The organism is Sphingomonas sp. BL2, from assembly GCF_056680015.1.
The window spans coordinates 1-87,812 of sequence record NZ_JBWXPL010000003.1; the positions used below are offsets into that span (position 1 = coordinate 1).

General features: G+C 60.7%; 84 protein-coding genes, 1 pseudogene and 1 riboswitch. Of the genes and pseudogenes, 46 read left to right on the forward strand and 39 right to left on the reverse strand.

The window, feature by feature from the left end; translation table 11 throughout:
• On the forward strand, positions 1-760 hold a 760-nt coding region (locus AC1ME3_RS19680; RefSeq protein ID WP_480956102.1), incomplete at its 5' end, for an HNH endonuclease signature motif containing protein.
• A 42-nt stretch (positions 761-802) separates the two neighbouring features.
• Here AC1ME3_RS19680 and AC1ME3_RS19685 read toward each other — a convergent pair.
• The 3 genes from AC1ME3_RS19685 to AC1ME3_RS19695 all read right to left on the reverse strand — a co-directional run bounded on the left by AC1ME3_RS19685 (position 803) and on the right by AC1ME3_RS19695 (position 2,766).
• Positions 803-1,105, reverse strand: a complete 303-nt coding sequence (locus AC1ME3_RS19685; protein ID WP_480956103.1) for a hypothetical protein — start codon at positions 1,103-1,105, stop codon at positions 803-805.
• A gap of 183 nt (positions 1,106-1,288) precedes the next feature.
• On the reverse strand, positions 1,289-1,888 hold the full coding sequence (locus tag AC1ME3_RS19690; protein ID WP_480956104.1) for a thermonuclease family protein: 600 nt from the start codon (positions 1,886-1,888) through the stop codon (positions 1,289-1,291).
• The gene (locus AC1ME3_RS19695) at positions 1,885-2,766 is read right to left on the reverse strand and encodes a DUF7146 domain-containing protein (protein ID WP_480956105.1); all 882 of its coding nucleotides are present in this window, start codon (positions 2,764-2,766) and stop codon (positions 1,885-1,887) included. Before AC1ME3_RS19695 ends, AC1ME3_RS19690 begins: the two co-directional genes overlap by 4 nt.
• 92 nt (positions 2,767-2,858) lie before the next feature.
• On the opposite strand from AC1ME3_RS19695, the gene AC1ME3_RS19700 reads away from it, so the two are divergent.
• From AC1ME3_RS19700 to AC1ME3_RS19775, 16 genes are all read left to right on the forward strand, one after another.
• Positions 2,859-3,146 (forward strand): hypothetical protein, encoded by a 288-nt coding sequence (locus tag AC1ME3_RS19700; protein WP_480956106.1) that lies wholly within the window; start codon positions 2,859-2,861, stop codon positions 3,144-3,146.
• A gap of 493 nt (positions 3,147-3,639) precedes the next feature.
• Positions 3,640-4,326 (forward strand): lytic transglycosylase domain-containing protein, encoded by a 687-nt coding sequence (locus AC1ME3_RS19705; RefSeq protein WP_480956107.1) that lies wholly within the window; start codon positions 3,640-3,642, stop codon positions 4,324-4,326.
• Positions 4,323-4,697 (forward strand): TrbC/VirB2 family protein, encoded by a 375-nt coding sequence (locus tag AC1ME3_RS19710; RefSeq protein WP_480956108.1) that lies wholly within the window; start codon positions 4,323-4,325, stop codon positions 4,695-4,697. Before AC1ME3_RS19705 ends, AC1ME3_RS19710 begins: the two co-directional genes overlap by 4 nt.
• A gap of 84 nt (positions 4,698-4,781) precedes the next feature.
• A complete protein-coding gene (locus AC1ME3_RS19715) occupies positions 4,782-5,105 on the forward strand; it encodes a VirB3 family type IV secretion system protein (RefSeq protein WP_480956109.1) in 324 nt (107 codons plus the stop codon).
• Positions 5,098-7,488 (forward strand): VirB4 family type IV secretion/conjugal transfer ATPase, encoded by a 2,391-nt coding sequence (locus tag AC1ME3_RS19720; RefSeq protein WP_480956110.1) that lies wholly within the window; start codon positions 5,098-5,100, stop codon positions 7,486-7,488. Before AC1ME3_RS19715 ends, AC1ME3_RS19720 begins: the two co-directional genes overlap by 8 nt.
• A gap of 14 nt (positions 7,489-7,502) precedes the next feature.
• Entirely contained in the window at positions 7,503-8,213 is a 711-nt protein-coding gene (locus tag AC1ME3_RS19725) for a type IV secretion system protein (protein WP_480956111.1), read from the forward strand.
• A gap of 350 nt (positions 8,214-8,563) precedes the next feature.
• On the forward strand, positions 8,564-9,568 hold the full coding sequence (locus AC1ME3_RS19730; RefSeq protein WP_480956112.1) for a type IV secretion system protein: 1,005 nt from the start codon (positions 8,564-8,566) through the stop codon (positions 9,566-9,568).
• Between the two features lie 415 nt (positions 9,569-9,983).
• Positions 9,984-10,676, forward strand: a complete 693-nt coding sequence (locus tag AC1ME3_RS19735) for a VirB8 family type IV secretion system protein (protein ID WP_480956113.1) — start codon at positions 9,984-9,986, stop codon at positions 10,674-10,676.
• Entirely contained in the window at positions 10,673-11,512 is an 840-nt protein-coding gene (locus AC1ME3_RS19740) for a TrbG/VirB9 family P-type conjugative transfer protein (protein WP_480956114.1), read from the forward strand. Before AC1ME3_RS19735 ends, AC1ME3_RS19740 begins: the two co-directional genes overlap by 4 nt.
• A gap of 1 nt (position 11,513) precedes the next feature.
• A complete protein-coding gene (virB10, locus tag AC1ME3_RS19745; protein WP_480956115.1) occupies positions 11,514-12,713 on the forward strand; it encodes a type IV secretion system protein VirB10 in 1,200 nt (399 codons plus the stop codon).
• Positions 12,710-13,723 carry a P-type DNA transfer ATPase VirB11 gene (gene virB11 / locus AC1ME3_RS19750; RefSeq protein ID WP_480956116.1) on the forward strand — a complete coding sequence of 338 codons (1,014 nt, stop codon included), beginning with the start codon at positions 12,710-12,712 and terminating at the stop codon, positions 13,721-13,723. Before virB10 ends, virB11 begins: the two co-directional genes overlap by 4 nt.
• Entirely contained in the window at positions 13,713-15,515 is a 1,803-nt protein-coding gene (locus tag AC1ME3_RS19755; RefSeq protein ID WP_480956165.1) for a type IV secretory system conjugative DNA transfer family protein, read from the forward strand. The genes virB11 and AC1ME3_RS19755 overlap by 11 nt, the downstream gene beginning before the upstream one ends.
• 1 nt (position 15,516) lies before the next feature.
• Positions 15,517-16,263, forward strand: a complete 747-nt coding sequence (locus tag AC1ME3_RS19760; protein ID WP_480956117.1) for an LPD7 domain-containing protein — start codon at positions 15,517-15,519, stop codon at positions 16,261-16,263.
• Between the two features lie 384 nt (positions 16,264-16,647).
• A complete protein-coding gene (gene rnk / locus AC1ME3_RS19765; RefSeq protein ID WP_480956118.1) occupies positions 16,648-17,064 on the forward strand; it encodes a nucleoside diphosphate kinase regulator in 417 nt (138 codons plus the stop codon).
• A 780-nt stretch (positions 17,065-17,844) separates the two neighbouring features.
• Positions 17,845-18,294, forward strand: coding sequence for a hypothetical protein (locus tag AC1ME3_RS19770; protein WP_480956119.1), 450 nt, complete (start codon positions 17,845-17,847; stop codon positions 18,292-18,294).
• Positions 18,295-18,383: 89 nt separating this feature from the next.
• The gene (locus AC1ME3_RS19775; RefSeq protein WP_480956120.1) at positions 18,384-19,034 is read left to right on the forward strand and encodes a TorF family putative porin; all 651 of its coding nucleotides are present in this window, start codon (positions 18,384-18,386) and stop codon (positions 19,032-19,034) included.
• Between the two features lie 35 nt (positions 19,035-19,069).
• Here the strand turns inward: AC1ME3_RS19775 and AC1ME3_RS19780 are convergent, their stop codons facing one another.
• From AC1ME3_RS19780 to AC1ME3_RS19800, 5 genes are read right to left on the reverse strand one after another with little or no spacing between them, the layout of a single operon-like run.
• Positions 19,070-19,960, reverse strand: coding sequence for a polysaccharide deacetylase family protein (locus tag AC1ME3_RS19780; protein WP_480956121.1), 891 nt, complete (start codon positions 19,958-19,960; stop codon positions 19,070-19,072).
• Positions 19,957-20,451: a GlcG/HbpS family heme-binding protein gene (locus AC1ME3_RS19785; RefSeq protein WP_480956166.1), complete on the reverse strand. Its 495-nt coding sequence runs from the start codon at positions 20,449-20,451 to the stop codon at positions 19,957-19,959. The genes AC1ME3_RS19780 and AC1ME3_RS19785 overlap by 4 nt, the downstream gene beginning before the upstream one ends.
• 34 nt (positions 20,452-20,485) lie before the next feature.
• Positions 20,486-20,887 carry an MAPEG family protein gene (locus AC1ME3_RS19790; RefSeq protein WP_480956122.1) on the reverse strand — a complete coding sequence of 134 codons (402 nt, stop codon included), beginning with the start codon at positions 20,885-20,887 and terminating at the stop codon, positions 20,486-20,488.
• Between the two features lie 2 nt (positions 20,888-20,889).
• Entirely contained in the window at positions 20,890-21,282 is a 393-nt protein-coding gene (gene uraH, locus AC1ME3_RS19795) for a hydroxyisourate hydrolase (RefSeq protein WP_480956123.1), read from the reverse strand.
• Complete coding sequence (locus tag AC1ME3_RS19800) at positions 21,279-22,508, reverse strand: amidohydrolase family protein (RefSeq protein WP_480956124.1); 1,230 nt, start codon at positions 22,506-22,508, stop codon at positions 21,279-21,281. The genes uraH and AC1ME3_RS19800 overlap by 4 nt, the downstream gene beginning before the upstream one ends.
• Before the next feature lie 101 nt (positions 22,509-22,609).
• On the opposite strand from AC1ME3_RS19800, the gene AC1ME3_RS19805 reads away from it, so the two are divergent.
• Both AC1ME3_RS19805 and AC1ME3_RS19810 read left to right on the forward strand, forming a co-directional pair.
• Positions 22,610-23,485: a LysR family transcriptional regulator gene (locus tag AC1ME3_RS19805; RefSeq protein WP_480956125.1), complete on the forward strand. Its 876-nt coding sequence runs from the start codon at positions 22,610-22,612 to the stop codon at positions 23,483-23,485.
• Between the two features lie 5 nt (positions 23,486-23,490).
• Entirely contained in the window at positions 23,491-24,195 is a 705-nt protein-coding gene (locus tag AC1ME3_RS19810; protein ID WP_480956126.1) for an HPP family protein, read from the forward strand.
• Between the two features lie 109 nt (positions 24,196-24,304).
• Here AC1ME3_RS19810 and AC1ME3_RS19815 read toward each other — a convergent pair whose 3' ends face one another.
• The 8 genes from AC1ME3_RS19815 to AC1ME3_RS19850 form a co-directional block, all read right to left on the reverse strand.
• Complete coding sequence (locus tag AC1ME3_RS19815) at positions 24,305-25,372, reverse strand: relaxase/mobilization nuclease domain-containing protein (protein WP_480956127.1); 1,068 nt, start codon at positions 25,370-25,372, stop codon at positions 24,305-24,307.
• Between the two features lie 38 nt (positions 25,373-25,410).
• Complete coding sequence (locus tag AC1ME3_RS19820; RefSeq protein ID WP_480956128.1) at positions 25,411-25,935, reverse strand: hypothetical protein; 525 nt, start codon at positions 25,933-25,935, stop codon at positions 25,411-25,413.
• 241 nt (positions 25,936-26,176) lie between these two features.
• Positions 26,177-27,166 carry a ParB/RepB/Spo0J family partition protein gene (locus AC1ME3_RS19825; protein WP_480956129.1) on the reverse strand — a complete coding sequence of 330 codons (990 nt, stop codon included), beginning with the start codon at positions 27,164-27,166 and terminating at the stop codon, positions 26,177-26,179.
• Positions 27,166-27,909 carry a ParA family protein gene (locus tag AC1ME3_RS19830; protein ID WP_480956130.1) on the reverse strand — a complete coding sequence of 248 codons (744 nt, stop codon included), beginning with the start codon at positions 27,907-27,909 and terminating at the stop codon, positions 27,166-27,168. Before AC1ME3_RS19830 ends, AC1ME3_RS19825 begins: the two co-directional genes overlap by 1 nt.
• A gap of 3 nt (positions 27,910-27,912) precedes the next feature.
• Positions 27,913-28,110 carry a hypothetical protein gene (locus AC1ME3_RS19835; RefSeq protein ID WP_480956131.1) on the reverse strand — a complete coding sequence of 66 codons (198 nt, stop codon included), beginning with the start codon at positions 28,108-28,110 and terminating at the stop codon, positions 27,913-27,915.
• Positions 28,111-28,405: 295 nt separating this feature from the next.
• Positions 28,406-28,726 carry a single-stranded DNA-binding protein gene (locus AC1ME3_RS19840; protein ID WP_480956132.1) on the reverse strand — a complete coding sequence of 107 codons (321 nt, stop codon included), beginning with the start codon at positions 28,724-28,726 and terminating at the stop codon, positions 28,406-28,408.
• A gap of 530 nt (positions 28,727-29,256) precedes the next feature.
• Positions 29,257-30,093, reverse strand: coding sequence for an RNA replicase (locus AC1ME3_RS19845; RefSeq protein ID WP_480956133.1), 837 nt, complete (start codon positions 30,091-30,093; stop codon positions 29,257-29,259).
• Between the two features lie 435 nt (positions 30,094-30,528).
• Entirely contained in the window at positions 30,529-31,389 is an 861-nt protein-coding gene (locus AC1ME3_RS19850) for a replication initiator protein A (protein WP_480956134.1), read from the reverse strand.
• Positions 31,390-31,706: 317 nt separating this feature from the next.
• On the opposite strand from AC1ME3_RS19850, the gene AC1ME3_RS19855 reads away from it, so the two are divergent.
• From AC1ME3_RS19855 to AC1ME3_RS19875, 5 genes are all read left to right on the forward strand, one after another.
• Entirely contained in the window at positions 31,707-32,291 is a 585-nt protein-coding gene (locus tag AC1ME3_RS19855) for a recombinase family protein (RefSeq protein WP_480956135.1), read from the forward strand.
• Positions 32,292-32,316: 25 nt separating this feature from the next.
• Positions 32,317-32,751 carry a GIY-YIG nuclease family protein gene (locus AC1ME3_RS19860; protein ID WP_480956136.1) on the forward strand — a complete coding sequence of 145 codons (435 nt, stop codon included), beginning with the start codon at positions 32,317-32,319 and terminating at the stop codon, positions 32,749-32,751.
• Positions 32,752-32,763: 12 nt separating this feature from the next.
• Positions 32,764-34,029, forward strand: coding sequence for an NYN domain-containing protein (locus AC1ME3_RS19865; protein ID WP_480956137.1), 1,266 nt, complete (start codon positions 32,764-32,766; stop codon positions 34,027-34,029).
• A gap of 58 nt (positions 34,030-34,087) precedes the next feature.
• On the forward strand, positions 34,088-35,464 hold the full coding sequence (locus AC1ME3_RS19870; RefSeq protein WP_480956138.1) for a hypothetical protein: 1,377 nt from the start codon (positions 34,088-34,090) through the stop codon (positions 35,462-35,464).
• 101 nt (positions 35,465-35,565) lie between these two features.
• Positions 35,566-36,489: a hypothetical protein gene (locus AC1ME3_RS19875; protein ID WP_480956139.1), complete on the forward strand. Its 924-nt coding sequence runs from the start codon at positions 35,566-35,568 to the stop codon at positions 36,487-36,489.
• Positions 36,490-36,527: 38 nt separating this feature from the next.
• Here the strand turns inward: AC1ME3_RS19875 and AC1ME3_RS19880 are convergent, their stop codons facing one another.
• The gene (locus AC1ME3_RS19880) at positions 36,528-36,662 is read right to left on the reverse strand and encodes a hypothetical protein (protein WP_480956140.1); all 135 of its coding nucleotides are present in this window, start codon (positions 36,660-36,662) and stop codon (positions 36,528-36,530) included.
• Positions 36,663-37,034: 372 nt separating this feature from the next.
• On the opposite strand from AC1ME3_RS19880, the gene AC1ME3_RS19885 reads away from it, so the two are divergent.
• The 3 genes from AC1ME3_RS19885 (at position 37,035) to AC1ME3_RS19895 (ending at position 40,265) form a co-directional block, all read left to right on the forward strand.
• On the forward strand, positions 37,035-38,120 hold the full coding sequence (locus tag AC1ME3_RS19885) for a sulfite oxidase (protein ID WP_055843150.1): 1,086 nt from the start codon (positions 37,035-37,037) through the stop codon (positions 38,118-38,120).
• Positions 38,120-38,560: a YidH family protein gene (locus tag AC1ME3_RS19890; protein WP_051916165.1), complete on the forward strand. Its 441-nt coding sequence runs from the start codon at positions 38,120-38,122 to the stop codon at positions 38,558-38,560. The genes AC1ME3_RS19885 and AC1ME3_RS19890 overlap by 1 nt, the downstream gene beginning before the upstream one ends.
• Before the next feature lie 240 nt (positions 38,561-38,800).
• A riboswitch (Fluoride riboswitch) is annotated at positions 38,801-38,877 on the forward strand.
• Between the two features lie 23 nt (positions 38,878-38,900).
• Positions 38,901-40,265 (forward strand): voltage-gated chloride channel family protein, encoded by a 1,365-nt coding sequence (locus AC1ME3_RS19895; protein WP_056476202.1) that lies wholly within the window; start codon positions 38,901-38,903, stop codon positions 40,263-40,265.
• Between the two features lie 10 nt (positions 40,266-40,275).
• Here AC1ME3_RS19895 and AC1ME3_RS19900 read toward each other — a convergent pair whose 3' ends face one another.
• The 6 genes from AC1ME3_RS19900 to AC1ME3_RS19925 form a co-directional block, all read right to left on the reverse strand.
• Positions 40,276-40,752 (reverse strand): hypothetical protein, encoded by a 477-nt coding sequence (locus tag AC1ME3_RS19900; RefSeq protein ID WP_056019371.1) that lies wholly within the window; start codon positions 40,750-40,752, stop codon positions 40,276-40,278.
• A 13-nt stretch (positions 40,753-40,765) separates the two neighbouring features.
• Positions 40,766-42,010, reverse strand: a complete 1,245-nt coding sequence (locus tag AC1ME3_RS19905) for a molybdopterin-dependent oxidoreductase (protein ID WP_197977952.1) — start codon at positions 42,008-42,010, stop codon at positions 40,766-40,768.
• 107 nt (positions 42,011-42,117) lie between these two features.
• Positions 42,118-43,200 carry a TDT family transporter gene (locus tag AC1ME3_RS19910; protein WP_480956167.1) on the reverse strand — a complete coding sequence of 361 codons (1,083 nt, stop codon included), beginning with the start codon at positions 43,198-43,200 and terminating at the stop codon, positions 42,118-42,120.
• A 65-nt stretch (positions 43,201-43,265) separates the two neighbouring features.
• On the reverse strand, positions 43,266-44,138 hold the full coding sequence (locus tag AC1ME3_RS19915; RefSeq protein ID WP_031392888.1) for a LysR family transcriptional regulator: 873 nt from the start codon (positions 44,136-44,138) through the stop codon (positions 43,266-43,268).
• A gap of 88 nt (positions 44,139-44,226) precedes the next feature.
• Positions 44,227-45,210 carry a malate dehydrogenase gene (locus tag AC1ME3_RS19920; RefSeq protein WP_037535050.1) on the reverse strand — a complete coding sequence of 328 codons (984 nt, stop codon included), beginning with the start codon at positions 45,208-45,210 and terminating at the stop codon, positions 44,227-44,229.
• Between the two features lie 46 nt (positions 45,211-45,256).
• On the reverse strand, positions 45,257-46,426 hold the full coding sequence (locus AC1ME3_RS19925) for a YncE family protein (RefSeq protein ID WP_051583499.1): 1,170 nt from the start codon (positions 46,424-46,426) through the stop codon (positions 45,257-45,259).
• 244 nt (positions 46,427-46,670) lie between these two features.
• Between AC1ME3_RS19925 and AC1ME3_RS19930 the strand changes: the two genes are divergently transcribed.
• The 4 genes from AC1ME3_RS19930 (at position 46,671) to AC1ME3_RS19945 (ending at position 49,490) form a co-directional block, all read left to right on the forward strand.
• Positions 46,671-47,150, forward strand: a complete 480-nt coding sequence (locus AC1ME3_RS19930; protein ID WP_043150680.1) for a hypothetical protein — start codon at positions 46,671-46,673, stop codon at positions 47,148-47,150.
• A gap of 23 nt (positions 47,151-47,173) precedes the next feature.
• Positions 47,174-47,554: a CopM family metallochaperone gene (copM, locus tag AC1ME3_RS19935; RefSeq protein ID WP_244647482.1), complete on the forward strand. Its 381-nt coding sequence runs from the start codon at positions 47,174-47,176 to the stop codon at positions 47,552-47,554.
• Positions 47,551-48,969, forward strand: coding sequence for a YncE family protein (locus tag AC1ME3_RS19940; protein WP_480956141.1), 1,419 nt, complete (start codon positions 47,551-47,553; stop codon positions 48,967-48,969). Before copM ends, AC1ME3_RS19940 begins: the two co-directional genes overlap by 4 nt.
• Before the next feature lie 350 nt (positions 48,970-49,319).
• Positions 49,320-49,490: a hypothetical protein gene (locus AC1ME3_RS19945; protein ID WP_165911509.1), complete on the forward strand. Its 171-nt coding sequence runs from the start codon at positions 49,320-49,322 to the stop codon at positions 49,488-49,490.
• A gap of 28 nt (positions 49,491-49,518) precedes the next feature.
• Here AC1ME3_RS19945 and AC1ME3_RS19950 read toward each other — a convergent pair whose 3' ends face one another.
• The 4 genes and pseudogenes from AC1ME3_RS19950 to AC1ME3_RS19965 all read right to left on the reverse strand — a co-directional run bounded on the left by AC1ME3_RS19950 (position 49,519) and on the right by AC1ME3_RS19965 (position 53,852).
• The gene (locus AC1ME3_RS19950; protein WP_082445489.1) at positions 49,519-51,297 is read right to left on the reverse strand and encodes a chloride channel protein; all 1,779 of its coding nucleotides are present in this window, start codon (positions 51,295-51,297) and stop codon (positions 49,519-49,521) included.
• Between the two features lies 1 nt (position 51,298).
• Entirely contained in the window at positions 51,299-51,580 is a 282-nt protein-coding gene (locus AC1ME3_RS19955; protein ID WP_132833781.1) for a hypothetical protein, read from the reverse strand.
• Between the two features lie 25 nt (positions 51,581-51,605).
• Positions 51,606-53,377, reverse strand: a pseudogene (locus AC1ME3_RS19960) (SLC13 family permease).
• Positions 53,378-53,414: 37 nt separating this feature from the next.
• The gene (locus AC1ME3_RS19965) at positions 53,415-53,852 is read right to left on the reverse strand and encodes a DUF202 domain-containing protein (protein ID WP_056019268.1); all 438 of its coding nucleotides are present in this window, start codon (positions 53,850-53,852) and stop codon (positions 53,415-53,417) included.
• Positions 53,853-54,990: 1,138 nt separating this feature from the next.
• Here AC1ME3_RS19965 and AC1ME3_RS19970 point away from each other — a divergent pair.
• Together AC1ME3_RS19970 and AC1ME3_RS19975 are read left to right on the forward strand one after the other, a co-directional pair.
• Positions 54,991-55,575 carry a recombinase family protein gene (locus AC1ME3_RS19970; RefSeq protein WP_037535053.1) on the forward strand — a complete coding sequence of 195 codons (585 nt, stop codon included), beginning with the start codon at positions 54,991-54,993 and terminating at the stop codon, positions 55,573-55,575.
• 4 nt (positions 55,576-55,579) lie between these two features.
• Entirely contained in the window at positions 55,580-58,558 is a 2,979-nt protein-coding gene (locus tag AC1ME3_RS19975; protein WP_480956142.1) for a Tn3 family transposase, read from the forward strand.
• Between the two features lie 18 nt (positions 58,559-58,576).
• Here the strand turns inward: AC1ME3_RS19975 and AC1ME3_RS19980 are convergent, their stop codons facing one another.
• Positions 58,577-58,900 (reverse strand): hypothetical protein, encoded by a 324-nt coding sequence (locus AC1ME3_RS19980; RefSeq protein ID WP_480956143.1) that lies wholly within the window; start codon positions 58,898-58,900, stop codon positions 58,577-58,579.
• A gap of 64 nt (positions 58,901-58,964) precedes the next feature.
• Positions 58,965-59,417, reverse strand: coding sequence for a hypothetical protein (locus AC1ME3_RS19985; protein ID WP_480956144.1), 453 nt, complete (start codon positions 59,415-59,417; stop codon positions 58,965-58,967).
• A 291-nt stretch (positions 59,418-59,708) separates the two neighbouring features.
• Here AC1ME3_RS19985 and AC1ME3_RS19990 point away from each other — a divergent pair, with 291 nt between their 5' ends.
• Positions 59,709-60,140, forward strand: coding sequence for a LexA family protein (locus AC1ME3_RS19990; protein ID WP_480956145.1), 432 nt, complete (start codon positions 59,709-59,711; stop codon positions 60,138-60,140).
• Positions 60,141-60,145: 5 nt separating this feature from the next.
• Positions 60,146-61,408, forward strand: coding sequence for a Y-family DNA polymerase (locus tag AC1ME3_RS19995; protein ID WP_480956168.1), 1,263 nt, complete (start codon positions 60,146-60,148; stop codon positions 61,406-61,408).
• Positions 61,409-61,446: 38 nt separating this feature from the next.
• Here AC1ME3_RS19995 and AC1ME3_RS20000 read toward each other — a convergent pair whose 3' ends face one another.
• The 7 genes from AC1ME3_RS20000 to AC1ME3_RS20030 all read right to left on the reverse strand — a co-directional run bounded on the left by AC1ME3_RS20000 (position 61,447) and on the right by AC1ME3_RS20030 (position 66,768).
• Positions 61,447-62,187, reverse strand: a complete 741-nt coding sequence (locus AC1ME3_RS20000; protein WP_480956146.1) for a hypothetical protein — start codon at positions 62,185-62,187, stop codon at positions 61,447-61,449.
• A gap of 87 nt (positions 62,188-62,274) precedes the next feature.
• Positions 62,275-62,943 carry an SOS response-associated peptidase gene (locus AC1ME3_RS20005; protein WP_480956147.1) on the reverse strand — a complete coding sequence of 223 codons (669 nt, stop codon included), beginning with the start codon at positions 62,941-62,943 and terminating at the stop codon, positions 62,275-62,277.
• Between the two features lie 22 nt (positions 62,944-62,965).
• Positions 62,966-64,258: a Fic/DOC family protein gene (locus AC1ME3_RS20010; protein WP_480956148.1), complete on the reverse strand. Its 1,293-nt coding sequence runs from the start codon at positions 64,256-64,258 to the stop codon at positions 62,966-62,968.
• Positions 64,259-64,260: 2 nt separating this feature from the next.
• On the reverse strand, positions 64,261-64,518 hold the full coding sequence (locus tag AC1ME3_RS20015; RefSeq protein WP_480956149.1) for a hypothetical protein: 258 nt from the start codon (positions 64,516-64,518) through the stop codon (positions 64,261-64,263).
• 130 nt (positions 64,519-64,648) lie between these two features.
• Positions 64,649-65,035 carry a DUF3768 domain-containing protein gene (locus tag AC1ME3_RS20020; RefSeq protein WP_480956150.1) on the reverse strand — a complete coding sequence of 129 codons (387 nt, stop codon included), beginning with the start codon at positions 65,033-65,035 and terminating at the stop codon, positions 64,649-64,651.
• Between the two features lie 1,011 nt (positions 65,036-66,046).
• Positions 66,047-66,487 carry a hypothetical protein gene (locus tag AC1ME3_RS20025; protein WP_480956151.1) on the reverse strand — a complete coding sequence of 147 codons (441 nt, stop codon included), beginning with the start codon at positions 66,485-66,487 and terminating at the stop codon, positions 66,047-66,049.
• Positions 66,487-66,768 carry a hypothetical protein gene (locus tag AC1ME3_RS20030; protein WP_480956152.1) on the reverse strand — a complete coding sequence of 94 codons (282 nt, stop codon included), beginning with the start codon at positions 66,766-66,768 and terminating at the stop codon, positions 66,487-66,489. The genes AC1ME3_RS20025 and AC1ME3_RS20030 overlap by 1 nt, the downstream gene beginning before the upstream one ends.
• A 184-nt stretch (positions 66,769-66,952) precedes the next feature.
• Here AC1ME3_RS20030 and AC1ME3_RS20035 point away from each other — a divergent pair, with 184 nt between their 5' ends.
• On the forward strand, positions 66,953-67,429 hold the full coding sequence (locus AC1ME3_RS20035; protein WP_480956153.1) for a hypothetical protein: 477 nt from the start codon (positions 66,953-66,955) through the stop codon (positions 67,427-67,429).
• 591 nt (positions 67,430-68,020) lie between these two features.
• Here the strand turns inward: AC1ME3_RS20035 and AC1ME3_RS20040 are convergent.
• A complete protein-coding gene (locus AC1ME3_RS20040; protein ID WP_480956154.1) occupies positions 68,021-70,153 on the reverse strand; it encodes a ParB/RepB/Spo0J family partition protein in 2,133 nt (710 codons plus the stop codon).
• A gap of 482 nt (positions 70,154-70,635) precedes the next feature.
• Here AC1ME3_RS20040 and AC1ME3_RS20045 point away from each other — a divergent pair, with 482 nt between their 5' ends.
• The 9 genes from AC1ME3_RS20045 (at position 70,636) to AC1ME3_RS20085 (ending at position 84,256) form a co-directional block, all read left to right on the forward strand.
• Complete coding sequence (locus AC1ME3_RS20045; RefSeq protein ID WP_480956169.1) at positions 70,636-71,499, forward strand: helix-turn-helix transcriptional regulator; 864 nt, start codon at positions 70,636-70,638, stop codon at positions 71,497-71,499.
• 30 nt (positions 71,500-71,529) lie between these two features.
• Positions 71,530-75,048: a helicase-related protein gene (locus AC1ME3_RS20050; RefSeq protein ID WP_480956155.1), complete on the forward strand. Its 3,519-nt coding sequence runs from the start codon at positions 71,530-71,532 to the stop codon at positions 75,046-75,048.
• Positions 75,045-75,509 carry a hypothetical protein gene (locus AC1ME3_RS20055; protein ID WP_480956156.1) on the forward strand — a complete coding sequence of 155 codons (465 nt, stop codon included), beginning with the start codon at positions 75,045-75,047 and terminating at the stop codon, positions 75,507-75,509. Before AC1ME3_RS20050 ends, AC1ME3_RS20055 begins: the two co-directional genes overlap by 4 nt.
• Positions 75,506-75,994, forward strand: coding sequence for a hypothetical protein (locus AC1ME3_RS20060; RefSeq protein WP_480956157.1), 489 nt, complete (start codon positions 75,506-75,508; stop codon positions 75,992-75,994). Before AC1ME3_RS20055 ends, AC1ME3_RS20060 begins: the two co-directional genes overlap by 4 nt.
• Positions 75,995-76,096: 102 nt before the next feature.
• Complete coding sequence (locus AC1ME3_RS20065) at positions 76,097-76,543, forward strand: hypothetical protein (protein ID WP_480956158.1); 447 nt, start codon at positions 76,097-76,099, stop codon at positions 76,541-76,543.
• A complete protein-coding gene (locus AC1ME3_RS20070; RefSeq protein WP_480956170.1) occupies positions 76,543-79,329 on the forward strand; it encodes a DUF1156 domain-containing protein in 2,787 nt (928 codons plus the stop codon). The genes AC1ME3_RS20065 and AC1ME3_RS20070 overlap by 1 nt, the downstream gene beginning before the upstream one ends.
• Before the next feature lie 13 nt (positions 79,330-79,342).
• A complete protein-coding gene (locus tag AC1ME3_RS20075) occupies positions 79,343-82,627 on the forward strand; it encodes a DUF499 domain-containing protein (protein ID WP_480956159.1) in 3,285 nt (1,094 codons plus the stop codon).
• An 87-nt stretch (positions 82,628-82,714) separates the two neighbouring features.
• On the forward strand, positions 82,715-83,392 hold the full coding sequence (locus AC1ME3_RS20080) for a hypothetical protein (RefSeq protein ID WP_480956160.1): 678 nt from the start codon (positions 82,715-82,717) through the stop codon (positions 83,390-83,392).
• A gap of 3 nt (positions 83,393-83,395) precedes the next feature.
• Entirely contained in the window at positions 83,396-84,256 is an 861-nt protein-coding gene (locus AC1ME3_RS20085; RefSeq protein WP_480956161.1) for a hypothetical protein, read from the forward strand.
• Here AC1ME3_RS20085 and AC1ME3_RS20090 read toward each other — a convergent pair.
• Entirely contained in the window at positions 84,253-85,302 is a 1,050-nt protein-coding gene (locus AC1ME3_RS20090; RefSeq protein ID WP_480956162.1) for a hypothetical protein, read from the reverse strand. The two genes, AC1ME3_RS20085 and AC1ME3_RS20090, sit on opposite strands and share 4 nt — an antisense overlap.
• Before the next feature lie 385 nt (positions 85,303-85,687).
• Complete coding sequence (locus tag AC1ME3_RS20095) at positions 85,688-86,605, reverse strand: ArdC family protein (RefSeq protein WP_480956163.1); 918 nt, start codon at positions 86,603-86,605, stop codon at positions 85,688-85,690.
• A gap of 419 nt (positions 86,606-87,024) precedes the next feature.
• Here AC1ME3_RS20095 and AC1ME3_RS20100 point away from each other — a divergent pair.
• On the forward strand, positions 87,025-87,812 hold a 788-nt coding region (locus AC1ME3_RS20100), incomplete at its 3' end, for a GmrSD restriction endonuclease domain-containing protein (RefSeq protein WP_480956164.1).

The following is an 87,812-nucleotide window of genomic DNA, read 5'->3' on the forward strand; positions in this document are numbered from 1 at the left end:
CAAGACGTCAGACGTCCCGGTAGGTGGTAGAGGATACAGCTCATTACCTTTCGTGTTTGATTTAATTGGGCTGGTGAACGGTGTCGGACCAAAGCAACCCCTAGTCGACGATCAGGACGGTCAACTCACGCTTACGTATTTGTTTGCGGTTCGCAAAAGAATTGAGCGGATCACGACAACCTCGCCCGGGTCGCTTGGCCTTCATCCCTTGGTGTATTTCTATACGCGTGGAGGGGCGTTCCAGCCCGTAGCGTTTCTCGCAGTGCTTCAGCTTGTTAAGAAGCTGGTCGAGTCCTCCAAGCTAGACGATTTCATTAAAGTGCGTCGACCATTCGAGGATTTCCTCGTTGCGCACAAAGAGGCGTTTACGCTTATCGTGAAAAGCCAAGGCGCCGGCGCGAAAAGCCGCCCTGCGCTCGAGGATTTTCTATGGCTCACGCTCGAAGGGCTCTGGGCGGGGATGGACGACCCTCAGATTATTGAGAGTATGTCGAGCGATAAGCGGTTCCGGTTTTTCGCCACTCCAGCCCCGATCCGTGGTGATGGTGAGGGCGGAAAGGCGTTCAGCACTGCCACCAAATCAGCGGCCTTTGTCATCGAACTGGTTCAAAACGGGGCGCGATGCGGGATTTGCAGCGGGTTACTTCATCGTAACTCGATCAGCACGGATCACATCGTGAGGAAGCAGGACGGTGGCGGCGCAGACGGAAAGAACGCGCAGTTAGCGCATCCCTACTGCAATTCGACATACAAGAATTGACCTCGCCAAGGGTGTGCCACGTGGCACACCCTCGCGGTCGAGCTAGATCCATTGCCGCTGAAGGATCTCGGCATACTCCCAAGCCAGCACAGCGACGCCGGCGACGGTCGCGGCGAGCGCAAACAGCGCGAGCCGCGTTGGCGCACCGAAGCGGGGGCCGCTGTCGCGGGTGATAATGACGCCAGCGCCGATCGCAAACGCAAGGACCAAGCCCGGCCCCAGCTCGTAGAGGACCAGGCCGGGGAGGCGGTTCGGGAGCAGGTAGGGGAAGTCGCGGATGACGCGCCCGGTGACGACCGTGCCGACGACGAGGGAGACGGCCATCCCCCATCTGCCGATTGTCACTGCGGCCGGGGAGCCGGGCTTAAGCACCGATCTCATTCCCCGAACATACAACGCCCGCCCGTCTGCGCGGTCTTTGCCAGCCAAGTCGATCGTCACCCGTATGGGCGGAAACCCGCTTGCGGGGTTCCGTGGAGCGGCGCGATAGCCCCGCGGAATAGAGCGCGGGCCGAAGGCAGGCCCCGATCACTTCTTGATCGTACCTACACTGCATCCTTCCGGCACCTGGGCCTGACGCACCGCAAGTTTTCGCATCCCTTCGTAATCGACACCCCAAAGTCCTGCTCTCTGCGCTGCCGCTTTTCGCATCAAATCAACGTAAGCGCCGCCTGAATAAACTCGGTAATCGACCGCGTACCCTTGGGCGACCATCGTAGCTCCGACACTGGCTTTGTTGGCTGGAAATCTGCATGCTAGGTTCAACCGCCCGTAGCTCTTCGGATTCGTCCGGCACTGGTTCTCATGCCGCAAAGCGTAATCGAACATCGATACTGAACAATCCATGCCACCATCGCGCAACGTCAGCCTCCTCAAGGCATCACTCGACAGCTTTTTCAGCAAGGGCAAGTCGTCATCGGGTGCATCGATCCCGACAATCCGCACCCGCCCATTCGTAAAATCGACTGTATCGCCATCAATAATTCGGGGATTTGGCGACGTAAGCCTCGTCTGAGACGCTTCAACGATCGACTCTTTGTTTTGCGTGATCGAATATACTGCAACGATTACGAACGTCGCTCCCATCATCCACCGTTGGAACGGCGTCACTCCGGGAAAGAGCTTCATACTCCCCGGACCTCGCGCAACAGATCGTTCCAGTCGCCTGCATGGGGCGGCAGCTTGCTGACGAGCTGGCGGCCGTTGGCCGTCAGGTGCGGGGTGGCGCGTGCGATAGCGCGCGCCGCCTCGCCCCCATGCTGGCTGTAGATGACGACGGTATGGATGCTCTCGGGGATGGCGACGGCCTGATACCGCTCGATCCCCAGCACGGGCCATACGAAATAGTCAGCACCGAGCATGTTCATAACGCTCGCGGCGTCCTCGACACCTTCGGCAAGGCGCAGCACGCCGTCTGTTGGGATGCCACCCCATCGGACCGCTCCGCTGCCGGGATTGCCGAGCATCCACTTGGGTTCGGGCATGTCGGCTTTGCCGCGCCCGTCGGGCGCGAGGAAGGTCCGATGGATCGCGACCACGCCGGCGTCTTCTTCGATCGGGACGATCAGCGCTGGCGCATACGCCTTGGCGGCGCCGGCACCGAACTGGCAGCGTGGATCATAGCGAGCGTTGATGCCAGCGGGGATGATCGCGCGCGAGCGCAAGTAGCGATCGGCAAGCGAGCCGGCGTAAGGCTCTGCGTGTCGCCACACCGCCAACGCGACCTTGTTGTGGTCGGCCTTGCCCTCCTGCCGCTGGCCCGGGTCGTGGTCGACGGGCGCGAGGATCTTGCCCGAGCGCAGCGCCGCCATGATCGCATCGGCAGCGCACCCGGCGAAGCAATGGAACAGCACGGCGCGCTCGCCGACGCGGACCGACAGACTAGCGGTGCTGTCGGCGTGCGCTGGGCACCGGCACATGGCGAAATCGCCCTTCCACTTCCCGCCGAGCTGGCGGACGATGCGGTCGGCCTGGTCCTCAATCGTGGCAGTCTGACGTTGGGCCATCTAAGACACCCCTGGTGCAGGACACGTAAACGCTACCCAGCGATTATGCAAAGCGCCAGTGAAAAGTGCATAAATCACGTTGAGGAAACAGGATGGAATTTGAACTGCTGCTTGAACGCGAACTGACGACGCTGCGCCCACCAGGAGGGACGATCACTGACGTTCACGTGTGCCAACGTCACTGCAGCAAGTGGCATATCAACGTGCGCGTGAGCTGGCGCGGTACGGCGCTGTTCCATGTCGGCCTTTACGACAAGAAGCGTATTCGCCTGTATAAAAAGGCATCTTCCGCCATTCGTCACATTATTATCGGCTACGGGTACGAGGGCGTAGTTCACGTCCACCCAGAGCCGGGGATGCGCGATGAAAAGGCATTTTGACGGGACGGGCTGTTTTCCGCGTATGAAACTTTGGTCATTTTCGGGCTAGGCAAAGCCGCTTAAGCGATTTAGCTTGTTGCCACTCTAGGAGTGAAAACATGGCAAATCGCTTATGTTCATCCCTTGCAGGCTGCGCTCTCGTCGCGACCTTTTCCACGGCATCTCCGGCCCGAGCCGAGAACACTTGGGCCTGCGAAGTCCTCCTTTGCGCGAGCAATCCTGGTGGATGGATGCAGTTCAAAGAGTGCGTCCCACCGATACGCAAGCTCATCACGCATCTCGGTCTCGGGGGTGGATTCCCGACCTGTAGCGCGGGCGGTGTGCGGAAGGCGGACTATACCAAGCCGAAGAATGGACGGCCTGGCTACGTCGTCATGACGATGCAGGACGGCACCCGGACTCGTTACACGGTGCCTTCAGAAGCGCAGGTTGGACAGGCGGAGGCCACGGCACAACCGGGGTCGCCCCTCGGCTCAAGTACCTTGGAGCGGTAATGACGCTCCCCGCCGCTGTCGTCATGGGTCTCGCGGCGCAATGCGCGCCAAATGTGGCACCCGAGACGATTGCGGCGATCGTCCAGACGGAAAGCCGCGGCAATGAGTTGGCGATCGGCGTCAACGGGTTCGGCAGCAAGGTCGCGCAGCCGACGAGTGTTGCGCAAGCAATCGAGGTCGCGCGCTTCTATGTCGCCAAGGGGTATTCAGTCGATCTCGGCCTCGGCCAGATCAACTCCCGCAACATGAAGGCGCTCGGCCTGACGTGGGACACGGTGTTCGAGCCTTGCACGAACATCGCCGCGGCCGGTGCGGTCATCTCCGGCAACTACCATAGCGTTCGCGCCGGGCTGCACCCCCAACGCGCGCTTCGCATTGCCCTGTCCATGTATAACACCGGGTCGCAGTCGCGTGGCTTCAACAACGGCTATGTCGGAAGGGTGGTCGGCAACGCCGGCATATCCGACGGCATCCAGCCCGTAGCGGTCAAGGTGGCCGCCTTCTCCGGCTCCAATGATTCCAACCCGGCGAGCGCGACTGCGCAGCTCGCCGCGCTGGTCGCAGAAAACACGTCCGTCGCGGGGCAGTCGAAAGCTGCGCCACCCCCACCGCCGTCAGCTTGGGACGTGTTTGCGAAGGCGGAATATGAGCGAGCGCGTCTCGCCGGAGAAGGAGAAGAACGATGAATCTCGCATCTTCGATCGGTGGGCCGGCGCTCGCCCTTCGATCCAGAGTGACCATGCGCGTCGAGGCGATGACACCTCGTCAACGCAAGGTCGGCAAGCTGTTGTCGATGTTCGGCATGGTGGGGCTGGCGACGCTGCTGTCGGCCGAGCCTGCATTCGCTCAGACCAATCTCGAGAGTTTCGGCACCGCGGTCCTGGGACTGCTCAGTAACGGCCTCCTGCGCACCGTTGCGATCCTCGCGATCATCGCGGCCGGGTTCGGGTGGCTGACCGGCCGCGTCAACACCGGCGCTCTCGTCACCGTCATCATCGGCATCGCGCTGATCTTCTCGGCACCGTGGATCGTCACCCAGCTCAGCGGTGGAGGCTGATCGTCAAGGGAGCGGGGCGCGGTCAGCGCCCCGCTCCCGCTTTTTTCGTGTGGAGTATCGAGCGTGGACGAAGATCGGGAGACAATGACACGCAACCCGCTGTTCCTGGCGGTGACACGGCCCGCTCTGTTCGCGGGCATCCCGATCGAGGCGGCAGTGCTGATCCTCATCTCCTCGGTGTGCATCCTGATCGGGTTCAACAATCCGGTCTATGCCGCGGTCAACGCCGGCGTAATGTTCGGCCTGTCACGCCTAATCGTGCGGCACGACGTGAACGCCTTCCGGCTGATCTTCCTGTGGGGTCGCACCAAGGCGGCGAACCGCAACCGGGCATATTGGGGCGGTTCGAGCTACACGCCGCTCCCCCTCAAGGGCATCAAGCGCAAGGGGTTCGGCCGCAATGGCTAAGGCAAACCGCCTCTCCGACCAGGTGCCGTTAAAGGTCGCGCTCAAGGAAGTGCTGCCGACCAAGTTCCTGCCCTATGCGCGGCACGTCAACGACGAGGTGGTAGCGCTCGATTCCGGCGCGATCATGCTGACTTTCGAGCTGCAAGGTCGCGCCTTCGAGACGGCCGATGTGCGCGATCTGAACGACTGGCACTCGAAGCTCAACGGGATGCTTCGCAACCTGCATGACGATCGCCTGTCGATCTGGACGCATCTCGTCCGCGCGCGCGTCGAGCAATATCCGGGCGGCAACTTCCGCTCGCGCTTCGCGCGCGATCTCGATGCGGCTTACTTCGCACGCATGAATCGCGAGCGGATGTTCATCAACCGCTTCTTCGTGACGCTGGTGGTTCGCCCCGCGATTCACGGCGCCGACAAGCTGGTCCAGCTCTTCAAGAGCAAGGCGAAGGCAGGGACGGAAGCCGACGAGGTCGACGCCGATCTGCTGGAGCTGCTGGAGGATAAGGCGCGCGATTTCGAGAAGCTGCTTGATCGCTGCTCGCCGCGCCGGCTGTCGATCTACGGGTTCAACGGCCTCAAGTTTTCCGAGACGATGGAGGTCGCGGAAATGGTGATGACGGGCCGGCATCGTCGCGTCCCGATCATCCGGGGCCACCTCGGTAGCGCCCTCTATCGCCAGCGCGTGATCTTCGGCGGAGAGACGGTCGAGGTCCGCGACGCCGATCGCAGCGCTTTTGGCGGCATCTTCGGCATCCGCGAATATCCGGCGTTCACGACGCCGCGCCAATTCGAGTCCCTGCTGGCGGTCGATTTCGGGTTCGTGCTGACGCAATCTTTCACCTTCCTCGGCCGCGCCGCGGCATCGGAGCGGTTCCGGCTTCGCCAAAAGCAGATGGAGAACGCCGACGATCGCGCCGTCAGTCAGATGCTCGATCTCGTCGACGCAGCGGACGATCTCATGTCCAACCGCTTCGTTCTGGGCGATCATCACTTCACGCTCGCGGTGTATTCCGACAGCCTCAAGGGGCTGCGCGACAACCTGTCGATCGCGCGTGCCGCGCTCGCCGACACCGGCATGGTGGCGGCGCGCGAGGGCGCTGCGCTGGAAGCCGCGTATTGGAGCCAGCTCGTCGGCAATTTCGCGTGGCGGGCAAGACCGGCGCCGATCACGTCACTCAATTTCGCGGCGTTCTCGCCGTTCCACACTTACCCTGCCGGCCTCGCTGCCGGGAATCATTGGGGCGATGCGATCGCGCTGATGAAAACGAGCGCGCGCAGCCCCTACTTCTTCAGCTTCCATAAGCGGGACATCGGTCACACGCTGGTTGTCGGCCCCACTGGCGGGGGCAAGACGGTCATCGTCAACTTCCTCATGGCGCAAGCCGAGAAGACGGGCGCGCGCCAGATATTCATCGACAAGGATCGCGGCGCGCAGATTTTCGTCCTGGCCTCGGGCGGCACGTATCTGACGCTCGCCAACGGCACACCGACGGGCTTCGCGCCGCTCAAGGCGCTCGAAAACAATGCGGAGGATCGCGCTTGGCTGTCGCTGTGGGTGCGCCAGCTCGTCCGTGCAGAACAGCGCCCGATCACGGTTCAGGAAGAGCGGATGATCGACGAGGGCGTGGCCGCGGTGATGCGGCTCCCCCGCGAGGATCGCTCGCTCGATGCACTGCGGACCATGCTTGGCATGGCGGACGCTGGCGGCATCGGCGCCCGTCTCGAGAAGTGGACTTCGCGCGGTGCGATGGGGTGGGTGTTCGACAACACAGCGGACGAAATGACGCTCGATGCGCGGTTCATCGGGTTCGACATGACGGACTTCCTCGACAATGCCGAGATCCGCGCACCGGTGATGCTCTACCTGTTCCATCGCATCGACAAGATGCTGACCGGCGAGCGGACGATCATCGCCATCGACGAGTTCTGGAAGGCGTTACAGGACGAAGCGTTCCGGGGCTTCGCGCAAGACGGCTTGAAGACATACCGCAAACGCAACGCGATGATGGTGTTCGCCACACAGTCGCCTGCCGATGCGCTCAAGAGCGACATTGCGCACTCGATCCTCGAACAAGTCGCGACCCAGGTGATGCTCCCCAATCCCAAGGGCGCGCGCCGCGACTATGTTGAGGGCTTCTCGCTTACGGACGCGGAATATCAGCTCATCCGCGAAGAATTGTCGCCAGAATCCCGCAAGTTCCTCGTCAAGCAAGGCCATGACAGCGTTGTGGTCGAGCTGGACCTGACCGGACTCGATGACGAGTTGGCGGTCCTGTCGGGTCGCGCGGAAACGACGTCGATCGCCGTCGCGGCAGCAGCGGAGTTCGGCCCCGATCCCGCGGCTTGGCTCCCCGTATTCCACAAACGTCGTCGTCCAAGCTGAGAAGGAGAAGGGACATGCGTAGCTTGAAAGTTTTCGCCGTCGCGCTGGCAGGATCAGCGTCCATGCTCGCCGGGTCGGCGCACGCACAGGGTATTCCGGTCATCGACACGTCGTCGATCGTCCAGCAAATCGAACAGGTCCGGCAGGGCGTGCAGGTTCTCCAGCAGGGCGCCGCTCAAATCCAGGAAGCGCAGAAACTCTACCAGGATCTCAACAAGGCGACCGACATTGGCAACATCGCCAACCGCCTGAAGAGCGACGTTCTACGCACCAGCAACGTGTCGTCGAACAGCCTTGGCGGCTACACCAGCGGCGATCTCAACGTCATAGGCGGGCTGCGCGGCAAGGCGAACGAAGTTTATCAGGATTTGATCGGCCGCGTCTCGCCAACGGCCACAGCAGAGCAGCGCGCGGCATCAGAACAAGGTGCGCGAGAGGCGGCCGTAACTACCGGTCTCGCGAGCAACGTCGGCGACGCCGTAACGAGCCGGCGCGAGGGCCTGGAAGAGCTTCGTACCCGCCTCAATGGATCGACCTCGGCAGCCGAGCGCGCCGATATGACGGCGCGGCTCCAGCTCGAACAGGCGCAAATGATGAACGATCAACTGGCGCTTCAAGCGATCGAGATTCAACGGCGCGCGAAGGCGGAAGGCGATTACCAGAAGTATCTTGCTTCGCAGCAGGACAGCCGCGCCGCGTTCCGTCGGGACATGGGCCTGAACTGATGGCCTGTTTCCCGCGCCTTGCCCTCCCCCTCGCGCTCCTATGCGGACTGGTGGCCTGCACACAGTCAGAAAAGGAGCAAGACGCATCGGGGCTGCGCTCCGATCTTCCCCTACGCGATACTCAATACCTGATCGCGCATCGAGCCGAGTTGCAGACGATCAATTCAGTTTGCGCGGCATGGAAGCAATCACAACGGCCCGTGGGATCATGGCCTTCGGTCATCGTCTCCAACTGCAACAACGCGGAAGGTGCGAACGAATATATTCGATCGACCGAGCAAAGAGCAAAATTTCGAAAGGAGATGGGCATCTAGCCCGTCGCCTCAGCGCGTTTTTTAAGGACGATTGACGTGGGTAATGACGTCTTTACTCGGATGTTCGACGCGCTAAATAATGCTCTTGCTGGCATTATTGCTGCTTACTCCGGCATGGTCGACTGGATTTCCGGGCCGCTTCGGGTCGGCGTCACCATCTATATCATCCTCCTTGGCATCGCGATCCTGCGAGGTGCCGTCGATTATCCATTCCGCGAGTTCGTGTTCCGAGGGATGAAGTTGGCGGCTCTAGTGTTCGCTGTAACCACGCTCTACGGCGCATCTATCAGCCTCTTCACGATGAACGGCCTTCCTCAGGACGTTGCCAATGCCGTGGGAGGTCCCAACGTCACCGGCCTCGGCGGCTTCTTCGACAACATCGTCAAGGGGTCGGCACAAACGGTCGATCGCATCACGCAGATTCAGGACATGAAGACCGCTGCCGCGGGTCGAAACCTGATCGGTATGCCAAACAACATCATCGAGATATTTTTCACCGGCGTTTATTGCCTAGTCATCATGGTTCTTGCCCTTCTGGCGACCGCCCTGGGCTTTACGATCTGCGCGTTCGCGCTTTTTGCACTGGCGCTGCTCGCTGTAGTCGGCCCGCTGTTCGTTGCTGCTCTGCTTTTCGAGTCCACAAGGTCGTTCTTCTTCGCCTGGCTCGGATCGGTCATTAGCTACGTAATGCTCGTGGCGTTCGCGTTGCTTCTGACCGTCTTCATCCAGCAAACCGGGGAGACGTTCATCACGGAAGCGACGGCGGGTAATACCGATATCGTCGCAATCGCGGTGAAGGCCATCGCCTTCTACATCTTGGGGTTCTTCTTCTTCCTCCAGATACCGGGCCTCGCCGCTGGTCTTGGTGGTGGTGGCGCCTCTCTTGCTACGCAGTTCGCACACGCCGCGACCGGGAACATCATCCCTGCCGCTGGTCGGGCGCTGTCGGCTGCGCCGGGCAGGATAGCGAGCTCCGCATTCGCGAGGGGCCGCCCCAGCGCCGGGGGCAGCGGGGGCGGCACTCTTCGCCGCACAAGCTAGATCAGGAGATTGGAAATGAAGTTCGGTTCTGCCCTGGCGGTTCTTGCTCTCGCGAGCCTCACCCCATCCGTTCCGGCCGCGGCGGCTAAGGATGACAAGCTGCCTCGCTGCAACGGGCGGCAGAAGCGTCCGGCAAACCTATACGGCACGATCCTCCCGACGCTGCCGGATCGCTCCGCCCCCGCTGCTGCGGCGTCGCCAAATGGGGCGGGTGTGCCACGTGGCACACCTAGCCCTCAAGGCGCGCCAGTCCGGTCGGCACCTCCCACGACCAACCTGTTTCCTCCGGCGAGCGCGGCGCCTGCCCCACAAGGGCCGGACACGTCGCAAGGCGACAAGGTGCCGGCGATCAGCGCGATAGGGCCAGGAGCCGGCTCTATGGCGGCCCTCCCGACCTCATACGCGAGCTGCTGACATGGCGATCGGTGTCAAAGACAAAGAGGAAGACCTCAAGGCATATTTCGCGGAAGCGGAAAGCTGGGATCGGGATCGGTTCGTGGCCGCAACGCGCTCGCGGCGTGTGGCCTGGATCGTAGCCGGCGTGACAAGCGCATTGGCGATCGTCAGTGTCGGATCGGTCATGGCGCTTTCGCCGCTGAAGACCGTCGTTCCCTACGTCGTCACCGTCGATAAATCGACCGGCGCGACCGAAGTCGCTCAAGGACTGCGCGGCGATAAATCGATCACCTATGATGAGGCGATCCGTAAGTATTTCCTCGCCGACTATGTACGGACGCGCGAGGGGTGGATTCCGCAAGCCCGGGAAGAGTTCTACCGCAAGGTGTTGGCGCTCTCGTCGCGCGAGGAACAGAACCGTTGGACGGCCTTCTACAAGAAGGACAATCCGGACTCGCCGCAAAACCAGCTCACCGCCAGCGATGCGGTTTTCGTGGCGATCCGCTCTGTCGCCTTCATCTCGCCCAATGTCGCCCAGGTGCGCTTTGTCAAACGGTTGCAGCGCGACCAGCAGGTGATCGAGACGCCTGCCATCGCGACCATCACGTTCGATGTGCTGTCGAAGCCGGAAACGGAGTCCGGCCGGTATGCAAACCCGCTCGGATTTCAGGTGAAATCCTACCGAGCTGATGCGGAGGTTCCGACCCGATGAAACCCATCCTGCTCCTGGCCGCGGCGATCGGCGCGCTGTCGGCAGCGCCGGCGCTGGCCCAAACACCGATTCAGCGCGGCGCCGATAATCGCATCCGCGAGGTCAACTATACCGACGGCAACGTCATCCAAATCCGGAGCGCGTTCCGGACGGCCACACAGATCGAGTTCGCTGCAGGCGAGGTCATCAAGTTCGTCGCGATGGGCGATACCGTGTCGTGGGAGGTCGCGCCGGCTGACAATTCGCTGTTCGTGAAGCCGCGCGAGCGTGCCGGGGCGACAAATCTGATCGTGGTCACGGATTTTCAGGGCACCAAGCGCAACTACACCTTCGAGCTTTCTGCCGTCGCTGGCGCACGCTCTCCTGGGACGTTCTTCAAGGTCCGGCTTCGTTATCCGGACTATGAGGCCATGCAAGCCCGCCTCGCGCAGCAGCGTGCGCAACTCACGGCCGCACTTGCCGCGCAGAATGGCGCGATCAAGGCGGCGCTCGACATCGGTGTTCTAGAAGGCAAGCGTAACCTGAATTACAAGGTTCAAGGTTCGTCGGCGCTCCAACCCTCCGAAGTCAGCGACAACGGGCAGTTCACGGTCCTCCGTTTTCCCAACCAGCGTGAGATCCCCGCCATCTTCACCGTTAATCCGGACGGTAGCGAGGCGACCGCCTCGTTCGATGTGCGGGACGAGTTCGTGGTCATCCACGGCGTCTACAAAGAGATGCGGCTGCGCCGGGGTAAGGTGGTGCTGTGCATCTACAACGAAAGCCCGAACTTCTACGGCCGCGATCCCAAAACGGACACAGCCTCGGAAGTCGTTGAACGCACGACGGAGAACTGACGTGTCCGACAAGAGATTCGACGTCGATGCGACGCCCGACATGGGGGAGATCGATCGCACGCCCGCGGCCGATCGACCGAGCCGCATCCCATCCCTCAATGCCTCGCAATGGGATAACAAGAAGGTGATCGTCGGCGCAGCGCTCGGCGCTGCCGGTATCTTTACGGTGCTGACACTCGTCACAGGCTCGGGCAACCAGCAAGCGATCCAACCGAAAAAAGCGCCCGCTGCGGTCGAAGCGCCTTATGATCCCAACACCGTGATTGCCCCGACACTTGCGGCGGCACCACGCGATCCCAACGCGCCGGTGCAGCTCGCCGGCGAGCAAGTCCCGGCGATCGGCCCCGATGGTCAGCCTATCACGCCCTATGGATCGTCGACGGCGCCGCAACAGCAGACGCGGGAAGCGACCGAAGCGCAGCGTCGCGCGAACGACGCACGCGCGTTGCGCGACAATGCGCGGCGCTCGACGCTCATCGCCTACAACGGCGATCAAGGGGGCGTCGGCCGTGGTCAGGGCGCCAATGGCGGCGTCGGCGCGAGTGCGCAAGGCGATGACGAGAACGCTCCCCCCAAGGCGACAGCTCTCGACACCCTCAAACAAACCTCGGCGATCGGCACCGCTACGGCGCGGATGATCGGTGATCGTAATTATCTCGTCACGGCCGGGGCGATCATTCCCTGCACCCTCCAGACGGCGATGGACAGCACCGTCCCCGGCTACACGACATGCGTGATCCCGCGAGATATCTATTCGGACAACGGCCGGGTCGTGCTGCTCGAGAAAGGCACGCGCGTCTTCGGCGAGTATCAGGGCGGATTGCAGCGCGGGCAAAACCGGCTGTTCGCGATGTGGACACGGGCCGTCACGCCGCGGGGCGTGGCGATCGACATTGGTTCGCCGGCGTCGGACTCTCTTGGCCGTGCCGGCATCACCGGCAAGATCGATCGGTTCTTCTGGCAACGGTTCGGGGCGGCGCTGCTGTTCAGCGTCCTTGATGCGGGCGGGCAGATCGCCGGCCAGGCGGTCAGCCCGCAAGGCTCGACCGTGTTCCGTACCCCCGGCGATACCACGTCGTCGGTGCTTCAAGACACACAGCAAATCCGGCCGATCGTTCGCGTCAATCAAGGGACCGAGATGGCGATCACCGTCGCTAAGGATTTCGACTTCTCGCAGGTTTACGGGCTCGGTCTTCGATGACCGTTGCGGCCTTCCGCAACACGGCGATCCTCGATCATGCCGTGCGGCCGCTGCGCCGCTATCTCGATGATGAAGAGGTGACAGAAGTCGTCATCAACGAACCGACGCTTATCGGCGTGGAACGGCGCGGCGGGTGGACCTGGGAGCGCGAGGATGATCTCACGCTCGATGCGCTCAACCAACTGGCGCGCGCAGCGGCTGCCTTCACGTCGCAGGATGTGACGCGCGAGAATCCGATCTGCTCGACGGTTTTCCCTACCGGCGAGCGCGTCCAGCTCGTCATGCCGCCCGTCGTGCCCGACGGCACCGTGTCGATTACGGTGCGGAAGCCGTCGACAAAGACGCTCTCGATGCAGGATTTCGAGGCGAGCGGACTGTTCACGGATACAAAGGTCGCGAGCAAGCGGGTCAGCACCGTCGAAGAACGCCTGCTTGGGCTGCTCCACGCTGGCCGGCACGTCGAGTTTTTCGAGATGGCCGTGCGCAGCCGGCTCAATATCCTCATCTCCGGGGCGACCGGCTCGGGCAAGACGACGTTCTCAAAGGGGCTAATCCAGCTCATCCCCGAAAACGAACGCCTGCTGACGATCGAGGACACGCGCGAACTGGTCGTGCCGCACAAGAACGTGGTCCATATGATCTATAGCAAGGACGGCACCGGCACCGCCAAGGTGACGGCCAAGGAGCTGCTGGAAAGCGCCCTGCGCATGAGGCCCGATCGCATCCTGCTCCAAGAGCTGCGCGACGGCACCGCGTTTTTCTATCTGCGCAACGTCAACAGTGGCCATCCCGGCTCGATCACCACAATTCACGCGGACTCGGCGGAGCTGGCGTTTGAGCAACTGACGCTGCTCGTCAAGGAAAGCGAGGGCGGAGCGGACCTGGCCCGCGACGACATACGCTCGCTGTTGAAAATCCTCGTCGACGTCGTGGTCCAGATGAAGAAGGTCGACGGTGAGTTCCGTATGACCGAGATCTACTATGACCCTGCAGGGCGTCATGCAGCCTAAACGGAGCACCATCCTCGCGGCCGGCATCCCGGTTGCGATCGTCCTCGCCTTCTTTGTCGCGAGCGTCGTCGCGTGGATCTATCTTGGGCTTCCAAGCGCGAAATTCGACCCGTTCAAAATGCCAGCGTTCTTCTGGTATTATCGCCACGATCCAGTCGTGCTGAAGGCGTTCGGCGCCGGCATGGTCGTCGGCTTGGTGCTGACTGGGATCATGCTGTGGTGGCTACTGAAGCAGAAGCCCCCGCTCCACGGGGCCGCTCGCTTCGCCAAGGAAGGGGAAATCCGGCGCGCCGGCTTTCGCGCCGACAACGGAATCGTCGTCGGTAAAAAAGGCGGGAAGTTCCTGACCTTTGGGGGGAGCGAGCATTGCATTGTCGAGGCACCTACCCGCTCAGGCAAGGGTGTCGGGATCGTTATTCCCAACCTCCTGTCATGGCAGGAGTCCATTGTTGTCCTCGATGTGAAGCGCGAGAATTGGGACGCCACGGCCGGCTTCCGACGGAAGTTCGGACAGGCCGTCTATCTCTTCAACCCGACCGACCCGGAAGGCCGCACCGCCCGCTACAATCCCCTCGGCTATATCGATCGCCTCGATCCCGATCAGGTGGTGATCGAGCTACAGAAGATTGCGACTATGCTGTTCGTCCCACCCGAGCGGGGGGAGCCGTTCTGGACGGATTCGGCACGGACCGCGTTTGTTGGTGTCGGTGCGTATCTTGCGGTTGCCGATCTGCCGTTCACAATCGGTTCGATCTATCGCCTGATGACGACCGGCGACACGCGCGGTTACTTCCGCAAGGTTCTCGACGATCGCGCGCTCAATCTGTCGCAAGGGTGCCGTAACGCGCTTGCCGATTTTACATCGGGGGCGGACAATACGTTCGCCGGCATCGTCCAGACCGTTACCTCGAAATTGAGCCTGTGGCTCAACCCACGGGTCGATGCCGCAACCGAAGAAAGTGACTTTGATCTGCGCGAGCTGCGCACCAAGCCCATGTCGATCTACCTGGGCGTGTCTCCCGACGAGCTGGATCGCGTCGCGCCGCTTTACAATCTCCTGTTCCAACAGCTCATCGACCTGAACGTGCGTGACTTGCCGGATAGCGAAACGCCGCTCCAAGTTCTCGTTATCCTCGACGAGTTCGCTCGGATTGGCCGTGCGCAGGTGATCGCCAGCGCCTTCTCCTACGTCGCCGGTTACGGCATCCGCCTCCTGCCGGTCATTCAGTCCCGATCGCAGCTCCGCGCGGTCTATGGCGAGCATGTCGCGAACGAAATCGTTGCCAACTGCGGTGTCGAGGTCGCGTTCACACCGAAAGAGCTGCGTGTCGCCAACGAGCTGTCGGAGCGCATCGGCTATGTCGGGCAGGAATCCGTCACGAAGTCGCTCACGATCCACGGCACCCTGGCAAACCGTTCCAAGTCCATGTCGGACCAGCGCCGCGCTCTCTTGCTCCCGCAAGAACTGATGCAGTTTCCGGACGGCGAACTGCTGTTGCTACGAGGCGGCATCCCGCCGATCCACGGGGACAAGATACGGTTCTATGCGGACGGGCTGTTTCGCAGCCGCGTCATGGCGGCGCCGGTGGTGCCACCTATCCCGAAGACGGTTCGCGATGACGAGGATCTTCCCAAGTGCGCGATGCCGACGTTCGACCAGCTCACCGATCCGGACCCGCTGTCGTTTGCGATGGATTGCGTCGTGACGGAAGACCATCCCGACATGCTCATCGACGTGTCGGCCGAGCAGCGCGGAAACGAAGTCGTTGGTGTAATCGAACAGGAGCGGTGACATGGTTGAGAAGGTCGAAGCTGCCGGCGCCGGCATCGATGCCGATAACCGTCGTAGGCGGCCGATGGAAGTCCCGGCCGATCTCGAGTCCCGCTTCCTGCGCGTCGGCAATAAACTCTATCGCAGCGCGCACGACAAAGAGCCGATCGCGACGATAACCCCCGATCGCATCAAGGCGAAGGGTCCGGAGTCACTGCCCGACCTTGTGAGGCTCGCGAAGGAAAACGGGTGGACGTCGCTCAAAATCACCGGTGACGAAGAGTTCAAGCGCGCCGCCTACCTTGCCGCCTCGGCGCAAGGGATCAGGATCGACGGGTATCAGCCCGACGAGAAAACCAAAGCCGCTGCCGCTCGCGAACAGGCCCGGCAGGCCAGAGTGTCGGGGGTGAAGCAACCGACGCCCCGCACCGCTAACCAAGCTCGTGATGGCAAAGAACAGGTCGACCCGCGCGTCGATCTGGCCGAGCGATTCCGCCGGCAGACCGACGTCCAGAACGCGAAAGACCCCGAGCTGCGCAAGGCGCAAAGCCACGTCGCGTTCGCCACGACGGTCGCAGAAGGGCGATTCCCAGACCAGCCTGTAAAACAGCGCGAGTTCGTGGCCGAGCGCAAAGAGGACGTGGCGGCTCGGATCAGCCGCGGCGAGCGGATCGCCGGCATCGAGGTGAAGCAGCAACAGGCCCAGCGCGTCCGCGAAATGGCCCAAGATCAGATATTGCAGAAGTCCCGCACGATCGGGGGCCGCTAAGGCAGCCTACGCCGATCTGAAACCGGTCGCGTCGATGTTAGGTGTGCCACGTGGCACACCCTGAAGGCTGATATTTGACAGGTGTTTCTGACCGCCTGAGATACGCGGAAAGCTGATCCGAGGGGTGGGTGTCACAACCGACCGGTTGTGACACCACTCGCTGGATAGAACGGCTAAGGGTTGACGTAACCTGCTGCACACATCACGTTCTAAATATGAACGCTCCCGCGACATACAGGCGCTTCCGCGACCACGCCGGGCAACTCGCCGCACGCCCGTAGCCCGGGCTTTGGACGGCGCTGCCGCCTAAGTTCGGGCCTTATTCGATCTGATCCTTATGGTCGCGCTGTGTGCGCTTCCGATCTCGAATGGCGGATACTTGCAATGGAACAGCACACCCTCGTGGCGAATAATCGTCCGACAATTCATCTTACCGCTGGCGAGTGTGATGCGCTCTCGGAATTGGCGCTGAGAGCCGAGCACAGGCACCCGTATTCCTCAGCGATGCTTTTGGCCGAGCTTGATCGCGCCGAGCTATGCGAGCCGGGCGAACTGCCCGAGAAGACGGTAGCGATGAACTCGCGGATCGATTTCATCGATGAGGGGACTGGCGCGCGTCGCATCGTGCAACTCGTCTATCCGCGCGATGCGGACATAGCTGCGGGCCGCGTTTCGATACTGACTCCGGTTGGCGCTGGGCTGATCGGTATGACTGCCGGCTCTTCGATCCGCTGGCCCGATCGCGACGGCCGTGACCGAGTGTTGCGCATCGTGAGCGTGACTCCGCCCAGAGAGGGTTGAGGCCATGATCGAGCAACTCAGCCGTCGCAACTGCACCGGGGATGACAGCAGGGCTTATGATGCCCCTCTACGTGAGACAGTTTCCGCTGCTTTAGGCGGCCGGGCTCTACGTCGATCTGACACTCATCCAGCGTATCGCGACGATCGCTTTATGCCGCGGCCCGAAACACATCAGCGGTTCATGGATCACGCTGGCCAACTCGCCGCACGCCGCTAGCCCGAGCTCGCGGACATTTGCCGCTTGAGTTCGGGCTTCATTCGATCTGATCCCGCTGACGCGCGAAGCGCGTCCGCGATCTCGAGTAAGCGGAAATCGCACCATGTCAGACGATACGTCAAATCCGGATAATCGGAACCTTTCAAATCACGAAAACACTACCGAAGACAGGCCAAAGACTGTCTTTTTACGAGCAAGACCCGATAGCTTCTTTTCCAATAAGTTCACATTGGAATTAGAGGAGGTTTATACAGACGACGGATTCAAACCCGAAACAACCAAGAGTGAAAGAATTACTAGCTACCTGATGAATGCAAACCTGACGCTGATGATAATATTTATTGGTATACCGGTATTATTATACTGCGTGTTTTCGTCTATCAAATAAGTCAATAATTATGTTCTATCTCATCAGCTTGATACTGAATCTGCTACCCTAAAAAAGTCGCATACTGCTCTTATGCCAAGGCAACAAAGGGCCAGTTCGGTTGTTATAATTGATGATACAGTACAACATTCCCGTTACCGGCCAGCATCGGCCGGGACGCCACTAGGAGAGAACGATGACGTACATAATGGCAGCAGGATTGGCCCTCGGCCTCTCGGCAATCGTGTCCACAGCCACAGTCAATCACGCGACGCGGATAGATCACCAAAGCGGCCCGGTGGATGTGCGCTATCGTGGCGCGGTTCAGATCAGCCACAAGCAGGTGGGCGCGGTCACCCCAGGGGGGCGTCCCTCGACACTTGGCTGTCAATGGAAAGCTGACATGATTGTTGCGCGCGAAGCAAAGGCGGCGTCGGGCACGATGCTGACCCGGAATTTTGTTCGAGAAGGCGTCGCCAGCGGTAACCGTACCGGCTGGTGCAGCACGCACCATGCCTCCATCGCCGATCATGTTGCGCGTCAAACTTTCGACCTAGATCGTCACATAATATCGGTCGCAAAAGAAGATCATGAGGTTCTTCGCGCAGAACTAGACCGCGTTCACGGAGCAGTTAGCGCAGGATGAAACGAGCAGCGTTCAGCGCTTTTACGTTAGCCACTGCAATCGCCACGTCGCCCCATTCCGCCGTTGCTCAGAACTCACCATCGGCGGGAGTGGAACTGAGCAATGACGAAGTGAGGCGCGGGTTGAGTTGGAGTGAAGGCCGCGCTGCTCTTTCTGCGGATGCCTTGGTCCTGCTTGGTCCCGTAGAAGTATCAGGTCGTGCTGCGACAACACGAAGCTCGAAACGCCACGCCGGGGCCGATGCCGTGATCGACGTCGCACTTGCCACTGCCTGGAATTTGGGTTCCTTCCAGATGCGCACTGGAGCGACCGGCCATCTTTTCACGGGCGCCCGTGATACGATGGACTATGCAGAGGTGGGTACGTCCGCTTCGTATAGCTATGGGCCAGCGCAACTGACTGCAGGTGTCGATTTTGCGCCTTCCCAGGACGCAATCGGCGGCAGCAATCTGTATCTTTACGCCAATGCGAACGCCGGCGTTCCCGGCACGCCCTTCACGTTGGTAGCCGGGCTTGGACATACCTCTGGAAACACGACCGATCCTGTTCGAGTACAGCGTCTTCGCCCTGCTGGCAGTTATGCAAACTGGCGTCTCGGTGCGGAGCATCGGCGTGGGCCGCTGACGCTGGCAGTGGACTATCTCGGGACAGACATTGGTCGCGCCGACTTTGCCGGTCCATACGCGGACCTTGCGCATGCCGGTGATCGGATACTCGGTAGAATACGCTATGACTTTTAAAGCCCGCGATTCTCGATACTAGTGAGACGGTCCCATCAGGAAGGCTTGCCTGGTCCCTTCGTCATATGATCCGCGATGGCACCAGCCGTTGTCCACCAGATGCGCGGGTCGGCAGCCTCTCTCAGCCGGGTTAGCACACGGTCGAGATGCAGCGTACGGTGCGCCTGCCCCATGATGTAGGGATGAAGCGCGATCCCCAGCACCAACGGGCGGCGATCACACTCGCCTAGCAGTTGTTCGACCGCGTCTTCGATCATGCCGGCAAACATGTCGGCCTCCTGATGCCGGGCGATGATCGAGGGGATGTCGTTGATCTCCTGAGAATACGGGATCGACAGGATCCCCTTGCCGCTCCGCGTCTCCAGTCGTGTCGGCTGATCGTCATGTGCCCAATCGAGGACGTAATCGAACCCAGCTTCTTCAAGCAGATCGGGCGTATTCTCACTTTCCGAAATCCACGGCCCGAGCCAACCGCGGGGGCGGACGCCGATGGCTTCGAATTCCTGAAGCGTACGCGCGATCATTTCGCGCTCCTCGTCTTCGCTCATGTGGCCCTCTGCCTGTGCATTGGTGCGTCCATGCGCGGCAATTTCATCGCCCCGGTCCCGGCACGCCTCCGCAAGCCCCGGGCACCGCGTGATGATGGCACTGTTGACGAGCGCCGTCGTCTTCAGTTCGAGCCGGTCGAACATCTCCATGAAACGCCAGGCGCCGACGCGGTTGCCGTAATCGCGCCAAGCGAAGTTCATAACGTCGGGATCGGTCTTGGACGGGGCCAGGGTTGCGCCCATCCCGTCGCCAAAGGCAAAAACCTCATGATTCACGCCGAGGTACACCGCCAGACGGCGTCCTTCCGGCCAGCTGTAATCGGGGCGGCCGACGATCGGGACGTACTTATACCGGCCGTGATGTGGCAGCTCCGTCATGGACGAGTCCTCGCTTTGCCCAATACCTGCGCGATAGCCTCGGTCGCACAGCGCTCGTCATTGGCGGCTCCACCTGACCCGGCGACGCCGATACCCCCGATCACGTCACCATCAACGACAATCGGCATGCCACCGCCTAACAAAAGCAGTTCGGGAATGGTGACGAGGTTACGAGACGTCGGATCGGTCGCTGCGCGCTCAGCCAGTACGGTCGTGTTGGCCTTGGTCGACAAGGCGGTGAACGCCTTGCGCTGAGCTGCGACCGTGTTGTGCGGGCCGATGTCGTCGCCGCGCTGGAGCGAGACCAGGTTTCCGCCGCGATCGACCACTGCGACCACAGACTCCCGACCGATCTTACGACACGAAGCGATTGCGGCACCTGTCAGGCTGTTGGCCAGCGGCAGCGATACGGTTTTACGCTCCAGCGGTACTGCGGGTATTGTGGCGGCTATTGCCGCGGGCAGCAGAATGACGAGACTCAACACCGTGATGTGACCTTTCAGGAATAATTAGCGCGGAGGCGCATCAGGCGACGCCGGTTGCGATCAGCACAGCCCAGCCGACGAGGAACGCCAGCACTAGCCATGTCAGGATCGCACCGCCTGCTCGCGGCACGTTGGAGCGGCGCAGATCCATTCCGATCGGATGGGCGATCCGGCCGACAACAAATATCGCACAGGTGACGCCAAGCGTCAGGCTGGACCCGCGGGCGAGCTCGATCAGCGCCATCAGCGCCAGGACAAACGGTGCATATTCGACCAGATTGGCATGCGCGCGCATCCGTCCAGCGAGAACATCCCCACCGCCGTCGCCGATCAGCACATTGTCGCGCAACCGCATGCGGAAGATCCGCAGGCCAAGCCACAGGCTAATAGTGCCGAGGGAAGCCGCTGCCGCGAGCGTGACGGGAAGCGTGATGCCCGTCACACTCAGTTTCCCCGATAGGTCGAATAGCCATAGGGGCTGACAACGACCGGCACATGGTAGTGACCCGCCTTGTCGATCACGCGGAACGTCAGCGTGATTTCCGGAAAGAACGGGCTCGCTGCCGCATCGGGATAGCGCGACATGTCGAACTGGAGCTTGTAGATTCCGGTGTCGAACGACTTGGCATCCCCAAAGCTACGAACGCGGCCATCGGCATCGGTGGTAGCGGTGCCGACCTTTTGCCAGCGTCCGTCATCCGCACGCTTCGAGAGGGTTACAGGCACGGCCTTGCCGCCAACGCCCCGGGCGAGATCAAGAACGTGAGTGGAAATGTCGGCTGCCGCGGCGGGGGTGGCGACTGCGCCGAGCAGTAGAGCGAGAGCGATGGCCTTCATAAGCGATATCCTTGCTGAGTGTCGTATCGGGAAAAGAGGGTGTCGAGCCGCGATGTGCCTGATGGTACGATCGCACCCTGCTGGATCAGACGACGGTCGCGCGGCGGAGCGGCAACTGCAGACGCGGCGTTTTCTGCATCGACTATGAGGAACGTCGCTTCGTCACCGATAGCCAAGCCGTAACGTCGGAGCCCCAGTACCGATGCTGCATCCGTCGTAGCCATATCCAGCGCGGTCGCGAGATCGGCGTCGGTGAAGAAGCTTGATCGATACCCGATCATCATCGCCCGCCCGAGCATGTCGGCATCGCCATACGGCCACCAGGCATCGCGGATATTGTCGTTGCCGGCAAACACACGCACGCCTGCAGCACGCAGCATTTTGATCGGAGGGAAGGCGCGGTCACCCGGCGCATTCGTCATGATCGCTACGCCGGCTTCCGCTAGGATATCGGCCGTGCGGGCGGCTTCGTCCGGCCCGACATCGCCGAGCGCATAGGCGTGGCTCACGACAACCTTGCCCTGCATTCCAACCGCAGTCGTTCGCGCAGCGATCCGGCGCAGCTGCTCGATCCCCTGCCTACCGGGTTCGTGGAGGTGGATATCGATCTTCACGCCGTGCCGTTCCGCCACGCCGAACACCACGTCGAGGTGCGCGTCGGCATCACCGTCGAACGCCGAAGGGTCCAGTCCGCCGACTACGCGTGCCCCTTCCCGAACGGCCGCATCGAGTAGATCGGCGGTCCCGGGGGATGCAAGGATGCCGGCCTGGGGAAACGCGACGATCTCGACATCGACGCGGTCCCGCCACGGCTCGCACGCCGCCATCACCGCATGCAGATTGTCCAGGCCGAGCGAGGCATCTACGTCGACATGACTACGCATCGCGACCGTGCCGAAACCGTGCGCCTGCGCCAGCAGCGCATGCGCGCGATCGGTGACCGGTAATGCATCCGCAAGCAGCCGCTTCTCGATATCCAGGCGTTCGCCAAGGCTTTCGGCTGGGCGATGCGGACGCCAGTCATCGCCAACGAAGCTCTTGTCGAGATGGATGTGGCCTTCGACCAATGCGGGAAGGACCAGAAGCCCTGCCAGGTCGATGCTATCGGCACTGGCGGCCAGCGATGCCCGCTCAACAAACTGACCGTCCGACACGGCCAGATCGCTGATCCGACCATCTTTCAGCAGAGCGTTTCGAAACAGGCAGGGTGCGACGGCGTCACGCAAATCAGCGGTCCTTGACTTATTGAAATCTGCAAGTGGGCGCGCTTGACCGCATTTACGAATGAGATATTTGAATGATGGGCATTCGATATTAGGATACCGATATGCTCGACCCGAGATTGCTCCGTACCTTCGTCACTATCGCCGATGCCGCCAGCTTCACGATCGCAGCCGATCGTCTTAATTCCACCCAGTCGACGGTGAGCCAGCATCTTGGCCGCCTCGAAGCGGCAGTCGGGCAGTCGCTGATCGATCGATCGGCAAGGCCTATTTCGCCGACGCCTTCGGGCGAGCGGTTGCTAGGCTATGCACGGCGGTTACTGGCCTTGCAGGATGAAGCGCAGACATTGCTGGCCGACCCATCGGGAACGATCACGATCCGCATCGGGGTGCCCGACGATGTCGTGACTCAGGCTATGAGCCAGCAGTTTGCACGGTTCGCCGAACGGCATCGTGAAATCCGGTTAGATGTGACGACAGGCCTCAGCCGCGATCTGACCAAACGCTTCCGTGCCGGCGAATTCGACATCGCCATCGTCAAGGAGGCGAGAGCAGATGGCGACGCCCGCGCCAGCTTTTCCGAACCGCTTGGCTGGTTCGAAGCCAGGGACATTTTCAACGACTGGTCTGACCCTATCCCTCTCGTGACGTTTCCACCGGGCGGATTGTACCGTGACCTAATGATCGACCGGATAGAGCGCGAGCGCCGAAGGTGGTACATCGCATTTACCGGCAACAGCCTGGGCAGTGTCCTGTCCGCAATCGAGGCCGGGCTAGGAGTGTCGGTGCTGCCCGTCAGCACCGTCGCCGCACACGCCGTTCGTGCCAGTTCCATCTTTGCCGCAGACCCGCCGTTGGTGGTGTCGATCTATGCCTGGGAAAGCGATGGCGCGACGGGAGAGCTGGTCGCTGCGATGAGCGAAGTGCTGTCCGACCGTCCGGGCGAACAGATCAATTCGAAGCCTCTCAACAAAAGGTAATCTGCTTGCGCGCGCTTTTTGCCCCGATCCTTGCTGGTGCCACATTCGGCGATCGGCTGTTAGCGTGTACCGGTGCCGCTTTCGGCATCACGCTCACCGCGATCGTAACAGCGACAGCGTTCGGAAACGGATGGACGGCAATTCTGCTGGTGGCCCCGATGGGCGCTTCCGCGGTGCTCATCTTCGCCGTACCGGCCAGCCCGCTTGCGCAGCCGTGGTCAGTCATTGGTGGCAACGTCATCTCAGCTATTGTCGGGGTGGGGATCGCATCCACGGTGCCATCGCCCGCACTTGCGAGCGGCTTGGCAGTCGGAGGCGCGATCTTGGCAATGTCGCTGCTGCGCTGTCTGCACCCTCCTGGCGGGGCTGCCGCACTGACCGCAGTTATAGGCGGTCCTGCCGTCACGGCAGCGGGCTGGATGTTTCCGGTATTGCCTGTCGGTATTAACGCCATGATCCTGACCGCTGCCGGAATCCTCTTTCATTTACTATCGAGGCATTCCTACCCGCATCGTGCTATCTCAATGGTCGCCGGGCCTACCGCTCCGGGAGAGGATACTATTCCCCATCCTGAAGACCTCGACGCTGCACTCGCGGACCTTGGTGAGACATTCGACATCGGTCGCGAGGATCTCAATCTACTCTTAGAACGCGTGAGAGTGCATGCGGCGATACGTCGGGCAGACAACAATGCTAAAAAACGGCGCTGAAGCTCACATGGACAGACCTTCGGAGAGCAGCATTTTGGCGTTGGCACAGTACGAATTCTGAAAGCCCGCTATCCGCTATTTAGCGTCACAACCGAACGGTTCTGACACCTCAACGCCGTCTAGTGGGTGGCGGAGGTGTGCCACGTGGCACACCCCTGTCGGGCTGCTGGTCGGGCTTCGTGCGTGCCTGGGCGTCCCTGACACGCTTTTCCGCGTCTCGTAACATCCGGTCGGGGATCGTCTCTATATCGGCGCGCTCTTGGATGAACTGCCGCACGTCGCGCGCAAGCCGGCGATCATCCCGATCGCCGGTGCGGTCGAGCCGCCGGGCCGCTGCTTCATATTTTCGCTTCGTCTCGGTCCAGCGGTCGCGCGTTTTCGAGACGAATGGTGGTTGCTGCGCCTTGCCGAGCGCGATCTGCATGGCCTCGCGGGCCTGGCGTAGATCGGCCTCGGTGGGTTGCCGCGACGCTCCGCTGCGTATTCGCGCCCGCAATTGGGTGAGGGCCATGCTGGTCCCTGCCCTGCCCTGGCCGCGGGTGTAGCGGGGCGTCGCCTCTGCCTCGACGCCGCGGCTGCGTAGTGCCTCGGCGAACGCCTCGCGAAACCGAAACAGATCCTCGCGCCTCGGATCGAACCGCTTGCGGTCCAGGCCCTCGGCCTGAACGGTAAGGTGGACGTGCGGCCGATCGGTGTCTGTGTGGAGCGCCATGACATAATCGTGGTTGTCGCCGATCATGCGCTCGGCCGCTTCCCGCACCGCCTGCTTGACGGTGTCGGGATCGGTCCCGGCCGGCATAGAAAACACCATCGCCACGGCCGATACGGTCGTGCCTTGGCGCCAATAAAGCGTATCGGACCATTCGTCCGCGATCCGCTCCGCGTCGGCCTTGGTAGCTAACTGCTCGCCGTCCCTCGTCTCAAGCGGGACATCGCCGTGGCGGCCGATATAGTCGAGGTGCGCGCCAAGATGCCTCGCGCCCTTCTTTCTGCCGGTAACTTTCACCACGACCTCGGGTGTGTGCCTGACGACGCGCGCGAGGGTGGCCCTGGCGTCGTTGGCGGTCGGCGCCGGACTCGAAACCGAAGTGGCGAAGGGGCCGGTGCCGTTGACCAGGTGCCGGGCATATCTGATGTTCGGATCGCTTACGGTGCGAGGCTTGAAGCGTGGCTTCATAGCCTCCCAAAGCTCATCCTCGCGATCTCCGAACGGCATTAGTCGGCAACCCGCCAATATGCGGCGTCACCGCGTAGCGCGTCGCCTAGTGCCGCGATCTGCTCGTTGATCTCCTCGCGCATGTCGGCAATCCGGCGAAGCTCGCGGTCAATCTGCAAGCCGCTATCGGCCATCATCGCGGCGTTGCCGGCCTTCATCGCCTGATTGAGGTTCCGGCCGATGCGCTGAAGCTGCATCCGGATCGGCGCGACGGCATCGCGCATCCCGTCGTCGACGTTTGCCTTCAAGGCGAGATGCCGGCGAACGAGTGCCTTGATCCAGCCGGCGCGATCGATGCCGCGATCGGCGGCACGATGATCGAGAACAGCGGTCTCGGCGTCGGTAAAGCGAAGCGAAACGCGATTGCCGGCGCTGTCCGCGCGAGGCGCAATCCGCGGCGCGTCTGCGACGTGCCGCAACGACTGTTGCAGCACGGTCCGGAGCAAGGCGCTCCGCCCTCCCCTGCCCTCGGCAAGCGCGTCGAACGCAGCCAGCAACTCGCGATCGATGCGCGCCGTCAACATCGCTGTCTCTTTGGTGGGGGATGCAAGCTGAGGCGCGGATGACATGCACCGAAGGGGTAATGTAATACGACAAACGCCGCAATACCTATCCTGCCATAAAACATCCCCCACATAAATCTGCATCCACGTGTGCCACGTGGCACACCTCGATCCTTTCAAATGTGAAAAAGCCGCGGAAGGAAGGATTGGTCTGGGGTGCGAGCGTCGGCCCTCGTCGACGCTCTCCGCTATGCCGGCGCGATCAGCGCCAGCTTACAATCCGCGGTTGCTCTTCACCGTCGAAGTGCAAAAGCGCCTCGACGACCATCGCGTGCTTCCCGTCAATCTCGATCGTGGGGCGCTCCACATTAGGCTTGGCGGGTTTGGTCTTAGGCGATGATCGTGGCGTCGGGGCGTCGGCTGCGATCGGCGCCACGCTTAATTCCGAAGATACGGGCGTCTCATTAAGCGCGCGGTCCGCCTCGTCGTCCCTGATCTCATCCGTCGACGGCGGAGAAACTGGGTCGGCGTCCTGGACCGACGCAGGGGCAGGGGCAGGGGCAGGGGCAGGGGCAGGGGCAGGGGCAGGGGCAGTCGTCTTCTTCGCGCCGACGTCTCGCGCAAACTTCTCGCACGCCAGCACCGTCATGTCCTCGGCCGCAGTGTCGGCAACGAAAACTCGGGTTGCCGCATCGTCCGTCTTTGCGGCCTGGGTCAGCGCAACTGCACTACGCATCGAAATGTCGGCAAACAGCGCGGTGATATAGTCGGGAGCCTTCCCCAGCCCTTGATAGCGAGTCAGCAACGTGCGGTTGCGTCCCGTTGCGCGTGCCAGCTCGGCGAGCGTGCGGCCCTGTGCAACCTGTCCGGTAACGAACCGGATCATGTCGGCAGTCGAAAGATCCTCGCGCTGATCGTTCTCGATGAATTGATCAATGCGAACCTGTTCAACGTCGTCGGTCTTGTTGACGATCGCGCGGACCTGCACGCCTAGCTTCTGGCACGCGCGCCAACGGCGTTCGCCGAACATGATCCGGTAGCGCCCGTCGGCATCCTTCGGCGCGACGATAATCGGCTGAAGCTGTCCGCGCTCTTTGATCGTCTCGGCCAGCTCGTCGATGCTTGCCTGATCGATCTCGCTGCGCACGTTCTCAGGATCAGGATACACCGAGTTGGTATCGAGAAGCTGGACGCGATCGGCGTCGGCGACACTGGCCTTGTCGCTGAACACGTCGAAATTGTCGAAGTCCATTATGTTTGGCTCCCGATCCGGGTCATGGCTTCTTCAAGAAAGGCCCGCATCGCTGGCAGCGAGCCTCGCACGTCCTTGTTCAACCGCCATACCGGCACATGCTCCTGGAGGGCTTGGCTGTAATGCGAGCGGTCGGGAAGGTAGCTGGTGAATAGGTTCTTGCCGACTTTCGCACGGATCGCCGCCAGCATTTCCATCTGCGCACGGTCGTTCGCCTTCACCCGGTTTGCAACCAAACCGGCCACATGGATCGGTTTCGATCTGGCTCGCTGGTTCACCGTGGCGATCGAGTCAGACACCTGTTTAGTCGACGCTGGACCGAACGGCCCCAATTCGACGGGGATAATCAGAGAGTCCGTCACCATCAACGCCGCGAAGTTGATCCACGACCAAGACGGGGGAGTGTCGATAACGCAGAAATCAAAGGCAGGATCGAGCTTCGGAAAATTGGCGCGGACGTTCCCGAGCGCCTTTGTGTAATCCGCGTCATACTCTCCACCCATGCGGTTCGAGTAGATAGACAGGCGTGGCGCGGAAGCGGGCGGCGCATAGCCTGGTTCGAAAAGCGGCTTGCAACTGCCAAGGCTTTCAAACTCAGCAAGCGCAGCAGTCGCGTTGCATTGGCGATCAAGATCAAGAAAAAGCACGCGATGGCCGGCGTCGGCCAAAATCCACGCTAGGTGGCAGGCGATCGTCGTCTTGCCGGCGCCCCCCTTCTCGACGTTAATGGCGATCGTCTTCACGCTCTACCAGCCACGATCGGAGCGGTTGTCGGTCCAGCGGTCATGCGCCTGATAGTTGGAATCCGTCCGCGTATTGCGACGGCCTTCCTCGTCCGGGGTGTCGCCACTCCACGTCCGCGCACCGCTGTAGCCCGAGCCGCCCTTGGCGATGGCCCACACGATTAGGACGAAGAGCCCGACTACCAGCAGATTACCCAACATGGCCTTTGCCTCCGTCGCCTTGATGAAAGGCGCATCCTGTAATATACGGTACCGCTAATGCCGTCAATATGCGGTATCGGTAATTACTAGGGCATTGGATGACATCTAGCAATATCCGGTCAGTCGGTCGCCCTCCAATGGAGGACCAAACGCTCGCGCGCTTTCCGAAAGGAACGCTTAGTCGCATCAAATCCGTCCTGCGGCCAGGCGAGAGTCAGGCTGACTTACTGCGCGAGGCCGTCGAACTGGAATTGCGAAGGCGGGAAGGGCCGCCGGTAGGCGGCCCCGACCGCGATTAGTCGCGGTCCTCCGAACCCTTGGCGAGGATCGCGAAGCCGTCGGCTATAAGCTCCACGGTGTAGCGCTTGCCCTCGGCCACGTCGTAGGAGTTCTGCCGGACCCGGCCAGTGATATGCACCAAATTGCCCTTCTGCGACTTGCCGGCGCGCTCGATCAGTTTGCCGAACACCGTCACCTCGTTCCAGTGCGTGTCCGTCACCCACTCGCCATTCTCCTGGCGGTTGTAGTTGGCGGCGACGCTGACCTTCGTCACCTTGTCATGCTCGGTGATCTTGCCGACCCGGCCGATGATCCGAAACTCCGCGATGTTCTGCATGGTCCTGTCCTTCGATCGATCAGGCTAATTCCTGATGGATTTTGAAGGGGAGCGAAGGCGCCGCGATCAAGAGAAAAAACGGAGGGTCCGCGAAGCGGAAACCGTAGGCCAAGCCGGTTATTCTCTTGATCGTAGAAGGCGGCAAGCGCCCATTTTCCCATCGACATAGAAATAGCCAGACGAAGGACTCGACCTGGGCCGTCGCGATCGGTGCGGTGTCGGCAAGCGCAAGGATCTCGGTATTAGGTGACGATCGGCGCAAGCTCGGCACGGCCGCGGGGAAATTGGGAATCGACCACGTGGAAAGGGAAGGATGCCCACGACAATCGCGCCACTCTCGCTCGGGGCTTGGCGCCACGACCGCGCTTAAGGACGAAAAACGGCTCGACCGGGCATCAGCTCAACCATTTGAGCGCAACAGAAGTCGCATGCTCCCCTCGGGAGCACCGCGCCGTAGGCGCGTCTGAGGTTTCAGCTTGGTATTGCCGGTTATCGTATGGGCGTTGGGTTGGTCTAAGCGGTTCTCGCCGTCAGGCGCTAGAGCGTTGGCCGACTAGGCCAATTCCATTTGAACATAGAATATATGAATCATGGAGCGGTTGACCATTTTTTTGAGACTCTTGTTCCTCGATGCCGATAGCGAGGCGGATCATGATGCTGCGCAAGCCGGCATCATCAATATCCTCGGCCGCGACTTGGCGGGGGGAGCGCCATAGGCGCATCGCTTCGATCTCCTCGATACGGTCGGCTTCCCGCTGCACCACGTCGTCGGGCAGGGGAGACGGACGGAAGCATCGCGGAAGGAAAGGGACCAGGCTGTTCGGGAAGCGCATCCGGTAGACGTTTGACGTCTGCTCATAGCGCGCTTTTGGGCGACCGAGGGTTGGTTCGACCGGGACGCATCGCCGCTGCTTGTCGAGCATCCCCATACTGGCAAGGATCTTGAGGCCGCGCCCGACGCTCGCGCGCGACAACCCCGTGTGCGTCTCGATCCATTCCCATGTCGGAAACACCTTGCCGGCGCATGTGCGGGCGAGCTGCGTTAGCTGCTCGAACACCCGCACGGCCGCGGGCGTAATCAACGTAACGAGGCGTTCGGCCTCGGTGAGCTGACGGGCCTCGGCTCGGGCAAGGCGCCTGATCGCGTTCTTACGCTTCAGCAGCTCGACGGCGTTGCGATAGAGCCGGTCCGTCTCGCCCTTCGCATATGTGTAGAAGAAGTCGTCCTCGAACGTGCCGGCCTTCCGGCTGTGAGGGTGGACGTGAGCGCGCGTCGGGTTCGGGGCGCCCGATCGCGACCTGGCTCGCTCGTTCGTCACCCTTTCGAGCGCCATAAAGCTGGCGCGCGCGATTGAAACAGCTCCCATCTTCCGTCCCCTTTTCGGGGCTGGGACCAGGCAAAACTAGAGCGTGGCGCGAAGCGCGCTCCCTTGAACCGAGGCTCAGGAACAAGTATGAGAAGGGTGTGTGTTGACCCGATCGATGCCGCCAAGCATCGCTCATCATGTTCCAGGGTGCCCGGCCTTCGTGCCGGGCATTCGTTTATGTGGTCACAGCCATTCCCTGTTTTGCCGTTCGCCGTTCACCGGCGACGATGGCTATTTTTGCAGGAAGCAGCGCGAGCGCGAAACAGCTACAATTCGTGCTTTGGCGGACCAATGCCGGAAAAAGTTCGTGCTATTGCGGACTTGCTCGATGTGGGTTCGTGTTATCGCGGACCCAGCTTCGTGCTTTCAGGGACCCACATTCGTGCTTTGCCGGACCAAGAGAGCTGAGCGTCGGAATCGATTCGCCGCGCCCGCTCAAGCGGAAGTCAGCGACGCCTTGGGTGTAATCGTTACAGTCGCGGAGGCAGTAGTTCGGCGCTTCCCACGAGCCGTATCAATAACGGGGCCGTCGCCCATCGCGATGTGATAGTCGGGGATCACGTTGGCTTCTGAAATCCCTTTCATCACATGCCGAAAATGCTTGAGCGAGTTCTGATAGCCTAGCTGGAGCCGCAAGTCGTCGAGCCCCACTTCGACGGCACCACTCTGACATGTCGACCGTGCCACCTCGTAAAGTCGGCGCTCGACCGGACCGAGCTGAAAATACGTAGGGGAGTATTCCAGCACGCGCCGATCGCGCAGGATCGCGCGATAGAGCCAGTCGCATAGGCGCACCTTGACGCCCTTGAGGCGCTTATCGCCGCCCTTATTCTTCGTATAGTGAAGCTGCGCCTCTGACAGCCAGGAGAAGAAGCCGGCCTGACCCTCGCCCCCGGCTTCGATGTCGGTCTTGATCTGAGTGCCCTGCAATCGCTCCAAGGCATCTGACAATCGCGAATAGGACCGAGCGGAGCCGTTTACGCCGGTGACGCGGAAGAGATCATGTGCCGTAAAGTAAAAGTCCTGCGCAACGGTCTCCCCGGCATCTAGCTTCGATACCAGCAGGCTCGCGATATAGAGCAAAACTTCCTTGTCGTAGATGGTTGCGACGCCACGAGGACCGGGACCGATCTCGATCGACACCGAATCCGTTTTGTAGATCAGCGACCGTTTCCACGCCGTCTTGCTGAGCGCGAAGAACGGATAAGCCATCAAGGAATGCTCGCCGCGAACCTCTGTCAGCAGCGGGCTATCGAGAACGAACAAATCGCCTTGGCTGGGTGGGCGGTCGGTCACGACACGATTCCAGGATTTACAGGGACAGGCAGGGTCCGCGAAAGCACGAATGCTGAGGGGAGGCGGTCCGCGATAGCACGAAACCGGACCCCATCCCCCTCGTGAAATAGGGCCGAAGCTTCCGGCGGGCACCGATCTTCGTGCTTTCGCGGACCAGCGTGCTGCACTCTGGCGCGCTCATCGCCTCGTCTCGCAAACGATCGATTTTGATACGCGACCATGTGAGAACGTCTAGCAAGGTCTGGCTGCGTATCAAAACACTTTCTCGAATGGGGCTGGTCGTGATAGTCGCGGCACATGAGTTTTGAGAACGGTTCATGCTGATTGGTTATGCGCGGGTCTCCACGCCCGAACAGGATTTGACGCCCCAACTCGAAGCGCTGCGCAATGCCGGGTGCGAGAGAACCTTTTCCGACAAAGCGAGCGGAGCGAAGGCGAACCGTGCGGGCCTGGCTGAAGCGCTCTCACACGCGCGCGCTGGCGATGTGTTGGTCGTATGGAAGCTCGATCGCCTCGGCCGAACGATGAAAGGGCTCGTCGACCTTGCTGCCGATCTGACCGATCGTGGCCTTGGGCTTCGCTCGATCACGGATGGGATCGACACTGCCGGCACTGCCGGCAAGCTCGTCTTCCATATTCTGGCCGCGATGGCCGAAATGGAGCGCGACCTCAATCGCGAGCGTACCACTGCTGCGCTTATCATAGCGCGGCGGGAGGGCAGAGTAGGTGGTCGAAAAACGGTGATGACGCCTAAGCGGCTCGAGGCGGCACGGAAGCTTCTGGCTTCAGGCATGGCGATCCGGGAGATTGCGCCGGCGATCGGCGTCTCGGTCCCGACACTCTACCGCCACTTCCCCGCGCCCGCTCAGGAGGCGATCAACGCGGAAGGGGTGGACACCTAGTTCAATGCACCCACGGTTCGCCGCCTTGGCCGATAGCCTGCATCCCTCGTTCGTAAAGCTGACGGAATGCTTGCCCCATACTGGCCGCGTTAGGCTGCCGATCGGCATGCCTAGCTGCGGTGTCTATCTATTCAGCGAGGGGAACGATCACCTCTATGTCGGCCGAACCGATCGGCTGCGTAATCGGCACAAGGAACATTGGTCAGGAAAAGCCAACGACGCGCCGTTCGCGTTCAAGCTTGCGCGTCATGCGACCGACAACCTTCTGAAGGGCGGTCCTACGCGAAAGGCTTTGGAAGCCGATCCCATCTTTGCGGCAGCTTTCATCAAGGCGAAGGAGCGCGTTTCCAACATGCAGTTTCGCTGGGTCGAGGAAGCAGACCCTAACCGCCAGTGTCTCCTTGAGATATACGCGACCGTCGTTCTCGACGCGCGCTACAACGACTTCATCAATCATTGAGAGACGTCTAACATGCCGACAAAGAGTGTTATTCTGATCGATTTTGATAATGTTTTTCTCGGACTGTGGAGGCTTGATGCTGAGCTTGCACAGCGATTTGCCAATGAGCCAATGGAATGGTTGCCCCGTCTCGCGGGCACTCATCTAACACTTGACCAAAGACGTTGGCTTGTCGCGCGGTGCTATTTGAATCCTGCCGGGTGGGTCCAGGCAGACGAAACAAATCGCCTCTATTTTTCCCGTTATAGGGCTGGCTTGGTACGTGCCGGCTTCGATGTTATAGACTGCCCATCCATAACCGGCGCGGGTAAAAACGCAGCCGATATCAGGATGGTTATTGATGCGCTCGACTTACTCAAGAGTGACAGTCGTTACGACGAGTTTGTGATCGCATCTTCTGATTCTGATTTCGTACCGCTGCTACAGCGTATCCGCGCGCATGACCGCTACATTACAGTTATCTCTCCGGGCAATTCATCTTCGGCCTATCGCTCCTTAGCGGACAACATCCTTGATTTTACGGCTATGGATAATCTGATCTGGCCGGAAGCGGCTCCGGAGGAAGCCATTGAAATCACCGATGCGCCTAAATCGGACGTAGATGGCGATAAACTGAAGGTCTTTTCTGGTCTTGTCCTTGGCCTCTATCAAAATGCTTCTGCTCCCTTGAACCTTGCCAGTCTTGCGCAGGAAACCTCGCGCGTGATTCCTGGCGCACGCGAAGATGGTTGGTTTGGAGCGGGTAGTTTTTCCAATGCCATCGATCGCTTGAAACTGCCCAATGCTCGGCGCTCTCAATATTTTTTGTGGGATGAGGATCGCCATCAAGCGCCGATTTCAACTGACCGCAATAGTGATACTAGTATCCCCGATATCATCACGACGATGATGCGTGTGATTGATCTGCCGCGGATCGCTAAAGAAAAGTGGCGCCCGGTATTCGATACGCTGGCTCGCTATGCCGTAGAGCATGATTTCAACCTGACAGAAGCCACGCGGTGGTCGCGAGACACCTTAGAAGCGATGGGCGAGCGTGTCGGGCGGCCGACCTTAGGTTTTGTTATTCGCGGCGTCAGCTTTGGCGGCGCGCCCCTTAATAGAGTTCCCGCCCCTAATGCTGTCGAACTCGCAGATGCTTTTTATCATAATGTTGTTGGGCACGCGCGGGACAATGGCATCGAAATCGATGCAGCGGCAGAGGCTGAAATTGCAGACTGGTTTGGCTTGCCCGTTTCACGGGAGGTGAAGGATCCCTCCGATACAACGTCGGAACGCTAAGGTGGATCGCCGAAAGCTAAAGCTCGTCATCCAGTGTCCGGAATATGGCACACGTATCTTGCGCGATCCTGACGCCGCGGCCGTTTGCTGGATGACGCGCGCGGACTTTTTCGACTGGATCTGGTCGATGCCTGTGGCTCAAGTCTCGGAGGCACTCGATACTGAAGCCAGTTGGTTGTGCAAGCTGTACAAAATCAATCGGCCAACCGGGCATCATTGGAATCGGCTGCGGAAGGGACTGGACGCGCCGCGGGTGCCGCTCGACGACACCTTGCCTCCGGACATGCCCGTTCCGCTCGTAAGGTTCGAATGTAGCGGTAATGGCAGCTATGCTGTGGTGCCGGAGCCGACGCCGTGGACCAGGCTTGGAGGCCCGGATCGGTCCGCCCCTCTCTACCCCGTGGAGGAGGGTCGAGTGCCAGCGGCCCTTGCGGTAGGATCGTCGGGAAAGCCGGGCCGGCTATGGTCGCGAGGCCCCATAGGGCCGCTGCGTCCGCCGTCTGTTCGCGAGTTCCGCAAACTTCTGTGGGACACCGATTCCGACACGGCGATACCCCATTTCGCTCTGCTGGGCTTGTCGAAGCGGGAAGTGGCGAAGATCGCCAAGCGGGAAGGCTTGCGCGTTCCCTCATCAGATTGGTGGTCGCCTGACGCATACCGATCTCGGGAGCCTTACCCAGATAGCACCCGAACCAAGAAGTTTAAGCAGGAACAGTTGGATCGGACCGTCGATCTCTCGCCAGAGGCGCTCGACAAAGTTCGGATCGAAGTTGCTGCCGACATCGCGGAAGAGGAGGCCACTCGCCTGCGTCGCAGCGAAGCTTCACTAGCTGCAGCCGCGCGCGCGCGTGCCCGTCTCGACGCCGGCTTCGATAAGGTAGTCGCAGCACTTGTCGTGGGGACATCCGGGAAGGAAGCCTGCATTGCGGGGAGCGTATCACAAGCCTCCTTCCAAGCGGAACTGAGGCGACGCCTTCGCACGGCGCTGGCGGGGGAGAAATCGGGCACCGCCGAAGCGGATAACATCACGGGTCGGGTGATGCGGGGCACCGCCGATCGGTACGAGATATTGCTTGCCGATCATGTTTGCCGACGCAGACCGGCTACCGGCAATCCGGTTCAAAGCGCCGATCAGCGATATTCCGAGCGCTCTCCGGTAACATCGATACCAGAGTTGGTTCGCTGGCTCGTAAGGGCGGAGGCTGTAATTGAGGCGCAAGAGTATCTGGCCGACTTCGTGGTGGAAGCGCCAACCTCGATTGAAACCGACGATCGGGACTATGCCAAAGTCGCCGGCCGGGAACTCGGGCTTGCCGAACTGGCGATTGATCCGGTCAAGAAGAGACAACACCTCAACCGGGCCGCCCATTTTGCTACGCTAGACGAACGGTCGCGCGCTCCGCATGACAGAAACATAGGTGGGTCTGCGATTTAGGTAGGCTTTCGTAAAACCACTGCGATAGTCATTCTTCTGTATGCTGCATGCGAAAGAGTGACGGCCGTGCGGCAAGCTGCGGCAATGTGCTAGGAGGTTTGGTGAGAAAAAAGCTCGTCTCGGTCGTCAGCGCGCTCGGAATAATGACGATCGTCGCGGTGCATGCTGCCTCCGCGCAAACCGTCGAACGTGCAAAAGCAATGAAAGCGTTCGCATCAGCGATCAAGCCGATGAAGTCTGGCCCGTTCGATATTGGAAAAGCGGCTGTCGCCGGGAACATGATTGTGGTGCCGGTGGGAGTGTCAACGACAGAAGCCGTTGATGAGCAAAAGGCGATAAATGTTATTGATGGTATAGCTTCTGGATTTTGTAAGCCTCAAACCTCTAAGCTTATGGTTCAATACCAGTTCGATATCCGATTCGATCTAACGATCAATAATACCCTGAAAGAGAGCAAGTCCTTTTCTGGTCAGCAATGTGAAGCTATTGTAGCTGACGCAGCATCTAAAGAACTTATAAAGTTTGCTAAAGACAACGGGTTTGGTGATAATAGATCGATGGAGATCATACCCGGCCGTGAGAAACTGCCTCTTTTTACTTTTCGTGAATGGATTGCTGGAGTTAGCTTTAACTCTTTAATCCTTCGAAACTGTGAATCCAAGTCTTCTATAGGTTCCGTTATGGTTCTATGTAATAGCAGGTTATTCGACCTTGCTGGAGCTAAAGCAGGCAGCATAACTCAAATTTATAAGGGTCGTCTTTCCGCAATAAGGATAATTTCATCTTCAGACGAGGCAGAAACTATACTAGAAGCCTTTAAAGTAAAGTACGGCAACCCTTGCAAATCGTCTGTTGAGGTTTGGCAAAACCGGGCTGGAGCCAAGTTTGACAACCCTGTTTTCACTTGGTGTTTCAAGACAGGGGATTTGAAGTTTTCATCGATAGGCAGTCAGCGTGATAATGTCGAGATTAATTATGATGATATAAATAAACCAAAAGCTGACGCGCCGACAATAAATTTTTAGTATCTAGCTGCTACGTCTCTCCTCTATATCACTATTAATCAGGCACTGGCATCAAGTTTTGCTGCCTCCAGCCTTGCTGTAGCGGCTTTCAAAACTGCCTCGTCAAACCGGTCAGGATGGCGAAGCGCAACGGCCTCGAAGGTCAGATCTACCATCTGCCGTTCGATGAGCATGAAAAAGCCCTCGGACGGCTTAGCGCCAAGGATGGGGTCGGTACATAGAATGGACCCAGATATACGCTAAGCGCCGACAGGTCTGCTTGGGTGTCCGAAAACACCCGTTTGTCGCGCATCTGCGATGGCGACAGGGTTTTCCGTCATCCCTAGTACCTAGCGACGACTTTTGGGACAAAGCCGTCGTAGCAAGTCCAGCCACATCGCGACGATCTACGGGAAAGGCTGTCTGGCGCTCGGCGCCTTCGCGCGACGGCATAGTGATCGCTCCACCGCCGTCTAGAAAGGGATAAGCTATCGAAAGAGTCTGGGTGACATCGCCTAGCAAAACGATCGATTTCGCTATTGATTTCATCATGGTAGGCCGCTTGCATGACCGCATCCGATCGCGCCGAACAGAATCTGATCCTCCGCTGTCCGGAGCCGCTCAATGCGGAAACGCCCCCGGATAAACTGATCACGTCCTTCCTGACGCCGCAGGCGAACTTCTACATCCGCAGCCACGGACCTACGCCGGAACTGGCCGACGATCATCGTATAGCGCTGGACGGCTTAGTCGACCGCCCGCGCTCCTACACGGTTGCCGAACTTCAAACGGCATTTGCGACCCGGACAGTGACCGCGACCATGCAGTGCGCCGGCAATCGTCGGGCACATCTTCAAGACGTGGAAAAGACTTCGGGCGATCCCTGGGACGTGGGCGCGATCGGCAATGCGGCGTGGACCGGCGTCGCACTGTGCGACGTGCTCGCCGCAGCCGGCATCCAGGACGGCGCGTCGTTCGTCGGCACTACGGGGGCCGACAACGTGGATGTCGATGGTGAGACAGCACCGTTCGGTGCCTCGATCTCGATCGCCAAGGCGCTAGAGCCCGACGTGCTGATCGTCTGGGCCATGAATGGCGAGGCGCTGGCCCCCGAACATGGCGCACCGCTGCGGCTCGTCGTGCCGGGTTATGCGGGCGTTCGTAGCGCCAAGTGGCTGACGCGCATCGAGGTGCGCGATCGCCCGTCCGATGCGCCGATCCAGGCCAAGGACTACAAGCTCTTTCCGGCATCGGTAGCGAAGGAGGACGCGGACTGGGATCGGGGTCTGACTATCGAGGAGATGCCGCTCAATGCTGCGATCTGCGCGCCGGTGGACGGCGCGCATGTCAGCGCCGGCGCGTGCGAAATCGCGGGTTATGCGGTCGCCTTCGGCCGAGCGGTCTCGCGCGTCGAGGTCTCCGTCAATGGCGGCACCGACTGGCTGCAGGCGGAACTGACTGCAAAACCCGATGCGCCTTGGAGCTGGACGCAGTGGCACGTCACGGTCGATCTGTCTCCCGGACTCCACGTCCTGATCGTGCGCGCCGTTGACGGTGCCGGGCAGATGCAGCCCGAACGGCCCGAGGCGATCTGGAACTTCGCCGGCTATCTCTCGACTGCCTGGCATCGCATCGCCGTTACCGCTGGCTGATGGACGCGCCGCACGACGCCGATCGGGCCCATGCGAAGCTGGCGGAGAGCGCGAGCAAGCTGAAGGACAGCGCAGTCCAGCAGGTGGACAGCGCCGACCGTCGCACAGAGCTTGCCGCGGACCGCACAATCCTCGCCGGCGAACGCACCTATGCTGCCTGGGTACGTACCGGACTGGCGGCGCTCGCTTCCGGTATCGGCGCGCGCGCGCTGCTCAAGGACGTCGTGTTCCCGTGGCTGGCGACGGCGACCGGGACCATGCTGATCTTGTTCAGCGCCTTTTGCTTCGCCGCTGCGGTGTGGCGAGAGATGGGCGCAGGCGCCCCGCCGCCACGACCGGACATCAAGCGCCTGCCAGCGACGTTGCTCCTAGTGATGAACGGGTTTCTCATGCTCGTGTCACTGGCCGCGCTCGTCGGCATCTGGACGGCACGCTCGTAGCAGCCATCCCTAGGTTTGCTGCGAGCCGATCAGACCCCGCAGCGCATCCGCGGCTTTCGTGCGGTATCACCCCCTTGTGACGAAGCCCAAAAACGACGTGGGCCAAAGCCGATCGGTCCCGCATGCAGCGTACCCGGGGTCGGTACATAATAACGGGCTTAGATAGACGCTGCCGACTGCCCGGTCCGAGCATTTGCCCGACCAACATGCCCATTGACGGTTGGGGCAAACGTCTCATAGATCGACTTTGGCAATGGATTTCTGCCGGGCAATTTGGCCGAACCGCTCTGATAAGAGCTGATGATTCCTACTTGGCGCCTTCAGGCAGCAAGGAGGAATTGTGCGCGCTACCTTTCGCAATCTCGTCGGCACGCTGAACGTCGCGGCATTCATGCGCGATCGTCACGACCATGCGATCTCTGTCCTGCGCTGGGCGCTGATCTTGCTGCCCATGGCGGCACTCGTCGGGACGCTATGTGCGGCGTTCCTGCTGAGTCTCGATACCGTTACGCGACTGCGGTTTGCGTCGCCTTGGCTGCTCTATCTGCTGCCGGTGGGCGGGTTCGTTGTCGGATTACTGTACCATCTCACCGGGCGCTCGGTGGAGGGCGGCAACAACCTGATCGTGGAGCAGATCCACGAGCCTGGTGGCGGGGTGCCTCTGCGGATGGCGCCGCTCATCTTCTTCGGCACAGTGGTGACGCATCTTTTCGGTGGCTCGGCCGGACGTGAGGGCACCGCCGTCCAATTGGGCGGAAGCCTTGCCAGCGGTTTCGGCCGCGCGCTCCGCCTCGATGCGGGCGGCACGCGCATCCTGTTGATGACGGGTATCGCAGCCGGGTTCGGCGCGGTCTTCGGCACGCCGATCGCAGGCGCGGTCTTCGCGCTCGAAGTGCTGGCGATCGGCCGCGTCGAATACTCCGCGCTAGTGCCTTGCCTCGTTGCGGCGCTGGTCGGAGATTGGACGTGCCTCGCCTGGGGTATCCATCACGGTGTCTACCCGATCGGCGCGTCGATACCGGTCGATGCGCTGCTCGTGACGGAGGCAGGTGTTGCGGGGATCATATTCGGACTGGTTGGTCTGGCCTTCGCCGAAGCCAACCACCTGGTCGGGGGATGGCTCAAGCGGATTGTTCCCTATGGTCCGCTACGTCCAGTGATCGGCGGGGTCTTCGTTATCGCGCTCGTCTTCTTGTTCGGCACGCGCGACTATCTGGGCCTGGGTGTCCTGGCAGCGAGGCCCGACAGCCTTACCATCGCCAGCTTCTTCGGACCGGACACGCATCCGTGGAGTTGGGCGATCAAGCTCCTGTTTACCGTCGTTACGCTCGGCGCGGGTTTCAAAGGCGGTGAAGTCACGCCGTTGTTCTTCATCGGCGCAGCGCTCGGTAACGCGCTGGCGCCTTTCTTGGGCGTGCCGACGGGCCTGTTCGCCGCGATCGGCTTTGTCGCGGTCTTTGCCGGGGCCGCCAATACCCCGCTCGCCTGCACCTTCATGGGAATCGAACTGTTCGGCGCCGGCTATGCGGTGCCGATCGCCGTCGCCTGTTTCGTGGCCTATCTCTGCTCGGGCCACAACGGCATCTACCTGTCGCAGCGCGTTGCGATACCCAAGGTGCCCGCGAACGGCCTTGCCCCCAATGCAACACTGCGCGAGACACGTACACGCTGCACAGCACTTCGCGCGCAGAACCGCGTGCCGTGAGTTGATGGGCCTAGCCTGATCCCCCCGATACGTCGGGCGCAGCCTTCGGATCGGGGTCTTGCGCCTTGCCCTTCGCGGCGCCCGGCTGCTTTGCGCTCATGGCGGTCAGATAAGCAACGATCGCCGGCACGTCAGCCTGTGCAACGGGAGCCTTGTAGACCTCGCGCATCTTGGTGACCTCCGCGGTCCACTGATCGGAAGAGAGTGGCGGCTGGTTCAGCGCCATGCTCGCCGAATGACACGAGGTGCAGTTGGCGTTGATGACGTCGGCATGCGGGCCGGCGGGATATTGGCCTTCGTCGGTCGGGAGATCGACCGTAGTGGACACCAGCGAGAAGCCGCGCGCCGAGACGCTTGGCGGCGGTGGTGCGGTCGGGGCGGCAGGCGGCGGGGCGACGCGGCTGTTCGGGGCACCGATCGCGAGCAGAAGAACGACGGTCGCGCCGACGAACCCGAACGACAGCGTGCCGATGGAAGGCGTTTTCATGGGGGAGCGCTCCTCAGCCGACGACGATGTTGGTGGTTTCGATGTTGCCGCGCATGAACCCGCCCGGGTTCCAGATCGGCGTCATCGGCTGCGCGATGCCGGCGGTGTTCCAGCAGCGCGACATCAGTCTGGTCGGACCCGCATGCGTGAGCGGCACCTGCGCGTCCCAGCGGCGGAAACTGTATTTGCCGTGATCGGGGCCGAGCGTCGTCTTGTACCAGGTCTTGCCGTTGTCGGTCGACACATCGACCTTGGCGACGCCGCAATCGCCGCCCATCGCAATGCCGCCCAGCGGGATCGACCGGTCGAACGCGATCGCCTGCCCTTCGTCGAGGCTCGTGACCCAACTGCGCGGGATCATCTTGTTGATCGGGACGGCCGGGAAATCCTTCTGGCCAGGCCGCACGTTCGCGCCTGGAGTGTCAGGGATCTTGTACGCCTTAGCCATCCAGTAACCGTCGTCGGGCGCGGCAAGCACCTCGATGTCGTTCAGCATCTTGACCCAATAGGTCGAATACCAGCCGGGTACGATTAGCCGGACCGGGAAGCCGTTGAGGAGCGGCATCTGTTCGCCGTTCATCCCGAAGGCGAGCATCACTTCGCCGTCGCGTGCGTGGTCGATCGACAGCGACTTGGCGAAATCCGGTGCGCCCGCAACCACCGGCTGGTCGAGCGCACCGAACCGTACCGCGACCGCGCCCGGCTTCACGCCGGCGATGTCGAGCACATCGCGCAGCCGCACGCCTAGCCATTTGGCGTTGCCCATCGCCCCGTGGCGCCACTGCGCGCCCGCGACGGGCGGCTGGAACAGCGCACGCGAATTGCCCGAGCATTGGTTGATCGCCGCCAGCTCGACGCGCGGCAGCTTCAGCAGTTGCGCGAGCGAGATCGACAGCGGCCGCGTGACCGCGCCGTGCACCTTGATCCGGAATGCCTCGACATCGATCGCGGTCGGAATGTCGGCCCAGTGCCAGCGGACGAAGAACTGGTCGTTCGGCGTAAAGACGTCGCCATTGAACACGCTCATCGGCGTTTCCAGCAGCGGCGGGTGGATCCGCTGGAGGATCATGCTGCCCTTGCCGGGGAACGCACTGGTCATCGGCCGTTCCGATGGGCCACCCGGCAGATGCAGGTCGACCATGCTCTGCGCCAGCGCGGGTGCGGCGATCAGCGCGCCGCTGCCGATCGCAGCCTCTGCGAGAAAGCGACGGCGGTTCGTCTCCTGCGCCAGTTTCATATCCAGGCTGTCCACCAACATTCTCCCGTTTCTGTCATGATCTGTATGCGCGACCTGTCCGCCGGTCTGCCCGGTACGGGTCGATCGGATGCGCCGGTTCGATCCGGCAGGACGATCAGTTCGGCCCTTTAATTGGCTTGGGCGATGCAGGGCGACACGAACAGGTTTCCGCGCCAGCCGCCTGCGACCGTCTTGGCGCCGACCAGCAGCCACATCGCGGCGAGTGCGATCGTGAGGACGGTGCCGACGATCCCGAAAAAGCCGAGCTGGAGCGTCGTGCTGAGCTTGAAGGTCGCGACCGTGTAGACGCCGAGCGGGAAGGTATAGCCCCACCACCCAAGGTTGAACGGAATGCCCGCGCGCCAGTAGCGGATCGTGATCAGCGTCGCGAGCGCCAGCCACCACAGGCCGAAGCCCCAGAGCAACAGCCCGGCGATCGTGCCGATTCCTTGCGCCACTGCGCCGATCTGGCCGAGGCCGTTGGCGGCGAGGATCGCGGGCGCGTCGCTACCGAGCACCAGCATCCCGAGCGCACCGGTGCCGATCGGACCGAGCGCGAGCCAGCTCGAGGCGGCCATGCTCTCGTGCGGCAGCTTGTGGAGAGCCATCCGCAGGATCAGGATCGCGAGAATGCCGAACGCGACCGGCACCGAATAGGCCCACAGGACATAGGAGGTCGCCAGCACCACGAACTGATGATGGGCGTCCGCCAGATGCGGTGCGAGCAGGCCTCCGCTCGCGCCTGCGACCTCGGCCGCGACCACTGGCAGGAGCCACACCGCGGTCATGCCGTCGAGCGAATGTTCGTGCCGGGTAAACATGAGGTAGGGGATCGCTACACCGCAGGCGAGCGACATCGCGACGTCGATCCACCACAATGTCTCGGCGATCGGGATCACGCCGGCGCCGAACCGCGGCAGGCCGAACGCCAGGAACCCGTTGATGATCGTCGCGAGGCCCATCGGGATCGTACCGATGAACATCGATACGGTGTTGTGCCCGAAGATCCGCCGCGCCTCGTGCCCGAACATCGTCCAGCGCGCGGTGTAGAGCCCGGCGAACAGCGTGAAGAGCGCGATGTTGAAATACCACAATGCCTCGCCGACCGGGTGCAGCGACGTGCCGACGCCCGGCACCTGCGGTAAGGCCAGCGCCAGGATACCGGTGCCCATGGTCGCGGCGAACCAGTTGGGCGTGAACTGCCGGATCATCTCGCGCGGTGAGTCGAGCCGGCTGAGCGGCTTCAGGCCATCAAGAACGGGTTTCAGATCGGCGGTCACTTGCCAGTCTCCTTGATGAGATCGGTCAGCGCATCGGCCGCCCGGGTACGATAGCGCTCTTTGTGCCGCAGCGCGTAGAACGGACGCCGCGGCAGACCGAGCGGCAGATCGTGCAACGTTCCGGCCGCGATTGCAGGTGCGACGACATGCTGCGACAGGACCGCGACGCCTGCGCCAGCCTCGACCGCGCTACGTACCGCCTCGTTCGACGGCAGGGTCAGCGCGGTGGTGAGGTCCGACGGATCGACGCCGCGCTGGCGCAACACCTCCTCGAACGACGAGCGCGTGCCCGATCCCTGTTCGCGGACGATCCAGCGCGCGGCGCGGATCCAGTCCTCGTCGATCGTGTCGGCTGCGCGATCGCTTACCAGCACCATGCGGTCGTTCGCGACCGTCCAATGCGCGAGCGCGGGCTCGTCGATCACACCCTCGACGAAGCCGAGCTCGACCGCACCGTCGAGCACGCGCGCCGCGGCCCCCTCGGTGTTGTCGATCGCCAGTTCGATTGAGATCGCGGGGTAGCGCGCATGGAACGCGGCCAGCTGGCGGGGCAGCCAATAGCCCGCGATCGTCTGGCTTGCGACTAGCCGCAGAGTGCCGCGCTCCAGTCCTGCATATTCGGCCAGTGCAAGTTCCGCGCTGGCGGCACGGCCAAGCACTGCGCGTGCGTCGACCAGAAACATGCGGCCCGCTTCGGACAGTTCGATCCCACGGCCGACCCGGTGGAACAGCGGCACGCCGTGCCGGGCTTCCAGCGCGGCGATGGCAGCGCTTGCGGCTGACTGCGTCACATTGAGCGCTTCGGCAGCGCGCGTCATGTGCTCGCGCTCTGCGACACCGACGAAAATCCTGAGTTGTTCGAGGGTCATGCCCGATCTCCTTGCCCCAATGATAGGGAAAGGAGATCAATCGCACCAACCAAAGATTACGGTCATTCCAATCAGATATACCGATCGGTCATTTCAGAATGTCGATAACCGCCTCACGTTCATCGACCAGTTCGGCAATCGTGCGATCAAGCATCGTTCGCTGGAATGGATCGAGGATCAGTCCTTCGATACGCGCATACCCACCGCTTTTGCAGTGCACCGGCACGCCGCACACCAGCCCTTGCGGGATACCGTAGGAGCCATCTGACACCACGCCCATCGACACCCAATTGTCGCCTGCGCCGTGCACCCAATCGCGCAGATGGTCGATCGCCGCATTTGCTGCCGACGCGGCCGAGGACGCACCCCGTGCTTCGATGATCGCGGTTCCGCGCTGCGCAACGGTGGGGATCAGGGTCTCGCGGTACCAGGCCTCGTTTCCGATACGGTCGGCAAGCTTTTGGCCATCGAGTTCGGCATTCCCCCAGTCGGCAAACATCGTCGGCGAATGGTTTCCCCAGACGACGAGCTTTGTAATCGCATCGACACCGACACCCGCCTTGGCCGCAAGCTGTCCCTGCGCGCGGTTGTGATCGAGGCGGATCATCGACGTGATGTTTTCGGCAGGGAAACCCGGTGCGCTTTGCGCAATGATCCAGGCATTTGTGTTGGCGGGATTACCGACGACCAGGATCTTGGCGTCGCGTTTGGCCACTGCGTCCAGCGCTGCGCCCTGCGTCTTGAAGATCGCTGCGTTGGCAGCGAGCAAATCACGGCGCTCCATGCCCTTCGAGCGGGGACGAGACCCGACCAGCATGGCCGCATCGATGTCCTTGAAAGCCACCATCGGATCATCAGTAATGATCACATCTGCCAGCAGCGGGAACGCGCAATCCTCCAGTTCCATGACCACGCCGCGTACTGCGTCCAGCGCCTGCGGCACGTCGAGCAGTTGAAGGATAACGGGCTGGTCCGGTCCGAACACGTCACCCTGCGCGACCCGGAAGAGCAGCGAATAGCAAATTTGTCCTGCGGCACCGCTGATCGCGATCCTGACGGGGGGCTTGGTCATTTTGGAAAGGGCTTTCGTTGGGAGATTACAGACGGTGTGAGACCGATCAACGCGCCGCCAGGGCAAGCGCCGCATCGCGCCCGGATGGCACCAGATTGGCGAGACCTTTTCCTGATCTTACGGCACCAGGAACGTAGATCAGGCTCTGCGCATCCGTACTGATCGGGATCGTCGACACGGTGGTGTACGTCAGCGTGTCGATCCCAGCGACCTTGTTGGTTCCGGCCAGGCTGGCATAGATCCTCGTACCATCGCCCGACGGCCAAACCGCACTCGGAGCCGCTTGTAGCGGGACGGTTGCCACAGCCTCCAGGCTGTCGGTTCTATAGACCTTGATTGCAGGTTGATCGCCGCCAACGCTGACATAGGCAAAGGAATCGTCTGCGCGCTGGGCGAAGTTGACCGCGCCCGTTGCTGGACCAGTGTTTATCACTTCGCGTACCGCAAACGGCGGTTTGGCAGCAAAGACCGTGGTCGTGCCGCTCTCGCGGCGTGTTGCCCAGATCTGTTTGCCATCTGGCGAGACCGCGATTGCTCCCGCACCTGCACCGTTGCTGGCAACGTGTCCGACGACGCGCCGATGCTCGACGTCGACAACCAGGATGGACGGCCTTTCAGTAAGCGATACAAAGGCATAGCGTCCGTTTGGCGACAGGATGGTCGCGCCCGCTCCGCCACTTGCTGGTACGCGGGTGATCTCCCGCGCGGTCTTAGGATCCACGACCGCGATGGCATGTTCATCGCCGAGCGAAACCCAGAGTTCGTGCCCATTGGGCGTAAACGCGACGGCGGTAGGCGACGTCTGGAACACGGTCCGGCCTCGTTCCGTGTTCGTGGCCAGATCTACGAGCGTCACACTGTGCTGCGCTAATGCCGATACCGCCAGGGTCCGCCCGTCACGCGTTGCAGCCAGGTGCTGGACTTTGGGGCTGGAAAAGCTGGGCTCAGCTATCGCGCTTTTGGCGAGGTCGATCCGTCCCAGTTCGTTGCCCGCTGCAGGATCGATGACAACGATCTTCGTCGATGTAGGGTCAGACACATAGATCCGGTCATGATGGCTGAGGTCGATATCAGCCTTCGACCACGGTGCCTGAACCGCCTTGATATCGTAGGGAAAGTCGTCCGCCGCAGGTGCAGCCCAATAGGCCTGAGCGATCGCCGGGACTGGCGCTACCGAGGCCAACATCGCGGCAACCAGAACGATCGCAGCTTTCATCGTTTGATCCTTATCACGGACCCGGCGGGTGATCGTGCCGGTCCGATGCCGCTAGATCGACCGATATGTCCCTCGCGTCCAACGCATGGTCGCGATGATTTCAATACGAAAACGCGATTATAGATCGCCGACCGTTCCTGTTAAATGATTGGAATGACCGTGATTATGCGTTGGACCGACCGCCCCGCCGCAATCATCTATCCTGTCACGCTCGGCATTCATCGAGACGCGCGGAGACTTCCTCATGGCAACACAGCCGATCTACGATCTCGCTACCGAGACACTCGTTGCTCCTAAGCCTGTGCGTCGACATCTCGCAATCGTGCCGGATGCAGGCAATTATGACGAGCTGGAAAGAACGGCTCCAGGCATCGCATCGCGCGGCGTCCATCCTGCCACGTTGGGCTTGCTCGTCGGCGTGTATGCAGCAATGTTGCTGACTTTCTGGACCTTCTTCGCACGTGATGCAGCTACGGCGCTCGTCCTGACGGTCGTGTCGGTCTTCATGATCCTGTATTTCGGTCTGATTGCTGGCGGCATCGTACTCAGCGATACTCCCGCCCCCGGCGAACCCCTCCGTTCGTTCTCGGAGTTCATCAAGGGCCCGGTCGATATCTTGACGGGCACGATCACAGGGCGCGAAGCGGCTATACAGATGCTCTTTCTCCCGGCCTGCATGGCCGTGCTAGCAACGATTATCGGCATCATCGCTCGCGTGTCGTAAACAGGAAAACTAGGGACAGGACGATGAGATCACGCATGACCTTGCTGATGGCGATAGGCTTGTCCGTATCGACCGCTGCTATCGCGCAAACGGACGGCTTCGCGTCCGCGATGGATGCGGCGATGACGCGGATGCACGGCGCGATGATGACTGGCTATTCAAACGATCCCGATCGCGACTTCGCAAGGATGATGATCCCGCATCATCAAGGTGCGATCGACATGGCTGAGATCGAGCTGCGTTACGGCAAGGACGAACGCCTGCGCCGGCTTGCGCAAGGGATCATCGTCGAACAGCGTCAGGAAATCGCGGTGATGCAGGGCATCCTATCCGAAGGCGGCGCGTTGTCACGTCACACCGGACCGACCGCGACTGGTCACCCCCATCACGGAGACCGTCCATGAAGCGTTTCACCCTAACCGCCTGCACCGCCTTGTGCTTTTCAGGCCCTGCGTTTGCCCAGCAAGTGCCCAATGCGACCCCCGACATCCCTGTCAGCGCGCAGGACCGGTTCTACACGTCGGACCAGTTCTCCAACACCGTGTCGGTGATCGACCCATCAACCAACACGCTGCTCGGCGTCATCAAGCTCGGCGACCAGACCCCCGCCAACCTCAGCCCGCTCTACAAGGGGCAGCTGCTTGTCCACGGCATGGGCTTCTCGCCCGATCGTAAGACGCTGGCGGCGATCTCGATCGGTTCGAACTCGGTGACGTTCATCGATACCGCGACCAATGCCGTGAAGCACACGACCTATGTCGGGCGCTCGCCGCATGAGGCGTTTTTCCGCCCCGACGGTCGCGAAGTCTGGGTCGCGGTGCGCGGCGAGGATTATATCCAGGTGCTCGACGGCAAGACCTTCGCGCCGACCACGCGCATCCCCGTCCCCAACGGCCCCGGCATGACGATTTTCTCGCCGAACGGGAAATACGGCTATGTCTGTTCGAGCTTCTCACCCGAGACCGTGGTGATCGACACCGCCTCGAAGAAGATCGTCGGTCGCGTCAAGCAGGCAAGCCCGTTCTGCCCCGACATCGCCGCGACGCCCGACGGCAAGCAGGTCTGGCTGACGCTGAAGGACGTCGGCAAGGTCATGGTGTTCGACGCCAAGCCACCCTTCGCAGTGCTGAAGACGTTCGACACCGGCGCGATCACCAACCACGTCAACATCGCCCGCACCAAGGCCGGCCAGTTCGCCTATGTGACGGTCGGCACCGAGAATGTCGTGAAGGTGTTCCGCACCACCGACTTCGTGCAGGTCGCGAGCATCCCGGTCGGCGCGCTGCCGCACGGTCTGTGGCCGTCGGGCGACGGCTCGCGGATCTATGTCGGGCTGGAGAACGCCGACGCTGTTGCGGCGATCGACACCGCCAGCAACACCGTCATCGCGACGATTCCGATCGGTCAGGGGCCGCAAGGCGTGGCCTATGTTCCCGGCGCGGTGCCGGTAGGCGAAGGCCGTGCAAACCTGATACCGCTCGCGCAGGCCGGCATGAAGATCCAGCTGACTCTATCCGGGACTGGGCGCAGCCAGGTCACGCTGTTCGATCAAGGCCAGGTCCAGATTTTGCAGGCGGCGGTTGCGGGCCTCAGCCCAAAGATGCCCTATGTCCTTGGATTATCCTCCCACGCTGACGGCAGCGGCGTGATCCAGCCTCTGGCGAAGTTCATGACCAATCCGGCGGGCGGCGCGATCGTCAACACGCTCGGACCGCTCCGCCAGATCGTCAGCGACGCGAAGGGCGACATGCGCCGGTACCTCGTCATTGCGTCAGGCGACCCGATGATGCCGGGCGCTGTCGTTCAGGTGCAAAAATGAGGATTCCGGTGAAACCTGCGCCCCGCTGTCCGTGTCCGGTATATTCGGCATGACGCTGGGCTAGGTCGACACGACGTCTCGAGAGTGTCGGAAAGCACTTGTTTGTCGCACAATGGTGATTACGACTGGGTTTTCTACATATCGGGCCGCTGAATGCCGACAATGGGAAGGAAAGCGGACTGGCTGCTTTAGAGAGGGCAGGTGCGCTCCACTACCTGGTGCACTTCCATTTCGTCGCAGCAGGATGCCTTTACGCCTAGCTCATTACAGGCCCCGATCCGGCGCCGCATCGGCCTTCCGTGCCTGCCCGCCTGATAGTGCTGGGGGTCGCCGTCGTGATCCACTCGATCATGTCGCAGCTGCTCTACGCCGGGCTGTTCGTCGCCATATCCGTGCCGGTTGAACAGTTTCGCCGCGGTGCGGAGCTGATGTCAGTACATGGCGCCCAACTCGCCGGAATGGGTCTGCGATGCGGCATGTTCTGGGTCAAAATCGAAGCCCGGCTTAAGCGAGACCGGTAGGACGAAGCGTTTGCTGCGTGCCGGCTGGTCAGCTTTCTCCAAACAACTCACGTTGCGCCTTGTCCAATTCCTCTGCGTAGCGGCGTCGCGCATAGCTCTCGGAGAGGATGCCGAGAACTGCCCCGTCGCTTCCAACTACCGCCAGTTCGTCCGCACCTTCGGTATCGAACGTAGTCATGACGCTTCTGATGTCTGAATCCGGCGTAAGGGCGAGACCCGTGTGGATCGCCAGCGACCCGATCGGTGCCTTCTGATCGACCTCTTCGGCAAATGCACTGGCAGTCTGTACGATACCGCCATAATTTTCGTGGTCATCGACTAGTAGGACCCGACTTGTGGAACCAAGCGGAAACGCCCGACGAAACTCGGCGATCGTCGTGTTGCACGGCGTAGCCCTTTCGACACGTCGCATCATCTTGCCCGCTGTAAGCGTTCTGACCCAGCCGACATCGCGGGCGCTTTTGATGGTTTCGCCCCGGAGATGCAGGCGCCACGTAGAAAAGGAATAGCCGAACAGCTCGCGGACGATGGTGGACGAGACCAGCGATGCTGCAATGGCCGCGCCGGCAAGGGAGAAGTCGTGGGTCGCCTCAAGGACTAGCATCGCCATCGTCATCGGCCCGCCAACTACGGCGACCGCTAATGCGGCCATCCCCACCAGGGCCGCATTGTGCGGGTCGATCACAGGCGATCCGACAATCCATTCGAGTGAACCAGCAAACAGGTGACCCAGCAGGCTGCCCAAGAACAAGGATGCGAAGAACAGGCCACCGCGGAAGCCAAAGCCAAGTGAGATGATGGAGGCCGCGCACTTGACGACGAAGATGGCGGCGAGGAAGCGCAGCGATACCTCGGCTTCAAGATTGAGGTGGAGGGCGCCGTGACCAGCAGAGAGAATTTGCGGCGTGAGCATCGCCAGAGGGATGAGCAGAAGACCGCCCAATATCGGCCGGCAAATCGAGGGTATCGGCAGTTTGCGTGTAGCTGCTTCCATCTCCGCAACAGCCCGCATCAGCAGTATACCAGCGCCAGCGGCACAGGCCCCAAGACCGGCGTAGAGAAGGTAGTGGAACGTCTCGATCTGTTCGCCTGCATTAGCCGCAACCAGATACGGTTGAGCACCAAACGCCTGCGCCACAAGGACACTCGCCAGGCACGCCGCAGCGACAGGTGCCAGCGCTGATATCGTATAGGCCCCGATTACGATCTCAAAGGCATAGAAGGCCCCAGCTAATGGAGCCCCGAATGCACCTGCGATGGCGGCGCCCGTTCCGGCGCCGACCAAGATGCGCAGATCGGACCTGCGTAACGCAAACCAGTTGCCGCTGAGCGAGGCGACGAGCCCTCCCAACTGCGCATACGCCGCCTCAAGCCCCACAGACGCACCGAAGCCGTTGGAAAGGATCGTTTGCCCGGAGATAACGAGGCTGTCGGACCATGACATGCGACCACCATGAAGGGCGTTCGCCTCTACAGCGTCGACCATCCGGCGCCGGCGAGCATGAGTAACCCAAGAGAAGAGTGCGAGGACGGCTCCACCAGCCGGCAGGGCAAGTAGAGCAAGGTAAGGGATCGTCGTGGCCGCACTCAGCCTTTCATCCGGCGACAAGGCATAAAGCAGATGCTGCATCGCCTGTGCGAGCGTACCCTGGACGACACTGAGCAATCCGGCTGCACTGCCGATCATGATGGCCAGCACGATGAGTGCAGCTTCGCTGGATCGAAAAGCTTTACGGAGCCACGATGGCGCCACCCGACCAGATCCAGGTGGACTAGCTGCGCTATCGATCAGTGGCGCTGAAGCCATGTCAGTCGGCGTCCTGCATCAAGGTTGCAAACAGGGCTGCGGCGAGAACGGCGCTCGAAAGCCACATCACAATCGACAGCGTCCAAGACGTCGCCAGTCCAGCTGCCGTGATTGTTGCAAGCAGTAGGACGATGAGAACGGGCATGGCTGCCCGCGAGTGGAAAAAACGCATGAAGCCGCCTACGCCTGCTACATCTGCGGTGCCACAACCTTCCGAGCCGCCCGGTACGCTTCCTCGCCACGGACGCCATTCAGTATCTTCGAACGCCTGCGGCTTGGCCATGCTGCCCATCAACAGTACCCGGCGATCAGTGCAGTGGCCAAGTCCACATCACTAGAGGCGTACCAACCAAGACCACCAGAACCGATAGTGGTGCGCCCAGCCGGGCGTAATCGCTGAAGCGGTAGCCCCCAGGACCAAAAACCAAGGTGTTACACTGATGCCCAATCGGCGTCAGGAAATCGCATCCTGCCCCGATAGCGGTCCCGATGAGGAAGGCTTCGGGGCGATATCCGAGGTCATGCGCGAACACCGCCGCGATTGGCGCCATCACCAAGACCGTCGCGGCATTGTTGAGAAACGGCGTCACAGCCATCGCCGCTACGAGGATCAGGGCGACCGCGCCCCATGGCGGCAAGGAGGCCGCCAGATGGGCAAGCGAGGTCGCGAGTACATCCGACGCGCCGGTGGTGCGCAGGGTTTCACTGACCGGAATGAGCGCGCCCAGCATGATGAGAATTGGCCATTCGACGCCATCATAGGCATCTCGCAGCGGTAGCGCTCCGGTCGCCATCATTAGACCGGCAGCGGCGAAGAAGGCGACGGCCACAGGCACATAGCCGGTCGCGGTTACGGTCATCGCCACCGCGAGGATGATAAGTGGTAGGAAGCGACGCTTCGAACTTCCCAGACGCAGGGCACGCTCTGCCAGCGGCAGCGTACCGAGGTCACGCATGCGTTCCGGCAAGAGTGTGAGGGGTCCTTGAAGAACAATGACATCGCCGGCGCGCAAGACGGTCTCGCTGAGCTGCTTGGTCAGCCGTTTGCCGGCGCGCGATACCGCGATGAGATTGACGCCATAGCGTTGCTGAAGCCGCAGTCGTCCAGCGGACTGGCGGACCAACACGGAGCCGGTGGTGATGACCGCCTCAATGACGCCAACCTCATCATCTTCGCTGCCTTCCGGTAGGTCACGATGCTGTCCGGCAAGTGCTAGGTGGTCACCCGCAATGACACGCTCAAGCGTATCCGGGTCACCGCCCAAGATCAGCGTGTCGCCGGCAGCCAGAAGGAACTCGGCCGTAATGCTCGTGCGCACATCGTCACGGACAACATTGGCGATCGTCACCTCATTATCATGACGGTCGATGAAGGACTCAACCGTTTCGCCGACAGCGGGCGATCCGTCTTGGATGGTCGCCTCAGTGACATAGTCCGTGATGTTTAGAGCTTCGCCCATGGTCGGCGCTGCGCGGCGTTCCCTGGGCAGGAGGCGGTAGCCGAAACGCAGGAAAATGAGGCCGACCACAAGCAGGCCCAGCCCCGTTGGCAGATAATCGAACATGCCGAACGGCTCACCGGTCATCTGCTCTCGTACTCTGCTGACAATAATATTCGGCGACGTACCAACGAGGGTCATCAACCCGCCAAGGAGCGAAGCGAACGACATCGGCATCAGGAACACCGAGGGGCTAGTGTCCGATTTCTTCGCCGTCTGCACGGCTGCCGGCATCAGCATAGCCAAGGCACCGACGTTCTTTACGAGCCCGGACGATACCCCGACTGCCGTAGTCAGCACCACGAGTTGCGACCGGACGCGTGTCACGCGCCGCGCCAGTATCCCGAGCGCGCTCTCGATTAGGCCGGCTGCATTGCCGATGAGATCACCAGCGCCGATCCAACGATGATAACGATGTCATCGGAAAAGCCAGTAAATGCCGCTTTGGGCTTCACCAATCCCAGCGACAGCCCGGCAAGCAGGGCGATGATGGCCGTGACATCATAGCGAAATCGGCCCCAAAGAAAGAGGCCCATCATGCCAATCAGCAGGCCAATCGACATAAGTTGCGGCGTGGTCATGCAAGCAGAATCCGTAAAATGGCGATAGTCACGCCGGTTATTGCAGCCAAATCCCGACGAGTGCCGCCAAGACGGCAATCGCTAGGAAGCCGTTCACAGAGATCAGCAACCAAGCCGGCAGTCGCTGAGTGTCGGGCCGCGGTGGGGCGATAGGAATCATTTCACGCCAGACCGCTGCAACGAAGCAGAAGCCGCTGAACAGGATCAGGACGGTTGCGGTCGCACCGGCAAGCCAGCCGGGCACGATGTTCTCAAGCAATGCGCGGGCGCCAATTCCTGCGGCTAGAGCGGCAAGCCCGGTACGGACCCAGGCTGCGTAGGTGCGCTCCGCTGCCATGACTGTTCGATCGGCAGCAAGCTCCGTGCGCCGATCGGCGCTATCTGCTTGCTGCTTGGCGCTATGCTCCAACCGGTCCGCACCGTGAACGAATGGGCCGTTGAAATCACGGGTCAATGACAGTCGTTCGTTGGCCATGGATGATCAACGATACCCACACGCTTTCAGCACATCGAATGTTAAAAAGGATCATGCCGAATAAGTTATCGAGGTTAGCAGATCCCCCGCCTTCACAGGTGTCAAAACCGGCTGGTTGCGGCACGAAACCTTTCTCGAAAACGATCCAGACCGTGCGAAAACTCCAACCCCGAATGTAGCGTACTAATATAGCTGCGTGTCGGTTGCCAGGTGATTGGCTATCTTGCGTCGCAGCCATATCTGGCGACGTTATGTTTCGAGCATCACGTCTGTATCGGGGGCGGCGGTGAGTTTTCGCACGGTCTGGATCGAATTTCGGGAATGTCCGGGTTGGGCAGGAAAGCGGAACGGCGGCTTTCGGGAAGGTGCTGGCGATGGCCGACATTCTGTGGCGCTGCCTCCTTTTACAGGAGTATCTATCGTTACATTCACACGCTCGGCGGTCTGCTACGATCGAACTCCATTTTGAAGATTCCGTCAGACCTCAAAACATAGGTGCAATGATGCCAATCTTCCTGACTCTCTTTAAGCATGTCACGCCTTAGGGCGGATAGAGCATCATTGACGGATCGGTTCATGGTTCTCTCACCTTCCACCCCCTCAACAAGCTTACCGTTGCACACGACATCGTAGCGCCTCTGTATCCAGTCGTCATGAACTTCTGCCACGATCCATACTTCGGATACAGAAGTCGCTAGCATTGGAGCAATTGCGAGGGCGATGCTCTCCAGCTGACGGCTACTTTCCATTTCTGCATTTACCTCCGATGCCAGATTATATCAGCGTAATCGCTTTTGCGATCCATTTTACCGCGCTTGCCCATTGGCCGTAACTAGACAGCTTTACCAATCCCGAGCGCCCCGATTGCAACTCATGTCTGGAAAGTTCCCCATAATCCCACTGAACGAATGACTACTACCGGGACTCCGAATTACTAACCCGAGCGTCCGGGTGTGGGCGTGAACGGCCCTGCCGTTTTTAAGCGCCGACTAGCCCCGCCAGTGTCGGAAAACACATGATAGCCGACACCCCTGACCTGGGCCTTCGCCGAACCACACGCGCCTCGGCCCATAACGATCGACAAACCCTGTCGCTTTGATAAAGTGTGCGACAACATGCTTTTGATGGTTTGTCGTACATGCTCGTCGGATATATGCGGGTATCGTCGGCTGACGATCGCCAAACGGTCGATCTCCAGCGGGACGCGCTAGTCGCAGCCGGCGTCGATCATCGGAATCTCCATACCGACAAGGCATCCGGCGCGCGCGACGATCGACCGGGCCTGAAAGCCTGCCTCGACTATCTGAACGCGGGCGACACGCTGATCGTGTGGAAGCTCGACCGGCTCGGGCGCTCGCTGCCGCACCTGCTGACGATCGTCACCGACCTGAAGGCGCGCGGCATCGCGTTCCGGTCGCTGACCGAGCAGATGGATACGACCACGCCGCACGGCGAGTTGCTGTTCTCGCTGTTCGGCGCATTGGCGCAATATGAGCGTGCGCTGACTCGCGAACGGGTGATGGCGGGACTGGCCGCTGCCAAACGCCGGGGACGCCAGGGCGGTCGCCCGCCGATGATCGACGCCGAAACGCTCGAGCGGATCACCGCCGCGCTGGATGGTGGGGCGAGCAAGGCGTCCGTCTGCCGGACCTTCAAGGTGCCGCGCTCGACCCTGCTCGGAACGCTGTCGCGGATCGGCTGGACCGCACCGGCCAAAGTCTGATTCGATGCCGCGTCGCGCCGTCCAGTCGGATGAGCAACGCGCGGCGTTGCTTGCGCTTCCCGACGACGAAACCCTGCTCGTCCAGCACTGGACATTGAGCCAGGACGATCTGGCTGTCATCGTGCGCCGGAGACGGCCGCATAACCGGCTCGGTTTCGCGATCCAGCTTTGCGCGCTGCGCTATCCCGGCCGCCTGCTTCGCCCCGGGGAACTGATTCCCGATACCCCGCTCGCATTCGTTGCCGAGCAATTGCAGGTCGAACCCGATGTGCTGGCCGACTACGCGACGCGCGGCCCGACCCGGTACGAACAGCTCGATGCGCTGCGCGACGCGTTCGGTTTCACGCCGCTCAGTCGGCCGCTGCGAACAACATTGCAGGAATGGCTCCTGCCGATCGCGCTAACGACCACCAGCGGGCCCCGGCTCGCGCGGGTGCTGCTGGATGAGTGCCGGCGACGGCGCATCATTGTGCCGGGCATCAGTTCCGTCGAGCGGATGGTCGCCCAGGCGTTGCTCGATGCCGAACGCCATGTTGCCGAGCATCTCACCCGAGGACTGGACGCCGGGCAACGCCAACTGCTCGACGCCCTTCTTTTGCCTCATGCCGGCACGAACCAGAGCGATCTGGCCTGGGTGCGGCAACCACCCGGCAAGCCGGGCCGCAAGACGTTTGCCGCCATCATCGAGCGATTGACACTGCTTCGAGCGATCGGGATCGATCCCGATATCGCCGCAGGCGTACATCCCGAACGCCTGCGACGCCTGTGCCAGGAGGGTGCGCGGCTGACCGCGCAGCACGTTCGGACGCTGCAAGCGACACGGCGTCGCGCCACATTGGTGGCGACCATACTTGAAACCATAGTGACGCTCACCGACGATGCGGTGCTGATGTTCGATCGCCTGCTGGGCCAGATGTTCCGGCGCGAGCAGAACAGCGCGGACACGGCGCTCAAGCGTGACCGACGTACCATCAACGGCAAAATCCGGTTGCTCGCCCGGCTCGGCGATGCCCTGCTTGCCGCCAGGGTGTCGGGTGGCGACATCGCCGCTGCGGTCGAAGCAACGATCGGATGGGACGATCTCGGCCGCGAGGTCGATGAAGCCCGCAAGCTGATCCGTCCCGATGCCGTCGATCCCGTCACGATCGCCGCCACCAATTACCCCGTCCTCAGACAGGTCGGTCCCTCGTTCGTCGCCTCGTTCACATTCGGGGCGGTGCCAGCCTGCCATGCGCTCGCGCGAGCGGTCGCGATCATGCGCGACCTTCATCTCGGCCGCCTACGAAAGATACCGACCGACGCGCCGGTCGGCTTCATCCGGCAGGCTTGGCGTCGGGGGATCGGCTCCGACATTCCGGATCGCAGGATCTATGAACTGTGCGTGCTGGTCGAGCTTCGCGACCGGCTTCGCGCTGGCGACATGTGGGTCGAGGGAAGCCGGCGATATCGTGCCGTCGAGCAGCAACTCATTTCCGGACGCGTATTCGCCACCATGCGCGCGGCTGGCCCATTGCCAATCCCGGCACCGGATACGGCCGGTGTCTGGCTGGCCGAACGACGCACCCGCCTTGCCCGTCGATTGGCCGAGGTCGAGCGAAAGGCGGAAACGGACGCGCTGGAAGACGTGCAACTCAGTCTCGGGAGGCTGCGGATTTCGCCGTTGAAGGCGGTCACGCCCGAGGAAGCCGATACCGCGCTTGCGCCACTCTATGCCCATCTACCCACGATCCGCATCACCGACCTCCTTGCCGAAGTCGATCGATGGACTGGGTTCAGCCAGTGCTTCACGCATCTGCAAAATGGGCTTGTCGCCGATGAACCACGCGCGATCCTGACAGCGGTACTCGCCGATGCCACCAACCTGGGCCACACGCGCATGGCGGAAGCCTGCAATTTTGTGACCCAGCGCCAGCTCGGCTGGCTCGCCTCATGGCATCTGCGCGAGGAGACCTACGGCCGCGCTCTCGCCCGGCTGGTCGATGCCCAGCACACCGCACCGCTCGCCGCCCTGTTCGGGTCCGGCACCTCATCCAGCTCGGACGGTCAGAACTTCCCGCTCGACCGACGCGCCCAGGCAACCGGCGCGGTCAATCCGCACAAGGGGACGGAGCCGGCCATCTCCTTCTACAGTCATATCTCGGATCGCTACGCGCCGTTCCATTCCACCGTTATCTCGGCTTCCGCGAGCGAGGCGGCGCAAGTGCTCGACGGGCTGCTCCACCACGGCGCCGATCTGCACATCGAAGAGCATCACGTCGATGGCGGGGGCGTCTCCGACCATGTGTTCGCGCTATGCCATCTGCTCGGATTCCGGTTCGCGCCGCGCATCCCAAACATCGCCGCACGCCGCTTGCACTTGTTCGACGGCATCGAACCCGGCCCCGATATCGCGCCGCTGGTTGCGGGCAGGATAGACGAAGGTCTGATCGCCGCGCACTGGGACGACGTGTTGCGATTGGGAACCTCGATCCGCACCGGCGTCGTCAGCGCATCGATCATGCTCGAACGGCTCGGCGCCTACCCGCGCGCCAACGGCTTGGCACTGGCATTGCGCGAGATCGGTCGCGTCGAACGCACGCTGTTCACGCTCGACTGGATCGAACAGCCCGAACAGCGTCGCCGCGCCACCCGCGAACTCAATAAGGGAGAAGCAGAAAATGCACTGAAACGCGCCATTTTCTTCCACCGCATCGGCCGTATCCGCGATCACGCGCTGCAAGCCCAGAGCCATCGTGCGAGCGCGCTTAATCTCGTCGCCGGTGCCATAGTCCTGTGGAACACGACCTACTTGCAAGCCGCCCGGATGCATCTCGCCAACCTTGGCCGACCGGTCCCGCCGGACTTGCTCCAACACCTATCGCCGCTCGGCTGGCAGCACATCAACCTCACCGGGGATTACCTCTGGACCGATCCCGATGCGCCGTCCACCGCGCTCAGGCCGCTCCGCCTCATGCGCGCCGTCGAAGGTCTGGCAAAACCTTAGCGTATATCTGGGTCCGTTCTATGTACCGACCCCAAGGATGAGGTCCTTAATTGTCTCGAACTCGCCGACGCGCGCGATTTTCTGCCGCGTCCGGCCTAAACGGGTGGTTTTCGCACGTTCGACCGTTAGCGTTCCCTCCAGCGCGTGGATGCTCTGCCAGACATCATGCTCGAACGTACCGGGCGCTTCCGATAGGAGGATGGCGTAAAGGCGAAGGTCCGCCGCGCGAGCCACCTCCAGCTCCCCTTTAACGCGTGCGTTCGTGGCAATCTGGCGGAGACTCTTTGGGTCGGTGCATCCCTGGATGGTCTGCAAGGCGCGAGCGACGGCTATGTTGGTCATGGGTCATATCCTGCCTGGGAAACGGAAAGGGCAGGGGCCTTCCACTCCCTGCCCTTGATGTCGATCAATCCAGCTCGAAGTGCTTGCGCAGCGAACGGAACGTCGTCTCCGTCACGGCATAGTGACCATAGCCGCGCTCGGCATTCTCCGCGCTCGTCCAATCATCCCACGTGAACAGGAAGGCGTGCTTGTCGCCCGTGATGGTGCGCGTCCGCTTGGTGACACGCCCCTGAAAGTGCCCGTAATTGTCGATCCCCGCCTCATTGAGTAGGTTGGCGGCGATCACCGGGCCATGCTCGGCGATCACTTGAAGCCCCGCAACGGTCTGCGGAGAGCAGCCCTGCATGAACTCGGCCACCTGTTCTGGCGTCAGGTCCACCACCTCCTCGAACTCGAACCCGTTGGCGTTCTGTGGCGTGGCCGATGACGCCGACGAACCAAAGAAGGTCGCAAGCAAATCCTGTCGCGTTGCCGGTTTGAGTTTGATAAGATCGGTATCGTTGATGATGATCTGCATGGTAGCCTCCATTGGGTCAGAGTGACATTTGAGGCGGTGAACTGATCCTTCACCGCCTCAATACCGCATTTGGGCTTCAGCCTTGGCGGCGTCAAGTGGCGATCTCGCGTCCCCAAAAATATTTTGATGAGGTGAGCGCGTGGTTTGGGCGCTGCCCCCCCCCAAAAAAAATTGGCGGCAAAGAAGAACCCCGCAGAAAACCGACACCGACGATACGATGCGCCGAACGGTGCATCTCCCCTGTTCCCTTTCCGTTCCTTCGCGCGTTACAAGGGCGTGAAGGGAATCACCATGCTGCCGTTGATGCAGCCGGTGCCGATTGCCGAGGTGCCGAGGGGAATTCTTCTACGCATCGTCGGTGCAGCCGGCGCTGGCTTTCCAAGCCCTGCCCAAGATTGGCAGGAAGACGCGATAAGCCTGATCGAGCTGTTGAGGCTCGATCGAGCCGCGAGCTTCGTATTCCGCATTAGCGGCAGCAGCATGATCGAGGCCGGAATCTACGATAACGATGTCGTGGTGGTCGACCGCGACACTCGCCCCGCACAAGGGCATATTGTGATCGCGATCGTCGATGGTGGCTTCGTTTGCCGCCAGCTTGTTGAGCGGCGCGGCGGGGCATTCCTCGAGGCCCGTAACAGCCAGCAATGCTACGAACCGACGTCGGCCGAAGGCGTGGAAATATGGGGCGTCGTGCGGACAGGCGTCCGCGACTACCGGCGCTAGACGGTATGTCGTGGGCGATCGTCGATGTCTCCAACTTCTATGTCAGCGCAGAGCGCCTGTTCGATCCGAGCCTGCGAGACGTGCCCGTCATTGTCCTGTCCAACAATGATGGCTGTGCGGTCGCGCGTAGCGAGGAAGCCAAGGCACTTCACGTCCGGATGGGCGATCCGGTCTTCAAAATTCGCGATCGGATCAAGCGCCACGGTATCCAGCTTCGATCGAGCAACTATGAGCTGTATGCGGACCTCAACCGACGCTTCAACGCCGTTATCGCCGATTACTCAGATGTGGTGGAAGTCTACTCGATTGACGAGAGTTTCTTCCGCCTCCCGGTGCTGCCGAACGGCCTCGGCGACGTAAAGACCGCGCACCTGGTCCGCGACGACATTGCGCGATCGGTCGGCCTTCCGACCCGAATTGGGCTGGGACCGACGCGTACCCTATCGAAGGTTGCGAACGCCTTGGCGAAAGCGACTGAGAAGATTTGGGGGGGCGTGGTCGACCTGCACGACGTCGAGCTGCGCCGGCGACTATTCGAGCAATGGCCGGTTGGGGAAGTATGGGGGATCGGAGGCGCGCTCGAAGCGCGGCTCCGGCCTCTCGGCGTGAAGACGACCGCGGACCTGGCTGCGTTGCCGCCCGCTGTCGCTCGCGACGTAGGGACGGTCGTGCTGGAACGTCTCGTGCGAGAGCTGGGCGGGGTCGAGTGCGACGACTTCAAGGTGTCGCCAGAACCGCTGAAGGCGACTGCGGTCACTCGCCAGTTCGGCGAGCCCGTCACCGCGCTCGACGAGCTGCGTGAGGCTATGTCGCGGCGCGCGGCGCGAGCGGCTGAGAAGATACGAGCGCAAGGGCTCGCGGCGAGCCGATTAATCGCGTTCGCGCATGGATCTCGATACCGCGCCAACCCACCATCAGCGTCACGATCGGCGCGGCTATCTCCTCCGACAAACGATCCCCGCGTCATCGTTGGGATCGCGGCGAAGATGATGGAGGCGATGTATGAGCCTGGAGGCGTCTATACGAAATGCGGAGTGCTGCTGGAGGGCCTGACGCCGGAGGGGCTGGGGCAATCGGACCTGTTCTCGGCTCCCGACCCTAAGGCACCGGCCCTGCTGGCGGCAATGGACGGCCTCAATGATCGGTTCGGGCGAAACACCGTCATCCTTGCCGCGCAAGGGTGCGGCGCGCGATCATCAGATACGAAGCGGTCGCAGAAGAGTCCGGCATGGACGACTCAGATCGGAGAGATACCTATCGCTCGATAGGTGTGTCACATGGCACACCTACCCCCTCCCGATAGAAATTACCTAATGGGATCGCGAAGACCAACTTCCCAAAGAGCCTGCATCTGACTCGGCGGATTTAGTAAACACCATATTTTGCGCACGATAGTATCACGCAGCTTCGCCATTTCTGGATAATCGTAAACGCAAACCATAGATTCGAACAGGATGCGCTTCTCACGATACTCGGCACTAATACTTGGGTCGGCTAAGACTTTTTCTATTGCGCGTTGATCCTTCATCCAATTTGTGACAAGCGTTCTTACAGACGGAAAGTCTGAAAGGGTCTCAAACTTTTTCACGTTGTCGACCTCGTTCACCAGATGGTATCCAAGAAGCTGACCGTCGCCCTCGAAAATTGAGTCGGCAATCCGTCCAGCCACATGATCAAAGCCCTTGCTTCGCAAATCTGTTACGAACAGATCTTTTCGACCATTTAAGATGTTCTGTGCGAGAAATTTACATTCGCGCAGCTCCGTTCCTAGAGGGATTGCAAATTGATCCCCCTGCTGCTTGTCGAGGCGCATCGCGATTTCGAGGTCTCGGATTGCCTCGCCGAATAGGAGGCGCCAGCGGTATATCTTGGCCCGGTTGATCAGCGGCGCCGGATTTGGGTTCGCCTCGTAGGACTTTGTATAGAGCGCTATCGCAGCGGTGGTGCGGTACTCGCTCGCCGCGTTCATTCCTTGCTCGAAAAGCTGCTGACCGGCTTCGTATGACGATGATTGGGGCGTTCCGCCTCCGAACAATTTCCGAAACACTGCTGCACCACCCCGAGCAAATTATATCCTGGTAAGAACCTACGTCGTGATCCGGAACGTGTCACTCTGGGTCTGTCCTCTCGGCGATCAGCCGACCAACTCGGCGCTCGGCGTCGTCACCTGCTCAGTCATCGGGCCATCATACGGCCGTACCAATGCAAGCGCCTCGTCATGTGAACCGTCGAGCCAGGTGGTGAAGTCACACGGATTAAGGATCGCTGGCATCGCCTTGGGATGCCACGGCGAGACGATCGCGTTCGGCGACGTCGTGGCAAAGGCGTAGGCTTCGCCACGCGCGGTCGGTCGCCACAAACCGGCGAAGAAACTGATGGGCTGATCGGGGAGTGAAAACCACATTTGAAGGGGCTTGCCGTCATCGCCCATGCCGCCCTCCGGGTGCGGCTCGGCGAAGTGCGTAAACGGTACGAGGCAGCGCCGATCGGCGCTGGCGAGCGACGGCCGCCACATTGGCGACGCGAGATTGCGTGCGTTGGTCACATACTTGTCCAGCTTCACCGCTGGATCGCGCTCGCTCGGCACCTGGGTCGGAAAACCCCACTCCATCGCAACCGGATCCAACGGCCGGTTGCCCTGCGCCGATCGTCGCACGACCAGGCCATGCCGCGCGGTCTTCTTCCCCGTAGGGAAGATCTCGCGCGGCACCGGGTATGTTTCGTCCTCAGGATAAGGCGGCTCGAAGCCGCACGCGCGCATGACAGACGCCTGTTTCGCCGAAAGCCGATACCTATTGCACATGCTGTCCTCCCAGAGGGGCCGGTCAGCGGCCCCGCTCTTTCTGTTGTGGCGGGGGGACCGCGGCCCGATCGGGAACGCGGCCGATCTCCGCATCGAGGGCACCGCCCGTCTTAATGCGATCGGCAACGAGCTGGCGGGTCGAATCCCCGATCGTGCTGACCATACGGACGCTTTCTCCCCGATCGCGCGCCGTCTTTATGGCGGCGTCGACGATCGCCTGAGCGGGTGCAAGGCGCGGGTCCGCGTTGTTCTTTTCCGGGGTGTTCTTCAAGAACAGCTCGGCCAACCGCTCCTGTCCCGGCGAGTGGCCGGGGGGGAGCGCGTGCCGCTCAAGGGAGCGGACCGCCTTTTGAAGCTGCGCCGGTTGCTGGGCGTTGATCTGCACGCCTAGCGCAGCTCCGATCTCCCGCACGCGCTCAAGCGGCGACTGCTCCTTGGTGATGACGGCATCGACCTGTCGAACGCCGAGATAGGTGAGAAGGTGGGACTGATAGACTGGCCCTTTGGCGTGTCTGACATAGGCAAGCTCGGTGCGCGCGTTCGCGATGGTCGCGGTAGGTGCGCCGTCCTTTATCAGACCGCGAAGTCGGTCGGCCGCCTGCTGGCGGGCGGCGGGTAGGTAGCGTTCCAGTTCTTCACGAACCTTGCCGAGCGTCATCCGATAGCGTTGCCCTTCGGGCGGCGCACGCTGGGGGAGCATTGCGATCCCGGCGCGACCGATGCGCGCCTCGGGCGCGAGGTCGCGCCGGATCGCCGCGCCGGCGAGGACCGCGGCCATCCCACGATGATCGCCGGTCAAGAAACCATGCCGCGAAGCGTCCATCCATGCTGTCTTGTCGATCGAAGCGATGCGGATCGGGTGGCCCGCGTCGCGCGCGAGCTGCGCGGCGTGATGGCGCATCGTGCGGCCATTCCCTTCGCGGAAAGGGTGAATGGCGTTGATCTCGTTGATGTGGTTGCCGAGCCTGTCGAAAAACTCGTCTCGAGGAAGCCCGCGAAGGCCGTTCTTCGCCCCTACGTCAGCGAACAGTTTGTCGAGTTCGCGCGCGATGTAGGGCACGTGCGCGAAACGCGCACCGCCCTTGGCGGTGTCGACGGTGCGGTCCTGGCCCGCCCATTCGTAGAGGTCTTGGAAGAGATGCTTATGGAGGCCACGGTAGCCCTCGGCCGTCGCTGGAAAGGCCAGGCGCGAGGCTTCCGCGCCGCGCGCCTGTGTAAGCCGCCGCTCGGCCTCTGTGAGCGTCTTATCATCGGTGATCCCAAGCCGGTTCCGAAGCGTGTCGGTGCCGGGATAGGTATAAGGATCGTTCGCCAAGGTCAGGCGGCGATCTGGCTGGTTCCTGGTTTGTAGAGGTCGAGGATGATCGACGGCATCAGCGCGGGAGGCACACCCTCGTCAAGCATCAGCGCGAACATCGCATCCTCGGCCTCAGTCGGCGTCATGTCCTCGATGACGAGGTTGGCCCGCGACTCCGAAACGTCGTCGCGCCAAAGGGCGATCTGCTCCGGGGTACCGCGATCGAAGGCCATCGAGCGAATGCGACCGCGAAGCGCCTCAAGATCGATGTGGACCATCAAGTCATCTCCTTTCCCCATTAACCCTACGCTTTCTACGGCGATTCCTCAACAAATCACTTGGGCTTGGGGATCGCGACACATCGCGATCCGCGCTCCGACGAGCGCGGATCGCTCCAGGCTCCAAACCTCAATATTCACTCGCGAGCATGATCGTCAGTACGCGCTTGGTCCGCTGCTCATCCCACGGCGCGTCACTGCCGAAGGTGAGGCTGTTATCGTAGTAATCCAGTTTCCAGAACACGGTCGTTGCAATGGTCTTCTCATCACTTGGCCGCTGCTGCGTCCATTCCCCGGTCGCTATGCGATAGATCGCCCCGAAGTCATGCTCCCCATAAGGGTCATTGTTGCCGTCAAATTGCGTGAAGCTCACAATCTGCACGAGCGCGGCGAAACGGTCCGCGTCGGGGAGGGACTGAAAGCCCATCGTCACGTTGGCGATCGATGCCGTGCCCGGCTTGGCGCGGGCATCGTCGTTGAGGCGGCGGATGGTGTCGAGGTGTTCGGGATTGCGCATGACTGATCCTCCTTCTGGCATGGGCCGCAAGGCCACGGCCTGCGGCCCTGCCGTTCCGGCGAGGAACGGGATGGGGAGGGAGGGCGAGAATCTACCGCTGGCGCGGGCGAGCCGCCCTAGCACGGCCGGAGCGGAGCGCCGGGTGCCGTGCTTGGCGGATTACACGGGCGGTCGATTGTCGTTCGGGAACGAAAGGGCAGAACCCTTGGCGTTCCCCTCCGCGCCGATCGTGGCGGCGATCGGCGACATCAATGGGGAGGGGGCGCGAGGAGGCATCAGACGCAACGCTACTTACTTATGCAGTGATCAGTAATAGTGGCTGAGCATGCCGGATAATCGTTAGACTGTTCGGGCAGTGCCTGCACCACTTCCGACTTAGGCGCAAAAGTGATTGGCCGTCTGATAGCAACCTTCGGTCGAGATGGCGCACTCCCACGGTCAGCTCGCCGCGTCGGCTGGCCATCAGTCACACTATCCGGCGTCGTTGCTTCCGATTGATTAACGGTTAAGCGCGAGGACGAAGCGTCTTCACTCAATGCTCGCAATTGGGGCCAGAAATGAACAACGGCGATAAGGAACGCGGCAACCACGACCCATTTTAGAAAACTCCCGCGACGAGCGCGCGGCTGATAATCGGAGGGTGCATCTCGGTAGCGAGGCTCCGAGTTGTTTTGACGGGGCGTACCTGGGCGGCCTTCGCTCCTCTGCCCACGCGCCGCCTCTTCGATTTCCCGATTGTGGCGCTTTAGCTCCTTTTGCGCACTCGCCTCAGCGTTCTTACGTGCCCGCTCGCGCTCGTCTTGGCGTCGCTGGTCTTCTCGCCTTTCGCGATCATGCTTCCACTCTTGCTGTTGTCGGCGAAATCGCTCGTCACTGCTTTCCATTCTTCCCCCTACCAGATGGTCGCGATGGCAGACCGCGTCCCATAAGTCATCCGCGAGACGGTGCCCGCAATATTCGGAGTGTTGCCCGCGCTTCTAGCATTCTGGTAGCCGGAGGAATTATCGAAGGTCAGCGTTGTCCAGAAGCCGCTGGCCGAAGCCGACCGCGTGTCGGCGGTGATACAGCCGACTCCGGCTCACTAACCGCTTCCGCCTTCCGAGCTCGCAGCGTGTTTTTGGTGATGCGTCTTACCTCGACGCCGATCATATGCCTACTCAGCCGCTTAGCAATCAACTCCGGATCGCCATGGCCGGCTCGCACCTTCGGCTGCGCGTTCTTCCTTTCACCAGTAGCCTTCTCCGCTCGGCGAATTTTCGCCAGCCGCTGCTCCTCGGCCTGCCGTTCCTCATGCTTTCGCTGCTTGGCGGACTTCTGCTCGGCAACCAGCTTTTTCGTTTTCTTTGAAACGATGGGCTTGGCTTGCTTAGCGCTTTTTGTAGATCCCGAGCCCCACCCAAACCAGCTGAAATTCAAGAGCGACGATCCGCCGTTATATCCGCCTTTCCCCATCAGGCTTGCTCGTTCAGCTTCACGTCCACGTCGAGCTCTTCATCCTCTTTTTCAAATCCCTCTGGCAGTTCGCGCAACGCTTCCCATCCATACAACGTGCCCGGATCTTCCCTGTCGCTGTCGTCCCAAACTTTGACCAAACCAGTGTAAAGCCCGTCGTCATAACCAACCAGCACACTTCGAACCATGGTCCGCGCAGCGTCCTGTCGATCTCGGGTCATGATCTTGCTAGCTGCCTCTTCACCTACGTCGTCGATTATCTTGGCAAGAAATACACCCATCACGGTCTCCCTGATTTCCAAGTCTGCATCGACGGGTGCAGGTTGGCAACGACGTCAATTCCATAGAACCCGGGCCGCCCCCATAAGCCACGTCCACTCGGCACGCGTGGCCTGCTGATCACAGTGGCGGATTGCCGCCGATTTTCTGCTTTCGTTCTCGAGTCGACTGACTCATAGAATCGTCATGCCGATCATGGCCGAACATCGCTGGCTTTATCCAATCGATTGGCCCGAACTGTCGAAGCTGATCCGCTTCGGCCGCGCCAAGGGACGATGCGAGCATTGCCAGCGTCCGCACGGTCAGCGTGTGTTTCACCTGGGCGATGGCCGCTGGTGGGATGCCGATCGATGCTTATGGCGCGATGGACGGGGACGGCGCACGCGAGCGCCTGCCGCGGGCGTCGCGGCGATCGTGCGCATCACGCAGGTCTATATCGCGTGCGCGCATTTGAACCATGATCCGACTGACAACGTGCCGCGCAACCTCGCCGCGCTCTGCCAACGGTGCCACATGATCCATGACGCGGCCGAGCATCGGCGCCGGCGATGGTTTAACGCCTACCGGCGACGCGCCTTGGGCGATCTGCTCGCGCGGCTCGACGCGGCGTCTGCCGGATCGGGTGTGCCACGTGGTACACCGTCAGCGGTTCTAGCAATCTAGATCCGCTGCGCACGCCCATTTTCAGGTTGGAGTGCCATCCTGCTATTGGTTGTTAAGCTGGAAAGGCGTATATCGGAGTCGGTCTCGTATCGACGTTAGTCCGATGCACCATCCTGAGCCCGTCGAGCTGCTACTCGACGGGCTCAAACTTTATGGCATCAAAAAAAAGGGACGGGAACCCTGCTAGGCCCCCGCCCCCCGTCAAGGTCGAATTACTTCTTCCCCAACGTGACGATCGCGACGACCAGCGAGATGCCGGCCAACACGACCATGATGGTCTCGAATGTTGTCAATCCAATACACCTCCTTTGACCGGCGAGATTGCGGGGGAGCTGCTACATCCGTCCGCTGCCGGTCGAGGACCATTCTACCCGATCTCCGCACGTTCTGACGATAATTCCCTGACTCGATCGGTCACATTGTCGTGAAGTCGCCCAGGCGCCGCCCGGCCTTGGTCGGGCGGCGCCGCGCGGTTCCGCCAGGAAACGCAGGCGCGCCCGCCCTGCAAGGCAGGGCGGGCGCGCTGGCGACGGGGCCGCGCCTGGGCGCAACGGTGGAAAAAGGGGGCGATTTACACCGCCCCCCCGATCTTCACGCCGTTTCGTCGTCGGCCATCTGGTCATCCTCCACACCCTCAAAGCCGTCACCGTCCATGTCGGGGTCGAAGCTCGTCGGGTCCCGCTCGGGCTGGTCGAACGCGCCGATCTTCATCGGGGCGGGAAGCCAATTGCCGGGGAGCCGTCCCGACAAGTTGACGGCAAGGTCCGCCTTCTTCTTGATGCTCGCGCAATTCTCGGCGCTCGGGGCACCGCATTCTTCGCGCAGCAGGTTGATCATCGCGGCGCGCCGCATCTTGTCGAACAGGCCGATCGGAGCGGACCAACGCGCGGCAATGTCCACGCCACTCGCGCGCGCGATCTGCTCGAAATGGTGATGCCGGGTGCCGGGGGAGCCGCCCGCGCACACCGTGCCGTCCACGGTCATCGCGACAAGCCCGGCAAGCAACGCCATCTTGTCGTCGGCTTCCATGCTGCGGATCGCCTCAAACCGGCCTTCGGCGGGGATGGAAGCGAACCGGGTCGCCATCGTTTCCTCAACCGGACGAACATCGCTCGTCGCCATTAGCTCGTCGGGAACGTCGGTCACAATCGTTTTGGCCTGAACCTCAAGCGCCATCTGGAAGCTGTGTGCGCCGTGGAGCAACTGGCCTGCAAGGCTGTCCAGCATGATATCAAGCGCCAGCGCCGGGTCGGTGGCAACGGCTTCCTGCACAATCTGCGTCTTGATGCGCGACAAGTCCGCGAACAGGCTGTTGCTGTATAGCGGTGCCGGGCCGTCGCTGATGGTCTTGGGCTTCGGCTCGGCCTTGGCACGATAGAAGCTCTTGCCGAGCGAACCGTCATGGGAAACCCAAAGCGCCACGCCCCCGATTGCCACCTGTTCGGCATTGAAGCCGCGAAGCCCCCCGGCGATCGCGTCGCGCTCGTGGGAAAGCGGTTCGATGCGCTCGCTATCCTCGCCCTCGCCCTCGGCAATGGCCTCGATCTCGGTATTGATCGCGGCAAGCCGCTCGGCCTCGGCCTCGGTCGGCTCTCGGGTCGCCGGATACATAATACCCTTCATGTAAAGGTCGTGGGGCCGGTCCAGTTCGGCGCGAACCTCATGCCAACCGATCGCGCGATATTCGGCGGCGATGCCGTCCAGCATTTCCTCTGCCAGTTCCTGCACAAGCTCGGGCTGGTCGGCGTAACCGGCGTCGTCCTGCGAAAACAGGTCCGGCGTGATGGTCCCGCCCTTGGCCTCATACGCCTCGCGCCCGATGAACAGGAACGCGCCGTGGGTGGTCGCGACCTTCTCGGTGGTGAGCATCCGGCGGATGGTGTGGGCTTGGCCGTCCGCCGCTTTGCAGACCTTAATCTGCAGGTCGTGATCGTCGGTGAGGGTGAGCGCGCGCGCCGCGTCGAGCGATAGCTGATCCTTGGCGATAAGGTCGATCAACGAAGGTGCGAGCGCGGAAAGGCGAAGCATCTTATAGACGAAGCTGACCGCGACCCCGGACCGGGCCGCGATATCCTCGGCGGACATGCCGGTATCGCGGAGCGCACCATAGGACCGGATGCGGTCGGCGGGGTGCATGTCCTCGCGCTGCTCGTTCTCGATCAACGAAAGCTCGATGGCTTCGCTCTTGTCCCGTACCTCGACGGGGAAGGTGTCGCTTTTCTTGATCCGCTTACGCTTCGCCAGCAGCTTTAGACCCCGGTAGCGCCGTCCTCCGGCGAACACGTAGAACAGGCCGTCTTCCTCGTAGGCGACGAGGTTCTGAATGAGGCCGTGCGCGTCGATATCGTCGGCCATGCTCTCGATGGCGGTGGGCTTCACCTGCCGCTGATTGAGCGGGGAAAGGCGAAGCTGCGACAGTTTGGGATAGGTGATAGCCATGATTGAAAACTCCTGATCTGAATCAAGTTCGATGATGGGCGAGGGTAAGCCTTCGAGGGCCGCGAGTTCGTCAAACTCGACAGATGCACGTGTCGCGCCGTCGCCCGCGTAGGTCGCGCCGGTGCGCGGATAGAAGAAAACACGTTCGCCCTTGGCGTAGGGAATGCCGTCCGCGCTGGTCCCGTCAGACTTCGCGCGCTTCCAATACGGATCGCCCTTGTATCGGGTGTAAGCCATTGTCCTGTCTTCCTTTCCTTCGAGGCTGAAAGCCGGTTGCCGCAGCAACCGGGTCTGCCTCTCCGGCGAGGAGCGGGATGGGGAGGGAGGAGGAAAATCGATGGCCTGGTGCGGGCAGGCCGCTTAGCGCGGCCGATACCCCTTAGGGTGTCGGGTGCCGCGCTTGGCGGACCACACGGGGCTGTCTATTTTCCTTCGGGAACGAAAGGGCAGCAGCCCTTGATGTTCCCCGCGCTGGCGGACCTCCGGGGGAGGGCCGTAGCGCCACAAATTTGCGTCGCGCGCATGCGCGTCCGTAGGTGTGCCACGTGGCACACCTCACGCGAGGATCGTTACCCGAATGGGACGAGACGCCTCGGGCGGCTCGGTCGGCCCCTGTGGGCCGATAGAGCCGTGTCCGTCCGGACCGCGCACTACTCCCTTGACGCTCCGTTCTGATGGGAATAGAAACTAATCGCGTCGCCTATATATCTCCATATAGTTTGGCGATGGTCGTGAGGGATAATCTGGTGCTGGAAGGCTCGACAGGATTGAAATGGGGCGTCGAACGGCGCCTCGAGTTCATCGAGTTTCGCCTTTTCTGGGAGGGGGGCGTCAACCGATCGGACATCATCAACATGTTCGACGTGTCTGTGCCGCAAGCCTCCAAGGATCTGACGCTCTATCAGGAACATGCGCCGCAAAACGCGATCTATGACAAAAGTGCTAAGCGTTACGTCGCGAGCGCTAAGTTCGCGCCACGCTTTCTTACGCCCGATCCTGGCAGCTATCTGTCTCGGCTTCGATCAGTGGCCGAAGGCTTGGTCGATCTTTCAGATTCCTGGATCACGCAGGTTCCCGACACCGATATTGCCCTGACGCCACGCAGGGACATCGATCCTGATGTGCTTCGGGCAGTGTTAAGCGCAGTACGTGATCGCAAGTCCGTTGACGTTCACTATCAGTCGATGAGCAAGGAGAGGCCCGATCCAGCTTGGCGACGGATCACTCCCCATGCTTTCGGCTATGATGGCTTTCGTTGGCATGTCCGTGCGTATTGTCACGTGACCAACAGGTTCAAAGACTTCCTGCTGTCACGGATATTGGGTGTCGGTGAAATGGCTGAAGGCGGCTCCGACCCGCTCGACGACGTTCTGTGGCAGGAGCGTTTCGGCGTGGAAATCGGACCTCATCCCGATCTGACCGACAGCCAGAAGGCGGTCGTTTCCAAGGATTACAGCATGGAAGGTGGCGCGGCCGTCCTGACGGTGCGCTACGCCATGCTGTTCTATGTCTTGAAGCGGTTGGGGTTGCTGGACGACGCAACGAAGCGCCCTGCGCGCAGCCAGCACATCGTCGTCACCAACTGGAACGACACCGAAGCTGCGCTGCGAAAAGCGGAGTACGCGGCATGAGCACGGTCATAGAGCCGGCAGGGGGTTGGCGTGGCTAAGCTTGAAGAGATCCGCAACGGCGCATCCGTGCGCGGCATCGCCTCGTCGCAGGTGGTGCAGATCCTGTCCGTCGACTGGATCGGCGACCAGGCGATGAACGTCGTTTATCGGGATCTGGACGGCGCCGTCGCCGAGGCCGTGCTTTATCGAGACGACGAACATCGCCTCCATGTCGAGGTGAACGGCCGACCATGGTCATTCGATGGCGACGGTGCGCTGCTGCGACTCGTCACCGAGGCGAACCGGATCAAGCTCGCTCACTATTTCGATCCCTATCTGGCAATCCACACCAGCTTGGTCGATCCGCTGCCTCATCAAATTTCGGCGGTTTATGGCGAGATGCTGCCGCGTCAGCCGCTGCGCTTCCTGCTTGCTGACGATCCCGGCGCGGGCAAGACGATCATGGCTGGCCTTTTGATCAAGGAGCTGATCGCTCGCAGCGACCTAGAACGCTGCCTCGTCGTCGCGCCAGGCAGCTTGGTTGAGCAATGGCAGGATGAGCTGGGCCAGAAGTTCAATCTCGAGTTCGACATTCTGACCCGCGACATGATTGAAACGTCGCGGTCGGGTAATCCGTTCGAGGATCGTCATCGGCTCATCGTGCGCCTCGACGTACTGGCTCGCAACGAGGAGCTTCAAGCCAAGCTCGCAAGCGCGCGGGAATGGGACCTGATCATCTGCGATGAGGCGCATCGCATGTCGGCGACCTACTTCGGCGGCGACGTCAAATACACCAAGCGCTACCAGGTGGGACAGAAGCTCGGTGAAGCCTGCCGTCACCTCCTGCTGATGTCGGCAACGCCGCACAACGGCAAGGAAGAGGACTTCCAGCTTTTCATGGCGCTCCTTGATGGCGATCGCTTTGAGGGGCGCTTCCGCGACGGCGTGCATTACGCCGACACTGCGGACATGATGCGTCGTCTCACCAAGGAAGAGTTGCTTCGCTTCGATGGGCGGCCGCTCTTCCCCGAGCGCCGCGCCTACACCGTCAAGTATCAGCTTTCCGAGCTTGAGGCAGCGCTCTACACCGCTGTTACCGAGTACGTTCGCACGGAGATGAACCGTGTGCAGCGGTTCGCAGAAGGGGATGGCAAAAAGCGCAACAATGTCGGCTTCGCGCTGCAGATCCTGCAGCGCCGCCTCGCCTCCTCGCCGGCAGCGATCTACCAGTCCTTGAAGCGGCGCCGCGAGCGGTTGGAAAACGAGTTGGGCGAAGCGCGTCTGGCGAGCGCAGGCCGCAGGGTCGGCATTGCCGCGCCGGACGTCAACGCAGACGTCCTCAGGAACATCGACGAGTACGGCCAGGATGAAATCGACGATCTTGAGGAGTTGATCGCGACCGGCGCGACGACCGCAGAAACGGTCGAGCAGCTCGCCTTAGAGGTGGAAACGCTCAAGGGCCTTGAGACGATGGCGCTCGGCGTCCTGCGGTCCGGCCTCGACGCCAAGTGGTCCCAGCTCAATAGCATTCTCGACGATGATCTAATGGTCGATGCCGACGGCAATCGGCGGAAACTGATCATTTTTACAGAACCGAAGGACACGCTGCACTACCTCCTCGACAAGGTTCGAGCCCGAATCGGCAACCCCGATGCGGTCGACGTGATCCACGGCGGTGTATCGCGGGAAGAGCGGCGCAAGGTCATCGAACGGTTCATGCAGGACCGCGATATGCTGGTGCTGATCGCCAATGACGCGGCCGGGGAAGGTGTGAACCTTCAGCGCGGCCATCTGATGGTCAACTACGACCTGCCGTGGAATCCGAACAAGATCGAGCAACGGTTTGGACGCATCCATCGGATCGGTCAGACCGAGGTCTGCCATCTGTGGAATATTGTGGCGGCAGACACGCGGGAAGGCGAGGTCTATGCGCGATTGCTCGAGAAGCTCGAGGCCGCGCGCGAGGCGTTGGGCGGTCGCGTCTATGACGTTCTAGGCGAGCTTTTCGAAGGCACCGCGTTGAAGGATCTGCTGTTTCAGGCGATCCAGTACGGCGAACAGGAGGATGTGAAGGCGCGCCTCTTCCGCCAGGTCGACGGGGCTGTCGATCAGGATCATTTGCTGGAGCTGCTGCAACGGCGTGCGCTCACCAACGACACCATGCCCGAAGCCAAGGTGCAGGAGCTTCGTTTGGAGATGGAGCGCGCCGAGGCGCAGCGCCTTCAACCGCACCACGTCCAGAGCTTCTTCGTGGAGGCGTTTCAGCACCTTGGTGGCCGTATGAAGCGGCGCGAAGAAGGGCGCTGGGAAATCACCCACGTGCCGGTTCGCATCCGCGAGCGCGATCGTCAGATCGGCACGGGCGCTCCGATCCAGAAGAAGTATGAGCGGATTTGCTTCGAAAAGAGCCGGATCAACCAACAACCCGTCGCGACCTTTGTCTGTCCGGGCCATCCACTGCTCGAAGCCGTGATCAGCGTCGTGCGCGAGCAATACGAGCAGATCATGCGCCAGGGAGCGATCTTGGTCGACGATCTGGATACCGGCACCGCGCTGTCGGCCGTGTTCCTCCTTGAACACAGCATTCAGGATGGCAGGACAACCAGCGCCGGCAAACCGCATGTAGTATCCGAACGGCTCCAGTTCGCCGCAATCGACAAGGCGGGTCGCGCCGTGAACGCGGGTATCGCACCACATCTTAACCTGCGGCCCGCAACACCTGACGAAATCGCCAGCGTTCGCCCGTTCTTGGACGAGGATTGGCTGACGACGGAGCTTGAAAAGACGGCCGTTCAGTTCGCGACCGTGGAGCTGGCGCAGGCGCACATCGCGGAGGTTCGCGCCCGACGTCTTCCCGAGATCGAAAAGGTCGAGCATGAAGTCCGAGCGCGCCTCAAGAAGGAGATTAACTACTGGGATTCGCGCGCCTTTGAGCTGAAGGAGGAGGAGAAGGCCGGTAAGAAAACACGTCTCAGTTGGCAAAACGCTCAACGCCGCGCCGAGGATCTGGCCGAGCGTCAAAAACGCCGCATGGGGCAATTGGAACAGGAGCGTTTCATTTCATCCCAACCGCCGCGGGTACGTGGTGGAATGGTGGTGATCCCGCGCGGCCTGTTGGACGCTCAGGCTTCGTCCGGACCTGGCCCACTCGACGGCGCACCTCAAGGTTTCGCAACCGATGCGGCTGCCCGGCGCCTGATCGAACTGGCGGCTATGGAGGCTGTGATCGCGACGGAGCGGACTCTCGGAAACGTCCCGACCGACGTATCCGCGCAGAAGATCGGCTACGACGTTGTTTCCTACGATCCCGCCACCAAGCACCTCCGCTTCATTGAGGTGAAGGGACGGATACAAGGCGCGGACACCGTGATGATCACGCGGCAGGAGGTGATCACGTCGCTCCACGAGCCTGACAAATACATCCTCGCTGTCGTCCATGTAGAAAACGGACAGGCAGGCGCGCCGCGCTATGTCCGCGGGGCCTTGTCGGATCATGAGCCTGCGTTCGAGCATACGGCGATACAGTTCAATCTGGCCCGCCTTATGGAACGGGCGGAGGCTCCCCGATGATCACCAAGGCGCTTATCATCACCGATCCCTGGATCGGCTATCTCCTCGATGGTTCGAAGACGTGGGAAATGCGCTCGTCCGGCGCCTCGCACCGTGGTTGGTTTGGCCTGATCCGCAAAGGCACAGGGGCGATATACGGCATCGCACGTCTAGTAGACGTTGGTATGCCGTTATCGCCCGAACAGATGGTTCTCGCGCATCAGCACCATCGCATTCCCCCGTCGATGATCCGCTCCGGTGCGGTCGCAAAGTGGAACGTGCCTTGGAAATTGTCGGAAATCCGTCGCTTGGCCTACCCAGTGCCATATACTCACAAGAGCGGTGCCGTAACGTGGGTGGAGCTAGATTCCCCAGCTATAAGTGGCATTGCTGCTCAAGTCGGCGATCTTGGCCCCGCATCCTCCGCAGTGAGGCAGCCAACGGCAGTGCACGTCGCAGCGCCGCAGGGAAGGGTCGCATGATCATCAAGGATTTCGCTATCCTAGCGCCTGTGCCCTTGGAACACCTTCAGTCCGGTGTTCATATCGCTCATGACACTGGGTTCGTGGCCTTTGGTTCACGCAAATGGGAGCTTTTTCGGAAGATCGACGAAATGCGCGCCGGAAGCCCTGTGCCCGTCCTGATCTACCCCTCCCACGAAGACGTACCGACCAACGCGAGTTTCGTTGTATCGTGGAAAGGGTGGTATCTCGGATCAGAGGAAGCCCCGAAGGGCCGGCACTCAACTGGAATGGTGCACCGTCCCCCGACCACCGGACAGTACGAGGGCGACAATCAGGGTCATTGGGCCGTATTCTGGCATGTCCAAAACCTGATCGAGCTGCCGCCAGCACAGCGACTTCCGATCTCGTCGATTCAAACCATCAAGGGTGGCTGGCGAAAAGAAGCGCCGCCACGGGGGCCTGAGCTGGTCGCTACGCCCTCAACGATAGAGTTTCAGCTATGATGACAGCGCCGACATACAAAAGGAAAATTGTCGAGTTCCCCATACCGCTTGGGGCGATCAGCTCAAACTCGCGAGTGTTCTCGCCAGATCAGGAATAACCGCATGAGTGAAGAGGATTTAATCAAAGCGCGGTCTGCCCATTCCGTTGTGTATTCTTTTTTTAATCGTTGGGAGGAACCGCTTAGATCGGAAAAGGTCCGGGTCTTCTTTAGGAAGCGGTTTCCGTCGAAGCTGCCTAACCGGGTCTACTTCTACATTGGCGCGCCAGTTAAGTCGGTGATCGGAAGCGCCAGAGTGAGCGAAATCAAACGGATTTCTGTAAAAGAAGCTCTCGATCTGTCGAGCCTTGGCTGCATACCGAAAACCGAGTTGGCAGGTTATCTTGGAGATCGGGAGTCGGTCGGGGCGATATACCTAGATGACTTCGCGTTTTTTCTTCGCCCCGTCGGATTAACCGAAATTGAAAATGCAATATCCTTCTCACCGCCTCAGAATTTTCAGAATCTGGACGCTGATGAAGAACGAGTGCTTAGGGAGTTGGGACGTTGATAAAGAAGAAACTTATCGAGGTTGCCATTCCACTCGAAGCCATAAATCTCGCGTCCTCACGCGAGAAATCGATCCGGCATGGCCATCCGTCTTCGCTTCATCTTTGGTGGGCGAGGCGTCCACTCGCAACGTGCCGTGCAATTCTTTTCGCGCAGTTGGTAGACGATCCATCAAGTCGACCGGATGAGTTCCCAACGCCGGAGGAGCAGGACGCAGAGCGACGTCGGCTCTTTTTGATCATCGAGGATCTCGTCAAATGGGAAAACTCCACCAACTCTGAGGTATTGAGCCGAGCACGAAACGAGATACTCCGATCATGCGGCGGTGCGTTGCCCTCCATCTATGATCCATTCTCGGGCGGAGGCTCTATTCCGCTAGAGTCTCAGCGGCTAGGCTTGCCAACCTTCGGCTCAGATTTGAATCCTGTCGCCGTTACTATCGGCAAAGCGATGATTGAAATTCCGCAGAAATTTAGGGATCGTGAACCCATCCATCCTGGGATTCAGAGCCTCAACCACTACCGCGACGCAAGTGGGATAGCGGAGGATGTCAGGTTCTACGGTGATTGGATGATCGCCGAGGCGGTGAAGCGTGTAGGCCATTTTTACCCGTCCATTGACCTCCCCAAAAGCTACGGCGGCGGCAAAGGGACAGTGATTGCATGGATCTGGGCTCGCACTGTGCCGAGCCCTGATCCAGCGTTCGGCAACTCGCCCGTGCCAATCGCATCGAGCTTTCAGCTCAGCGCAAACATCGGAAAGGAAGCCTGGATCGAGTGCATTGCAGACCGCTCGAGCAAGGCTGTGAGCTTTCAGGTTCATATGGGCGGGACCTCGGCTCAGCTTACGAAAGCCAAAACCGGTACAAAGGTTGGGCGCGCTAATTTCCGGTGCGTTCTTTCCGATGCGGCGATCGACACAGCGTACATCCGAAAGGCCGCGCTCCGTGGCGATCTCGGCGCGCAACTGATGGCCGTCGTCGTCGAAGGTCCAAGGGGAAGGGTCTATCTGGCACCGACGCCAGAGCATGAGCGGATAGCGTCTGAGGCAAATCCAACTTGGAAGCCAACAGGGCGCGTCCCCGCCCCGTCGCATGACGTGGATCGACTGCCAATGTACGGAATGCCGACTTGGGGCGATGCGTTTTCAAATCGCCAGTTGCTAATCCTCAGCACGCTCAGCGAACTGGTTCACGAGGCCCGCCTTGTCGTTAGGAAGGATGCCGTCGCTGCTGGACTCTCGACCAATAGCCAAGGGCTGGCATCCGGCGGCGTTGGGGCTGATGCATATGCAGACGCGATAAGCGTCTACCTCGCATTTCTTGTTGGACAGCTCGCCAACCACAGCTCGACGGTCTGTGGTTGGAATAGCCCCAACGAACAGATGCGCTCAACCTTTGCACGCCAAGCCATCCCCATGACGTGGGATTATGCGGAAGTAAATCCATTCAGCTCGTCAAGTGGAAGCCTTAAAAGTCTTTTTGATAGGATGGTGAAGGGTTTCGAGACTCTCGGAAGCGTTTCCGGTCAGAGCAGTATCGCCAATAGCGACGCTCAGACCGTTCTTTACCCAAACAACGTAGTTATATCTACAGACCCTCCATACTATGATAATATTTCTTATTCAGATGTGTCTGATTTCTTTTTTGCGTGGATGAAGCCTGCGCTAAAGGACGTGTTTCCCGATCTGTTCGGTATGCTCGCCACTCCTAAAACAGAGGAGCTTGTCGCGTCCACGGACCGACATGGTGGCAAGGATGCTGCTGAGCATTTCTTCTTGAACGGTATGTCTGCTGCCATAAAGAACATGGCTGATAACTGTAATCCAGATTTCCCGACTACAATTTATTATGCCTTCAAGCAGAGCGAGATTGCGAACGAAGGCGTTAGTTCTTCCGGATGGGCAACCTTTATCCAAGCAATAATTGGTGCCGGATTCGCCGTTGTGGGCACGTGGCCGGTCCGAACGGAAAAGCCTGGGCGAATGGTGGCGGTCGGCACCAACGCGCTGGCAAATTCCGTTGTGCTCGTCTGTAGAAAGAGGACGGACGATGCCGAAGTGGTTACCCGGGCCGAGTTTCTACGTGCCCTGAAACGCGAGCTGCCGCCTGCCATCCGCGACCTTCAGGCCGCGAACATCGCTCCTGCGGACATGCCTCAGTCGGCGATTGGTCCCGGAATGGGCGTGTTTTCTCGCTTTAGCGCCGTATTAGAATCGGACGATAGTCCGATGTCGGTGAAGGCAGCGTTGCAGCTAATCAACAAGGAACTCGACGAATACCTTGGTGGCATACAGGGCGAATTCGATCCTGATACTCGCTTCGCAATAACCTGGTTTGAACAGAATGGTGTTAAGGCCGGTGACTATGGGACGGCAAATAGTATTGCCCAAGCGCGTGGTATTTCCGTTGATAGCGTCAAACATGCTGGTATCGTTGAAAGCTCTGCGGGGAAGGTAAGAATAATCGGCCGTGGCGAACTGGATCTATCGTGGGATTCGGAGAGCGATAGTCATCTTACCGTCTGGGAATGCTGCCAACATCTTATCCGAGCACTCGAAACGGACGGTGAGCAGGCCGCAGCGTTGCTCATGAAAAAGCTTGGCTCCGAAATGGCAGATACGGTCAAGGATTTGGCATATTGCCTCTACGGCATCTGCGAAAAACGGTCAGATTCTAAGGAAGCGACCTCTTACAATGGGCTGATCGCTGTCTGGACGGAGCTAACCCGGCAGGCGGCAGCGATACACGACGTGGGTGGGGATCGTCAGACCCGCTTGGCACTCTGAGGGGACGACGAAAATGGCCAAAAGTACGCGCCAATATGTGTTTGAAGGCATGGAGTTGCTGCCAGACGCATTGGTCCCGTTTGTAGAGAAGAGGCTTGAAAGCTCGGTTCGGGGGCACTGGCAGATCGAGGTGGTCCAACGCGTTCAGGGCTTGAAGCCCAATTCCGCGGGTGAGGTGGCATGGGACCAGCAAGGTCTCTTAAAAACGATGATGGCCTTTTGGAAAGAGGCTTTCGGAACGATGCTGGGTCACCCTGAGCGGTCTTATGTTTCCGAACTGTTGGACGTACGAAACAAGCTCTCACACAATGAGCCATTCACATACGACGACGCCGAACGCGCCCTGGACTCGATGCGTAGATTGATGGAATCGATCAGCGCGGGCGAGGTTGCTGATCAGCTTGGCAAGATGCGGGACACGATACTGCGCACGAAGTTCTCCGAGCTTCAGCGCAACGAAGAGCGCCGGAAGACGCAGCGGCTAGAGATTTCCGTCGAAACGGTCGCCGGGCTTCTGCCGTGGCGCGAGGTCGTCGAGCCACACCAGGACGTCGCAACCGGCGAGTTTCAACAGGCCGAGTTTGCAGCCGACCTGGGCAAGGTCCACGCTGGTAGTGCGCCTGCAGAGTACCGAGATCCGCAGCAGTTTTTCAGCCGCACATACCTGACCGAAGGCCTCAGTACCCTTCTCGTCGGCGCGGCGAAGCGACTGTCGGGAGGGGGTGGCGATCCAGTCGTGGAATTGCAGACGAACTTCGGTGGGGGCAAAACCCACTCGATGCTGGCGTTGTACCACATGGCCGGCGGAACGCCTGCGCAAGATCTGTCGGGCCTTGATCAACTCCTCGAGAAGAGCGGCCTAACCGTACCCTCCCATATAAATCGGGCAGTTCTCGTCGGAACGTCGCGCGGTCCTCAGGACGTGCTGAACGCCACGGGGGATCGGAAAATCCGGACGACCTGGGGCGAATTGGCATGGCAACTGGGCGGCGAAGAGGGCTTCGACATGATCGCGGAGAACGATGCAAAGGGCATCGCTCCGGGTTCTAACGTCCTTGAATCCATCTTTAGAAAATACGCTCCTTGCCTGATCCTGATCGACGAATGGGTCGCTTACCTGCGGCAAATCTACCGGGTCGAAGGGCTTCCCTCCGGCTCGTTCGACGCGAACCTCTCGTTCGTCCAATCGCTGACCGAGGCGGTAAAGGCGAGCCCGGGAACATTGCTGGTGGCATCGCTGCCAGCATCGCAGATCGAAGTCGGTGGCGAAGGCGGGCAGGAAGCGCTTGCGCGCCTGAAGCAGACCTTCAGCCGCGTTGAATCCTCTTGGCGGCCCGCATCGCAGGAGGAAAGCTATGAGATCGTTCGTCGCCGCCTTTTCAAGGAAATACCGGGCGACAGATTCCACCACCGGGACAACACGCTGAAGCAGTTTGCCAAGCTGTACCGGGAGAACTCCAACGATTTCCCTCAGGGCTGTGCCGACGAGGATTATCGCCGCAAGCTTGAAAAGGCCTACCCGATCCATCCCGAGCTGTTCGACCAACTTTATACAAGCTGGGGGTCGCTGGAGAAGTTTCAACGAACGCGTGGTGTTCTGCGTCTTATGGCACAGGTCATTCACGAGCTTTGGATGAATGCCGACCCGTCGGTGATGATCATGCCGGGAAGCGTGTCGGTCAGCTCTCCTCGCGTGGAACCTGAGCTTCTTCACTATCTCGACGTGAGTTGGCAGTCGATCATCGCGGCCGATGTGGATGGCACCGCGGCGACGCCGTATAAAGTCGACCAGGCAGCGCCTAATTTGAACCGCTATTCGGCGACGCGGCGGATTGCGCGGGCGATCTTCATGGGCACCGCTCCAACCCACGCTCAACAGAATACCGGCATGGATGACAAGCAAATCAATCTTGGCGTCGTGCAGCCCGGAGAAAAGCCGGCAATCTTCGGCGATGCCCTAAGGCGCCTGACCAACCAGGCCAAGTTCATGCACGCCGATCTGGGCCGGTACTGGTATTCGATGTCGGCGAGCCTTAATCGGATCGCAGCCGACAAGGCAGGTCAGCTCGACGAAAAGTTGGTCTTGATGGAGATCGATCGCGAGCTGGCCAAATATATCAACGCGATCGCTGACCGTGGTCATTTTGATGCGGTACAGGTTGCACCGACCACTTCTGCCGAAGTGCCGGACGAAGCGGGCGGGGTGCGCGCCGTCGTACTAGGCGTAGCCCATCCTCATAACGGACGGGATGGCTCTGAAGCCCTAGTCGAAGCAAAAGAGATGTTTCTTCAGCGAGGCAGCGCGTCGCGCGTGAATCGCAATATGCTGATCTTCATCGCTGCGGAAGCCCGTCAGCTCGACAACCTGAAAGACGCTGTCCGCTCCGCTCTAGCGTGGGGCGAGATCGTCAAGGAGAAGGACCGCCTCAACCTCACACAGAGTGACGATGCTATGGCGCGAGCCAAGCTCGTCGAAGCGAATGAAACGGTGAAAACACGCCTTAGAGAGGCTTGGTGCTATCTCCATTATCCGGTTCAGGAGAGCGCACAGGCAGAGGTCGAGTGGGTCTCGGGCAAGGTGCCGGCGCAAGACGGCATCCTGGCACGCGCCAGCAAGAAGCTGGTGGGCGAGGAAGGCCTGCTCTCCGAACTCGGGCCGACCCGCCTTGATCGCGATCTCCAGAAATACATCTGGAACGGCAAGGCGCACCTCTCGCTCAAGGACCTTTGGGAGTATCTAAACCGCTACACCTACCTGCCACGCGTCAAGAACCAGGCCGTTCTGGTCAAGGCGATACAGGCGGCTGTTGGCGGCATGCTGCCCGGCCCCTTCGCCTATGCCGAGCGGTGGGACGAAAAGACCGACACCTATCTGGGCCTCGCGATCGAGCGGGCGGTCAACGCCGCGGTGGTCATCGATAGCGAAAGCGTCATCATTAAGCCGGATGTCGCCGAAGCCCATCAACCAGCACAGAAAGCGATCGAGACACCGCCTGCTGGTGGTCCCGTCGATCCTGCGGTCGAGCCGTCGCCTGCGCCCCCACCTGACGCCCCCCCGGTTGAGAAGAAGCCAACGCGTTTCCTCGGCACAGTGATGATCTCGTCCGAGCGTCCAGCGCGCGAGATACATCAGATCGTCGAAGCGATCGTCGAACAGCTCACGACTATCCCGGGCAGCGAGGTCACGCTCAAGCTCGAGATCGATGCCGAGGTGCCGTCAGGCATGGATAAGGGCAAGGTCCGCACCCTGATCGAAAATGCCACCACGCTAGGATTCATCGAGAAGGATGTGAGGTAAGTCACTTAGGCAGACACGCGCCGCTTCCTGCATAGCGGGGAGCGGGCGCGTCCGACGGTCACAACATCAATTTCACGGAGCGACTGATTGTCAGACCGGCTGAAGGTGCTTGCGAACAGCTACCTCGACCACATTCGGATCGCCGTGGAGGCGCAGGATCGCGGCGCGCCGTTCCGAGACTTCCTGGATAACTGGAACGCGTTCGCTGCGCAGCATGAACACCATCGTAGCCGGGGCGATCGGCCACGCTGGTTCAACAACCCATCGGCGCTGGCGCGGATCAAAATGCTGGATGCGCTCGACTTCCGATCAGCCGGCGCCGCGGCGATCATAGCGGAAGCTGCACGAGATCCGCTGGACTATCAGCGGCGTTACGCGGCCCGCGATCGGGACGTGAAGCTGATAATCGACCATGCTGTGCCGATCGGTGTCATGGTGGCCGCGCTGTTCGCCGGCGACGTCGAGCTGACGCGAGAGGGCATCGGGGCACACCTGACGCGCTGGTATCGGCTCGGGCTCCTCTCGCACGGCGAAGACGCCAGCCTCAACGCCAAGGGGCTGCGTTCTACCATGCCGACGGCGTGGGACGGGAAGAGCGTGTTTGCCCGCTATGATGCAGCAGGTATCACCACATGTAGCATGGCCTTTTGCCCGCCCGGTTGCAGATATCCAAATACGCTGCCAGCTTGCGCCCTTTACGATGGTGCCGCCACAGATTTGGAATATGCCATACGCCACGGGCAGGCACGCGGTAAGGAGAGTTAGTTCATGCTTCCGATTGAAGGCGAGCTTACGGATCGGGTCCGCGCAGATTATTTAGCGCAAAACGCTACCCGTGAAACCAGCAGAGCGATCATCGAAGATATAGCTCGGCGTGAATCAATTACCACCGCAAAGGTACGAAACATCTTAACTTATGGTCCGGGTTACGTACGCTGGACAAAAGAGGATCGGGTGTGGAGCGATAAGGACGGAGCCATTAAGGCTGCATTTGATGGATTTTCTAACAACCCTACCGATCCGTCTTTTTTAGGGGCACGCCGCAAGCTATTATCAACCATCTCCGACGATTTGTTCTTTACTCAGAAAGCACTAACTGAGTTTGCGAAAAAGGAAGGGTTTTGGCCTTGGCACGGAAGCGAAAAGTCTCAATTTGACGTAGTTCGTACCGCGCAGGAAAAAGAAGAAAAAGCAAGAATTACGCAAAATGAGATTTCTAGAAAGGCTTTACTTTCGCTGCAAAGCTCCGAGGTTAATCCTAGTCAGACTGCACAGTCTTATAAGAATAAGTCTAGCCCTATGGGCTACATAATCGCCGGTATATTAGCCGTGATCGTTTTTTCTGTTGTAATTTATAACAGAAGTTCTAACTCACAATCAATCGAAAGCGGCGTTGCTGTCCAGTCTTCATCTCCGTCAGATATATCAGCTGATAGCTCCATATCCACAAGTGGAACGACTACGAAGAGCGAACGCGATGCTTACTCAGCCGATCTATATGACAAGCCGTCAGGGCTGACTTCTAGTCAAAAGGATCAATATGAAGGCATGTCAAAGGAGGGTAAGGAGTACGTAGACGAGAAGATGGCAGAATATGATAGGGTTTGCGCCCAAAAGGGCGGTTGCTAGATCTCTAGTGCCTTAGCTCGGGCTACATTATACTCATTCTCTTCAATCAGACCACGATTCAGGAGGTCTTTGAGTTTGTTGAGATGTTGCTCTATGTCATTTTTATGTTTCTTGATAGCTTGCTTTTTATTGTCTTTTTCGTGATCTTTCTCGGGCTTAGTCAAAGATTCCTTTTGTGCCGCGACGATAACGCGCTCAGCTTTGGATGCGCTCATACTTGCTGAAAATAAAGGATTAGACCAGGCTTTGTCGAATTGATCGGGATTTATACCTTCAGATAGATAGTCTCTTAATGTAAGCTTGTATGTTTCTTTGTCATCACTGACGCCTACTGCGCTTGCCATCACGCTTATGGCAAGTAAAACGCACTCGACCACCTCGCTATTTGCACTTACTTCCTGATCGTAATGACGCCATTTGATCGTATTGAGCGAATCTAGCGCTGTGCTCAGATGCCACCGAAATCTATCCAGTGTAACGTTCTCTCCTGGATCGCCTAGCCAAGCAACGAGAGGCGACGGGCTGATTGGCATGCGCTTGGTCTTTCGACCTTTGATTGCCGGCGGCAAGCCAGACGAAGCCTTTGTTACCTTTGACGGTGGGTTCGGCGATGAGGTCGGAACGATCGGCTGCGCCGGAACAGTCTGTTGCGCCGAAGCCGGGGGCGTATCGTCTGGGCACGGCAGGTACTCCCGTAGAGCCTCCAACTCGAAGGCCGTGACGTCTCCTAGAATGACCTCACCGGATTTGAACGACACAATGATGCTGTAGGTGTCGAGTGTGCCTCGCTTTGCTCCACCAGCACCGGCACTCGCTCCTAGAACCGTGCCAACGGGTCCCGCGACCAGGAACCCCAAGACAGCTCCAGCCGCCGCCCGCGTCAGACCGCTACTTCCTGCTACGGCAGCGTTATGACTAAGCACCTTAATTGATCGCAGATTCTCGCGCAGCGGAATGGACGTTTTGGGGTATATTCGGGAAAAGCGGTTGCTCGAAATTGACCAACTTCCGGCGAATCGCTTGTCGAATTTGTTCGTGACTTCCATGCTTTTACCTTGTTACCGCCTTGGCTTTCACAATCCGCAATACTCCTTGTGCGGATAGTCAGGGTAGGTGTCGATTGCCTTCGAGGTTCGCTCCCCGAGACTAATCACTGACGCAGCTCCGGGTCGATTTTGACAGTGCATCCTACCGGCCATGATCCATCACGCGCCGCTCCCCCGATTACGGGGGAGCGGCGCGTGATTTTAGGCCTGTTCGGAGATGGAGGAACAGCGTTCTTTGCGGAACGTACCGACGATGCTCGCCTGACGGCATAGACGGAGCCGCGATTCTCTTCGCGCGAGCTAAGTTCGATCGGCTGCGGATTCCTGCTCATGGATTGATCCTTTAGAAACGGGGGCGCGGCGCTGTCAGCCGCGCCCGATCGGGTCACGCGGCCTCGTCCATCTGCTGCGCGCTCTCGGCCCCCATCCGGGCCAACAGCCAATCGGCTGCGGCCTGTGCCTGGGTCGCGGCGGCGAAGATCGCGCGCTTGTCACCGCGGAGTGTCTGGAGCCAATTCGCCAGATAGGCGGCATGATCCTCGCGATCTTGGAGCTTGATGCCGATCGCGCCGCTGATGAACGCGGCCCCTAGCTCGGCAACGAGTTCCTCGCGGGCATAGTGCTCGCGCTTCGTGGAAATGAGCGAGGGGCGGGCAAGACGATCGACGTGGCCGGTCGCGTGGGTCAGCTCATGCGCCAAGGTCGAATAGTAATCGTCGCTTGTATGAAAATCCGCAAATTCGGGCATGACGACGTGATCGCCGCTCGGCTGATAATAGGGCTGCGAGCCGTGATGCTTGAGGGTGACGGGCACGCGGCCAAAGAGCGCGTCCAGCTCGGCGTCCCGCTCGTCGGTGTTGGTCGCGGTGATGATCGGCGCGGGAGTGGGATATTGCTCCTCGATGCCGTCGATCTGTTCGGCGTTGAAAACGGTATAGCGTTTCAGGAAAGGGATGCCGCGTTTGACCTCCTCGCCCGCGTTGTTCTCCTCGGTCCGCTCGATTCGGTTGGCATAGACGACGACGGAACCCTTCTCGCCCTTTCGGACGCAACCGCCCATCGCGATCGCCTGCTTGAAGGTCAGCCAATGCGGGGCGGCATAGCCCTTCGTCATGGCGGCAACCCACAGGGTCAGGACGTTGATGCCACGATAGGGAACCCCGGTGCTGCGGAGCGGGATATTCGGCGCGGTGCTCCCGTTCCACGATTTCGACCAAGGCCGGGTGCCAGCCTCGATCATGGCAATCATCTGATCGGTGATTTCCTGATATACGTCGGCCCGGTTGTCGGTGATCCGTCCCATGATATTTTCCTTTCCTTTGAGGCTGAAAGCCGGTCGCAACAGCAACCGGCTCTGCCTTTCCGGCGAGGAACGGGATGGGGAGGGAGGGCGAGAATCTGACCACTGGCGCGGGCGAGCCGCCCTAGCGCGGCCGACGACTGCATGGCGTCGGGTGCCGCGCTTGGCGGATTACACGGGTGGTCTGATTGTCGTTCGGGAACGAAAGGGCAGCCGCCCTTGGTGTTCCCCTGGCGCCGTCGGCCTCTTAGGAAGCCAACGACGCGGCAAATAGGTCCACGCACCTAGCGTGTCCGTTTGATCTCCTAGGCCAGGACCGGGTTCTGCCCACTGGTCCGTCTGGTCGCCTCAGGGTAAAGGGAGAACATCCCCGTTCAGGCGTGTCTGCGCTTCCGAACGCTCAAGACGTAGGGTTCGAGAATATGGCAGCGATCGGCGTCAACTTGGATGCTCTCATACCACGAGAGGACTTTGCCGCAGCGACCGTCCCCTTCAAGGGAAACCCCACTGGAACGATTAGCATGGGGCTCCTGAAGGACGACTTTTTCGTACAGAGCCTTCGCAAGCCGGATTTCCAGCGTGAGACATCAAGTTGGACGCCTCAGAAGATCGTTGATCTGGTAGCTGCCTTTTTAGATGGTGATCTTATACCAGCAATCATCCTTTGGAGATCGGGACAGTATGTTTTTGTAATCGACGGCGCGCATCGGATGAGCGCACTTCTATCTTGGATTTATGATGATTACGGCGACAAGTCGCGATCAGTAGAGTTCTTCCAAAATCAGATTCCGGAGGAACAGCTTAAGTACGCGGAGCAAACTAGGAAATTGGTTGAGGCAAATATTGGAACATACGCGTCGTACCTAGACGCAAATCGGACGAAGTTCGCCTCCGAAAAGGTCAAGGAACGCCTTGGTATGATGAACTCAAATTCGTTCATTGCACAATGGGTGCCCGCCGTTGATGCCATTGGCGCTGAGAACTCATTCTTCAAAATCAACCAGGCACCCACTCCCGTCGATCCGGTAGAGAAGCGTATCTTGCGCGGCCGACGGTCGGCGATTGCCATCGCCACGCGTGCAATTAATCGAGGCGGCTCTGGGCATAAGTATTGGTCGGAGTTTTCAGACGAGGCTCAGGCAAAGATCGAAGCGGAGGGGAAGTCGATTTATGACGGCCTGTACCTCCCGCCAATGGGTGGCCTTCCGGT

What these genes read in the sequence shown, in the direction of transcription:
- AC1ME3_RS19690 (WP_480956104.1), bottom strand. Translation starts at nt 1,888, where the DNA reads ATGAAGCTCTTTCCCGGAGTGACGCCGTTCCAACGGTGGATGATGGGA.
- AC1ME3_RS19695 (WP_480956105.1), bottom strand. Translation starts at nt 2,766, where the DNA reads ATGGCCCAACGTCAGACTGCCACGATTGAGGACCAGGCCGACCGCATC.
- AC1ME3_RS19700 (WP_480956106.1), top strand. Translation starts at nt 2,859, where the DNA reads ATGGAATTTGAACTGCTGCTTGAACGCGAACTGACGACGCTGCGCCCA.
- AC1ME3_RS19705 (WP_480956107.1), top strand. Translation starts at nt 3,640, where the DNA reads ATGACGCTCCCCGCCGCTGTCGTCATGGGTCTCGCGGCGCAATGCGCG.
- AC1ME3_RS19710 (WP_480956108.1), top strand. Translation starts at nt 4,323, where the DNA reads ATGAATCTCGCATCTTCGATCGGTGGGCCGGCGCTCGCCCTTCGATCC.
- AC1ME3_RS19715 (WP_480956109.1), top strand. Translation starts at nt 4,782, where the DNA reads ATGACACGCAACCCGCTGTTCCTGGCGGTGACACGGCCCGCTCTGTTC.
- AC1ME3_RS19720 (WP_480956110.1), top strand. Translation starts at nt 5,098, where the DNA reads ATGGCTAAGGCAAACCGCCTCTCCGACCAGGTGCCGTTAAAGGTCGCG.
- AC1ME3_RS19725 (WP_480956111.1), top strand. Translation starts at nt 7,503, where the DNA reads ATGCGTAGCTTGAAAGTTTTCGCCGTCGCGCTGGCAGGATCAGCGTCC.
- AC1ME3_RS19735 (WP_480956113.1), top strand. Translation starts at nt 9,984, where the DNA reads ATGGCGATCGGTGTCAAAGACAAAGAGGAAGACCTCAAGGCATATTTC.
- AC1ME3_RS19740 (WP_480956114.1), top strand. Translation starts at nt 10,673, where the DNA reads ATGAAACCCATCCTGCTCCTGGCCGCGGCGATCGGCGCGCTGTCGGCA.
- virB11 (WP_480956116.1), top strand. Translation starts at nt 12,710, where the DNA reads ATGACCGTTGCGGCCTTCCGCAACACGGCGATCCTCGATCATGCCGTG.
- AC1ME3_RS19755 (WP_480956165.1), top strand. Translation starts at nt 13,713, where the DNA reads ATGCAGCCTAAACGGAGCACCATCCTCGCGGCCGGCATCCCGGTTGCG.
- AC1ME3_RS19760 (WP_480956117.1), top strand. Translation starts at nt 15,517, where the DNA reads ATGGTTGAGAAGGTCGAAGCTGCCGGCGCCGGCATCGATGCCGATAAC.
- rnk (WP_480956118.1), top strand. Translation starts at nt 16,648, where the DNA reads ATGGAACAGCACACCCTCGTGGCGAATAATCGTCCGACAATTCATCTT.
- AC1ME3_RS19770 (WP_480956119.1), top strand. Translation starts at nt 17,845, where the DNA reads ATGACGTACATAATGGCAGCAGGATTGGCCCTCGGCCTCTCGGCAATC.
- AC1ME3_RS19780 (WP_480956121.1), bottom strand. Translation starts at nt 19,960, where the DNA reads ATGACGGAGCTGCCACATCACGGCCGGTATAAGTACGTCCCGATCGTC.
- uraH (WP_480956123.1), bottom strand. Translation starts at nt 21,282, where the DNA reads ATGAAGGCCATCGCTCTCGCTCTACTGCTCGGCGCAGTCGCCACCCCC.
- AC1ME3_RS19805 (WP_480956125.1), top strand. Translation starts at nt 22,610, where the DNA reads ATGCTCGACCCGAGATTGCTCCGTACCTTCGTCACTATCGCCGATGCC.
- AC1ME3_RS19815 (WP_480956127.1), bottom strand. Translation starts at nt 25,372, where the DNA reads ATGAAGCCACGCTTCAAGCCTCGCACCGTAAGCGATCCGAACATCAGA.
- AC1ME3_RS19820 (WP_480956128.1), bottom strand. Translation starts at nt 25,935, where the DNA reads ATGTTGACGGCGCGCATCGATCGCGAGTTGCTGGCTGCGTTCGACGCG.
- AC1ME3_RS19825 (WP_480956129.1), bottom strand. Translation starts at nt 27,166, where the DNA reads ATGGACTTCGACAATTTCGACGTGTTCAGCGACAAGGCCAGTGTCGCC.
- AC1ME3_RS19835 (WP_480956131.1), bottom strand. Translation starts at nt 28,110, where the DNA reads ATGTTGGGTAATCTGCTGGTAGTCGGGCTCTTCGTCCTAATCGTGTGG.
- AC1ME3_RS19840 (WP_480956132.1), bottom strand. Translation starts at nt 28,726, where the DNA reads ATGCAGAACATCGCGGAGTTTCGGATCATCGGCCGGGTCGGCAAGATC.
- AC1ME3_RS19845 (WP_480956133.1), bottom strand. Translation starts at nt 30,093, where the DNA reads ATGGGAGCTGTTTCAATCGCGCGCGCCAGCTTTATGGCGCTCGAAAGG.
- AC1ME3_RS19855 (WP_480956135.1), top strand. Translation starts at nt 31,707, where the DNA reads ATGCTGATTGGTTATGCGCGGGTCTCCACGCCCGAACAGGATTTGACG.
- AC1ME3_RS19865 (WP_480956137.1), top strand. Translation starts at nt 32,764, where the DNA reads ATGCCGACAAAGAGTGTTATTCTGATCGATTTTGATAATGTTTTTCTC.
- AC1ME3_RS19880 (WP_480956140.1), bottom strand. Translation starts at nt 36,662, where the DNA reads ATGCTCATCGAACGGCAGATGGTAGATCTGACCTTCGAGGCCGTTGCG.
- AC1ME3_RS19885 (WP_055843150.1), top strand. Translation starts at nt 37,035, where the DNA reads ATGACCGCATCCGATCGCGCCGAACAGAATCTGATCCTCCGCTGTCCG.
- AC1ME3_RS19890 (WP_051916165.1), top strand. Translation starts at nt 38,120, where the DNA reads ATGGACGCGCCGCACGACGCCGATCGGGCCCATGCGAAGCTGGCGGAG.
- AC1ME3_RS19900 (WP_056019371.1), bottom strand. Translation starts at nt 40,752, where the DNA reads ATGAAAACGCCTTCCATCGGCACGCTGTCGTTCGGGTTCGTCGGCGCG.
- AC1ME3_RS19905 (WP_197977952.1), bottom strand. Translation starts at nt 42,010, where the DNA reads ATGTTGGTGGACAGCCTGGATATGAAACTGGCGCAGGAGACGAACCGC.
- AC1ME3_RS19910 (WP_480956167.1), bottom strand. Translation starts at nt 43,200, where the DNA reads ATGATCCGGCAGTTCACGCCCAACTGGTTCGCCGCGACCATGGGCACC.
- AC1ME3_RS19915 (WP_031392888.1), bottom strand. Translation starts at nt 44,138, where the DNA reads ATGACCCTCGAACAACTCAGGATTTTCGTCGGTGTCGCAGAGCGCGAG.
- AC1ME3_RS19920 (WP_037535050.1), bottom strand. Translation starts at nt 45,210, where the DNA reads ATGACCAAGCCCCCCGTCAGGATCGCGATCAGCGGTGCCGCAGGACAA.
- AC1ME3_RS19925 (WP_051583499.1), bottom strand. Translation starts at nt 46,426, where the DNA reads ATGAAAGCTGCGATCGTTCTGGTTGCCGCGATGTTGGCCTCGGTAGCG.
- AC1ME3_RS19930 (WP_043150680.1), top strand. Translation starts at nt 46,671, where the DNA reads ATGGCAACACAGCCGATCTACGATCTCGCTACCGAGACACTCGTTGCT.
- copM (WP_244647482.1), top strand. Translation starts at nt 47,174, where the DNA reads ATGAGATCACGCATGACCTTGCTGATGGCGATAGGCTTGTCCGTATCG.
- AC1ME3_RS19940 (WP_480956141.1), top strand. Translation starts at nt 47,551, where the DNA reads ATGAAGCGTTTCACCCTAACCGCCTGCACCGCCTTGTGCTTTTCAGGC.
- AC1ME3_RS19945 (WP_165911509.1), top strand. Translation starts at nt 49,320, where the DNA reads ATGTCGCAGCTGCTCTACGCCGGGCTGTTCGTCGCCATATCCGTGCCG.
- AC1ME3_RS19950 (WP_082445489.1), bottom strand. Translation starts at nt 51,297, where the DNA reads ATGGCTTCAGCGCCACTGATCGATAGCGCAGCTAGTCCACCTGGATCT.
- AC1ME3_RS19955 (WP_132833781.1), bottom strand. Translation starts at nt 51,580, where the DNA reads ATGGCCAAGCCGCAGGCGTTCGAAGATACTGAATGGCGTCCGTGGCGA.
- AC1ME3_RS19965 (WP_056019268.1), bottom strand. Translation starts at nt 53,852, where the DNA reads ATGGCCAACGAACGACTGTCATTGACCCGTGATTTCAACGGCCCATTC.
- AC1ME3_RS19970 (WP_037535053.1), top strand. Translation starts at nt 54,991, where the DNA reads ATGCTCGTCGGATATATGCGGGTATCGTCGGCTGACGATCGCCAAACG.
- AC1ME3_RS19975 (WP_480956142.1), top strand. Translation starts at nt 55,580, where the DNA reads ATGCCGCGTCGCGCCGTCCAGTCGGATGAGCAACGCGCGGCGTTGCTT.
- AC1ME3_RS19980 (WP_480956143.1), bottom strand. Translation starts at nt 58,900, where the DNA reads ATGACCAACATAGCCGTCGCTCGCGCCTTGCAGACCATCCAGGGATGC.
- AC1ME3_RS19985 (WP_480956144.1), bottom strand. Translation starts at nt 59,417, where the DNA reads ATGCAGATCATCATCAACGATACCGATCTTATCAAACTCAAACCGGCA.
- AC1ME3_RS19990 (WP_480956145.1), top strand. Translation starts at nt 59,709, where the DNA reads ATGCTGCCGTTGATGCAGCCGGTGCCGATTGCCGAGGTGCCGAGGGGA.
- AC1ME3_RS19995 (WP_480956168.1), top strand. Translation starts at nt 60,146, where the DNA reads ATGTCGTGGGCGATCGTCGATGTCTCCAACTTCTATGTCAGCGCAGAG.
- AC1ME3_RS20005 (WP_480956147.1), bottom strand. Translation starts at nt 62,943, where the DNA reads ATGTGCAATAGGTATCGGCTTTCGGCGAAACAGGCGTCTGTCATGCGC.
- AC1ME3_RS20015 (WP_480956149.1), bottom strand. Translation starts at nt 64,518, where the DNA reads ATGGTCCACATCGATCTTGAGGCGCTTCGCGGTCGCATTCGCTCGATG.
- AC1ME3_RS20020 (WP_480956150.1), bottom strand. Translation starts at nt 65,035, where the DNA reads ATGCGCAATCCCGAACACCTCGACACCATCCGCCGCCTCAACGACGAT.
- AC1ME3_RS20025 (WP_480956151.1), bottom strand. Translation starts at nt 66,487, where the DNA reads ATGGGGAAAGGCGGATATAACGGCGGATCGTCGCTCTTGAATTTCAGC.
- AC1ME3_RS20030 (WP_480956152.1), bottom strand. Translation starts at nt 66,768, where the DNA reads ATGGGTGTATTTCTTGCCAAGATAATCGACGACGTAGGTGAAGAGGCA.
- AC1ME3_RS20035 (WP_480956153.1), top strand. Translation starts at nt 66,953, where the DNA reads ATGCCGATCATGGCCGAACATCGCTGGCTTTATCCAATCGATTGGCCC.
- AC1ME3_RS20055 (WP_480956156.1), top strand. Translation starts at nt 75,045, where the DNA reads ATGATCACCAAGGCGCTTATCATCACCGATCCCTGGATCGGCTATCTC.
- AC1ME3_RS20060 (WP_480956157.1), top strand. Translation starts at nt 75,506, where the DNA reads ATGATCATCAAGGATTTCGCTATCCTAGCGCCTGTGCCCTTGGAACAC.
- AC1ME3_RS20065 (WP_480956158.1), top strand. Translation starts at nt 76,097, where the DNA reads ATGAGTGAAGAGGATTTAATCAAAGCGCGGTCTGCCCATTCCGTTGTG.
- AC1ME3_RS20075 (WP_480956159.1), top strand. Translation starts at nt 79,343, where the DNA reads ATGGCCAAAAGTACGCGCCAATATGTGTTTGAAGGCATGGAGTTGCTG.
- AC1ME3_RS20085 (WP_480956161.1), top strand. Translation starts at nt 83,396, where the DNA reads ATGCTTCCGATTGAAGGCGAGCTTACGGATCGGGTCCGCGCAGATTAT.
- AC1ME3_RS20090 (WP_480956162.1), bottom strand. Translation starts at nt 85,302, where the DNA reads ATGGAAGTCACGAACAAATTCGACAAGCGATTCGCCGGAAGTTGGTCA.
- AC1ME3_RS20095 (WP_480956163.1), bottom strand. Translation starts at nt 86,605, where the DNA reads ATGGGACGGATCACCGACAACCGGGCCGACGTATATCAGGAAATCACC.